The sequence below is a fragment of the Pseudomonas sp. McL0111 genome, assembly GCF_052567255.1.
In genome coordinates, this window is the sequence record NZ_CP199585.1 from 1,415,001 (window position 1) to 1,526,572 (window position 111,572).

The 111,572-nt window shown below is 59.8% G+C and carries 113 protein-coding genes (2 of these 113 cut by a window edge); 65 read left to right on the plus strand and 48 right to left on the minus strand.

Features of this window, described 5'->3' with window-relative positions:
- Positions 1-144 carry the 5' end (the start) of a CaiB/BaiF CoA transferase family protein gene (locus ACTWLJ_RS06335; protein WP_445180256.1) on the minus strand. 1,077 nt of this gene lie to the left of the window's left edge, so the window shows 144 of its 1,221 coding nt (coding positions 1-144); it begins with the start codon at positions 142-144; its stop codon lies beyond the left edge, outside the window.
- Positions 145-157: 13 nt separating this feature from the next.
- Positions 158-1,339, minus strand: coding sequence for an acyl-CoA dehydrogenase (locus ACTWLJ_RS06340; RefSeq protein WP_445180257.1), 1,182 nt, complete (start codon positions 1,337-1,339; stop codon positions 158-160).
- Positions 1,340-1,497: 158 nt separating this feature from the next.
- Here ACTWLJ_RS06340 and ACTWLJ_RS06345 point away from each other — a divergent pair, with 158 nt between their 5' ends.
- The 11 genes from ACTWLJ_RS06345 to ACTWLJ_RS06395 all read left to right on the plus strand — a co-directional run bounded on the left by ACTWLJ_RS06345 (position 1,498) and on the right by ACTWLJ_RS06395 (position 11,611).
- Positions 1,498-2,397: a LysR family transcriptional regulator gene (locus ACTWLJ_RS06345; protein ID WP_445180258.1), complete on the plus strand. Its 900-nt coding sequence runs from the start codon at positions 1,498-1,500 to the stop codon at positions 2,395-2,397.
- 434 nt (positions 2,398-2,831) lie between these two features.
- A complete protein-coding gene (locus ACTWLJ_RS06350) occupies positions 2,832-3,953 on the plus strand; it encodes a Re/Si-specific NAD(P)(+) transhydrogenase subunit alpha (RefSeq protein ID WP_445180259.1) in 1,122 nt (373 codons plus the stop codon).
- Positions 3,954-3,968: 15 nt separating this feature from the next.
- Positions 3,969-4,289 carry an NAD(P) transhydrogenase subunit alpha gene (locus tag ACTWLJ_RS06355; RefSeq protein ID WP_003187417.1) on the plus strand — a complete coding sequence of 107 codons (321 nt, stop codon included), beginning with the start codon at positions 3,969-3,971 and terminating at the stop codon, positions 4,287-4,289.
- Positions 4,289-5,722 (plus strand): NAD(P)(+) transhydrogenase (Re/Si-specific) subunit beta, encoded by a 1,434-nt coding sequence (locus ACTWLJ_RS06360; RefSeq protein ID WP_445180260.1) that lies wholly within the window; start codon positions 4,289-4,291, stop codon positions 5,720-5,722. The genes ACTWLJ_RS06355 and ACTWLJ_RS06360 overlap by 1 nt, the downstream gene beginning before the upstream one ends.
- A 213-nt stretch (positions 5,723-5,935) precedes the next feature.
- Positions 5,936-7,429, plus strand: coding sequence for an acetyl-CoA hydrolase/transferase family protein (locus ACTWLJ_RS06365; protein WP_401216192.1), 1,494 nt, complete (start codon positions 5,936-5,938; stop codon positions 7,427-7,429).
- Between the two features lie 321 nt (positions 7,430-7,750).
- Entirely contained in the window at positions 7,751-7,966 is a 216-nt protein-coding gene (locus tag ACTWLJ_RS06370) for a DUF1127 domain-containing protein (protein ID WP_445180261.1), read from the plus strand.
- Between the two features lie 257 nt (positions 7,967-8,223).
- Positions 8,224-8,433 carry a DUF1127 domain-containing protein gene (locus ACTWLJ_RS06375; protein ID WP_445181325.1) on the plus strand — a complete coding sequence of 70 codons (210 nt, stop codon included), beginning with the start codon at positions 8,224-8,226 and terminating at the stop codon, positions 8,431-8,433.
- Positions 8,434-8,567: 134 nt separating this feature from the next.
- Positions 8,568-8,885, plus strand: coding sequence for a DUF2388 domain-containing protein (locus ACTWLJ_RS06380; protein ID WP_401216193.1), 318 nt, complete (start codon positions 8,568-8,570; stop codon positions 8,883-8,885).
- Between the two features lie 105 nt (positions 8,886-8,990).
- Entirely contained in the window at positions 8,991-9,299 is a 309-nt protein-coding gene (locus tag ACTWLJ_RS06385; RefSeq protein ID WP_445180262.1) for a DUF2388 domain-containing protein, read from the plus strand.
- Between the two features lie 33 nt (positions 9,300-9,332).
- Positions 9,333-9,653, plus strand: coding sequence for a DUF2388 domain-containing protein (locus ACTWLJ_RS06390; RefSeq protein WP_445180263.1), 321 nt, complete (start codon positions 9,333-9,335; stop codon positions 9,651-9,653).
- A complete protein-coding gene (locus ACTWLJ_RS06395) occupies positions 9,650-11,611 on the plus strand; it encodes a DUF7844 domain-containing protein (protein ID WP_401216196.1) in 1,962 nt (653 codons plus the stop codon). Before ACTWLJ_RS06390 ends, ACTWLJ_RS06395 begins: the two co-directional genes overlap by 4 nt.
- A gap of 46 nt (positions 11,612-11,657) precedes the next feature.
- Here ACTWLJ_RS06395 and ACTWLJ_RS06400 read toward each other — a convergent pair whose 3' ends face one another.
- From ACTWLJ_RS06400 to trpB, 3 genes are all read right to left on the minus strand, one after another.
- A complete protein-coding gene (locus ACTWLJ_RS06400; protein WP_445180264.1) occupies positions 11,658-12,113 on the minus strand; it encodes an anti-virulence regulator CigR family protein in 456 nt (151 codons plus the stop codon).
- Between the two features lie 122 nt (positions 12,114-12,235).
- The gene (gene trpA / locus ACTWLJ_RS06405) at positions 12,236-13,048 is read right to left on the minus strand and encodes a tryptophan synthase subunit alpha (RefSeq protein ID WP_445180265.1); all 813 of its coding nucleotides are present in this window, start codon (positions 13,046-13,048) and stop codon (positions 12,236-12,238) included.
- Positions 13,048-14,280 (minus strand): tryptophan synthase subunit beta, encoded by a 1,233-nt coding sequence (trpB, locus tag ACTWLJ_RS06410; protein WP_445180266.1) that lies wholly within the window; start codon positions 14,278-14,280, stop codon positions 13,048-13,050. The genes trpA and trpB overlap by 1 nt, the downstream gene beginning before the upstream one ends.
- Positions 14,281-14,394: 114 nt before the next feature.
- Here trpB and ACTWLJ_RS06415 point away from each other — a divergent pair, with 114 nt between their 5' ends.
- Positions 14,395-15,312 carry a LysR family transcriptional regulator gene (locus ACTWLJ_RS06415; RefSeq protein WP_401216200.1) on the plus strand — a complete coding sequence of 306 codons (918 nt, stop codon included), beginning with the start codon at positions 14,395-14,397 and terminating at the stop codon, positions 15,310-15,312.
- Here the strand turns inward: ACTWLJ_RS06415 and ACTWLJ_RS06420 are convergent.
- A complete protein-coding gene (locus tag ACTWLJ_RS06420; protein WP_401216201.1) occupies positions 15,285-15,611 on the minus strand; it encodes a DUF883 family protein in 327 nt (108 codons plus the stop codon). The genes ACTWLJ_RS06415 and ACTWLJ_RS06420 overlap by 28 nt on opposite strands.
- Positions 15,612-15,768: 157 nt before the next feature.
- On the opposite strand from ACTWLJ_RS06420, the gene ACTWLJ_RS06425 reads away from it, so the two are divergent.
- The gene (locus ACTWLJ_RS06425) at positions 15,769-15,984 is read left to right on the plus strand and encodes a dodecin (protein WP_445180267.1); all 216 of its coding nucleotides are present in this window, start codon (positions 15,769-15,771) and stop codon (positions 15,982-15,984) included.
- Positions 15,985-16,112: 128 nt separating this feature from the next.
- Positions 16,113-16,337 carry a DUF1161 domain-containing protein gene (locus ACTWLJ_RS06430; RefSeq protein WP_445180268.1) on the plus strand — a complete coding sequence of 75 codons (225 nt, stop codon included), beginning with the start codon at positions 16,113-16,115 and terminating at the stop codon, positions 16,335-16,337.
- Positions 16,338-16,533: 196 nt separating this feature from the next.
- Here the strand turns inward: ACTWLJ_RS06430 and ACTWLJ_RS06435 are convergent, their stop codons facing one another.
- Positions 16,534-17,535 (minus strand): LLM class flavin-dependent oxidoreductase, encoded by a 1,002-nt coding sequence (locus tag ACTWLJ_RS06435; RefSeq protein ID WP_445180269.1) that lies wholly within the window; start codon positions 17,533-17,535, stop codon positions 16,534-16,536.
- 240 nt (positions 17,536-17,775) lie between these two features.
- Between ACTWLJ_RS06435 and ACTWLJ_RS06440 the strand changes: the two genes are divergently transcribed.
- Together ACTWLJ_RS06440 and ACTWLJ_RS06445 are read left to right on the plus strand one after the other, a co-directional pair.
- Positions 17,776-18,207 carry an OsmC family protein gene (locus ACTWLJ_RS06440; protein ID WP_445180270.1) on the plus strand — a complete coding sequence of 144 codons (432 nt, stop codon included), beginning with the start codon at positions 17,776-17,778 and terminating at the stop codon, positions 18,205-18,207.
- Positions 18,208-18,463: 256 nt separating this feature from the next.
- The gene (locus tag ACTWLJ_RS06445) at positions 18,464-18,703 is read left to right on the plus strand and encodes a DUF1161 domain-containing protein (RefSeq protein WP_401216206.1); all 240 of its coding nucleotides are present in this window, start codon (positions 18,464-18,466) and stop codon (positions 18,701-18,703) included.
- Positions 18,704-18,709: 6 nt separating this feature from the next.
- On the opposite strand, the gene ACTWLJ_RS06450 is transcribed toward ACTWLJ_RS06445, so the two are convergent.
- Together ACTWLJ_RS06450 and ACTWLJ_RS06455 are read right to left on the minus strand one after the other, a co-directional pair.
- Positions 18,710-19,129: a PA0061/PA0062 family lipoprotein gene (locus ACTWLJ_RS06450; protein ID WP_445180271.1), complete on the minus strand. Its 420-nt coding sequence runs from the start codon at positions 19,127-19,129 to the stop codon at positions 18,710-18,712.
- A gap of 40 nt (positions 19,130-19,169) precedes the next feature.
- Entirely contained in the window at positions 19,170-19,592 is a 423-nt protein-coding gene (locus tag ACTWLJ_RS06455; protein WP_445180272.1) for a PA0061/PA0062 family lipoprotein, read from the minus strand.
- 59 nt (positions 19,593-19,651) lie between these two features.
- On the opposite strand from ACTWLJ_RS06455, the gene ACTWLJ_RS06460 reads away from it, so the two are divergent.
- Positions 19,652-20,728: an aminopeptidase gene (locus ACTWLJ_RS06460; RefSeq protein WP_445180273.1), complete on the plus strand. Its 1,077-nt coding sequence runs from the start codon at positions 19,652-19,654 to the stop codon at positions 20,726-20,728.
- A 176-nt stretch (positions 20,729-20,904) separates the two neighbouring features.
- On the opposite strand, the gene ACTWLJ_RS06465 is transcribed toward ACTWLJ_RS06460, so the two are convergent.
- Both ACTWLJ_RS06465 and ACTWLJ_RS06470 read right to left on the minus strand, forming a co-directional pair.
- A complete protein-coding gene (locus ACTWLJ_RS06465; protein WP_445180274.1) occupies positions 20,905-21,555 on the minus strand; it encodes an HAD family hydrolase in 651 nt (216 codons plus the stop codon).
- A gap of 28 nt (positions 21,556-21,583) precedes the next feature.
- A complete protein-coding gene (locus ACTWLJ_RS06470; RefSeq protein WP_445180275.1) occupies positions 21,584-22,129 on the minus strand; it encodes a gamma carbonic anhydrase family protein in 546 nt (181 codons plus the stop codon).
- A 62-nt stretch (positions 22,130-22,191) separates the two neighbouring features.
- On the opposite strand from ACTWLJ_RS06470, the gene prlC reads away from it, so the two are divergent.
- Positions 22,192-24,270 (plus strand): oligopeptidase A, encoded by a 2,079-nt coding sequence (gene prlC, locus ACTWLJ_RS06475; protein WP_445180276.1) that lies wholly within the window; start codon positions 22,192-22,194, stop codon positions 24,268-24,270.
- Complete coding sequence (locus ACTWLJ_RS06480) at positions 24,267-24,557, plus strand: YheV family putative zinc ribbon protein (protein ID WP_401216213.1); 291 nt, start codon at positions 24,267-24,269, stop codon at positions 24,555-24,557. Before prlC ends, ACTWLJ_RS06480 begins: the two co-directional genes overlap by 4 nt.
- A 45-nt stretch (positions 24,558-24,602) precedes the next feature.
- On the opposite strand, the gene ACTWLJ_RS06485 is transcribed toward ACTWLJ_RS06480, so the two are convergent.
- Positions 24,603-25,244, minus strand: a complete 642-nt coding sequence (locus ACTWLJ_RS06485; protein WP_445180277.1) for a dual specificity protein phosphatase family protein — start codon at positions 25,242-25,244, stop codon at positions 24,603-24,605.
- Positions 25,245-25,549: 305 nt separating this feature from the next.
- Here ACTWLJ_RS06485 and ACTWLJ_RS06490 point away from each other — a divergent pair, with 305 nt between their 5' ends.
- Genes ACTWLJ_RS06490 through ACTWLJ_RS06500 form a run of 3 tightly spaced genes read left to right on the plus strand, consistent with a single transcriptional unit; the run spans position 25,550 to position 29,397 of the window.
- A complete protein-coding gene (locus ACTWLJ_RS06490; RefSeq protein ID WP_401216215.1) occupies positions 25,550-26,296 on the plus strand; it encodes a gluconate 2-dehydrogenase subunit 3 family protein in 747 nt (248 codons plus the stop codon).
- Between the two features lie 2 nt (positions 26,297-26,298).
- Positions 26,299-28,083 carry a GMC family oxidoreductase gene (locus ACTWLJ_RS06495; RefSeq protein WP_445180278.1) on the plus strand — a complete coding sequence of 595 codons (1,785 nt, stop codon included), beginning with the start codon at positions 26,299-26,301 and terminating at the stop codon, positions 28,081-28,083.
- A gap of 12 nt (positions 28,084-28,095) precedes the next feature.
- Positions 28,096-29,397 (plus strand): c-type cytochrome, encoded by a 1,302-nt coding sequence (locus ACTWLJ_RS06500; protein WP_445180279.1) that lies wholly within the window; start codon positions 28,096-28,098, stop codon positions 29,395-29,397.
- A 75-nt stretch (positions 29,398-29,472) separates the two neighbouring features.
- On the opposite strand, the gene ACTWLJ_RS06505 is transcribed toward ACTWLJ_RS06500, so the two are convergent.
- Positions 29,473-29,775: a hypothetical protein gene (locus ACTWLJ_RS06505; RefSeq protein WP_445180280.1), complete on the minus strand. Its 303-nt coding sequence runs from the start codon at positions 29,773-29,775 to the stop codon at positions 29,473-29,475.
- Between the two features lie 232 nt (positions 29,776-30,007).
- Between ACTWLJ_RS06505 and ACTWLJ_RS06510 the strand changes: the two genes are divergently transcribed.
- The 3 genes from ACTWLJ_RS06510 to ACTWLJ_RS06520 all read left to right on the plus strand — a co-directional run bounded on the left by ACTWLJ_RS06510 (position 30,008) and on the right by ACTWLJ_RS06520 (position 33,652).
- Positions 30,008-31,066: a PA0069 family radical SAM protein gene (locus ACTWLJ_RS06510; protein WP_445180281.1), complete on the plus strand. Its 1,059-nt coding sequence runs from the start codon at positions 30,008-30,010 to the stop codon at positions 31,064-31,066.
- Positions 31,067-31,303: 237 nt separating this feature from the next.
- Positions 31,304-32,035: a carbonic anhydrase gene (locus ACTWLJ_RS06515; RefSeq protein ID WP_401216219.1), complete on the plus strand. Its 732-nt coding sequence runs from the start codon at positions 31,304-31,306 to the stop codon at positions 32,033-32,035.
- 90 nt (positions 32,036-32,125) lie between these two features.
- Positions 32,126-33,652, plus strand: coding sequence for a SulP family inorganic anion transporter (locus tag ACTWLJ_RS06520; RefSeq protein ID WP_445180282.1), 1,527 nt, complete (start codon positions 32,126-32,128; stop codon positions 33,650-33,652).
- Positions 33,653-33,776: 124 nt separating this feature from the next.
- Here the strand turns inward: ACTWLJ_RS06520 and ACTWLJ_RS06525 are convergent, their stop codons facing one another.
- Positions 33,777-34,409, minus strand: a complete 633-nt coding sequence (locus ACTWLJ_RS06525; RefSeq protein ID WP_401216221.1) for a hypothetical protein — start codon at positions 34,407-34,409, stop codon at positions 33,777-33,779.
- A 369-nt stretch (positions 34,410-34,778) separates the two neighbouring features.
- On the opposite strand from ACTWLJ_RS06525, the gene coxB reads away from it, so the two are divergent.
- The 4 genes from coxB (at position 34,779) to ACTWLJ_RS06545 (ending at position 39,166) form a co-directional block, all read left to right on the plus strand.
- On the plus strand, positions 34,779-35,906 hold the full coding sequence (coxB, locus tag ACTWLJ_RS06530; protein WP_445180283.1) for a cytochrome c oxidase subunit II: 1,128 nt from the start codon (positions 34,779-34,781) through the stop codon (positions 35,904-35,906).
- An 82-nt stretch (positions 35,907-35,988) separates the two neighbouring features.
- Positions 35,989-37,575, plus strand: a complete 1,587-nt coding sequence (gene ctaD / locus ACTWLJ_RS06535; protein WP_401216223.1) for a cytochrome c oxidase subunit I — start codon at positions 35,989-35,991, stop codon at positions 37,573-37,575.
- 129 nt (positions 37,576-37,704) lie between these two features.
- Positions 37,705-38,253, plus strand: a complete 549-nt coding sequence (locus ACTWLJ_RS06540; RefSeq protein WP_445180284.1) for a cytochrome c oxidase assembly protein — start codon at positions 37,705-37,707, stop codon at positions 38,251-38,253.
- A gap of 25 nt (positions 38,254-38,278) precedes the next feature.
- Entirely contained in the window at positions 38,279-39,166 is an 888-nt protein-coding gene (locus tag ACTWLJ_RS06545) for a cytochrome c oxidase subunit 3 (protein ID WP_445180285.1), read from the plus strand.
- 7 nt (positions 39,167-39,173) lie between these two features.
- Here the strand turns inward: ACTWLJ_RS06545 and ACTWLJ_RS06550 are convergent, their stop codons facing one another.
- The gene (locus ACTWLJ_RS06550) at positions 39,174-39,377 is read right to left on the minus strand and encodes a twin transmembrane helix small protein (protein WP_401216226.1); all 204 of its coding nucleotides are present in this window, start codon (positions 39,375-39,377) and stop codon (positions 39,174-39,176) included.
- A gap of 70 nt (positions 39,378-39,447) precedes the next feature.
- Here ACTWLJ_RS06550 and ACTWLJ_RS06555 point away from each other — a divergent pair, with 70 nt between their 5' ends.
- Genes ACTWLJ_RS06555 through ACTWLJ_RS06575 form a run of 5 tightly spaced genes read left to right on the plus strand, consistent with a single transcriptional unit; the run spans position 39,448 to position 43,356 of the window.
- The gene (locus tag ACTWLJ_RS06555) at positions 39,448-40,188 is read left to right on the plus strand and encodes an SURF1 family protein (RefSeq protein ID WP_445180286.1); all 741 of its coding nucleotides are present in this window, start codon (positions 39,448-39,450) and stop codon (positions 40,186-40,188) included.
- Complete coding sequence (locus ACTWLJ_RS06560; protein ID WP_445180287.1) at positions 40,154-40,747, plus strand: hypothetical protein; 594 nt, start codon at positions 40,154-40,156, stop codon at positions 40,745-40,747. The genes ACTWLJ_RS06555 and ACTWLJ_RS06560 overlap by 35 nt, the downstream gene beginning before the upstream one ends.
- 10 nt (positions 40,748-40,757) lie before the next feature.
- Complete coding sequence (locus ACTWLJ_RS06565) at positions 40,758-41,837, plus strand: COX15/CtaA family protein (RefSeq protein WP_445180288.1); 1,080 nt, start codon at positions 40,758-40,760, stop codon at positions 41,835-41,837.
- Entirely contained in the window at positions 41,825-42,724 is a 900-nt protein-coding gene (gene cyoE / locus ACTWLJ_RS06570) for a heme o synthase (protein WP_401216230.1), read from the plus strand. Before ACTWLJ_RS06565 ends, cyoE begins: the two co-directional genes overlap by 13 nt.
- Complete coding sequence (locus ACTWLJ_RS06575; RefSeq protein ID WP_445180289.1) at positions 42,721-43,356, plus strand: SCO family protein; 636 nt, start codon at positions 42,721-42,723, stop codon at positions 43,354-43,356. The genes cyoE and ACTWLJ_RS06575 overlap by 4 nt, the downstream gene beginning before the upstream one ends.
- 240 nt (positions 43,357-43,596) lie before the next feature.
- Here ACTWLJ_RS06575 and ACTWLJ_RS06580 read toward each other — a convergent pair whose 3' ends face one another.
- From ACTWLJ_RS06580 to ACTWLJ_RS06590, 3 genes are all read right to left on the minus strand, one after another.
- Positions 43,597-44,370, minus strand: coding sequence for a MetQ/NlpA family ABC transporter substrate-binding protein (locus ACTWLJ_RS06580; protein WP_445180290.1), 774 nt, complete (start codon positions 44,368-44,370; stop codon positions 43,597-43,599).
- Between the two features lie 76 nt (positions 44,371-44,446).
- Positions 44,447-45,121: a methionine ABC transporter permease gene (locus ACTWLJ_RS06585; protein WP_401216233.1), complete on the minus strand. Its 675-nt coding sequence runs from the start codon at positions 45,119-45,121 to the stop codon at positions 44,447-44,449.
- Positions 45,121-46,128 (minus strand): methionine ABC transporter ATP-binding protein, encoded by a 1,008-nt coding sequence (locus ACTWLJ_RS06590; RefSeq protein ID WP_445180291.1) that lies wholly within the window; start codon positions 46,126-46,128, stop codon positions 45,121-45,123. The genes ACTWLJ_RS06585 and ACTWLJ_RS06590 overlap by 1 nt, the downstream gene beginning before the upstream one ends.
- Before the next feature lie 261 nt (positions 46,129-46,389).
- Between ACTWLJ_RS06590 and katE the strand changes: the two genes are divergently transcribed.
- The gene (gene katE, locus ACTWLJ_RS06595; RefSeq protein WP_445180292.1) at positions 46,390-48,528 is read left to right on the plus strand and encodes a catalase HPII; all 2,139 of its coding nucleotides are present in this window, start codon (positions 46,390-46,392) and stop codon (positions 48,526-48,528) included.
- 94 nt (positions 48,529-48,622) lie between these two features.
- Here the strand turns inward: katE and ACTWLJ_RS06600 are convergent, their stop codons facing one another.
- Genes ACTWLJ_RS06600 through ACTWLJ_RS06615 form a run of 4 tightly spaced genes read right to left on the minus strand, consistent with a single transcriptional unit; the run spans position 48,623 to position 51,422 of the window.
- Entirely contained in the window at positions 48,623-49,336 is a 714-nt protein-coding gene (locus ACTWLJ_RS06600; protein WP_445180293.1) for a PA5502 family lipoprotein, read from the minus strand.
- Between the two features lie 37 nt (positions 49,337-49,373).
- Positions 49,374-50,162 (minus strand): zinc ABC transporter permease subunit ZnuB, encoded by a 789-nt coding sequence (znuB, locus tag ACTWLJ_RS06605; RefSeq protein WP_150595857.1) that lies wholly within the window; start codon positions 50,160-50,162, stop codon positions 49,374-49,376.
- Entirely contained in the window at positions 50,155-50,940 is a 786-nt protein-coding gene (gene znuC / locus ACTWLJ_RS06610) for a zinc ABC transporter ATP-binding protein ZnuC (protein ID WP_445180294.1), read from the minus strand. The genes znuB and znuC overlap by 8 nt, the downstream gene beginning before the upstream one ends.
- Entirely contained in the window at positions 50,940-51,422 is a 483-nt protein-coding gene (locus ACTWLJ_RS06615) for a Fur family transcriptional regulator (RefSeq protein WP_401216238.1), read from the minus strand. The genes znuC and ACTWLJ_RS06615 overlap by 1 nt, the downstream gene beginning before the upstream one ends.
- Positions 51,423-51,488: 66 nt before the next feature.
- On the opposite strand from ACTWLJ_RS06615, the gene ACTWLJ_RS06620 reads away from it, so the two are divergent.
- Positions 51,489-52,409: a zinc ABC transporter substrate-binding protein gene (locus tag ACTWLJ_RS06620; RefSeq protein WP_445180295.1), complete on the plus strand. Its 921-nt coding sequence runs from the start codon at positions 51,489-51,491 to the stop codon at positions 52,407-52,409.
- 126 nt (positions 52,410-52,535) lie between these two features.
- Here ACTWLJ_RS06620 and ACTWLJ_RS06625 read toward each other — a convergent pair whose 3' ends face one another.
- Complete coding sequence (locus ACTWLJ_RS06625; protein ID WP_445180296.1) at positions 52,536-53,489, minus strand: homoserine kinase; 954 nt, start codon at positions 53,487-53,489, stop codon at positions 52,536-52,538.
- A 61-nt stretch (positions 53,490-53,550) separates the two neighbouring features.
- Positions 53,551-53,847, minus strand: coding sequence for a DUF2782 domain-containing protein (locus ACTWLJ_RS06630; RefSeq protein WP_445180297.1), 297 nt, complete (start codon positions 53,845-53,847; stop codon positions 53,551-53,553).
- A 74-nt stretch (positions 53,848-53,921) separates the two neighbouring features.
- Here ACTWLJ_RS06630 and polA point away from each other — a divergent pair, with 74 nt between their 5' ends.
- Positions 53,922-56,726 (plus strand): DNA polymerase I, encoded by a 2,805-nt coding sequence (polA, locus tag ACTWLJ_RS06635; protein ID WP_445180298.1) that lies wholly within the window; start codon positions 53,922-53,924, stop codon positions 56,724-56,726.
- 425 nt (positions 56,727-57,151) lie between these two features.
- On the opposite strand, the gene yihA is transcribed toward polA, so the two are convergent.
- Positions 57,152-57,796 carry a ribosome biogenesis GTP-binding protein YihA/YsxC gene (gene yihA / locus ACTWLJ_RS06640; RefSeq protein ID WP_401216243.1) on the minus strand — a complete coding sequence of 215 codons (645 nt, stop codon included), beginning with the start codon at positions 57,794-57,796 and terminating at the stop codon, positions 57,152-57,154.
- A gap of 191 nt (positions 57,797-57,987) precedes the next feature.
- On the opposite strand from yihA, the gene ACTWLJ_RS06645 reads away from it, so the two are divergent.
- The 7 genes from ACTWLJ_RS06645 (at position 57,988) to ACTWLJ_RS06675 (ending at position 65,318) form a co-directional block, all read left to right on the plus strand.
- Positions 57,988-58,278, plus strand: coding sequence for a c-type cytochrome (locus tag ACTWLJ_RS06645; protein WP_445180299.1), 291 nt, complete (start codon positions 57,988-57,990; stop codon positions 58,276-58,278).
- A gap of 45 nt (positions 58,279-58,323) precedes the next feature.
- Positions 58,324-58,935, plus strand: a complete 612-nt coding sequence (locus tag ACTWLJ_RS06650; RefSeq protein ID WP_401216245.1) for a c-type cytochrome — start codon at positions 58,324-58,326, stop codon at positions 58,933-58,935.
- Positions 58,936-59,135: 200 nt separating this feature from the next.
- Positions 59,136-59,777 carry a thiol:disulfide interchange protein DsbA/DsbL gene (locus ACTWLJ_RS06655; protein ID WP_445180300.1) on the plus strand — a complete coding sequence of 214 codons (642 nt, stop codon included), beginning with the start codon at positions 59,136-59,138 and terminating at the stop codon, positions 59,775-59,777.
- Between the two features lie 14 nt (positions 59,778-59,791).
- The gene (locus ACTWLJ_RS06660) at positions 59,792-60,670 is read left to right on the plus strand and encodes an endonuclease/exonuclease/phosphatase family protein (protein WP_401216247.1); all 879 of its coding nucleotides are present in this window, start codon (positions 59,792-59,794) and stop codon (positions 60,668-60,670) included.
- On the plus strand, positions 60,667-62,751 hold the full coding sequence (locus ACTWLJ_RS06665; protein ID WP_445180301.1) for a diguanylate cyclase: 2,085 nt from the start codon (positions 60,667-60,669) through the stop codon (positions 62,749-62,751). Before ACTWLJ_RS06660 ends, ACTWLJ_RS06665 begins: the two co-directional genes overlap by 4 nt.
- A gap of 100 nt (positions 62,752-62,851) precedes the next feature.
- Positions 62,852-63,631 (plus strand): N-acetylmuramoyl-L-alanine amidase, encoded by a 780-nt coding sequence (locus tag ACTWLJ_RS06670; protein ID WP_445180302.1) that lies wholly within the window; start codon positions 62,852-62,854, stop codon positions 63,629-63,631.
- A 76-nt stretch (positions 63,632-63,707) separates the two neighbouring features.
- Positions 63,708-65,318, plus strand: a complete 1,611-nt coding sequence (locus tag ACTWLJ_RS06675; protein WP_445181326.1) for an EAL domain-containing protein — start codon at positions 63,708-63,710, stop codon at positions 65,316-65,318.
- Here ACTWLJ_RS06675 and ACTWLJ_RS06680 read toward each other — a convergent pair.
- On the minus strand, positions 65,315-67,105 hold the full coding sequence (locus ACTWLJ_RS06680) for a KinB sensor domain-containing domain (RefSeq protein ID WP_445180303.1): 1,791 nt from the start codon (positions 67,103-67,105) through the stop codon (positions 65,315-65,317). The two genes, ACTWLJ_RS06675 and ACTWLJ_RS06680, sit on opposite strands and share 4 nt — an antisense overlap.
- A 10-nt stretch (positions 67,106-67,115) precedes the next feature.
- Positions 67,116-68,462 (minus strand): sigma-54-dependent response regulator transcription factor AlgB, encoded by a 1,347-nt coding sequence (gene algB / locus ACTWLJ_RS06685; RefSeq protein WP_201148757.1) that lies wholly within the window; start codon positions 68,460-68,462, stop codon positions 67,116-67,118.
- A 428-nt stretch (positions 68,463-68,890) separates the two neighbouring features.
- Here algB and ACTWLJ_RS06690 point away from each other — a divergent pair, with 428 nt between their 5' ends.
- The 5 genes from ACTWLJ_RS06690 (at position 68,891) to ACTWLJ_RS06710 (ending at position 73,380) form a co-directional block, all read left to right on the plus strand.
- The gene (locus ACTWLJ_RS06690) at positions 68,891-69,178 is read left to right on the plus strand and encodes a hypothetical protein (RefSeq protein ID WP_401216251.1); all 288 of its coding nucleotides are present in this window, start codon (positions 68,891-68,893) and stop codon (positions 69,176-69,178) included.
- 77 nt (positions 69,179-69,255) lie between these two features.
- Positions 69,256-69,420, plus strand: a complete 165-nt coding sequence (locus tag ACTWLJ_RS06695) for a DUF1328 domain-containing protein (protein ID WP_003177151.1) — start codon at positions 69,256-69,258, stop codon at positions 69,418-69,420.
- 2 nt (positions 69,421-69,422) lie between these two features.
- Positions 69,423-69,887 (plus strand): inhibitor of vertebrate lysozyme family protein, encoded by a 465-nt coding sequence (locus tag ACTWLJ_RS06700; RefSeq protein WP_401216252.1) that lies wholly within the window; start codon positions 69,423-69,425, stop codon positions 69,885-69,887.
- Between the two features lie 729 nt (positions 69,888-70,616).
- On the plus strand, positions 70,617-71,948 hold the full coding sequence (gene gltP, locus ACTWLJ_RS06705) for a glutamate/aspartate:proton symporter GltP (RefSeq protein ID WP_445180304.1): 1,332 nt from the start codon (positions 70,617-70,619) through the stop codon (positions 71,946-71,948).
- A 202-nt stretch (positions 71,949-72,150) separates the two neighbouring features.
- Positions 72,151-73,380: a nucleoside recognition domain-containing protein gene (locus tag ACTWLJ_RS06710; protein ID WP_401219191.1), complete on the plus strand. Its 1,230-nt coding sequence runs from the start codon at positions 72,151-72,153 to the stop codon at positions 73,378-73,380.
- 115 nt (positions 73,381-73,495) lie between these two features.
- On the opposite strand, the gene ACTWLJ_RS06715 is transcribed toward ACTWLJ_RS06710, so the two are convergent.
- From ACTWLJ_RS06715 to ACTWLJ_RS06755, 9 genes are all read right to left on the minus strand, one after another.
- Positions 73,496-74,119: an ABC-type transport auxiliary lipoprotein family protein gene (locus ACTWLJ_RS06715; RefSeq protein ID WP_445180305.1), complete on the minus strand. Its 624-nt coding sequence runs from the start codon at positions 74,117-74,119 to the stop codon at positions 73,496-73,498.
- A complete protein-coding gene (locus ACTWLJ_RS06720) occupies positions 74,116-75,054 on the minus strand; it encodes an MlaD family protein (RefSeq protein ID WP_445180306.1) in 939 nt (312 codons plus the stop codon). Before ACTWLJ_RS06720 ends, ACTWLJ_RS06715 begins: the two co-directional genes overlap by 4 nt.
- Before the next feature lies 1 nt (position 75,055).
- Positions 75,056-75,859 carry an ABC transporter ATP-binding protein gene (locus ACTWLJ_RS06725; protein ID WP_401219199.1) on the minus strand — a complete coding sequence of 268 codons (804 nt, stop codon included), beginning with the start codon at positions 75,857-75,859 and terminating at the stop codon, positions 75,056-75,058.
- Entirely contained in the window at positions 75,856-77,004 is a 1,149-nt protein-coding gene (locus ACTWLJ_RS06730; RefSeq protein ID WP_445180307.1) for an MlaE family lipid ABC transporter permease subunit, read from the minus strand. Before ACTWLJ_RS06730 ends, ACTWLJ_RS06725 begins: the two co-directional genes overlap by 4 nt.
- 55 nt (positions 77,005-77,059) lie before the next feature.
- Positions 77,060-78,088, minus strand: a complete 1,029-nt coding sequence (locus tag ACTWLJ_RS06735) for a DUF5924 family protein (RefSeq protein WP_445180308.1) — start codon at positions 78,086-78,088, stop codon at positions 77,060-77,062.
- A 201-nt stretch (positions 78,089-78,289) separates the two neighbouring features.
- Positions 78,290-79,684, minus strand: a complete 1,395-nt coding sequence (locus tag ACTWLJ_RS06740) for a M16 family metallopeptidase (RefSeq protein ID WP_445180309.1) — start codon at positions 79,682-79,684, stop codon at positions 78,290-78,292.
- Positions 79,685-79,860: 176 nt separating this feature from the next.
- Positions 79,861-81,519, minus strand: a complete 1,659-nt coding sequence (locus ACTWLJ_RS06745) for a Na/Pi cotransporter family protein (protein WP_445180310.1) — start codon at positions 81,517-81,519, stop codon at positions 79,861-79,863.
- A gap of 596 nt (positions 81,520-82,115) precedes the next feature.
- Entirely contained in the window at positions 82,116-82,883 is a 768-nt protein-coding gene (locus ACTWLJ_RS06750) for a TerC family protein (RefSeq protein ID WP_401219212.1), read from the minus strand.
- A 70-nt stretch (positions 82,884-82,953) separates the two neighbouring features.
- Entirely contained in the window at positions 82,954-84,261 is a 1,308-nt protein-coding gene (locus ACTWLJ_RS06755; protein WP_445180311.1) for a CitMHS family transporter, read from the minus strand.
- A gap of 322 nt (positions 84,262-84,583) precedes the next feature.
- Here ACTWLJ_RS06755 and ACTWLJ_RS06760 point away from each other — a divergent pair, with 322 nt between their 5' ends.
- On the plus strand, positions 84,584-84,985 hold the full coding sequence (locus tag ACTWLJ_RS06760) for a GFA family protein (RefSeq protein ID WP_445180312.1): 402 nt from the start codon (positions 84,584-84,586) through the stop codon (positions 84,983-84,985).
- Here the strand turns inward: ACTWLJ_RS06760 and ACTWLJ_RS06765 are convergent, their stop codons facing one another.
- Positions 84,986-85,312: a DOPA 4,5-dioxygenase family protein gene (locus tag ACTWLJ_RS06765; RefSeq protein WP_445180313.1), complete on the minus strand. Its 327-nt coding sequence runs from the start codon at positions 85,310-85,312 to the stop codon at positions 84,986-84,988. It lies immediately after the preceding gene.
- Positions 85,313-85,394: 82 nt separating this feature from the next.
- Between ACTWLJ_RS06765 and ACTWLJ_RS06770 the strand changes: the two genes are divergently transcribed.
- Positions 85,395-86,057: an NAD(P)-dependent oxidoreductase gene (locus ACTWLJ_RS06770; protein ID WP_445180314.1), complete on the plus strand. Its 663-nt coding sequence runs from the start codon at positions 85,395-85,397 to the stop codon at positions 86,055-86,057.
- A 51-nt stretch (positions 86,058-86,108) separates the two neighbouring features.
- Here the strand turns inward: ACTWLJ_RS06770 and ACTWLJ_RS06775 are convergent, their stop codons facing one another.
- On the minus strand, positions 86,109-87,059 hold the full coding sequence (locus tag ACTWLJ_RS06775; RefSeq protein ID WP_445180315.1) for a choline sulfate utilization transcriptional regulator: 951 nt from the start codon (positions 87,057-87,059) through the stop codon (positions 86,109-86,111).
- 114 nt (positions 87,060-87,173) lie between these two features.
- On the opposite strand from ACTWLJ_RS06775, the gene betC reads away from it, so the two are divergent.
- The 3 genes from betC to ACTWLJ_RS06790 all read left to right on the plus strand — a co-directional run bounded on the left by betC (position 87,174) and on the right by ACTWLJ_RS06790 (position 91,394).
- Positions 87,174-88,688: a choline-sulfatase gene (gene betC, locus ACTWLJ_RS06780; protein WP_445180316.1), complete on the plus strand. Its 1,515-nt coding sequence runs from the start codon at positions 87,174-87,176 to the stop codon at positions 88,686-88,688.
- A gap of 16 nt (positions 88,689-88,704) precedes the next feature.
- Positions 88,705-89,625: a choline ABC transporter substrate-binding protein gene (gene choX, locus ACTWLJ_RS06785; protein WP_445180317.1), complete on the plus strand. Its 921-nt coding sequence runs from the start codon at positions 88,705-88,707 to the stop codon at positions 89,623-89,625.
- 200 nt (positions 89,626-89,825) lie between these two features.
- A complete protein-coding gene (locus ACTWLJ_RS06790; RefSeq protein WP_445180318.1) occupies positions 89,826-91,394 on the plus strand; it encodes a SulP family inorganic anion transporter in 1,569 nt (522 codons plus the stop codon).
- A gap of 91 nt (positions 91,395-91,485) precedes the next feature.
- On the opposite strand, the gene aroE is transcribed toward ACTWLJ_RS06790, so the two are convergent.
- Both aroE and hemF read right to left on the minus strand, forming a co-directional pair.
- On the minus strand, positions 91,486-92,307 hold the full coding sequence (gene aroE, locus ACTWLJ_RS06795) for a shikimate dehydrogenase (protein ID WP_445180319.1): 822 nt from the start codon (positions 92,305-92,307) through the stop codon (positions 91,486-91,488).
- Between the two features lie 9 nt (positions 92,308-92,316).
- Positions 92,317-93,231 carry an oxygen-dependent coproporphyrinogen oxidase gene (gene hemF, locus ACTWLJ_RS06800; RefSeq protein ID WP_445180320.1) on the minus strand — a complete coding sequence of 305 codons (915 nt, stop codon included), beginning with the start codon at positions 93,229-93,231 and terminating at the stop codon, positions 92,317-92,319.
- A 160-nt stretch (positions 93,232-93,391) separates the two neighbouring features.
- On the opposite strand from hemF, the gene ACTWLJ_RS06805 reads away from it, so the two are divergent.
- Positions 93,392-94,369, plus strand: coding sequence for an NADPH:quinone reductase (locus tag ACTWLJ_RS06805; RefSeq protein ID WP_445180321.1), 978 nt, complete (start codon positions 93,392-93,394; stop codon positions 94,367-94,369).
- Positions 94,370-94,481: 112 nt separating this feature from the next.
- On the opposite strand, the gene ACTWLJ_RS06810 is transcribed toward ACTWLJ_RS06805, so the two are convergent.
- From ACTWLJ_RS06810 to ACTWLJ_RS06820, 3 genes are all read right to left on the minus strand, one after another.
- The gene (locus ACTWLJ_RS06810; protein WP_445180322.1) at positions 94,482-95,039 is read right to left on the minus strand and encodes an L-threonylcarbamoyladenylate synthase; all 558 of its coding nucleotides are present in this window, start codon (positions 95,037-95,039) and stop codon (positions 94,482-94,484) included.
- Positions 95,040-95,094: 55 nt separating this feature from the next.
- Positions 95,095-96,195: a DNA-processing protein DprA gene (dprA, locus tag ACTWLJ_RS06815; RefSeq protein WP_445180323.1), complete on the minus strand. Its 1,101-nt coding sequence runs from the start codon at positions 96,193-96,195 to the stop codon at positions 95,095-95,097.
- 80 nt (positions 96,196-96,275) lie between these two features.
- Positions 96,276-97,301, minus strand: coding sequence for a LysM peptidoglycan-binding domain-containing protein (locus tag ACTWLJ_RS06820; RefSeq protein ID WP_445180324.1), 1,026 nt, complete (start codon positions 97,299-97,301; stop codon positions 96,276-96,278).
- A gap of 156 nt (positions 97,302-97,457) precedes the next feature.
- Here ACTWLJ_RS06820 and def point away from each other — a divergent pair, with 156 nt between their 5' ends.
- From def to ACTWLJ_RS06845, 5 genes are all read left to right on the plus strand, one after another.
- Complete coding sequence (gene def / locus ACTWLJ_RS06825; RefSeq protein WP_401219248.1) at positions 97,458-97,964, plus strand: peptide deformylase; 507 nt, start codon at positions 97,458-97,460, stop codon at positions 97,962-97,964.
- Positions 97,965-98,034: 70 nt separating this feature from the next.
- Positions 98,035-98,994 carry a methionyl-tRNA formyltransferase gene (gene fmt, locus ACTWLJ_RS06830; protein ID WP_401219251.1) on the plus strand — a complete coding sequence of 320 codons (960 nt, stop codon included), beginning with the start codon at positions 98,035-98,037 and terminating at the stop codon, positions 98,992-98,994.
- On the plus strand, positions 98,991-100,301 hold the full coding sequence (rsmB, locus tag ACTWLJ_RS06835; protein WP_445180325.1) for a 16S rRNA (cytosine(967)-C(5))-methyltransferase RsmB: 1,311 nt from the start codon (positions 98,991-98,993) through the stop codon (positions 100,299-100,301). Before fmt ends, rsmB begins: the two co-directional genes overlap by 4 nt.
- A gap of 22 nt (positions 100,302-100,323) precedes the next feature.
- Complete coding sequence (gene trkA, locus ACTWLJ_RS06840) at positions 100,324-101,700, plus strand: Trk system potassium transporter TrkA (protein ID WP_401219257.1); 1,377 nt, start codon at positions 100,324-100,326, stop codon at positions 101,698-101,700.
- Positions 101,701-101,851: 151 nt separating this feature from the next.
- Positions 101,852-102,187 (plus strand): hypothetical protein, encoded by a 336-nt coding sequence (locus tag ACTWLJ_RS06845; RefSeq protein ID WP_445180326.1) that lies wholly within the window; start codon positions 101,852-101,854, stop codon positions 102,185-102,187.
- Here ACTWLJ_RS06845 and ACTWLJ_RS06850 read toward each other — a convergent pair.
- The 3 genes from ACTWLJ_RS06850 to ACTWLJ_RS06860 all read right to left on the minus strand — a co-directional run bounded on the left by ACTWLJ_RS06850 (position 102,168) and on the right by ACTWLJ_RS06860 (position 103,993).
- Positions 102,168-102,407 carry a PilZ domain-containing protein gene (locus ACTWLJ_RS06850; protein WP_445181327.1) on the minus strand — a complete coding sequence of 80 codons (240 nt, stop codon included), beginning with the start codon at positions 102,405-102,407 and terminating at the stop codon, positions 102,168-102,170. The genes ACTWLJ_RS06845 and ACTWLJ_RS06850 overlap by 20 nt on opposite strands.
- A 100-nt stretch (positions 102,408-102,507) precedes the next feature.
- Positions 102,508-103,395: a lysophospholipid acyltransferase gene (locus tag ACTWLJ_RS06855; protein WP_445180327.1), complete on the minus strand. Its 888-nt coding sequence runs from the start codon at positions 103,393-103,395 to the stop codon at positions 102,508-102,510.
- A 40-nt stretch (positions 103,396-103,435) separates the two neighbouring features.
- On the minus strand, positions 103,436-103,993 hold the full coding sequence (locus tag ACTWLJ_RS06860) for a DNA-3-methyladenine glycosylase I (protein ID WP_445180328.1): 558 nt from the start codon (positions 103,991-103,993) through the stop codon (positions 103,436-103,438).
- Positions 103,994-104,074: 81 nt separating this feature from the next.
- Here ACTWLJ_RS06860 and glyQ point away from each other — a divergent pair, with 81 nt between their 5' ends.
- From glyQ to ACTWLJ_RS06880, 4 genes are all read left to right on the plus strand, one after another.
- The gene (glyQ, locus tag ACTWLJ_RS06865) at positions 104,075-105,028 is read left to right on the plus strand and encodes a glycine--tRNA ligase subunit alpha (RefSeq protein WP_008155694.1); all 954 of its coding nucleotides are present in this window, start codon (positions 104,075-104,077) and stop codon (positions 105,026-105,028) included.
- Positions 105,025-107,079 carry a glycine--tRNA ligase subunit beta gene (gene glyS / locus ACTWLJ_RS06870; RefSeq protein ID WP_445180329.1) on the plus strand — a complete coding sequence of 685 codons (2,055 nt, stop codon included), beginning with the start codon at positions 105,025-105,027 and terminating at the stop codon, positions 107,077-107,079. Before glyQ ends, glyS begins: the two co-directional genes overlap by 4 nt.
- Positions 107,080-107,083: 4 nt before the next feature.
- Entirely contained in the window at positions 107,084-107,623 is a 540-nt protein-coding gene (gene gmhB, locus ACTWLJ_RS06875) for a D-glycero-beta-D-manno-heptose 1,7-bisphosphate 7-phosphatase (protein WP_445180330.1), read from the plus strand.
- Positions 107,624-107,705: 82 nt separating this feature from the next.
- Positions 107,706-108,485 (plus strand): lysophospholipid acyltransferase family protein, encoded by a 780-nt coding sequence (locus tag ACTWLJ_RS06880; protein ID WP_401221062.1) that lies wholly within the window; start codon positions 107,706-107,708, stop codon positions 108,483-108,485.
- Positions 108,486-108,653: 168 nt separating this feature from the next.
- On the opposite strand, the gene ACTWLJ_RS06885 is transcribed toward ACTWLJ_RS06880, so the two are convergent.
- Positions 108,654-110,186: a sensor histidine kinase gene (locus tag ACTWLJ_RS06885; protein WP_445181328.1), complete on the minus strand. Its 1,533-nt coding sequence runs from the start codon at positions 110,184-110,186 to the stop codon at positions 108,654-108,656.
- Between the two features lie 184 nt (positions 110,187-110,370).
- Between ACTWLJ_RS06885 and ACTWLJ_RS06890 the strand changes: the two genes are divergently transcribed.
- Entirely contained in the window at positions 110,371-111,090 is a 720-nt protein-coding gene (locus tag ACTWLJ_RS06890; RefSeq protein ID WP_445180331.1) for a response regulator transcription factor, read from the plus strand.
- 73 nt (positions 111,091-111,163) lie between these two features.
- Here ACTWLJ_RS06890 and ACTWLJ_RS06895 read toward each other — a convergent pair whose 3' ends face one another.
- Positions 111,164-111,572: the 3' portion of a DUF6311 domain-containing protein gene (locus ACTWLJ_RS06895; RefSeq protein WP_445180332.1), read on the minus strand. It continues 1,697 nt past the right edge of the window; the window shows 409 of its 2,106 coding nt (coding positions 1,698-2,106); the start codon falls outside the window, past its right edge; its stop codon occupies positions 111,164-111,166.

The following is a 111,572-nucleotide window of genomic DNA, read 5'->3' on the forward strand; positions in this document are numbered from 1 at the left end:
CCCCCAGGCGCGAGTGTCGTCACCATTGCCCGGGCGCTCGACCTTGATCACCTCGGCGCCAAGGTCGGCGAGGATCTGCCCGGCCCACGGCCCAGCCAACACTCGCGATAAATCCAGTACCCGCAGATGCGACAGCGCGCCCATAGTCGCTCTCCTATTAATAGAACGCTTGCAGACCGGTTTGCGCCCGACCCAGGATCAGTGCGTGAACGTCGTGAGTGCCTTCATAGGTATTCACCACTTCCAGGTTGACCAGGTGACGGGCCACGCCGAACTCATCGGAAATGCCATTGCCACCCAACATGTCGCGAGCCATGCGTGCGATATCCAGCGACTTGCCGCAAGAGTTGCGCTTCATGATCGAAGTGATTTCGACGGCTGCAGTGCCTTCATCCTTCATCCGACCCAAGCGCAGACAACCTTGTAGCGCCAGAGTGATCTCGGTTTGCATGTCGGCGAGCTTCTTCTGGATCAACTGAGTGGCAGCCAACGGGCGGCCGAACTGATGGCGATCCAGCGTGTATTGACGAGCGGTATGCCAGCAGAACTCGGCAGCACCCAGCGCGCCCCACGAGATGCCGTAACGTGCGGAGTTGAGGCAGGTGAACGGGCCTTTCAAGCCGCGCACATCCGGGAAGATGTTCTCTTCAGGGACAAACACGTTGTCCATGACGATTTCGCCAGTGATCGATGCGCGCAGACCGACCTTGCCGTGAATCGCCGGAGCGCTAAGGCCTTTCCAGCCCTTCTCCAGCACGAAGCCACGGATGTCGCCCGCATCGTCTTTGCCCCAGACCACGAACACATCGGCGATCGGGCTGTTGGTGATCCACATCTTCGCGCCGGTCAGGCTGTAGCCACCCTCGACTTTGCGTGCACGGGTAATCATCGCGCCCGGGTCGGAACCGTGGTTCGGCTCGGTCAGACCGAAGCAACCGATCCATTCGCCGGAAGCCAGTTTCGGCAGGTACTTCTGTTTCTGCGCTTCAGTACCGAACTCGTTGATCGGCACCATCACCAGTGAGGACTGCACGCTCATCATCGAGCGATAGCCGGAATCGACCCGCTCCACTTCGCGAGCAATCAGACCATAGCTGACGTAATTGAGGCCGCTGCCACCGTACTGCTCGGGAATGGTCGCGCCGAGCAGGCCGACCTCACCCATTTCGCGGAAGATCGCCGGATCGGTCTTCTCATGACGGAAGGCTTCAAGCACACGCGGCGCGAGGCTCTGTTGAGCGAACTGCTCGGCCGTGTCGCGGATCATGCGCTCTTCTTCGGTGAGCTGTTGATCCAGCAGCAGGGGATCGATCCAGTTGAAGCTAGCTTTACCGCCCATGAGTGAGTCCTCGCAAATCGGGTGAATTAACGTGGCATTGATCCTAGGCCCGGTTCGCCAATGCGGCAAACGAGGATTTCGCATCCTGTTGTGCTAATTTCTCACTCCGTAACGTCGGCAAGCGCCTTTTATAAGATGTATTAGTGAGGTTGAAGTACATGCGCAGAAAAATCCCCAGTACCGCGGCACTGATCAGCTTCGAAGCCGCAGCCCGCCACGAGAGCTTCACCAGGGCCGCCGAGGAACTTTCCCTCACCCAAGGCGCTATTTGCCGACAGATCGCCAGCCTTGAAGAGTTCCTGAGCGTGGAACTGTTCCGACGCTCGCGGCGCGGGGTGAAGCTGACCGAAGCGGGGCTTTCCTACAGCCGACGGGTCGCCACCCAACTCGATGCGGTCGAGCGCGACACCCTCTCGGTAATGGGCCAGCAGGGCGCCAATGTGATCGAACTGGCGGTGGTGCCGACCTTCGGCACCCAATGGCTGTTGCCGAGACTCAAAGACTTCCAGTTCAAACATCCTGAAGTCACCGTCAACCTGACCAACCGCACCCGCCCCTTCCTGTTTGCCGATACCGAGTTCGATGCGGCGATCTACTTCGGCGATGCCGATTGGTCGGGTACCGAATCCCACAGACTGATGGGCGAGAATCCGATGCCGGTATGCAGTCCTGCCCTGATCGGCAACAGGACGCATCTGAAGCCTGAAGAGATCGCCGAACTGCCACTGCTGCAACAGACCACTCGGCCATATGCCTGGCGACAGTGGTTCAACTCGCAGCAACTGAATATCCCTCGCGACATGACAGGTCCGCGCTACGAGCTATTCTCGATGCTGGCCCAAGCAGCCATGCACGACATGGGCATCGCACTGATTCCTCCGTTCCTGATCCAGCGCGAATTGGCCGAGAAACGCCTGGTGATTGCCAACCCTCAGGCGCTCTCCAGCATCAAGGCGTATTACCTGATGATTCCGGAGCGAAAAGTCGAATCGGCGTCATTAAGGGCATTTCGCGACTGGCTGGTAAATCAGGCACAGAGCTACAAGCTAGAGGAATAGCGGCTTGTGACACTTGCTGACCCCGTAGTCAGAATAATTGAAGCACTACAGATATAAGTATTTGTCGCATATTCACAGACTGTATCCGAAAGTCGTACAGTCGTCCCACAAGCGCCTGCCAGCATGGCTTTGCGCCTGTATCCCATGCCGATATCCGCTCATTCACCCCGCCGATGTGTAAATTCTTTAAATTCAGCCAGAATCCTTACAAGGCACGGCCTGCAAGGGATTCAGCCGGCCATCTGCGACATTCGGTCACGGCATGACTTGTAGTTAATTTTCCGTCACCCGTCATAATCCCTTGAAGGGCATAAAGTTCGCCTGCAAAATGCCGCGCCCCGCCCTGATTTGGCGGGATCGTGCTGATCGGCCGCCCCAGCCGCACCATCCGTAGTGCATGGGTTTACTCAATAAGATCACGCAGGAGATTTGACGTGCACATTGGTGTTCCTCTCGAAACCCAGACCGGTGAAACACGGGTTGCTGCAACCCCGGAAACCATTAAGAAGCTGATCGGCCAAGGTCATCAGGTCACTGTGCAATCCGGCGCCGGCGTTAAAGCCAGCGTTGTAGACAGTGCCTATGAGGCGGCAGGCGCAACCATTGGCAGCGCCAACGATGCGTTTGGTGCCGAGCTGATTCTCAAGGTGGTCGCACCCAGCGATGCCGAACTGACGCTGATCAAGCGTGGTGCGGTGCTGGTGGGCATGCTCAATCCGTTCAGCAATGAAACCATCGCCAAGATGGCCGAGTGCGGGATTACCGCATTTGCCCTTGAAGCGGCGCCACGCACCTCCCGGGCCCAGAGCCTCGATGTGCTGTCGTCCCAAGCGAACATTGCCGGCTATAAAGCCGTGTTGTTGGCCGCTCACTACTATCCGCGCTTCATGCCGATGCTGATGACGGCTGCGGGCACCGTGAAAGCGGCGCGCGTGCTGATTCTCGGCGCCGGTGTGGCGGGATTGCAGGCGATTGCCACGGCGAAACGTCTGGGTGCGGTCATCGAAGCCTCCGACGTGCGTCCGGCCGTGAAAGAGCAAATCGAATCCCTCGGCGCCAAGTTCGTCGACGTGCCTTATGAGACCGATGAAGAGCGTGAATGCGCTGTCGGTGTCGGCGGTTACGCCCGGCCAATGCCGGCGAGCTGGATGCAGCGTCAGGCTCAGGCAGTGCACGAGCGCGCCAAACAGGCCGACATCGTCATCACCACCGCGTTGATTCCGGGTCGCAAGGCTCCGGTGCTGTTGAGCGCGGAAACCGTGGCGCAGATGAAGCCGGGTTCGGTGGTCATCGACCTCGCAGCGGCTCAGGGTGGCAACTGCCCGCTGACCGTGGCTGATCAGGTAGTGATCGCGAATGGCGTCACTATCGCCGGCCCGACCAATCTGGCCGGTGAAGTCGCCGCAGACGCCTCGGCGCTGTACGCCCGCAACCTGCTGGACTTCCTGAAGCTGGTCTTCACTAAAGAAGGCCAGTTCGAAGTGAACCTCGAAGACGATATCGTCGCCGCGTGCCTGATGTGCCGCGACGGCCAAGTCATCCGCAAAAACGCCTAAGCAGGGATTCAGACGATGGAAGAGCTTATCTCCCCCGGTATCTACAACCTGATCATCTTCGTGCTGGCGATTTATGTCGGTTATCACGTGGTCTGGAACGTTACACCTGCGCTGCACACGCCACTGATGGCGGTGACCAACGCGATCTCCGCAATCGTCATCGTCGGCGCCATGCTTGCCGCCGCACTGACCGTCACGCCGCTGGGCAAGACCATGGGCACCCTCGCCGTGGCACTGGCCGCGGTCAACGTGTTCGGTGGCTTCCTGGTGACCCGCCGCATGCTTGAGATGTTCAAGAAGAAAGCCCCGAAAGTAAAAGAAGAGGCGCCGAAGTAATGAGCATGAATCTCGTCACGACGCTCTACCTGATCGCGTCGATCTGCTTCATCCAGGCCCTCAAAGGTCTGTCGCACCCGACCACGTCGCGCCGCGGCAACCTGTTCGGCATGCTCGGCATGGCGCTGGCCATTCTGACCACCGTCGGCCTGATCTATAAGCTTGGCGCTGAGTTGGCCACTGCGGGCATCGGTTACGTGATCGTCGGTCTGTTGGTCGGCGGCACCGCCGGTTCGATCATGGCCAAGCGCGTTGAAATGACCAAGATGCCGGAACTGGTCGCCTTCATGCACAGCATGATCGGTCTGGCAGCGGTGTTCATCGCCATTGCTGCAGTCGTTGAGCCGCAGTCGCTGGGCATCGTCAAACAGCTGGGCGACTCGATCCCGACGGGCAACCGTCTGGAGCTGTTCCTCGGCGCGGCAATTGGTGCAATCACCTTCTCCGGTTCGGTGATCGCGTTCGGCAAGCTGTCGGGCAAGTACAAGTTCCGCCTGTTTCAGGGCGCACCGGTACAGTTCGCCGGTCAGCACAAGCTGAACGCAGTGCTGGGTCTGGCGACATTGGTGTTTGGTCTGATCTTCATGTTCACCGGCAACCTCAGCGCATTTGCACTGATGCTCGTGCTGGCGTTCGTGATGGGCGTGCTGATCATCATCCCGATCGGTGGCGCCGACATGCCGGTGGTGGTGTCGATGCTCAACAGCTATTCCGGCTGGGCGGCGGCGGGTATCGGTTTCTCGCTGAACAACTCGATGCTGATCATTGCCGGTTCGCTGGTGGGTTCGAGCGGTGCGATTCTGTCGTACATCATGTGCAAGGCGATGAACCGTTCCTTCTTTAATGTACTGCTCGGTGGTTTCGGCAACACGGCCGACGCTGGCCCGGCCGGTGCGAAAGAAGCACGTCCGGTGAAATCCGGTTCGGCTGACGACGCAACCTTCCTGCTGACCAACGCCGACACAGTGATCATCGTGCCGGGCTACGGTCTGGCGGTGGCCCGCGCACAACACGCGCTGAAAGAGCTGACCGAGAAGCTGACCCATCGTGGCGTGACCGTGAAGTACGCGATCCACCCGGTCGCGGGTCGGATGCCGGGGCACATGAACGTTCTGCTCGCCGAGGCCGAAGTGCCTTACGACCAGGTGTTCGAGATGGAAGACATCAACTCCGAGTTCGGTCAGGCCGACGTGGTACTGGTGCTCGGTGCCAACGACGTGGTCAACCCGGCCGCCAAGAACGATCCGAAATCGCCGATTGCCGGCATGCCGATCCTCGAAGCGTTCAAGGCCAAGACCATCATCGTCAACAAGCGCTCGATGGCCAGCGGTTATGCCGGCCTGGACAACGAACTGTTCTATCTGGACAAGACCATGATGGTCTTCGGCGACGCGAAGAAAGTCATCGAAGACATGGTCAAAGCCGTCGAGTAACCCTCGCTGCTTGAGCCAACGCCCCGACTTGTCGGGGCGTTTTTGTTTGTGCAAAACGTCGGACAATATGCCGCGTTGTTACCGATCCAGTAACGGTGTTTTACTTGAAACCCGCTAAATAGACGCCTCGTTTGCGACCTTGGTAGCGGGACAGGCGCCCGCCTAATTCACTAGACTGCGCATCCTGCTACTCGCTTCCCGAGATAATAATCCATGTACCGTGACCGTATTCGCCTGCCTTCGTTGTTGGATAAAGTGATGAGCGCCGCCGACGCCGCCGCACTGATTGAGGACGGTATGACCGTCGGCATGAGCGGCTTCACCCGCGCCGGCGAAGCCAAGGCTGTCCCGCACGCATTGGCCGAGCGGGCCAAGGTCACGCCGCTGAAAATCAGCCTGATGACCGGCGCCAGTCTGGGCAACGACCTCGACAAGCAACTGACCGAAGCCGGCGTACTGTCGCGGCGCATGCCGTTCCAGGTCGACAGCACCTTGCGCAAGGCAATCAACGCCGGCGAAGTGATGTTCATCGACCAGCATCTCTCGGAAACCGTCGAGCAACTGCGCAACCAACAACTGAAGCTGCCAGACATTGCAGTCATCGAAGCCGTGGCCATCACCGAACAAGGCCACATCGTACCGACCACTTCGGTGGGCAACTCGGCGAGCTTCGCGATTTTTGCCAAACACGTGATCGTCGAGATCAACCTGGCGCACAACGCCAACCTCGAAGGTCTGCATGACATCTATATCCCGACCTATCGCCCGACGCGCACGCCGATCCCGCTGGTAAAAGTCGACGACCGCATCGGCAGCACCGCGATCCCGATCCCGCCGGAGAAGATCGTCGCCATCGTCATCACCCAACAGCCGGATTCGCCTTCCACCGTGTCGTCGCCGGACGTCGACACCAATGCCATCGCCGATCACCTGATCACCTTCTTCAAACAGGAAGTCGACGCCGGGCGCATGACCAACAAGCTCGGTCCGTTGCAGGCGGGGATCGGCAACATCGCCAACGCGGTGATGTGCGGTTTGATCGACTCGCCGTTCGAAGACCTGACCATGTACTCCGAAGTGCTGCAGGATTCGACCTTCGACCTGATCGACGCCGGCAAGCTGAGCTTCGCTTCGGGTAGCTCGATCACCTTGTCCGAGCGCCGCAACACCGATGTGTTCGGCAACCTGGAGAAGTACAAAGACAAACTGGTGCTGCGCCCGCAGGAGATCTCCAACCATCCGGAAGTCGTGCGGCGCCTGGGCATCATCGGGATCAACACGGCGCTGGAGTTCGATATCTACGGCAACGTCAACTCCACCCATGTCTGCGGTACGCGGATGATGAACGGTATCGGCGGTTCCGGTGACTTCGCCCGTAACGCGCACCTGGCGATCTTCGTCACCAAGTCGATTGCCAAGGGCGGCGCGATTTCCAGCGTGGTGCCGATGGTCAGCCACGTCGACCATACCGAGCATGACGTCGACATTTTGGTGACCGAGGTCGGCCTGGCCGATCTGCGCGGCCTGGCACCACGCGAGCGCGCGCGGGTGATCATCGACAACTGTGTGCACCCGGACTATCGCCAGGCATTGAATGATTACTTCACCGCAGCCTGTGCAATCGGTGGTCACACCCCGCACATCCTGCGTGATGCGCTGAGCTGGCACATCAATCTGGAAGAAACCGGCCGCATGCTGAAGGCGTAATCCGCACAGACAGACCGCTGGCGCAAACACAATTTGCGTCAGCGGAATCTCGCAAACACCATCTCTGTCAAAAACTGTACTGCTGTACCGGTCATTTCCTACAGCATTTGCCTACCAATCCCGCCGAATTGAACAAAAATGCACCAGATAAGGGCGGATAGGTACAGTTTGCGCGATTTTGACCCGTACACCCCCTATAAACAGTTAACTGGTCACTCACAATACAGTTGAACTGTATCTAGAGAGACTAGGCAAACGAGAGGATCATGGGCACCAGTCAAACCACTACCTGATCCCGCCACAAGCGGAAGGATGTCAACCATGGAACGTACACTCAGTTCCGAACTGTTCTTCGAAGACAAAGCTGAAAAAACCCAGGCTTCCATGCCTTTGCGCGTTATCGCCAACCTGATGTTGTGGCAGCGCCGCATCTCCAGCCGCCATCAACTGGCTCGTCTGGACTCGCGTCTGCTGGCTGATGCCGGGATTAGCGAAGCACAACGCTACGAAGAGCTGAGCAAGCCGTTCTGGCGCTAAGTAGCGTCGCTGGCTCTGGTCGTTAGACCCACCGCCAGCAACCCGAATTGAACAAGCAAAACCCGTCGTGGGAAACCACGACGGGTTTTGTCGTTTTGAAGGCTGAAAACCTCCGGTACAGGCACCGCTGTGAAACACCAATACAGTTTTCAAATATGCTGATCTGAACCAGTACAATTTTGCATCGGTGTATCTGCCTCGGCCGCTGTATCAGGCTCAACATGACCTTCCGCCTCCATTGGCAGAAGGAATACGTCATGAATGACTTACAGGATGTTTCAGCGCTTTCAATTTCACTGCCGGCCCGCAAAAACGTTCTGCGGCGTTTGTTGCGGCGCTTCTGGCATAGCCTGGAGCGAGCAAGGACGCGGCGTCTGCTGGCTCAGCTCGATGGTCGGGATCTTGCCGATCTGGGCCTGAGCCACGCTGACCGGCTCAATGAACTGGATAAACCTTTCTGGCGCTAGCACTTTGCCCACTGGGCGAACCGAGTGCACAAGCCTAATATCCACGCAGAACGTGGCGAATGCTCTGCGACCGGCGTCTGACTCCTCAGACATCGAGCCACCTCTCCATCCGGTTTATTCACAGGAGTTACACCATGTCCCGTCTTCGCCTGCTCAGTGCTGCCGCCCTGCTGGCCGTGGCTGCCAACGCCAGCGCTACCAGTTTCATCGTGACCACCGACGCCGTCGTCGGCGCACTCAAGTCTTCCTCCGACGCGACTTCCGACGTTTCTTCGTCGTTCCGTGACGACAAGATCGTTCTCGCTGCTCGCGACGACGCCGCCAGCTTCGTGGCCAGCGAAGGCGAGATCCGTGGCGTGAAACTGGAAAGCGCTCTGGATCACATCCGCCATCAGGCCCCACAGCTGAACGCGACCGATGCACAGTTGGCACAAGCCATTCTGACGATCTAAGCAAGCGGCACTGCGGGACACGCCGGCCGTGTCCCGATGTTTCGGCGCTGGCTCTGGCCCGGGCATTGCGCTAGCCTTGGGGCTCGCTAACAGTTACCGAGTCTCATGCGTTTTCTTACACATCTGCTTATACCCTCTGTCTTGATCACCACCTGCTGGGCGACCTCGGTCGACGCCTTTGACGTGTCGACACAAAACATCGTCGTCACCGGTTACGCCACCAGCATGGTGTCTTCCGCGCCGTTCGACCGTAAACTGTTGCTCGCCGCTCACGATGACGCGGCGGCGTTTGTTGCCAGTGACGGTCAACTGCGAGGCTCGCAGCTCGAATCGGCGCTGCATTACCTGCGCAAGACCCGTCCAAAACTTCATGTCAGCGACCTTGAACTGGCACAGGCAATTCTCGTCCAATAGTTATCCCTGTCTTTGTCCCTTCGGAGTCGTTCCATGCGTAGCCCGCTGATTGCTGCCGCCCTTGGCCTTTTGTTGTTGGCCGATATGGCCCAGGCACACACCCTGGTAGCCACCAGTAACATCATCGTCCGTGCCTCCCAGCGCACTATCGATTTCACCTCCGATACCACCACGTCGATCCGCGACTCGAAAATCATCCGTGAAGCCCACGACGATGCTGCGAGCTTCGTTGCCACCAACGGTGATATCCGTGGCGCGCACCTTGAAGCAGCGATCAATACTTTGCGCACCCGCGTTCCGGAAGCCCGCGACGCCAGTGATCAGGTACTCGCCGAAGCCATTCTCGCGCTGTGAAGTCACTCGGCGCCTGGCTGCTGGCCGGGACGCTGTTGCTGCTTGGCAACAGTGCCCACGCCAGTCTGCAACTGCGGCTCAAGACCGACGGTCTGAGCCCCGCCCAACAACAGGCCAGCCAGGCGCTGCTTGATGAAGCAATGCAAAAGTTGCCGCCGCGCTTTATCGAGCAACTGGATCGGCGCATCGATGTCGGCTGGACCGACGACATGCCGAGCAACGCCTACGGCCAGGCAACACTGGTCGCCGAACTCGATCTGAACCGCAAACTGCTCGCCAGCCTCACCGATGGCAGCGCCGCCAAAGAAAAAACCAATCGCCCCCACGGCACTGTGCGTCAGGAAATGCTCGCCACGGTGTTGCACGAACTCACCCACATTTATGACCGCGCACGTCTGTGGCCTGCCGCCGAACGCACGCTGATCCAGCGCTGTACCCGGCGCAACGCCAGCAGTGGACTGGTCGGCATCCCCGATGAATGCCGTGGTCAGAATGACCGCCGCTTTACCCTCAGCGATGATCCACGCCTGCTCGACCTCGCCGGTTGGCAGCAATACGTCGGGCGTCGTGGCGAACGTGAGCAGCACAACCGGCAGATCGCCCGCAGCCCTGACTTGTACGAGATCTCCAGCCCGAAAGAATTCGTCGCGGTCAACATGGAGTATTTCCTCCTCGACCCGAGTTACGCCTGCCGCCGTCCGGCGCTGTATCGCTATTACAAGGAACGCTTCGGCTGGGCGCCGCCCGCCAAGGACACCTGCAGCAAGACCTTCGCGTTTCTGAATGCTGGTAACGATTTCGCCAAACAGCCCTTGGGCCAGGTCGATCCGGAACGGGTTTACGCCGTCGATTATCTGTTGGCCGAAGCCAATCAGAACTGGGTCAGCCGCTGGGGCCACAGCATGTTGCGTCTGGTGATCTGCGCACCGGGTCGGCCACGGGGCCCGGACTGCCGGCTCGATCTGGATCAGCATCTGGTGCTGTCGTACCGCGCCTTCGTCGGCGATGTGCAGCTATCGAGTTGGGACGGACTGGTCGGCAAATACCCGTCGCGACTGTTCGTATTGCCGCTGGCACAGGTGATCGACGAATACACCAAGACCGAACTGCGCAGCCTCGCTTCCGTACCGCTGAATTTGTCTCGCAGCGAGATCGAAGACGTGGTCGAACACGCCGCCGAGATGCACTGGAGCTACGACGGCAACTACTTCTTCCTGTCCAACAACTGCGCAGTGGAAAGCCTGAAATTGCTACGCAGCGGCAGCAACAATGCACAACTCACCGGCCTCGACAGCATCATGCCCAATGGCTTGCTTGAAGTGCTCAAGGGCCGTGGGCTTGCTGATACCAGCGTGCTGGACGACCCAAAGGAAGCGCTGCGACTTGGCTACCGTTTCGACTCGTTCAGGGATCGTTATCAGGCGATGTTTGATGTGCTGAAAAAGCAATTACCGATCAAGCAGAACAGCGTCGAGGAATGGCTTTCACTCTCGGCCGAAGAGCGTCGCCCGTGGTTCGAACGCGCCGACCTGCGCACCAGCGCCGCGCTGTTATTACTGGAACAGGCGAGTTTCCGTCGGCAATTGTTGCTGGCCCAGGATGAGGTCAAACAGCGTTACCTCGGTGCCCGGGAACTGGAGAACGGCGGCATGGACAAGGCAAACGCGACCTTGCAGCAGATCCTCGCCAACAGCGGCTTCCTCAGCCGCCCGGCAGAACTGCTGGATTCGCGCGGTTACGGTCTGCCACAGCCGAGCGAGTCAAGTCGACTGGAAGCCGAAAGCAGCCAGCGCCAGAAACAACTGCTGGCGCTGTCCGGGGATCTCGACAAGGAAGTAAGGGCGCTGCTAGAGCCCAAGCGGGCTGCGGAGATTGCCGCCAACGAGGCCAACGTGAAACAGATCGGCGAGCACTTGCGCAAACTGCACAAGGCCGCGGGTGGGCTGGAGCTGCCTTAAAACCCCTGTGGTGAGGGAGCAAGCTCCCTCACCACAGTTAACGCGATCAGTTGAGAACACCGTCCAGAACTTCATAGACGATCCCGGTACCGACCGCGATCAGCACAATGTCACTCCCTGCCCGGCGCCATTCATAGCCCGGGTACACCGGCAAACGCCCCAGCGCCCGCCCATCCAGCCGCTCGCCGTAATAGCCGTGCGGTAGCGGCCGGCCACGCTCCAGACGAATCCCCGGAGGTGGCGGTGCACCGCGCACGAAGTAGCCATGATTGTCATGAATGGTCTGGCGCACCGGGCCAAAATCGCGAGGTGGCGGGCCACCACGGTGACTGCTTTGCCAGTCATGGTGATCGTCACCGCGATTGTCGTGCTGGCCCTGTTGCGGGCCGCCGTGGTCGTGATCGTCGCGTTGATCATTGTGCTGATCGGCGCTGGCCAGCAGCGGTGTCGCGCTGATCATCAGCACGCCCAGACCGGCAATCAGACGTTTCGGCATTTTCATCGGGTATTTCCTCACTGCACTAACAGCAAAAAGGGATTCAGAACGTGGTTCTGAATCCCTCGGTCTTGCTCATTTAGTCTGTGCCGCGAGGCGCTAATTCCTCTGTATCAGGAACTTTACCTTCAGCTGACGCGGGCCTTACGCACGCCTTCGGACAATGCCGAACACAGGCTCAGCACACCGTCGATGGCCTGCGCCGGAGTCTCGGCATTGGCAATGTGATCGATCAACGCCGAACCCACTACCACGCCCTCGGCCAGACGCGCGATCGCAGCCGCTTGCTCTGGCGTACGGATACCGAAACCGATGCTGATCGGCAAATCGGTATGGCGACGCAGACGCGCCAGCGCTTCTTCGACGTGTTCCAGCGTGGCGGCGCCAGCACCGGTCACACCGGCAACCGACACGTAATAGACAAAACCCGAGCTGCCATTGAGCACTTTCGGCAGACGCACATCGTCAGTAGTCGGCGTGGTCAGACGGATGAAGTCGATCCCGGCAGCCTGGGCCGGGTCGCACAGCTCCGAGTTGTGCTCTGGCGGCATGTCGACCACGATCAGACCATCAACACCGGCCTCTTTGGCATCAGCGATGAAACGCGGGACGCCGTACATGTGGATCGGGTTGAAATAACCCATCAACACCAGCGGCGTGTCGCTGTTGTCCTCGCGGAACTCGCGAACCATTTGCAGGGTTTTCAGCAGATTCTGTTTGGCGCCCAAGGCACGGATGTTGGCCAGTTGAATCGCCGGGCCATCCGCCATCGGATCGGTGAAGGGCATGCCCAGCTCGATCACATCGGCACCTGCTTTCGGCAGACCTTTGAGGATCGCCAGCGACGTGTCGTAGTCCGGGTCGCCCGCCGTGACAAAGGTCACCAGCGCGGCGCGATTCTGTTGCTTGAGTTCGGCAAAGCGGGTTTGCAGGCGGCTCATCAGTGTTTCTCCTGCTTGGACTGTTCCATATGGTGCATGACGGTCTGCATGTCTTTGTCGCCACGGCCGGACAGGTTGACCACCATCAGGTGATCCTTCGGCAGGGTCGGTGCGCGTTTGAACACTTCAGCCAGGGCGTGGGCGCTTTCCAGTGCAGGAATGATCCCTTCCAGACGGCAGCATTTGTGGAAGGCATCGAGCGCTTCATCGTCGGTCACCGAGGTGTACTGGACGCGACCGATGTCATGCAACCACGCGTGTTCCGGGCCGATGCCCGGGTAGTCGAGGCCAGCGGAAATCGAGTGCGCGTCGATGATCTGGCCATCGTCGTCCTGCAGCAGGAAGGTACGGTTGCCGTGCAACACACCCGGTACGCCGCCATTGAGGCTGGCCGCGTGCTTGCCGGTTTCGATGCCGTAACCGGCAGCTTCAACACCGATGATCTCGACGCTCTTGTCGTCGAGGAACGGGTGGAACAGGCCCATCGCGTTGGAACCGCCACCGATGCACGCCACCAGGCTGTCCGGCAGGCGACCTTCCTGGGCTTGCAACTGCTCGCGGGTTTCCTTGCCGATCACCGCCTGGAAGTCGCGAACCATCGCCGGGTACGGGTGCGGGCCAGCCACGGTGCCGATCAGGTAGAAAGTGCTATCGACGTTGGTCACCCAGTCACGCAGCGCTTCGTTCATCGCGTCTTTCAGGGTACCGGTGCCGGCAACCACCGGGATCACCTCGGCGCCCAGCAGCTTCATGCGGAACACGTTGGCCTGTTGGCGCTCGATGTCGGTGGTGCCCATGTAGATCACGCAGTCCAGACCGAAACGTGCAGCCACGGTGGCAGTTGCCACGCCGTGCATGCCGGCGCCGGTCTCGGCGATGATGCGTTTCTTGCCCATGCGCCGCGCCAGCAGAATCTGACCGATGCAGTTGTTAATCTTGTGCGCGCCTGTGTGGTTCAGCTCTTCGCGCTTGAGGTAGATCTTCGCGCCGCCACAGAACTCGGTCAGACGCTCGGCGAAGTACAGCGGGCTCGGGCGTCCGACGTAGTCACGCTGGAAGTAGGCCAATTCCTCTTTGAATGCAGGATCTTCCTTGGCCGTTTCGTATTCGCGGGCCAGATCGAGGATCAACGGCATCAGGGTTTCAGCGACATAACGACCGCCGAACGCGCCGAACAGGCCGTTGTCATCAGGGCCGTTACGCAGATTGGAGGTGTTCGAAGTCTGGGTCATGGTGTGCTCCAGGTGAATTCGGATGAGAAGACAATGACGCCCACTCTACCCCTGACCTTCTAAGCTGAAAACCGATAAGATCGCCACAACCTGTCAGGAAAACTCACAGATCCCATGAGCCACGACCTTCCCCCGTTGAACGCCTTGCGTGCGTTCGAAGCCACCGCTCGGCTAAACAGCGTCAGCCAGGCCGCCGAACAACTGCACGTAACCCACGGTGCCGTCAGCCGCCAGCTGAAAGTGCTGGAAGAACACTTGGGCGTCAGCCTGTTCGTCAAGGAAGGACGCGGCCTGAAACTCACAGATGCCGGCACAAGATTGCGCGACGCCAGCGGCGAGGCTTTCGAGCGTTTGCGCAGTGTTTGCGCCGAACTGACGCAAAGCACCGCTGATGCGCCGTTCGTCCTGGGCTGCTCCGGTAGCTTGCTCGCACGCTGGTTCATCCCGCGCCTGGGACGGCTCAATGCTGACTTGCCGGACTTGCGCCTGCACTTGTCCGCGGGAGAAGGCGATCTCGATCCACGCCGCCCGGGGCTCGACGCTTTGTTGCTGTTCGCCGAACCGCCATGGCCGGCCGACATGCAGGTCTATGAACTGGCCAGCGAGCGTATCGGCCCAGTGATGAGCCCGATGTTCAGCGGCTACCAGCGGTTACAAGCCGCGCCAGCCGAAGCGTTGCTCAACGAACCGTTGCTGCACACCACATCGCGCCCGCAGGCCTGGCCAAGCTGGGCACAGCAAAACCACCTCGACGCCAAGGCGTTGAAGTTGGGACAGGGTTTCGAGCATTTGTATTATTTGCTGGAGGCGGCGGTGGCAGGGCTTGGCGTGGCGATTGCCCCTGAGCCGCTGGTGACCGAAGACTTGAAGGCCGGTCGCCTGGTTGCGCCGTGGGGCTTTTGTGAAACCCCGGCGCAACTGGCGTTGTGGCTACCCAAGCGCGCCGCAGACGGACGCGCCCGGCAATTGGCGCAGTGGCTCAAACAAGAGCTGCGCCAGACGGATCACTCGCCGCGTTTGAACAGCAAGTAAGCGGCCAGCAGCCCCAGTGCACCGACTGCCACGCCGGCAGTCGTCCACGGATGTTCCTGCGCGTAATCACGGGTGGCGATCCCGGTCTCGCGGGTTTTGACTTTGACTTCTTCGTAAGCATCGCTGAGCAGGTGACGCGAATGTTTCAGCGCACTTTCAGCATTGCCTTTCAGCGCCTTGAGGGTCTTGCGCGACTCGTCCGAGGCGTCGTCTTTGAGGCTTTCCAACGATTTGAGCAGACTCTCGATCTCGGCTTCCATGCTTTGCAACGAGGCTTTACGTAAAGAGGTGTTGGCCATGGTGGCTCTCCTGCATTGGTGATGAGTGGCGTGTGTTGTTTGGGACTTCGCAGGTTTGAGAAAGTGCAGAAATTCTGAACTTCACCTCGCTGCGGGCCGACCAAATCAATACCCGGAATCACTGCTAGGCTGTAATTCAGCCACCAAGGAGATCGTTATGAGTGACCATCACACGTACAAAAAAGTCGAGCTGGTCGGTTCATCCCCCAGCAGCATCGAAGACGCCATCAACAACGCACTGGCCGAAGCCAGCAAGAGCATCAAGCATCTGGAATGGTTTGAAGTGATCGACACTCGCGGTCATATCAAAGATGGCAAGGCCGCACACTTTCAGGTAACCCTGAAAGTCGGTTTCCGGATTGCCAGCAGCTGATATTGAACTACGCTTCTGAACTTGCGCGCTGGCCGAGTGCCATAGGAATGGCAAAGCGCTATAGGGTGAGCGCATCGGGTAGATGACTCGATGCCCGCCTCTTTTAATCCGACCAGGGAGTGCGACCGATGAAGAAGTTTATATTGGCAGTAGGTTTGTTGAGCCTTGCGGGTGGTGCGTTTGCTGCCGGCAAGCCATGTGAAGAGCTGAAAAGCGAGATCGCGGCGAAAATCGATGCCAAAGGGGCAAAGAACTATTCGCTGGAAATTGTCGATAAAGGTGCAGCCGCAGACGGCAAGGTCGTCGGCAAATGCGAAGGTGGCGCCAAGGAAATCGTCTACAAACGCGGCTGATCGCGCCTGAAATGCAAAAGCCGACGCAAATGCGTCGGCTTTTTTGTGAGCACTGTAATCCCACCTTCTGTGGCGAGGGAGCTTGCTCCCGCTGGACTGCGCAGCAGGCCCTTTTTTGATTCAGCATTGGGGCCGCTTCGCGACCCAGCGGGAGCAAGCTCCCTCGCCACAGTTTTTTAATCACTCAACGTCTGTATTAGCCCTTCATCACCTGCGACAACAACTCGTAGGAATGCAGGCGATCAGCGTGCTCATACAGATCGCAGGTAAAGATCAGCTCATCCGCCTGAGTCTGTTCAACCAGCACTTCCAGCTTCGCCCGGATTTTCTGCGGACTGCCGACCATCGCCAAACCCAGGAAATCACCCACCGCTTCACGCTCATGCGGCAGCCACAGACCTTCCATGGTTTTCACGGGCGGGCGCTGCACCAGGCTCTGTCCACGCATCAACGCAAGAATGCGCTGGTACACCGAGGTCGCCAGATAATCAGCTTGCTCGTCGGTATCCGCCGCCACCAGCGGCACGCCGAGCATCACGTAGGGCTTGTCGAGCACTGCCGACGGCTTGAAGTGATTGCGGTAGACGCGAATCGCCTCGTGCATGAAACGCGGCGCGAAATGTGAGGCAAAGGCGTAAGGCAAACCGCGCTCGCCAGCCAATTGCGCACTGAACAGACTGGAACCGAGCAGCCAGATTGGCACATTGGTGCCGGTACCCGGCATCGCGATCACGCGCTGATCCGGGGTTCGCGGGCCGAGGAAGCGCACCAGTTCGGCAACGTCTTCGGGGAAATCGTCAGCACTGCCGGAACGCTCACGGCGCAAGGCGCGCGCGGTCAACTGGTCGGAGCCGGGCGCACGACCGAGGCCGAGGTCGATACGTCCCGGGTACAGGCTTTCGAGAGTGCCGAACTGCTCGGCGATCACCAGCGGCGCATGGTTGGGCAGCATCACCCCCCCGGAGCCGACGCGAATGCTCGACGTCCCGCCAGCCAGATAACCCAGCAATACCGAGGTCGCGGAACTGGCAATGCCGTCCATGTTGTGGTGCTCGGCGACCCAGAAACGGGTGTAGCCGAGTTTCTCGACATGCTGGGCCAGATCCAGCGAATTGCGCAGCGACTGCGCGGGGCTGCCGTTCTCGCGGACCGGCACCAGATCGAGGGTGGAAAACTTAACGTCGGACAGTTGCTTCATGAACCTGCTTCTCCGAATGGGGTGCAGGTTTTTTCTTGCGAACGAAAACCTGCCGAATTCATAGGCGTGTTCATTGCAATAAGGGCATATACCCGAGTTTCAATAGCAGAGCGAAAAAACCTACTAAAAAAGTCAACGATTCAGACAGGCTGAACTTTGCTCCCGCGTCTATCCTCAGAAGCCTTGCAAGCTAAAACCACGACGGCGCGGCGTTCCGCGCCAGATTTTGAGGAGGTACACATGGCTATCGTGAAAAAAGCATCCGCACATTGGGCTGGTGATCTGAAAACCGGTATCGGCTCGATTTCCACCGAGACCGGCGTCCTCAGAGAAGCACCCTACGGCTTCAAGGCGCGCTTCGAGGGCGGCAAGGGCACCAACCCGGAAGAGCTGATCGGTGCGGCGCATGCCGGCTGTTTCTCCATGGCATTTTCGATGATTCTTGGCGATGCCGGCCTCAAGGCCGAGTCGATCGACACCAGCGCCGAGGTCACTCTGGATCAGGTCGAAGGCGGCTTTGCGATCACCGCGGTGAAGCTGATTCTCAAAGCGAAGATTCCGGGGGCGACCCAGGCGCAGTTTGATGAGCTGAGCAAAAAGGCCAAGGAAGGATGCCCGGTATCCAAGGTGCTGAATGCGCAGATCAGCCTGGAAGCGACGCTGGTCAGTTGATTTTCGGACACTTTGAATAAGGCGTTGCCAGCGCTGACGCCTTCGCTGGCAAGCCAGCTCCCACAGGGATTTGTGTTAGACACGGTCAATGTGGGAGTGGGCTTGCCCGCGAAGGCAATCTAACAACCACCACAATGCTTGAAAGTGTCAGCTAAAGATGTGAGCAAAGTCAGCACCCGCTCAGCCAAAATATGCTCGAATAAGCACCAGCAGTTTCAGCGCATGACCATGCGCGCTGCTTTCAGGGAGCTTCACCATGAAACGTATTGGCTTGGCGATTCTGTGCAGTGCATTGGCCACATCGGTTCTTGCGGCACCCAAAGACTGCGAAGAACTGAAGAACGAGATCGAAGTAAAGATTCAGGCCAACGCCGTGCCTTCCTACACCCTTGAGATCGTGAGCAAGGAAGAGGCGGACAAACACGACGTGGCCATGGTTGTCGGTACCTGCGACTACGGCACCAAAGCGATCATCTATCAGAAGAACGGCAACTGATTCGACTCAGATGATGCAATTGACGTCGCGATCCTCGGCGACGATTTCGCGCTTGCTGTTATAAAGCCGGGCGCTCGGCGTGAACGCCAGCGAACGACCTTCCAGCGTATAGCGCTGCCCGGCCTCGAAATGGTCATAGCGAATGTACAGATAGCACAGACGCTCGACCGGGCCGGTCATCAGACCGCCGCCACCACCGAACACTTCGAAGTCGAAACGCACCCGCAGCTCATGGCTGCCGGGGGTGACCTGAAAAAAACGCCCGTCACTCAAACGTACATTGTCCAGGCGTTCCGCCATGAGCAATTTGCCGCCCGGTGTCGGCGTCGAGAAATCGACCCAGGCCATTTGCGGATCGACCGGTGGCAACGGCGTCTGGCAACCGGCAATCACGCCGACCGCGAGCAACAGCATCAACTTGCGCATGTTGGATGTCCCATGATTCGGACATCCAGCATAACGCCGATCAGGTGCGCTGACAGCCTGCCGGTGTGCCTTGGCCTACGACGTTGCGCTGCTCATCGTAGAGCTTGGCCCAAGGCCTGAAACCGATACTTCCCGCTTGCAACTGATAGCGCTGCCCGGCATTGAAATCCTTGAATTTGAGGTTCAGCTGACAATCGCGCCACAGCGGTTCGGCGTCGGGGCCGATGTTGGTCGCCTGCACCGGGAACTGATAACGCACGGTCAGTTGATGGCTACCGGGCTGCACTTCGAAATAACGCTTGTCCACAGCCGCTTTGTCATCGACCTCCAGCGCTTGCAGCGCGGTGTCCTGCTGCCGGGCATCCAGATCGATCCAGGCTTGCGTGGGGTCAGGTGCGGGCATACCGAACCCGGCACAACCGGTCAGCGTCAGCAGGCCCGTGGTCAGTAGCAACTTGCGCATAGCGGAGCTCCATTTGGCGGGATAGTCTTGCGGGCAGACTCTCCAGGGAATTTTTTATTTTGATCAGGCCGCTTCCAAGCCATCGGTTACTTGATCGTGTTTTTCGGGTTTTGTTTCCGGGTGTGATGCTTTTGCTGCTCAACGGTTGCTCCAGCGTCAGCTACTACAGCCAGTTGGCTGACGGTCAGCTGCAATTGCTGCGGGCGCGTGAGCCGGTAACGAAGGTGATCGCCGACCCGAGCCGCGACGCCAAATTGCGTGCGCATCTGATCCAGTCACAAAAGGCTCGGGATTTCGCCAGCGAGCATTTGCACCTGCCGGACAACCAGAGTTATCGCCTGTACGCCGACATCGGCCGCCCGTTTGTGGTGTGGAACGTGTTCGCCACCCCGGAGTTTTCCCTGACCCCGCAAAACCATTGCTTCCCGATTGCCGGGTGTGTGGCCTATCGCGGCTACTACAGCCAGAGCGGGGCGCGAGGTGAAGCGGCGCTCCAGCGCTTGCGGGGGATGGACGTGTCGATTGGCGGCGTCGAGGCTTACTCGACCCTCGGCTGGTTCAACGACCCGATCATCAACACGATGCTGGGCTGGGGCGACGAGCGTGTGGCCACGCTGATTTTTCATGAACTGGGGCATCAGCGCTTTTATGTGCAGGACGACACCGAGTTCAACGAGTCCTTCGCCACCTTCGTCGAGCAGGAAGGTACGCGCCAATGGCGGGCGTTTCGCGGGCTGCCAGCGGACAAGGGTTCGCAGATAATCCAGCGTGATCAGTTTATTGAGCTGGTGCTGGATACCCGTTCACGGCTGGAAAAGCTTTATGCACAACCGTTGCCGGCGCCGCAGATGCGTGAGCGCAAAGCGGCGGAGTTCGAACGGTTCCGGCAGGACTACCGGGCGATGCGTGATAGCCAGTGGGGCGGGGACAAGCGTTACGACGCTTGGGTCAATGCGCCGCTGAACAATGCGCGGCTGTTGCCGTTTGGTCTGTATGACCAATGGGTGCCGGCGTTTGCGGCGTTGTTCAGGCAGGTGGATGGGGATTGGGTGAGGTTTTTTGCCGAGGTCGAGAAGCTGGGCGGATTGCCGGTCGGGGAACGCAAGGCTGCATTGAAAGCCTTGGCAAAATCATAATTTTCCAGTGACTCAATAGGCCTCATCGCTGGCAAGCCAGCTCCCACAGGGATTGCGGTGAGCCTGAGCTCACCGTTCACCTTTGAAGGCTGGATTGCCAACTCCAAAAGGAATTGGGTGAGCCTGAGCTCACCGCTCACCCTGTGGGAGCTGGCTTGCCAGCGATAGCGGACTGATCAGCGCTGCAAAAATGCCTGATGCAACTCGGCCAGTGTCTCGAAGTGATAGGCCGGTGCCTCGGCGCTCAATTCTTCATGGCTACCAAACCCATAACCAACAGCCGCCGCATCCAGCCCGTTACTGCGCGCACCGATCAAGTCGTGTTTGCGGTCACCAATCATCAATGTGTTAGCCGGGTCCAGCCCTTCTTCCGCCATCAGGTGCGCAATCAGCTCGACCTTGTTGGTGCGAGTGCCATCCAGCTCGCTGCCGTAAATCACTTTGAAATGCCGGGCGAAATCAAAATGCCGGGCGATTTCCCGGGCGAACTCCCACGGCTTGGACGTGGCGATGTACAACTGCCGCCCCTGGCCGGCGAGGGTTTCCAGCAGCGGCGTGACACCGTCGAAAACGCGGTTCTCGTACAAACCAGTGACCTTGAAGCGCTCACGGTAAAAATTCACCGCCTCCCAGGCCTTCGCTTCGTCGAAGTCATAGAACTGCATGAACGCCTGCAACAGCGGCGGGCCGATGAAGTGTTCGAGTTTGGTCAGGTCCGGCTCATCGATACCCAGTTTACCCAAGGCGAACTGAATGGAGCGGGTAATGCCCTCACGCGGGTCGGTCAAGGTGCCATCGAGGTCGAACAGTACGGTCTGGTAATGCATGAGAAATCCTGAGCAGGTGTAAGTCGATTCAGAGCTGGTCGTAGCCTTCGGCCAGATGCAGATCCTTGAGCTTCACGTAGTTCGCCGCGCTGTAGGTGAAAAAGGCGCGCTCCTTGTCGGTCAGTGGCCGGATCTGCTTCACCGGGCTGCCGACATAAAGGAAGCCACTTTCCAGCCGCTTGCCCGGCGGTACCAGGCTGCCGGCGCCAATGATCACATCGTCCGCAACCACCGCACCGTCCATGACAATGCTGCCCATGCCGATCAGCACGCGGCTGCCGACCGTGCAGCCATGCAGCATGACTTTGTGCGCAATGGTCACATCATCGCCGATCAGCAACGGAAAACCGTCCGGGTTGAACGGGCCGGCGTGGGTAATGTGCAGCACGCAGCCATCCTGCACGCTGGTGCGCGCACCGATACGGATGCGGTGCATGTCGCCGCGAATGACGGTCAGCGGCCAGACGGAGCTGTCTTCACCGATTTCAACGTCGCCGATCACCACCGCCGAGCCGTCGACAAACGCGCCTTTGCTCAACTGCGGGGTATGGTTCTGGTACTTGCGAAGGGACACGATTAGTTCTCTCTCTGTCGCCGATAGCTGCGGTGAGTGTCGATTGTAATTAAGATGGGCGCATGTTTCTTCCAGCCAAGGTGCCAACCGTGAGCGTGAACAACCCTCTTCTGCAGTCCTACGACCTGCCGCCGTTCTCCACGATCCGTGCCGAACACGTATTGCCGGCCATCGAAACCATCCTGGCTGACAACCGCGCCGCCATCACCGAAATCCTCAAGACCCAAGTGCAGAACCCGACATGGGCCGGCCTGGTACTGGCGATGGACGAACTCAATGACCGCCTCGGCGCCGCGTGGAGCCCGGTCAGCCACCTCAACGCCGTGCGCAACAGCGCCGAGCTGCGTGAGGCCTACGAGTCGTGCCTGCCAGCCCTGAGCGCCTACTCCACCGAGATGGGCCAGAACCGTGAGCTGTTCCAGGCTTATGAAGCACTGGCCAACAGCCCGGAAGCTGCCGGTTTCGACGTGGCGCAGAAGACTATTCTGGAACACGCCCTGCGCGACTTCCGTTTGTCGGGTATCGATCTGCCGGAAGCCGAACAGAAACGCTACGCCGAAGTGCAGAGCAAACTGTCGGAGCTGGGCAGCCGTTTCTCCAACCAACTGCTCGACGCCACCCAGGCCTGGACCAAGCACGTCACCGACGAAGCGGCACTCGCCGGCCTGACCGATTCGGCCAAGGCGCAAATGGCTGCCGCCGCACAGGCCAAAGACCTCGAAGGCTTCCTGATCACTCTGGAATTCCCCAGCTACTTCGCGGTGATGACCTACGCCCACGACCGTGCACTGCGCGAAGAAGTCTACGCCGCCTACTGCACCCGCGCGTCGGATCAAGGCCCGAACGCCGGTCAGAACGACAATGGCCCGGTGATGGAAGAAATCCTCGACCTGCGTCAGGAGCTGGCAAAACTGCTGGGCTTCGCCAGTTTCTCCGAGCTGAGCCTGGCGACGAAAATGGCCGAGTCCAGCGATCAGGTGCTGAGCTTCCTGCGTGATCTGGCCAAGCGCAGTAAACCGTTCGCCGCGCAGGATCTGCAACAGCTCAAGGCGTACGCCGCCGAGCAGGGTTGCGCCGATCTGCAAAGCTGGGACAGCGGTTTCTACGGGGAAAAACTCCGAGAACAACGCTACAGCGTCGCTCAGGAAACCCTGCGCGCCTACTTCCCGATCGATAAAGTTCTCGGCGGTCTGTTCGCCATCGTTCAGCGTCTGTACGGCATCGAGATCGCCGAACAGAAAGGCTTCGACACCTGGCACCCGGACGTGCGCCTGTTCGAGATCAAGGAAAACGGCCAGCACGTCGGCCGCTTCTTCTTCGACCTGTACGCCCGCGCCAACAAACGCGGCGGTGCATGGATGGACGGCGCCCGTGACCGTCGCCGCACCATTGACGGTGTGCTGCAAAGCCCGGTGGCCAATCTGGTGTGCAACTTCACTCCGGCCGACAGCGGCAAACCTGCGCTGCTGACCCACGATGAAGTCACCACCCTGTTCCACGAATTCGGCCACGGCCTGCATCACCTGCTGACCCGCGTCGAGCATGCCGGCGTGTCCGGCATCAACGGCGTGGCGTGGGATGCGGTCGAACTGCCAAGTCAGTTCATGGAGAACTGGTGCTGGGAGCCGGAAGGCCTGGCGCTGATCTCCGGTCACTACGAAACCGGCGAACCGCTGCCACAAGACCTGCTGGAAAAAATGCTCGCGGCGAAGAACTTCCAGTCCGGCCTGATGATGGTGCGCCAACTGGAGTTTTCGCTGTTCGACTTCGAACTGCACGCCACCCACGGTGACGGTCGCAGCGTGGCACAAGTGCTCGAAGGCGTCCGTGACGAAGTCTCGGTAATGCGCCCACCGGCGTACAACCGCTTCCCGAACAGCTTCGCGCACATCTTTGCCGGCGGTTACGCGGCAGGCTATTACAGCTACAAGTGGGCTGAAGTGCTGTCGGCCGACGCCTTCTCGAAATTCGAAGAAGACGGCGTGCTCAACGCTGAAACCGGTCGCGCCTTCCGCGAAGCAATTCTGGCGCGTGGTGGTTCACAGGCACCGATGGTGCTGTTCGTCGACTTCCGTGGTCGTGAGCCGTCGATTGACGCACTCTTGCGCCACAGCGGTCTGAGTGAGGACGCGGCAGCATGAGCGAGGGGCCAGTGATTACCAAGAAGCGCTTTATCGCCGGGGCAGTCTGCCCGGCGTGCAGCGAGCCGGATCGGCTGATGATGTGGAACGAAGACTCAGTGCCACATCGCGAATGCGTGGCCTGCGGTTATGCCGACACGCTGAATGAACAGGGGCTGTCAGTGCCCAAGGAACTGGGCACGCGGGTCAATACCAGCGCGCTCAAGCCTGCACCGGACAAGAAAGTCCAGGCGGTGCAGTTTTTCCCTAATCCGAAACTGAAGAAAAAACCTGACGAGCAACACTGAGTCGGCAGATAACCTTCCACGGCGCAATGCCGTGGAAGGTTCGACTCACTTGACGTTGCTGGACTGGAACCAGCTCTTCATCGAGCAGGTGGCGAAGGCGCTGGTGCTGCAATCACCATTGGCCAACGCAGTACGCAATTTTTCGACATCCGCCTGCATCATGTAGCGAATACCGTCCTTGAAGTGGCTGCTGTCGCCAAAACCGCCTTGCGTCATTTCGCTCAAGGCATCTTCTTTGCTCCAGCCCTGAACCACCACGCGGTACATCGCCGCCATCAGACCGGTACGGTCGGAGCCATGTTTGCAGTGCATCAGCACCGGGCCGTTAGCCTCGGCACTCTGGATGGCGCGCAATGTCTTGAGCACATCACTGTCATCCACATGATTGGTGCGATACGGCAGCTGCACCTGATTGATATCCGGCGCCTTCAACCAGGACGAGTCCTCTTCCGGCAGGAAGTTGATGACCGTTCCGACCTTGAGTTTTTGCAGCAACGGCACGGCGCCGCTGTCAGGCAGTGCGCTGCGATACAACGTCGGGGACATCTGGAACAGGTTGTATTGCGCCTCCACCGGCTGCGCCCATTCCGCAGGACGCGGAGTGACCTCAGCGGCCTGGGCCGGCATCAGGTGCAGCATTGCAACAAACGACAAACAGATAGCAGGGAAAAGACGCAGTCGAGACATGCTGGGGTGACCGTATGGGATTCATCAGTGATGGGCTCGCAGCTTCGACCTCGGGCAGTCAAAGGCCTGTGAGCCAATCGTCAAAGAATCGTGAATTGCAGCGGATTAAGCGGGACTTGGTCGAAAATTCAGGCTTTTTTCCGCTGAATCGGTTCATCACGATGGGTAGCCTGCTACCATTTGTCACATCATGTTGCAGACGTGTCCCCCTTTTCCCGGTCATCACGGCCGCGTCTCGACAAATAACCCTGAAGCCATTCGCAGAAATGGCTGAAAACCATCAATGCCTGATGAGGTGCATCCCCATGTCTGATCAAGATCAAGACAACCCGCGGCGTGATTTTTTACGCAAATCCCTGACCCTGATCCCCGTGGTCACCCTCGCCGGGACCGGACTGGGCAGCAGCATGCTGCAAGCCGCGCCAGAAGCCGCGCCCGCAGCACCAAAGGCGCAAGCAGTTCGCGCCGACGCCGGCACTTATCAGCCGAGTTACTTCACTGCCGAAGAATGGGCGTTTATCAATGCCGCCGTGGCGCAGTTGATCCCCAATGACGCCCAAGGCCCGGGTGCTCTCGAAGCCGGCGTGCCGGAATACATCGATCGTCAGATGAACACCCCGTATGCCGCTGGTGCCCTCTGGTACATGCAAGGCCCGTTCAATGCCGACGCCGCACCCGAGATGGGCTGGCAGAGCAAACTGGTGCCCAAAGAGATCTATCGCCTGGGCATTGCCGCCACGGATCAGTGGACGAAATCCCTCAACGGCAAAACATTTGCGCAACAAGACAGCGCTACCCGAGACGATCTGCTGAAGCAGCTCGAAGCCGGAAAACCGCAATTCGATGCCGTTCCAGCAACGATTTTCTTCAACCTGTTACTGCAAAACACCAAGGAAGGGTTCTTCTGCGACCCGATCCACGGCGGCAATAAAGGCATGGTCGGCTGGACCATGATCGGCTTCCCCGGCGCCCGCGCCGATTTCATGGATTGGGTGGAACGCAACGAGCAATACCCCTTCCCGGCAGTTTCGATTCGCGGCGAGAGGGCTTGAGCATGGCAACGGTAATGAAAAAGGTCGATGCGGTGATCGTCGGTTTCGGCTGGACGGGCGCGATCATGGCCAAAGAGCTGACCGAGGCCGGGCTCAACGTACTGGCGCTCGAGCGCGGGCCGATGCAGGACACCTACCCTGACGGCAACTATCCGCAGGTGATCGACGAACTGACCTACAGCGTGCGGAAAAAACTCTTCCAGGACATTTCCAAAGAGACCGTCACCATTCGCCATAGCGTCAATGACATCGCCCTGCCGAACCGCCAGTTGGGCGCGTTCCTGCCGGGCAATGGTGTGGGCGGTGCCGGTTTGCACTGGTCAGGCGTGCACTTTCGCGTCGATCCAATTGAACTGCGCATGCGCAGTCATTACGAAGAGCGCTACGGCAAAAGCTTTATTCCCAAGGACATGACCATCCAGGACTTCGGCGTCAGCTATGAAGAGCTGGAACCGTTCTTCGATTACGCCGAAAAAGTCTTTGGCACTTCGGGCCAGGCATGGACGGTGAAAGGTCAGTTGGTCGGTCAGGGCAAGGGCGGCAACCCGTACGCTCCGGATCGCTCCAACCCGTTCCCGCTGGAAGCACAGAAAAACACCGTGTCGGCACAGCTGTTCGGCAAAGCGGCTACTGAAGTCGGTTACAAACCCTACAACCTGCCGTCCGCCAATACTTCCGGGCCGTACACCAATCCCTACGGCGCACAGATGGGCCCGTGCAACTTCTGCGGATTTTGCAGTGGTTACGTCTGCTACATGTATTCCAAAGCCTCGCCGAACGTGAACATTCTGCCGGCGCTGAAGCCGTTGCCGAATTTCGAACTGCGGGCCAATTCCCACGTGCTGCGGGTCAATCTCGACAGCACCAAGACCAAAGCCACGGGCGTGACCTACATCGATGGTCAGGGCCGGGAAATCGAGCAACCGGCGGATCTGGTGATCCTCGGTGCCTTCCAGTTCCATAACGTGCGCTTGATGCTGCTCTCCGGTATCGGCAAGCCGTACGACCCGATCAGCGGCGAAGGCGTGGTCGGCAAGAACTTCGCTTACCAGAACATGGCCACCATCAAGGCGTTTTTCGACAAGGACACCCACACCAACAACTTCATCGGTGCCGGCGGCAACGGCGTGGCGATCGATGACTTCAACGCCGACAACTTCGACCACGGGCCGCATGGTTTTGTCGGCGGCTCGCCGATGTGGGTCAACCAGGCAGGCAGCCGGCCGATTGCCGGTACGTCCAACCCGCCGGGCACTCCGGCCTGGGGCAGCGACTGGAAACGCGCGACGGCCGATTACTACACCCATCAGGTGTCGATGGACTCTCACGGTGCGCATCAGTCCTACCGTGGCAACTACCTGGATCTGGACCCGGTTTATCGTGATGCCTACGGCCTGCCGCTGCTGCGGATGACCTTCGACTGGCAGGAAAACGACATCAAGATGAATCGCTTCATGGTCGAAAAAATGGGCAAGGTTGCCGAAGCGATGGGCCCGAAAGCCATTGCAGTGATCGGCAAGAAAGTCGGCGACCACTTCAACACCGCGTCCTATCAGACCACCCACCTTAACGGTGGCGCGATCATGGGCACCGACCCGAAAACCAGTGCTCTGAACCGCTACTTGCAGTGCTGGGACGTGCACAACGTTTTCGTGCCTGGTGCGTCAGCTTTCCCACAAGGTCTGGGCTACAACCCTACGGGTCTGGTCGCTGCACTGACGTACTGGTCAGCCAGAGCGATCCGCGAGCAATACCTGAAAAACCCCGGCCCGCTGGTTCAGGCTTAAGGAGCGATGACCATGAAGAATCTCGTTATCGCGACGTTGGCACTGCTCGGCAGTGCAACCCTGTACGGCGCCGAAGCTGATCAAACCTTGATCAAACACGGCGAATACCTCGCCCGTGCCGGTGACTGTGTGGCCTGTCACACCGCCAAGGACGGCAAGCCGTTCGCCGGTGGCCTGCCGATGGAAACGCCAATCGGCACGATCTACTCGACCAACATTACCCCGGATAAAACCGGTATCGGTGATTACAGCTTCGAGGATTTCGATCAGGCGGTACGCCATGGTGTCGCCAAAAACGGCAGCACGCTTTACCCGGCGATGCCGTATCCGTCCTACGCCCGTGTCAATCAAGACGACATGAAAGCGCTTTACGCGTATTTCCTGCACGGCGTCGAGCCGGTGGCGCAAGAGAACAAGACCAGCGACATTCCATGGCCACTGAGCATGCGCTGGCCGCTGATGGGTTGGCGCTGGATGTTTGCACCGAAGGTCGAGGACTACAAAGCAACGTCGGATGATCCGGTGATCAGCCGTGGGGCTTATCTGGTCGAAGGACTAGGACATTGCGGCGCGTGCCATACGCCACGTGCCCTGACCATGCAGGAAAAATCCCTGAGCGCGGCCGATGGCAAAAACTTCCTCGCCGGCAGTGCGCCGCTGGAAGGCTGGATCGCCAAGAGCCTGCGCGGCGACCACAAGGATGGCCTCGGCGGCTGGAGCGAAGAGCAACTGGTGCAGTTCCTCAAAACCGGACGCAGTGATCGCAGTGCAGTATTCGGCGGCATGAGCGATGTGGTCACCCACAGCATGCAATACATGACCGACGCCGATCTGACCGCGATTGCCCGCTATCTCAAGTCGCTGCCGGCCAATGACCCGGCCGATCAACCGCATCAGTACGATGAGAAAGCCGCCAAAGCCCTGTGGAACGGCGACGACAGCCAACGCGGTGCGTCGGTGTACATCGACAACTGCGCGGCCTGCCACCGCACCGATGGTCACGGCTACACCCGGGTGTTCCCGGCGCTGGCGGGCAATCCGGTGCTGCAATCGGAAGACCCGACCTCGCTGATCAACATCGTGCTCAAGGGCGGGACTTTGCCGGCCACGCACACCGCACCGTCGACCTTCACCATGCCGGCGTTCGCCTGGCGGTTGTCGGATCAGGAAGTGGCGGATGTGGTGAGTTTCATTCGTGGCAGTTGGGGCAACAAGGGCGCGTCGGTCAAAGCTGACGAGGTCAGCCGTTTGCGAACCAGTGACATGAAGACTACGTCGACAGATGATCTTGGTCAGGTTACTCATAGCAACTAATAAAAAACCTGCCCGCATAATTGCGGGCAGGTTTTATTTGTGCACACTGTATCTATGGCAGCGTCGTAATATCAATCATGGATTCATGATATTTACATAAGCCTTGGCAAGTGCCAGCAACTTGGCCTTGTCATCTGCATCAATATCACCGTCACCATCAATATCTTTTTCATTGGGTATATCGAACGTCTTACCGGCGTCATAAGAAGAGGCGATGATAATCCGAGAGTCCAGCAGGGATTCGGTCGACACGGCATTCTCTGCGTCCCAACCCGACTCCTTCAACGCAAATTGCATCGAAACCAAAACTTCATAAGGATCAACTATTGACGGACCCAGTTTTTGCAGAAAAATGCCACGTTGATTGAAGTAAGACACATTTAATTCCTTTTAAATATTTAATATCGAAGTTACAACATGGCGGATATTAGCGACTTCGCTGGATTAACGGCTACGTCAAAGGTGTGTCTCGAAATTGCAGTAAAACAAGTGTCAATCTATACCCTGTGTCTGGACAACATTTTCAATGTATTCCAAATCGCCGAACGGCACTGGCAGTTTCCACACACGAGAGATACTGTATGCACATACAGCCATCAGGACGCATCCGATGCACACACCTCTGCCTCTTCGCGGCCGCGGCACCGCCACCAATCCGCACAACCGTTTCGCACCGAGCCGTTCGGTGGCCGAGGATGACGGCTGGTATCAGGAAGTGCCGCTCACCCAAGGCACCGAGGTGATGTTCGAGACGGCGAAAACCATCATCACCCGCAACACTTCGCCGGACCTGCCCTTTGATCGCTCGATCAATCCCTATCGCGGCTGCGAACACGGCTGCATCTACTGTTATGCCCGACCGAGCCACGCCTACTGGGACATGTCGCCGGGGCTGGATTTCGAAACCAGGCTGATCGCCAAAACCAACGCAGCGCAGGTGCTGGAAGAACAGCTGAGTAAAAAAGGCTATCAATGTGCGCCGATCAATCTGGGCTCCAATACCGATCCGTATCAGCCAATCGAGCGCGAACACAAACTGACCCGTCAGACCCTCGAAGTGCTGCTGCGCTATAAACATCCGGTGACCATCGTCACCAAGGGTTCGCTGATCCTGCGTGACCTCGACCTGCTCACGGAACTGGCGCAGCAACGGCTGGTGGCGGTGATGATCAGCCTGACCACGCTGGATGACGAACTCAAACGTATCCTCGAACCTCGCGCCGCTGCGCCCAAGGCACGACTGCGGGCGATCCGGGTGATGCGCGAGGCGGGGATTCCGGTCGGTGTGCTGTGTTCACCGATGATCCCGATGATCAACGACAGCGAAATCGAAAGCCTGCTGACCGAAGCCCACGCGGCCGGCGCACAAAGTGCCGCGTACATGATGCTGCGCCTGCCGCTGGAAGTTGCGCCGCTGTTCGAGGAATGGCTTGAAGCGCACTATCCTCAACGTGCGGCGCATGTGTTGAGCCTGATCCGCCAGAGCCGTGGCGGCGAGCTCTACGACAGCCGTTTCGGCGCGCGGATGCGCGGTGAAGGGCCGTTCGCCGATCTGCTCGCACAGCGTTTCGCCAAGGCGATCAAGCGTCTTGGCCTCAATCATCGTGAGGGCTACAACCTCGACTGCACAGCCTTCTGTCCGCCGGGTCGCCAGATGTCGTTGATTTAGCGACAATTGACCTATGGTTGAGGGGTTGGAATCCTTCCGTCGAAATACCCCAGTCACGTTTTTTGTGACCTGGAACACACGTTCTAGAGCGTTTGATTCAGTTTGAGTTAAGTTTCGACGGCTACCTTGTTCATCGAGTGACTGACGGGTCGGGATGGCCCGGATGGTTTAAACAGCCACTGGCTTCATATCGGAATACAAGGGACGACTCCCTGAATCCGCCAAAGAGGATGAATCATGAGTGACAAGGATAAACAGCCGTTGGCTGCGTCGGCGCAAGCCGTCCCTGGGGCGGAATCCGCCGATGCAGCGCTGCGACATATCGTTGATGGCTTTCTGCATTTTCGTCATGAGGTCTTTCCGCAGCAGGAAGAACTCTTCAAGAAACTCGCCACGGCCCAGTCGCCACGGGCGATGTTCATTACCTGCGCCGACTCGCGCATCGTTCCCGAACTGATCACCCACAGCTCCCCCGGCGATCTGTTCGTGACCCGTAACGTCGGCAACGTCGTGCCGCCTTACGGCCAGATGAACGGCGGTGTTTCCACCGCCATCGAGTACGCGGTACTGGCTCTGGGCGTGCAGCACATCATCATCTGCGGCCATTCCGATTGCGGCGCGATGCGGGCGGTGCTCAATCCCGACAGCCTGGAAAAAATGCCGACGGTCAAAGCCTGGTTACGCCACGCCGAAGTCGCGAAAACCATGGTGCACGACAACTGCAACTGCACCGACGAAAACGAGAGCATGCATATCCTCACCGAGGAAAATGTCATCGCCCAATTGCAGCACTTGCGTACCCATCCTTCGGTAGCCTCGCGCATGGCGAACGGTCATCTGTTCATCCATGGCTGGGTCTACGACATCAAGACCAGTGAAATCAAAGCTTACGACGCGGATCAGGCTCGATTCCTGCCGCTCGATGGCAGCCATCCGATTCCGGTGGCGACGCCCAAAGCGCGCTTCTAAATCTTCCTAAAAATCTGTGTGGTTTGACGCCGGTCGCTGTTTCAGCGGCCAGGCGGAGCCACGCCTGAAGAAAGCTTCGGGAGAATCACCATGCGTGCTGCTCAATTGAAAGCGGTTCTGCCACGGGAGCTGCTGGCTTCGGTGGTTGTGTTTCTGGTCGCCCTGCCGCTGTGCATGGGCATTGCGATTGCGTCAGGGTTGCCACCGGCCAAAGGCTTGATCACCGGGATCATCGGTGGTCTTGTGGTCGGTTGGCTGGCGGGCTCGCCGTTGCAGGTCAGCGGGCCGGCGGCGGGCCTGGCGGTGTTGGTCTTCGAGCTGGTGCGCCAGCACGGGATCGAGATGCTCGGGCCGATTTTGTTGCTGGCGGGTTTTCTGCAACTGGTCGCCGGGCGTCTGAAGCTTGGTTGCTGGTTCCGGGTTACCGCGCCAGCGGTGGTCTACGGCATGCTCGCCGGAATCGGCGTGTTGATCGTGCTGTCGCAGGTGCATGTGATGCTCGATGCCGCGCCAAAACCCTCCGGGCTGGATAACCTCACCGCGTTCCCCGCTGCGGTGGCGCAAGCGCTGCCATCGCTTGGCTGGCAGGCCGGATTGCTCGGGCTGGCGACTATCGCGGTGATGGGGCTGTGGGAAAAATTCCGCCCGCATAAGTTGCGCTTCATTCCCGGAGCGTTGCTTGGGGTCGGGCTGGCGACAGGTGCCAGTCTGCTCTTGGCGTTGCAGGTGAAACGGGTCGAGGTGCCGGCCAATCTGGCGGAAGCCATCGACTGGCTGAAACCTGCGGATCTGCTGAGTCTGGCTGACCCGACGCTGCTGATCGCGGCCTTCGCCGTGGCATTCATCGCCAGTGCCGAAACCCTGCTGTCAGCGGCAGCGGTGGATCGCATGCACAACGGCGTGCGTTCGGACTTTGACCGTGAACTGTCGGCGCAAGGTGTCGGCAATATGCTCTGCGGTCTGGTCGGCGCGCTGCCGATGACCGGGGTGATCGTGCGCAGCTCGGCCAACGTGCAGGCCGGTGCGACTACGCGCTATTCAACGATCTTCCATGGTCTGTGGCTGCTGGCCTTCGTGCTGTTGCTGTCGAGTGTGCTGCAAAGCATTCCGGTGGCGAGTCTGGCGGGGGTGTTGGTCTATACCGGTTTCAAACTGGTCGATATCAAGGCGTTCCGTGGCCTGGGTCGATATGGGCGGATGCCGATGTTCACCTACGCCGCCACGGCGCTGGCGATCATCTTCACTGACCTGTTGACCGGCGTGCTGATCGGTTTCGGCCTGACGCTGGTGAAGCTGGCGTTCAAGGCTTCGCGGCTGAAGATCAGCCTGATCGATCTTCCGCAGGACGGTGAGATGGAGCTGCGTCTGGTGGGGGCGGCGACGTTCCTCAAGGTGCCGACGCTGACTCAGGTGCTGGGCAGCATTCCACCGGGAACGACGGTGCACGTGCCGCTCAATAATCTGAGCTACATCGACCATTCGTGTCTGGAGTTGCTGGAAGAGTGGGGCCGGGCGAATGCGGCCAAGGGGTCGAAACTGGTGATCGAGTCGCGAGGGTTGAAGCGACGGCTTGAAGGGCGGGTTCGGACCAATACCGGGATCGGTGCGGCCGGCTAAATCCCCCAAAACCCTGTGGGAGCTGGCTTGCCAGCGATAGCGGTGAATCAGTCAACAGAGATGTTGATGACCTACCGTAATCGCTGGCAAGCCAGCTCCCACAGGTATTAAAGGTGACTCTGCATTACGCGGCTGGCTGATCCAGCTCCAGACCTACACCCAGGCGGCGCCCCATGCACGGCCAGCGTTTCCACGCGGCGCCGGTGTCCGGGCTGCTGAGTTTTTCGCGGTAGGCTTCGACCGACTCCAGCGCAAAGCTGTCGTCGTCGAGCATGCTGTCCACCGCGTGGTGCACCACTTCGTCCAGTTTGTTGGCAAATTCCTCACCGAGCAATTGGTGAGCAATCAGATTGGCGACCGTCATGTCCAATGGGATCAGTGGCTGGCCGAAATGCTTGATGTACAGGTCGTTGACCTCTTCGACAAAGCGGTGCGCCAGATAGGCTTCGTCCAGCAGACTGTCCAGGCCGACCGGCGGCTGGATGAAGTACTGCTCGGCGATTTTCAGCACCGGTTTGATCTGCGACTCGATTCCCGCTTCCCTGGCGACTTCATTGGCTGCGTCCAGCAGGTCCGGCACTTCGTCGATATAGGCGGAGACAAAACGTGTCAGTACGCCTTCACGATCGGTTTCAGGCAATTGGATTGCCGAGTGTAAATGAGGCAGTTTGGCTTGCAGCTGACGCGTCAGCCGTCCGGTTTCTTGCTCGGTTTGTCGGGCTTTTTGGATCTGCTCGCGCAATGCGGCGGTGTTCATGAAAACTCCAGGAAACAAGGCAATGAAATAGGGAAGACATAAGTTAGCTGGCTTACGAAAAATGCTAAGACGCATTTGTCATAATTATTTCATCCTTGATGCACCTGCGTTATATCGATTTGCCACCACTCGTCTGCATCCTTCTCCATTCGGGCCATGGAACGCAAGTACCAGCTGTTTCAGATGATTTACGTCCGCGCATTGCAATTTCCAGTCGCTGTCTATACTCGCCAATGAATGGAGTTAGCTGATGACGCCCGACTGCACCCGCAGCAAGGCACGGCAAATCAAGTTCGTAGTCTGATGCAGCCGCTCCCTTGCCGCAGGCGAAAGCCGGCGGGATAACAAGAACGATAAGGGGAACCCGCAATGATGCGACATCCACACGTCTGGATGGGCCTCCTGTTGTGGTCGATTTTCAGCCAGGCCAACGCGGCCTGGACTGTGAATATGGCGCCTGGAGCGACTGAAATCAGTCACGCAGTATTCGACCTGCACATGACCATTTTCTGGATCTGTGTGGTGATCGGCATCATCGTCTTCGGCGCCATGTTCTGGTCGATGATTGTGCACCGCCGCTCGACCGGGCAGGTCGCCGCAAAATTCCACGAAAGCACCACCGTCGAAATCCTCTGGACCATCGTACCGTTCGTGATTCTGGTGGCGATGGCCGTTCCGGCGACTGCCACCCTGATCAAGATGTACGACACCAGTGAGCCGGATATCGATATCCAGATCACCGGTTATCAGTGGAAGTGGCATTACAAATACCTGGGCCAGGACGTCGAGTTCTTCAGCAACCTGGCCACTCCCGCCGAGCAGATCCACAACAAGGAAACCAAGGGCGAGCACTACTTGCTCGAGGTCGACAAGCCGCTGGTGCTGCCGACCGGCGCCAAGGTGCGCTTCCTTGTGACCTCGGCCGACGTTATCCACTCGTGGTGGGTGCCAGCCTTTGCGGTCAAGCGCGATGCGATTCCGGGGTTCGTCAACGAAGCCTGGACCCGTGTCGACAAGCCCGGAATCTACCGTGGCCAGTGCGCCGAGCTGTGCGGCAAGGATCACGGCTTCATGCCGATCGTGGTCGAAGTCAAAGAGAAAGCCGACTACGACAAATGGCTCGCCGACCGCAAAGCCGAAGCTGCTCAGCTTAAAGAGCTGACGAGCAAGGAATGGACCCTCGACGAGCTCAAGGAACGTGGCGACAAGATCTACCACACCACGTGCGTCGCCTGTCACCAGGCTGAAGGCCAGGGTCTGCCGCCGATGTTCCCGGCACTCAAAGGCTCGCCGATTGCCACCGGACCGAAAGCCGACCACCTGCACCGCGTGTACTTCGGCAAGCCCGGCACTGCGATGGCAGCGTTCGGCAAGCAGTTGTCGGAAGTCGATATCGCGGCAGTCGTGACCTATGAACGTAACGCCTGGGGCAACAACAAGGGCGACATGGTCACGCCAAAAGAAGTGCTGGAGCTGAAACAGGCGGAAAGCAAATGACCCGGTCTATCGCGCAGGTAATCCATCGGCCGGGGCATCGCGCCCCGACCCGCCCAGCTCACTCGTTTACAGGAGACAAGCCATGAGCGCTGTAATCGATGACCACGGTCATGCCGACCACGCCCACGGCCCCGCCAAAGGCCTGATGCGCTGGGTGCTGACCACCAACCACAAGGACATCGGCACGCTGTACCTGTGGTTCGCGTTTTCCATGTTCTTGCTCGGTGGCTCGTTCGCCATGGTGATTCGCGCCGAGCTGTTCCAGCCCGGATTGCAGATCGTTGAACCGGCGTTCTTCAACCAGATGACCACCATGCACGGGCTGGTGATGGTGTTCGGTGCGGTGATGCCGGCGTTTGTCGGCCTCGCCAACTGGATGATCCCGTTGATGATCGGCGCGCCGGACATGGCTCTGCCACGGATGAACAACTTCAGCTTCTGGCTGCTGCCGGCGGCGTTCCTGCTGTTGGTTTCGACCCTGTTCACCGCCGGTGGCGGGCCGAATTTCGGCTGGACGTTCTACGCACCGCTCTCCACCACTTACGCGCCGGAGAGCGTGACCTACTTCATTTTCGCCATCCACCTGATGGGCATCAGTTCGATCATGGGCGCGATCAACGTGATCGCGACCATCCTCAACCTGCGCGCCCCCGGCATGACGCTGATGAAAATGCCGCTGTTCGTCTGGACCTGGCTGATCACCGCGTTCCTGCTGATCGCGGTGATGCCGGTGCTGGCGGGGTGCGTGACGATGATGCTGATGGACATCCACTTCGGCACCAGTTTCTTCAGTGCCGCCGGTGGCGGTGACCCGGTACTGTTCCAGCACGTGTTCTGGTTCTTCGGGCACCCCGAGGTGTACATCATGATCCTGCCGGCGTTCGGCGCAGTCAGCTCGATCATCCCGACCTTTTCGCGCAAGCCGTTGTTCGGCTACACCTCGATGGTCTACGCCACCGCGAGCATCGCGTTCCTGTCGTTTATCGTCTGGGCGCACCACATGTTCGTGGTCGGCATCCCGCTGGTGGGCGAGTTGTTCTTCATGTACGCAACCCTGCTGATCGCGGTGCCTACCGGGGTGAAGGTGTTCAACTGGGCCAGCACCATGTGGCAAGGCTCATTGACCTTCGAGACACCGATGCTGTTTGCCGTGGCGTTCGTGATTCTGTTCTCCATCGGCGGTTTCTCCGGGCTGATGCTGGCCATCGCCCCGGCGGACTTCCAGTATCAGGACACCTACTTCGTGGTCGCGCATTTCCACTATGTATTGGTGCCAGGAGCGATCTTCGGGATCTTCGCCTCTACCTACTACTGGCTGCCGAAATGGACTGGCCACATGTACGACGAAACCCTCGGCAAGCTGCACTTCTGGCTGTCCTTTGTCGGCATGAATCTGACGTTCTTCCCGATGCACTTCGTGGGGCTTGCGGGGATGCCGCGACGGATTCCGGACTACAACCTGCAATTCGCCGACTTCAACATGGTTTCGTCGATTGGCGCGTTCATGTTCGGCACCACGCAGCTGTTCTTCCTGTTCATCGTGATCAAGACCATTCGCGGCGGCCCGCCAGCACCGGCCAAACCGTGGGACGGCGCCGAAGGCCTGGAATGGAGCGTGCCGTCCCCGGCGCCGTATCACACCTTCACCACACCGCCGGAAGTGAAATGAACATTTTCCGCATTGCTGAAACTCCTGTGGGAGCTGGCTTGCCAGCGATGGGGCCAGTGCGGTGTGTCAGGCAGGCAGCCATCGCTGGCAAGCCAGCTCCCACAGGGTTGGGCGTAGAGGCTGAAAAAAATGGCTGAAATATCGCTGAAGAAACTCGTCACCCGCCTGCTCGGCGTAGTGGTGGCGATGTTCGTTTTCGGTTTCGCCCTGGTGCCGATCTACGATGTGATGTGCAAAGCCTTCGGCATCAACGGCAAGACCGCCGGGCAGTACGAAGGCGAGCAGATTGTGGATAACTCACGGCAGGTGCGCGTGCAGTTTCTGTCGATGAACAATGCCGACATGCCCTGGGAGTTCTATCCCAAAGGTGAGGAGTTGGTCGCCCACCCGGGCGGGGTCAACGAGATGATCTTCATCGCCCGCAACCCGACCGACAAACCGATGAGCGCGCAGGCCGTGCCAAGTATCGCCCCGAGCGAAGCGGCGGCGTATTTCCACAAGACCGAATGTTTTTGCTTTACCCAGCAGGTGCTGCAGCCCGGTCAGCAGATCGAGATGCCGGTGCGTTTCATTGTTGACCGCGACATGCCCAAGGATGTGAAGCACCTGACGCTGTCCTACACGCTGTTCGATATCACCGCCCGTCATCCACCAGTGGCTGCAAATACTGGCGGTTAAGCGTGCCCGATAAGGAGAACAATAAATGGCAACTCATGAGCATTATTACGTTCCGGCCCAGAGCAAGTGGCCGATCATCGCCACCTTCGGCATGGCGATCACCGTGTACGGCCTCGCCACCTGGTTCAATGATCTGAAGGCTGCGCGCCCGGAATCCCACGGCCCGTACATCTTTTTCGTCGGCGGGTTGCTGCTGGCGTACATGCTGTTCGGCTGGTTCGGCACGGTGATCAAGGAGAGCCGTGCGGGGTTGTACAGCCCGCAGCTGGATCGCTCGTTTCGCTGGGGCATGAGTTGGTTCATCTTTTCCGAAGTGATGTTCTTTGCCGCGTTCTTCGGTGCGCTGTTCTACGTGCGGCATATTTCCGGCCCGGCGCTTGGTGGTGAAGGCCCGAAAGGCATCGCGCACATGCTTTGGCCGAACTTCCAGTTCACCTGGCCGTTGCTGCACACACCTGACCCGAAACTGTTCCCGCCACCCAAGGAAGTCATCAGCCCGTGGGGCCTGCCGCTGATCAACACCATCTTGCTGGTCAGCTCCAGCGTGACCATCACCATCGCCCACCATGCCTTGAAAAAGGGCCATCGCGGCGCGCTGAAAATCTGGCTGGCAATCACCGTGCTGCTGGGCTGCGGCTTCCTCGCCTTGCAGGCCGAGGAATACATGCACGCCTACCACGAACTGGGGCTGACCCTTGGTTCCGGCATTTATGGCGCGACGTTCTTCATGCTCACCGGTTTCCACGGCGCCCACGTGACCATCGGCACGATCATTTTGTTCGTGATGCTGATGCGGATCATGAAGGGCCACTTCGACAACGAGCACCAGTTCGGCTTCGAAGCGGCGAGCTGGTATTGGCACTTCGTCGATGTGGTGTGGATCGGCTTGTTCATCTTCGTTTACGTACTTTAAGCGCTCGCTAGAACGGCGCGTGTGACACCAGTTGGCCGCTGTAAAAACCCCAGGTGATCAAGCCGACGGTTGCAGCGGCCAATGCCACCCGAACACTCAAGGCGATGACCAGGCGATTTGAATGGCTGTCGTCCTTGACCAGGAAAAACAGGCCGCTGAACAGGCTGATCACCGTGGCAATCAGCAGCAGAACGATGGCTGCTTTGAGCATGGGAAGACTCCGGGGGACAGGCGATGCATTTGAGTATAGCGACCCAGACGACTGACTTATTGGCGCGGCCATGAAACGCTTTCGGCCGGGCGTCATACCCACTTTGGTGGTGGCGTTGCTGTTGCCGCTGCTGGTGTCGCTGGGGTTCTGGCAACTGAGCCGTGGCGCGGAGAAAACCGCCCTGCTCGCCAACTACGCCGAACGCCGCGCCGCCGAGCCGATGGCCAGCAGCGAATTGCTGCACAGCGCCGATCCGGCCTTTCGCCGGGTGCATCTGCATGGCCAGTTCGATGCTGCGCACAGCCTGCTGCTCGACAATCGCCAGCGTAACGGCAAGGTCGGCGTGGAACTGCTGCAACCGTTTCAGGATCGGGCCACCGGACTGTGGCTGCTGGTCAATCGTGGCTGGCTGCCGTGGCCGGACCGCCGCGTAGCACCGCAATTCAGCACACCCGCCGAGGCGCTGAGTATCGATGCCTGGGTCTATGTCGCTCCCGGCGCAACCTTCCAGTTGCATGCCGACCCGGTCAGCAGCACCTGGCCGCAAACCATCACCGCCGTCGAGCCGGCCAAGCTGTGGAAAACCCTCGACCGCGACGGCTTCGCCTTCGAAGTGCGCGCAGAACAAGGCCCGGCCAGCTACGAGGCCGACTGGCCAGTGGTCGCCATGGGCCCGGAAAAACACCTCGGTTACGCCGTGCAGTGGTTCGCCATGGCCATCGCCCTGTTCGGTCTTTATGTCTATCTCGGCTGGCACAACGCAAAGGAGAAACACCATGGGAACGGCCATGAATCCACCCAGCATGTCTGAAGCGAAACCCGTCGCCAGTCGCCGTCGCGGGCGCATTCAACTGCTGCTGATCCTGCTCGGCGTGATCGGTCCGATGATCCTCGCCACCGGCATGTACAAATTGCAGTTCTGGGTGCCGGACGGTCGCAGCTACCACGGCGAATTGATCGGCAACGGTCAGTCCCGCGCCGACCTCGGTGTGGTCGCCGATGAAGATCGCTGGCAGATGCTGGTGACCGCGCCCAAGGATTGCGCGGTCGATTGCCAGCAGTTGGTGTATCTGGCGCGACAGATTCAGATCGGCCTCGGTCGGGATGCCAGCCGCGCCAGTCATGCCCTCGCCGCCGCACAGCCTTTGGCTGCGGATTACGAAGCCAAACTGACCCGCGAATACCCGCAACTGCAACGCTATCCACTGGATGTCACCACGTTCAGCAAGACCACCGGCGACAAAGCCACCCCGCAACTGTGGATCATCGACCCCCACGGCAATCTGGTGCTGCGTTATGACCCGAACGTCAAAGGCAAGGATCTGCTCAACGACCTGCGCCACCTGCTGAAACTGTCGAACATCGGATAAGGGCATCGTCATGGCCAAACCTGGATTTCGCCTCGCGCTGTTTGCCACCCTGCTGGCACTGATTGTCGTGTTGCTCGGCGCCTATACGCGCCTGACCCACGCCGGCCTCGGCTGTCCGGACTGGCCGGGCTGCTACGGGTTTATCAGCGTGCCGAAAAGCGAAGCCCAACTGGCCCATGCCGAACTGCATTACCCCGACTCGCCGGTCGTCGCGCACAAAGGCTGGAACGAGATGATCCACCGTTACTTCGCCGGCACCCTCGGCATGCTCATCGCCGTGTTGGCCGGGCGGGCGTGGGTCAATCGCCGCGATCCGGGGCAACCGTTGAAGTTGCCGCTGTTTCTGCTGGCGGTGGTGTTCGCGCAAGCGGCGTTCGGCATGTGGACGGTGACGCTCAAGCTCTGGCCGCAAGTGGTGACGGGGCACTTGCTCGGTGGTTTTGCGACGTTGAGTTTGCTGTTTTTGCTGACATTGAGATTGTCCGGCGTGCTGCCGGCGCTGACCGTGCCCAAGCGTCTGCAATATTGGGCGACTGCCGGCCTGTTGCTGGTGATCGGCCAGATCGCCTTGGGCGGTTGGGTCAGTTCCAACTACGCAGCCGTCGCTTGCATCGACTTCCCGACCTGTCACGGCCAATGGCTGCCAGCGGCAGACTTCGCCAACGGTTTTCACCTGACCCAACACATCGGCCCCAATTACCTCGGCGGCCAACTCGACAGCGACGCACGCACGGCGATTCATCTGACGCATCGTATCGGCGCGTTGCTGGTGACGCTGGTGCTGCTCGGGCTGGCCTGGCAACTGAAAGTGGTCGGCATGACCCGACTGGCCGGGCTGGTGCTGATCGCCCTCGCCGCCCAAATCACGCTGGGTATCAGCAACGTACTGTTCCATCTGCCGCTGCCGGTGGCCGTCGCCCACAACGCGGGCGGCGCAGCGCTGTTGCTGACCATGGTGCTGGTCAATTACCACGCACGGACCAGTCTGGTGCGGGTGAAACAGCCGATGCTCACCCGCTGGCGCCTGAGCCCGCGTAAACATTCCACCGCGCCCATAACAATAAAAGGAGAAACTCCATGGCGATTCTGACCGGCGAACGTCCCGCGCAGGCGCTGTGGCGCGATTATCTGGAACTGACCAAGCCGAAAGTCGTGGTGCTGATGCTGATTACCTCGCTGGTCGGGATGTTTCTCGCGACCCGCGCCGGGGTACCGTGGACGGTGCTGGTGTTCGGCAATCTGGGGATTGCCCTGTGTGCCGGCGGCGCGGCGGCGGTCAACCATGTGGTAGACCGGCGCATCGATGCGGTGATGGCGCGCACCCACAAACGACCGCTGGCCGAGGGCCGGGTGTCGCCCGCTGCGGCGCTGACCTTTGCACTGGTGCTGGCGCTGCTCGGCCAAGCGTTGCTGCTGACTTTCACCAATCAACTGACCGCGTGGCTGACCCTGGCCTCGCTGCTCGGTTACGCAGTGGTCTACACCGGTTTCCTCAAGCGCGCGACGCCGCAGAACATCGTCATCGGTGGCCTCGCCGGCGCCGCTCCACCGCTGCTCGGCTGGACCGCCGCGACTGGCCACGTCAGCGCCGAACCATTGCTGCTGGTGCTGATCATCTTCGCCTGGACCCCGCCACACTTCTGGGCGCTGGCGATCCATCGCAAAGAGGAATACGCCAAGGCCGACATTCCGATGCTGCCGGTAACTCACGGCGAGCACTACACCAAGGTGCACATTCTGCTGTACACCTTCGCGCTGCTGGCGGTGAGTCTGCTGCCGTATGTGATCCACATGAGCGGCGTGCTCTACCTGATTTGTGCCCTGGCGCTGGGCGCAAGGTTTCTGCAATGGGCCGTGGTGCTGTACCGTGGCACTCGGCCGCACGCGGCGATCAACACCTTCAAGTACTCTATTTACTACTTGTTCCTGCTGTTCATCGCCCTGCTCGTAGACCACTACTTACTGTTGAACCTATGACTCGAACCCAGAAAACCGTCTTCATCCTCGTCGCCGTGATCGCGCTGATCCTCGGCCTGACCGTCAACAAAGTGCTGAGCGGTAAGGGCCAGGGCGACCCGACCGCGCTGATCGACGCCGGCATCATCCTGCTGCCGCAGAGCCGCAATCTGCCAGACGTGACGATGATCGACCAGGACGGCCAACCGGTCACAATCAATGAGTTGAAGGGCAAGTGGAGCCTGTTGTTCTTCGGCTACACCTTCTGCCCGGACATTTGCCCGACCACCCTCGCGCAACTGCGGCAGATCAAGAGTGAACTGCCGAAGGACGCTGTGGATAAATTGCAGATCGTGCTGGTCAGCGTTGACCCGAACCGCGATAACCCCAAGCAGTTGAAGCAGTACCTGGGTTACTTCGATCCGCAATTCATCGGCCTGACGCCGAAGTCGATTGAAGAGTTGCAGAAAGTCGCCAACGCGGTGAGCATTCCGTTTATTCCGGCCGATACCAGCAAGCCGAATTACACGGTTGATCACAGCGGCAATCTTGCGGTGATCGGGCCGGACGGCACGCAGCGCGGGTTTATTCGGGCGCCGTTGAATAACGCCAAGTTGATCGCGCAGCTCCCGGTGATGCTTAACCGCAAGTAACCACCCCTGATAGCGCCGGGAAATCCATTGTGGCGAGGGGATTTATCCCCGTTCCGCTACGCAGCAGTCGTAAACCCAGCGTCCGAGGTCTATCTGATAAATCCCGATTGCAGGTTTTGGGGCTGCTTCGCTGCCCAACGGGGATAAATCCCCTCACCACAAAACCTCGCTCCTACCGAGGTGTTTCGGGCACAAAAAAGGGGACGCCCATGGCGTCCCCTTTTTCATTGCAGCAATCAATCAGAACGCCGGCAGTACCGCGCCTTTGTACTTCTCGAGAATGAATTTCTTCACTTCCGGGCTGTGCAGTGCAGCAGCCAGTTTCTGCATCGCGTCGCTGTCCTTGTTGTCCGCACGGGACACGAGGATGTTCACGTACGGCGAGTCATTGCCTTCGATGACCAGCGCGTCCTTGGACGGATCGAGCTTGGCTTCCAGCGCATAGTTGGTGTTGATCAGCGCCAGATCGACCTGGGTCAGCACGCGCGGGATGGTCGCGGCTTCCAGTTCACGGATTTTCAGGTCTTTCGGGTTTGTCGCGATGTCTTTGACGGTCGACAGGATGTTGGTCGGGTCCTTCAGGGTGATCACGCCAGCCTTGGCCAGCAGCAACAGTGCACGGCCGCCGTTGGTGGCGTCGTTCGGGATCACTACATTGGCGCCGCCTGGCAGCTCATCGAGCTTCTTGTACTTGCTCGAATACGCGCCCAATGGTTCCAGATGCACGCCGGTCACCGCAACCAGGCTGGTGCCCTTGGCCTTGTTGAACTCATCAAGGTACGGCTGGTGCTGGAAGAAGTTGGCGTCCAGACGCTTTTCGGCGACCTGTACGTTCGGCTGAATGTAGTCGGTGAACACCTTGATCTTCAGATCCACGCCTTCTTTAGCCAGTGCCGGCTTCACGAATTCTAGGATTTCAGCGTGCGGCACCGGAGTGGCAGCAACGGTCAGGGTTTCGTCGGCGTGGGCCGAAAAAGCTGCAACGGCAGCCAGGGCAACGATCAGTTTTTTCATTCAGCTAACTCCTTTTGAGGCGCCCGTCTGGCGCCTGCCAGCGAATGGCCGGCTCATGTCTTTTTACAAATCCGGATTACTTGCGCGAGAAGTGCACGACCAGTCGATCACCGACCATTTGCAACACCTGCACCAGAATCAACAGCAACACCACGGTCACGATCATCACGTCGGTCTGAAAACGCTGATAACCGAAACGAATCGCCAGGTCACCCAGACCACCGGCGCCAACCACACCGGCCATCGCCGTGTAGGACACCAGTGTAATCGCCGTCACCGTAATCGCTGCAAAGATGCCCGGGCGGGCTTCCGGCAACAAGGCGTTGACGATGATCTGTCGCGTGGTCGCGCCCATCGACTGGGTCGCTTCGATGATGCCGCGATCGACTTCACGCAACGCGGTTTCCACCAGACGCGCAAAGAACGGCGTAGCCCCGACCACCAGTGGTGGAATCGCACCGGCCACGCCCAGCGACGTGCCAGTGATCAGCACAGTGAACGGGATCATCACGATCAACAGAATAATGAACGGCAGCGAACGCAGGATGTTCACCGCCAGCGACATGACCGCGTACAGGCCACGGTTTTCCAGCAACTGACGCGGGCTGCAGAGAAACAGCAACACGCCCAGCGGCAGGCCGAGCAACACGGTGAACAGCAACGAACCGCCGAGCATCAGCATGGTGTCGCCGGTGGCCAGCCAGATTTCGTACCAGTCGATATTGGTGAAGAAACTGATCAGGTCTTCCATTAGCGCAATACCTCCATGTGAACGTCAGCGGCGGTGAAGCGGGCGAAGGCCGCCTCCATGTCGCCACCGGTGACGGCGAGGGTCAATTGCCCATAAGGAACGTCTTTGATGCGGTCGATGCGACCGGCAAGGATGCTGTAGTCGACGCCGGTTTCCCGGGCGACAGTGCCGAGCAGCGGCGCGTAGGTCGCTTCGCCCTGGAACGTCAGACGCACGATGCGGCCTGGGACGTGGGCGAAGTCATCACGCTGTTCGCCTTCGTCGACCTGCTCGCTTTCCTGCACGAAACGCTTGGTGGTCGGGTGTTTTGGATGCAGGAACACATCGGCCACCGGACCTTGCTCGACGATCACGCCGGCATCCATCACCGCCACTTGATCGCAAACGCGACGAATCACGTCCATCTCGTGGGTGATCAGGACGATGGTCAGTTTCAGTTCGCGATTGATCTCGGCCAGCAGTTGCAGAACCGACGCGGTGGTTTGCGGGTCGAGAGCGCTGGTCGCCTCGTCGCACAGCAGGATTTTCGGCTTGGTCGCCAAGGCGCGGGCGATGCCGACGCGCTGCTTCTGGCCACCGGACAATTGCGCCGGGTATTTCTTCGCGTGATCGGCCAGACCCACGCGGGCCAGCAACTCGGCCACGCGCTGATTGATCTCGCTGCTCGACAGTTCGCCAGCCAGAGTCAGCGGCAATGCGACGTTGTCGGCAACGGTCTTCGAGGCCAGCAGGTTGAAGTGCTGGAAGATCATCCCGACCTGCTGACGGAAACGGCGCAGGCCGTTGGCGTCCAGAGCGGTGACTTCTTCGCCATCGACAATGATCTTGCCGCCAGAGGACTGCTCCAGGCGATTGATCAGACGCAGCAGGGTACTTTTTCCCGCACCGGAATGGCCGATGAGGCCAAAGACCTGACCGTTCTCAATCGAGAGAGTGGTCGGGTGCAGGGCGGGGATGTCCTTACCGGCGACGCGGTAAGTCTTGTGGACGTTTTGAAACTCGATCACGTAGCGAACCTTGTGGGGCGCGTTAGAAAAGGATCAGCGGTTAGCCGGGCGCGCATTTTAGCCTGTCCGTATAGAGGTTCTTAGCATTTATTTCGCAATTAACCTTCGATTTGGCAATAACAAGATCAAAGGTCATAAAAAAGGAACGCCCAAAAGCCTCATCAGTCACTAAGTAAGCGACTTGAAAACCCTGGGTGCCGTGCCCGGGAAATGCCCAGGAGCCCCGCAAGGTAAAGGGGTCAAACGAGGAGTTTACGTCTGATGAGTACCAAGAAACCCGTCACCGACAAGAGCCAGATGGCCGGAACCGACACCCCGGATCGCGCCAACAGCAATGCCAAACTCGACAGTCTGGAGAAGTTTCGCTCCGACGCCACCGGCCAGGCCCTGCGCACCAATCAAGGTGTGAAAGTCGCCGATAACCAGAACACTCTCAAGGCCGGACCCCGCGGGCCGTCGCTGCTGGAAGACTTCATCATGCGTGAGAAAATCACGCACTTTGACCATGAGCGGATTCCGGAGCGCATCGTCCACGCTCGCGGCACCGGCGCCCACGGATTCTTCCAGAGCTACGAGAATCACGCGGCGCTGAGCAAGGCAGGATTCCTGCAGGACCCGGGGAAAAAGACGCCGGTATTCGTGCGTTTTTCCACGGTGCAGGGGCCGCGCGGTTCTGGTGACACCGTGCGTGACGTGCGTGGTTTCGCGGTGAAGTTCTTTACCGACGAAGGCAACTTCGATCTGGTCGGCAACAACATGCCGGTGTTTTTCATTCAGGACGCGATCAAGTTTCCCGACTTCGTCCATGCGGTAAAACCCGAGCCACATAACGAGATTCCTACTGGCGGCTCGGCGCACGACACTTTCTGGGATTTCGTTTCGCTGGTGCCGGAATCGGCGCACATGGTGATATGGGCAATGTCCGACCGGGCGATTCCGAAAAGCCTGCGCAGCATGCAGGGCTTCGGGATTCACACCTTCCGGCTGATCAACGCCGAGGGCAAATCGCGCTTCGTCAAATTCCACTGGCGCCCGACCGCAGGCACCTGCTCGCTTGTGTGGGACGAGGCGCAGAAGCTTGCCGGTAAAGATACTGATTTCCACCGCCGCGATCTCTGGGAAGCCATTGAGATGGGCGATTACCCGGAATGGGAACTCGGCGTACAGATCATCGAGGAGGAAAACGAGCACGACTTCGATTTCGACATCCTCGACCCGACCAAGCTGATCCCTGAAGAAATCGTGCCGATCACTCCGTTGGGCAAAATGACCCTCAACCGTAACCCGGACAATTTCTTCGCCGAGACCGAGCAGGTTGCGTTCTGCCCCGGCCACATCGTGCCGGGCATCGACTTCTCCAATGACCCGCTGCTGCAAGGTCGGCTGTTTTCCTACACCGATACGCAAATCAGCCGACTCGGCGGGCCGAACTTTCATGAGCTGCCGATCAATCGCCCTGTAGCGCCATTTCACAACGGCCAGCGCGATGCTCAGCACCGCACGGTGATCGACAAGGGCCGTGCGTCTTACGAGCCGAACTCGATTGACGGTGGCTGGCCGAAGGAAACCCCGCCAGCGGCACAGGACGGTGGTTTCGAGAGCTACCCGGAACGCATCGACGCCAACAAGATCCGTCAGCGCAGCGAGTCGTTCAGCGATCACTTCTCGCAGGCGCGGCTGTTTTTCCACAGCATGAGCAAGCACGAGCAGGAACACATCATCTCGGCCTATAGCTTCGAGCTGGGCAAGGTCGAGCGGGAGTTCATCCGCGCTCGTCAGGTGAATGAGATCCTGGCCAACATTGATCTGGAACTGGCCAAACGCGTAGCGCAGAACCTGGGCTTGCCGGTACCGACCAAAGGCACGGTCGAAGTGCGCAAGACGTCGCCGGATCACTCACCGGCACTGAGTCAGGCGAATCTGTTGCCGGAAAACATCAAGACGCGAAAAGTAGCTATTCTTGCAGCGAACGGCGTCGATGGTGCGGCGATTGATGCGATGAAGAAGGCCCTCATGGCCGAAGGAGCGCACGCGAAATTGCTCGGCCCGACTTCGGCGCCAGTGAAAACCGCTGACGGCAAGAGCCTAGCGGTGGATGCATCGATGGAAGGCCTGCCTTCGGTGGCGTTCGACGCGGTGTTTGTGCCGGGTGGTGCGGCGTCGATCAAGGCGTTGAGTGGTGATGGCGTGGCGTTGCATTACCTGCTGGAGGCGTACAAGCACTTGAAGGCGATTGCCTTGCACGGAGAAGCGAAGCAGTTGCTCGATGTGTTGAAGCTTGAGGCGGATGCCGGGTTGATCGTGGGCGCCGACGCTAAGTTGGCCAAGGCGTTTATTGCCGCGATTGGGCAGCATCGGGTTTGGGCTCGGGAGCCTAAGGCCAAGGCGATTCCGGCTTAAGGATCTGCTCTGACTGAGAAGACGCTTTCGCGAGCAAGCTCGCTCCCACAGGGAACACGCTGTGCCTGTGGGAGCGAGCTTGCTCGCGAAGCTTTTAGGGTTTAGCGGGAATCAGAACCATCTGCGCCGGCACAGTGCGCAAGATCTGCTTCTCGATCTTCAGATCGAAATCCGGATTCAGCTTCTTCACTCGCTTGGTCAGCAAAGTCGCCAGCCAAGGGTAGTCGTTGGTGCGCGGCGCCTGGATGCTCACGGCACAATCGTAATTAACTACATCAGCGGCGATCGCATCCAGTTGTCGACGCAATTTGCGGCTATCGGTGATATTCAGCGCAACCGTGGTGCTCTCGGCAGTCGGGTCGATCACCTTGGCTTTCGGCTTGGCTTCCGCTGCGAGCAGCGCCGCTTCGGCCTTCTCCAGTTCAGCCTTGCGCGCTTCGGAGATTGCGCCGTTGACGCCACCGGTCAGCGCCGGAGCCTTGGGCATCAGGGCGCGGGCACGGCTCAGCGCGGTAGCGGCAGCATTCACATCACCCTTCTGCAACACGATCTGGCTGCGGCGCAGATAGGCTTCGGCGAGTTGCCGCTGGTATTGCTCAAGGGACTGATCGTTAGGTGTTTCGGTCTGCAATGCCGCCAACTGATCTTCGGCGGTGGCCAGTTCGCTGCTGGCCAGACTTTGCTCCAGCTGCGCGATGGCCGTAGCGCGTGCGTCGGGGGCTTCAACCACCGGCGGCGTGCTTTGGCAGGCGCCCAGCAGCACTGAAAATGCGGCAAGGAGCAGATAACGGGAGGCGAACGGCTTCATTCCTGCGACTCTCTATTTGCGCAAAAAACGAGCAAGTCTACACCCCTCGACGGGGCAGAACAAAACTCAGGAGAAACAGTGCGGCTGCCGTCACAACGATTGACGGCCCGGCCGGGGTGTCCTTGAACCACGACAGCGCCAGCCCGCCACACACCGCGAGCATGCCCAGCAGGCTCGCGCCCAGTGCCATCTGCTCCGGCGAACGGGCGTGACGTTGTGCCGCAGCCGCCGGGATGATCAACAGCGAAGTAATCAGCAAAACCCCGACGATTTTCATCGCTACCGCGATCACTACCGCAATCAGCAACATCAGCGCCATGCGCAGACCGGCCACCGGCAGGCCTTCAACTCTGGCCAACTCTTCATGCACGGTGATCGCCAGCAGCGGCCGCCACAACGTCACCAACAACACCAGCACCGCCGCGCTGCCGCCGAGAATCCACGCCAGATCGGTCGGACTGATCGCCAGCAAGTCGCCGAACAGATAGGCCATCAGGTCGATCCGCACCTCATGCATGAAGCTTAGTACCACCAGCCCGAGAGAGAGGGTACTTGGCGCGAGAATCCCCAAAAGAGTGTCGGAAGCCAGTGGCTGGCGCTGTTGCAGGGTCACCAGCAGCACCGCGAGCAGCAGGCAGCCGACGGTCACCGCGACGGTCGGGCTGACATCCAGCAGAAAGCCCAGCGCTACGCCGAGCAATGCGGCGTGGGACAGGGTGTCGCCGAAATACGCCATGCGCCGCCAGACCACGAACGAGCCCAACGGCCCCGCGACTATCGCCAGCGCCAGACCTGCAAGCAGGGCATACAACAGAAAATCAGCCATGCTTGCAGCTATCTCCATGAACGTGGGGTTGGCCCGAAGCGGGCGCCTTGACTACCGACCCGTGCAGGTCGTGGGCGTGGTCATGGTGGTGGTGATAGATCGCCAGACTCTGCGTGTTCTTGCCGAACAACTCGACGAACGCCGGATCGCCGCTGACCTGCTCGGGATGCCCGGAGCAGCAGACGTGGCGGTTGAGGCACACCACTTGATCGGTAGTGCTCATCACCAGATGCAGATCGTGGGACACCATCAACACGCCGCAACCATGGCGGTCACGCAGACGGGTGATCAGGCTGTAAAGCTCAGCCTGCCCGGCGACATCGACGCCTTGCACCGGCTCGTCGAGCACCAGCAGTTCCGGCTCGCGCAGCAGAGCGCGGGCTAGCAGCACGCGCTGCATCTCGCCGCCGGAAACGCTTTGCACCGGGCTGTCGATGACGTGTTCGGCGCCGACTTCCTTCAGTGCAGCCAGTGCACGAGGACGGTCGACACCCGGCACCAGACGCAAAAAGCGCAGCACCGACAGCGGCAAGGTCGGATCGACATGGAGTTTTTGCGGCATGTAGCCGACGCGCAGCCTGGGCTTGCGCCAGACGCTGCCGCTGTCGGGCTTCAACAGACCAAGTACGGCGCGTACCAGCGTGGTCTTGCCGGCGCCATTGGGGCCGATCAGGGTGACGATCTGCCCCGGTTCGACGCTTAGGTCGATGTTGTCCAGCACCTTCTGCCCGGCGAACGTGACGGCGACCTGCTCCAGTCGGATCAGCGCGTTGCTCATCAAGCCCCCTGGCAACCGGAGCACAGGCCGACCACTTCGACGGTCTGCGCTTCGACAATGAAACCGACGTCGCGGGCGCTGAAGACGATCGCGTCGCTGATGTTCTTTTGCTCAAGCTCGATGGCGGCATGGCATTCGCGGCAGATCAGGAACTGGCCCTGATGCGCGTGTTCCGGGTGATTGCAGCCGACGAAGGCGTTGAGCGAGGAAATCCGATGCACGAGGCCGTTTTCCAGCAGGAAATCCAGCGCGCGGTATACGGTCGGCGGCGCGGCGCGGCGCCCGTCCTGCTCGCTGAGCACCGCCAGAATGTCGTAGGCGCCCAGCGGCTTGTGGCTTTGCCACACCAGTTCCAGCACCCGACGGCGCAACGCAGTCAGGCGCAGGCCTTTCTGGGCACACAGGACATCGGCCTCGGACAGAGCGCTGTGCACGCAATGAGAGTGGTCGTGGGGACGGCTGGCAATCGGTGTATTAGGCATGGGCGGCGACGAGTTTTGATAGAGACGTTATTATGTTACCCGTTCTCGCCTCCTTGAGTGCTCATCGTGTCCCGACTTTTTTCTGTTTTTGTGGCTTTTGTCGCCAGTTTTCTGCTGATCGGTTCGGCTCAGGCCGAGGTCAAAGTCCTCACCAGCATCAAACCGTTGCAGTTGATTGCCGCGGCCGTGCAGGACGGCGTGGCGATTCCAGAAGTGCTGCTGCCGCCGGGAGCATCACCGCATAACTACGCTCTGCGCCCCTCCGACGTGCGCAAGGTGCAATCGGTTGATCTGCTGTACTGGATCGGTCCGGACATGGAAGGCTTCCTGCCTCGCGTGCTGAACGGTCGTACGCTGCCGAGCGTCGCCGTCCAAGATCTGCCGGGGATGAAACTGCGCCACTTTGCTGAAGACAGCCAGTCCCACGCCGAAGACGCCGACGAGCATGATCACGATCACCGCCCGGGCACACTTGATGCGCACTTGTGGCTATCGCCGGTCAACGCGCGGGTTATTGCCGACAAAATGGCCGCTGACCTGAGCGCGGCCGACCCAGCGAATGCCGAGCGCTATCAAAGCAACGCCAAGGCGTTTGATGAGCGGCTGGATGCACTGGATCTGCGTTTGAAGAAGCGTCTGGCGGGTGTTGAGGGCAAACCGTACTTCGTGTTTCACGAGGCGTTCGATTACTTCGAAGACGCTTACGGTCTGAAACATACCGGCGTGTTCAGCGTGGCGGCCGAAGTGCAGCCGGGTGCGCAGCACGTCGCTGCAATGCGCAAGCGTTTGCAGGAAGTCGGCAAGACGTGTGTGTTCAGCGAACCACCGCTGCGTCCGCGTCTGGCGGAAACGCTGGTGTCGGGGCTGCCGGTAAAACTCGCCGAACTGGATGCGCTGGGCGGCTACACCCCGGCGACGGCTCAGGGCTATGAGCAAGTGCTGGAAAAATTGGGTAATGATTTGGCCGGGTGCCTGGAGTCTCTGTAAACCACAAAACCCTTTGGGAGCGAGCTTGCTCGCGAAAGCGGTGGGTCAGCGAAACAAATGCTGAATGCACCGCCCCCTTCGCGAGCAAGCTCGCTCCCACAGGTTCGTGCTGGCTTCCAGAACTACTCAGAGGGCGAAAGGCAATGGTGTGCTAACCGACTGCCGCTGCGCCAACCGCTGCTCGAACTCCATCGGATCGTGAATCAACACGTCCTGCCCGGCAAACGATTCGGCTGCAATCAATCGCGACAACCAGAACCGCACACACGCCACGCGCAGCATGGTCGGCCACAACTCAGCCTCCGCCGCAGTGAACGGACGCAGCGCCGCATAAGCGCCGAGGAATGCCCGGGCGCGTGGCCCGTCGATCAGGCCGTCATCGTCCGAGCACCAATCGTTCAAGGCAATCGCCACGTCGTAGAGCATCGGCCCCGAGCAGGCGTTGTAGAAGTCGATCAGCCCGGTCAGGTGCGTGCCTTCGAACATCGCATTGTCGCGGAACAGATCAGCGTGGATGTTCGCCCGTGGCAGCGCGAGGATCCTGGCTTTCTTCTCGGTGATTTCGTCCAAAGCCTTTTGCAGCAAGGCACGCGGCTGATCCGCCAGGTGCGAGAGCAACTGCGTGCCCTCTTCCAGCATCCAGTCCAGACCACGATCGGTCTTGCGCTTGATCATGTTCTCGCCCTGGGTCGCCAGGTGCAGGCGCGCCTGCAACTCACCGACCTGCGCGCAATGCTGCGCGTTGGCTTGTTTGATGTGCTTGCCGGCGAGTTTCGGTTGCAGCAGCGCCGGTTTGCCTTTCAGTTCACGCAGAGCCACGCCGTCGGTGGTGCGCAGTGCGTAAGGTACTGGCAGATCGGCTTCGTGCAGCACATCGAGCAGCTCGATGAAGAACGGCATCTCCTGCACTGGCCCGCGCTCGACCAGAGTCAGGACAAACTCGCCCTGCTCCAGGCTGATAAAGAAATTGGTGTTTTCGCTGCCAGCGGCAATCCCCTGGAAATCAAGCAGACGGCCAAGCCCGTATGGGGCGAGAAAGGTTTCCAGCTCGGGCCGAGCCAGGGGAGTGAACACAGACATGGTTAAAAACTGCTCAGTTCGGGCGCCGCTTGCGCGCGGCGCCGATTAAAAGTCGGGAAACTTACTTCCAGGTAAAGATTTCCCACGACGGAATCAACATATCCGGCTGGTCGGAGCGGATGTAGTTCGCATCCGTACCATCGGCGCGCACCAGAAAATACGGTTTGCCGCCCTTCGGTGTGACCTTGATCGCATACACGAAGCCACTGCGGCTGTATTCCTGAATGACCTTGTCGCCTTCCGTGTGCGTGTTAATGGTAACTTCCGGCTCTGATGACGGCGCACTATCCGCCGCGAGCGCGGCCAACGGTGAAGCAGCAATCAAACTGACCAGCAGCAAGCGATTTAACGTACGCATGATAACCTTGTCCCTTTGTCGTCAACGGTCCCGCTATTCTAGCGCCGGACCCGCCGAAAAGGTTGATCCTGCTCATGAGCCAAGCCCCCCTCGTCCTGGTGGACGGTTCGTCTTACCTGTACCGCGCCTTTCATGCACTGCCACCACTGACCACTTCCAAAGGCCTGCCGACCGGTGCGGTCAAAGGCGTGCTGAACATGCTCAAGAGTCTGCGCAAGCAGTACCCGGACAGCCCGTTCGCCGTGGTGTTCGACGCCAAGGGCGGGACGTTTCGCGATGAGATGTACGCCGAATACAAAGCCAACCGCCCAAGCATGCCCGACGACATGCGCGTGCAGATCGAGCCTCTGCACCAAAGCGTGATCGCCCTCGGCTTCCCGCTGCTGTGCGTCGAAGGCGTCGAGGCCGATGACGTGATCGGCACCCTGGCGCGCAGCAGTGCCGCCGCTGACCGTCCGGTGATTATCTCCACCGGCGACAAGGACATGGCACAACTGGTCGATGGCCACATTACCTTGGTCAACACCATGTCCGGTAGTTCGATGGACGTGGAAGGCGTGAAGGAGAAATTCGGCGTCGCACCGGAGCAGATCATCGATTATCTGGCCCTCATGGGCGACTCTTCCGACAACATTCCGGGCGTTCCGGGTATCGGCCCGAAGACTGCTTCCGGCCTGCTGGTCGGCGTCAACGGCGGCCTGAAGGAGCTTTACGAGCAGCTCGACATCGTCCCGACCCTGCCGATTCGCGGCGCCAAGACCCTGCCGGCCAAGCTCGAAGAACACAAGGAAATGGCGTTCCTCTCCTATCAGTTGGCGACGATCAAGATCGACGTGCCTCTGGACGTCGAACTCGACGACCTGCAGATGGGTGCGGAAGACCCGGCCAAGCTTTACGAGCTCTACACCCTGCTCGAATTCAAAAGCTGGATCAACGATCTGGATCGCGACGCCAAACGTCTGGAACTGAGCAGCGCCGCCGCGCCCGCGCCAGCCGCCGATCTGTTCAGCGCACCTGAAGCCGAAGCTCCTGCTGCTCCCGCTGAAGCCGCTTACGAAACCATCCTCGATCAGGCACGCTTCGACGTCTGGCTGGAAAAGCTCAACAACGCCAAGCTGTTCGCTTTCGACACCGAAACCACCGGGATCGACGCGCAACAGGCACAACTGGTTGGCCTCTCGTTCGCCGTACAGGCCAACGAAGCCGCCTACATCCCGCTGACCCACTCCTACATCGGCGTGCCGGAGCAACTGGATCGCGACACCGTATTGCGCGCGCTCAAGCCGATTCTGGAAGACCCGAGCAAGCTCAAGGTCGGCCAGCACGCCAAGTTCGACATGAACATCCTGGCCAACTGCGCCATCGGTGGTGATCAAAACAATGGCATCACCGTGCGCGGCGTCGCCTTCGACACCATGCTTGAGTCCTACGTGCTCAATTCCACCGCGACTCGACATGACATGGACAGCCTCGCGCAGAAGTACCTGGATCACACCACCGTGAGCTTCCAGGACATCGCCGGCAAAGGCGCCAAGCAGCTGACCTTCGACCAGATCGCTCTGGAGCAAGCCGGCCCGTATGCCGCCGAAGACGCCGATATCACTCTGCGCCTGCATCAGACCCTGTTCGCAAAACTCAGCGAGATTCCGAGTCTGGCCAGCGTGCTGACCGATATCGAGATCCCGCTGGTGCCGGTGCTGGCACGCATTGAGCGTCAGGGCGCGCTCGTCGATGCCGCATTGCTTGGCGTGCAGAGCATCGAACTGGGCGAGAAGATGGTCGCGCTGGAGCGTGAAGCGTTCGAAATCGCCGGGGAAGAGTTCAACCTCGGCTCACCGAAGCAGCTCGGCGTGATCCTCTACGAAAAACTCGGCCTGCCGGTGCTGAAGAAGACCGCCAAAGGCCAGCCGTCGACTGCCGAAGAAGTGCTGGCGAAACTCGCCGAAGACGATCACCGCTTGCCAAAAGTGCTTATGGAGCACCGCTCCATGAGCAAGCTGAAAAGCACTTACACCGACCGTTTGCCGGAGCAGATCAATCCGCGCACCGGGCGCATCCACACCTCGTACCATCAGGCTGTGGCTTCGACCGGGCGCTTGTCCTCCAGCGATCCAAACCTGCAGAACATCCCGGTGCGCACCGCCGAGGGTCGCCGCATTCGTCAGGCGTTCGTCGCGCCGAAAGGCTACAAACTGCTGGCGGCGGACTATTCGCAGATCGAACTGCGGATCATGGCGCATCTGTCGAAAGACGAAGGCCTGATGAATGCCTTCCGCAACAATCTCGACGTGCACACCGCCACCGCAGCCGAAGTGTTCAAGGTCGAGCTCAACGAAGTGACCTCCGACCAGCGCCGTGGCGCCAAGGCGATCAACTTCGGCCTGATCTACGGCATGGGCGCGCAGAAACTCGGCAAGGACATCGGCGTCGATACCAAAACCGCCAAGGCCTACATCGATACCTACTTCGCGCGTTACCCGGGGGTTCGTGAATACATGGACCGCACCCGCGCTCAGGCTGCGGATCAGGGCTACGTGGAAACCTTCTTCGGCCGTCGCCTGTATCTGCCGGAAATCAATTCCAACAAGCCGCAGGAACGTGCCGCCGCCGAACGCACAGCGATCAACGCGCCGATGCAGGGCACCGCTGCGGACATCATCAAGAAAGCCATGGTGGCTGTGGATAACTGGCTGAGCACGTCCGGGCTGGACGCCAAAGTCATCCTGCAGGTGCACGATGAACTGGTGCTGGAAGTTCGCGAAGACCTGGTCGAGCAGGTGAGCAAGGAAATTCGCCTGCACATGAGCGAAGCGGCGCAACTGGATGTGCCGTTGCTGGTGGAAGTCGGCGTTGGCAACAACTGGGACGAGGCGCACTAAGGCGTCTGGCACGGTCTTTTGCCGCGACAGGGTGTCGCGGCAAACCCTTTGAAACGACCTTAGATTGAAACGCTCTTGAGGTTATTCCAAAGCTTTTTGAAAAAATTCTGAACTAATCTGACAACCCACTACTCAGAGTTACTGAATGGCTGGTGAAGCCCTTCGATGCTCCTATGTTGTGTTAAGTGTTGGCAGATATCTGAACCCCGCCCTAGCGGTTCGGAACTTGAACCCCGGAATTCTCCCTCCCCAATGAAGTCCGGGGCTTTTTTTGCCCAAAATTTGTCTGTAGCGCGTTCATGCTGCGTTGAAAGCACAGCTCAAATGCTCATTTAGGTTCCCTAAAGTCGAGCGCGACCCTGGCCGCTTTTCACTGCGCTTTCGCCTTGCCTGAACACACTACAAACAAATTTCCATATCCCGATTTACTCGGCTGCCGCCTCAGTGCCCTTGTCAGCCAGTTCCATCCAGTCCGCCAACACAGTGTAGGCGTCTTCCAGGCCCATGCGTTTCGGCGCCGAGAACAGCTGGATGGTGACGTGATCACCCCAACCCTTGCGGATTTCCGACTGCACTTTCAGCAGCGTGTTCTTGGCTGCGCCATACGTAAGCTTGTCCGCTTTGGTCAGCAGGATGTGCATCGGCATGCCGGCGGCAACAGCCCAATCAAGCATCAGCAGGTCGAAGTCGGTCATTGGATGACGGATGTCCATCATCAGAATCAAACCCTTCAAACTCTCGCGGCCACCGAGGTAAGCCTCAAGGTGACGCTGCCAGTGCATCTTCAGCGGGATCGGTACTTTTGCATAACCGTAGCCCGGCAGGTCGACCAGACGCCGTTCATCGTCTAGCTTGAAGAAGTTCAACAACTGTGTGCGACCCGGAGTTTTCGAGGTGCGCGCCAGACTGGCGTGAGTCAGGGTGTTCAGTGCGCTGGATTTACCGGCGTTGGAGCGACCGGCGAACGCCACTTCGAAGCCTTCGTCGTCAGGGCATTGATCGACTTTGGCGGCACTGAGCATGAACGTGGACTGTTGGCACAGGCCGAGGATGGGATTCTTGAGTTGCATGGGATTTCCGATGTGGGCGGCGCCGGGATTGGGCGCGGAACGCGGTGTCGCTTCCGTTTCAGTGACGCCAGTATATAATGCCGCAGATTTTGTGTGTGCTTTGTCCCAGCGAAGGATGAAGTACACGAGAGCGACAGACCTTCATTGCGCACTAGAACGCAGAACGCTCTCAACCCTGAAAAGGTCGTTTTATGACGAAATGGCTGCTGGCTGCCGGACTCTTGATGCCACTTTATGGCGTGCAGGCTACACAAGAACCGGAAGCCGTGTACAACCGTGTTTGTGGTGCCTGTCATTCCGGCCAGCTCCCTACGGCGCCCGAAAGAGGCGATCGGGAAGCCTGGACGCCGAGGTTGGCGAAAGGTATGGAGACGCTGGTGCAACACGTGACCCAGGGTTTCAAGGCGATGCCGCCGCGTGGTTTGTGCATGGACTGCAGTGCCGAGGATTACCAAGCCATCATCCTTTGGATGAGCGAGTAAGCCCGGTCCATAACTCTTAACCCTTAGCCGTAGTTGGATTAGCTGATGAACAAATTGATCGTGAGTCTGCTGTTGACCGTGGGAATTTCCGGCATGGCCCATGCTGCAGGTGATGCAGCAGCAGGCCAGGCGAAAGCCGCCGTATGCGGAGCCTGCCATGGCCCGGATGGTAATAGCATGGCGCCAAACTTTCCAAAACTGGCGGGTCAGGGTGAACGCTACCTGACCAAGCAACTGCATGACATCAAGTCGGGCAAGCGCACCGTTCTGGAAATGACCGGCCTGCTGACCAACCTGAGCGACCAGGATCTGGCCGACATCGCCGCCTACTTCGCCAGCCAGAAAGGCAGTGTCGGCGCCGCCGATCCGAAGATCGTCAAGCGCGGTGAAGACTTGTTCCGTGGCGGCAACCTGGCCAAGGGCCTGCCAGCCTGCATCGGCTGCCACTCGCCGAACGGCGCCGGCAACGCAGCCGCCGGCTTCCCGCATCTGGGTGGCCAGCACGCTCAATACATCGCCAAACAACTGACCGATTTCCGCAAGGAAGAAGGTGGCCGTACCAACGACGGCGACACCATGACCATGCAGACCATCGCCAAACGGCTGAGCGACGAAGACATTGCCGCGGTCTCCAGCTACATCCAGGGCCTGCACTAAGGCCTGCGGATCGAGCGTCGTGCAGGGCAGTTGTCTCGCACAATGTTAACGCTCGATTAATCCGTCGCAGCAAGTATAAAAAGGGTGGCTTTGGCCGCCCTTTTTTGTGGCCGCTGCCGTTACACTACAGAACTCATGCCCGCCAGGATCTGTCTCAGAACAGGTCGCGCGAGGCGACCAAAATTGTCCAGGAGTAAAGCATGCGTAATCTGATCATCAGCGCCGCCCTCGTCGCTGCCAGCCTGTTCGGTGTGACCGCCCAGGCCGCCGAAGCCCCTGCCGCACCGTACGTAGAACTGGCAAACCCGGTGCAGGTTGCCGTGCCTGGCAAGATCGAAGTGGTCGAGCTGTTCTGGTATGGCTGCCCGCACTGCTACGCGTTTGAGCCGGTGATCAATCCGTGGGTTGAGAAGCTGCCATCCGACGTGAACTTCGTCCGCATCCCTGCCATGTTTGGCGGCCCGTGGGACGCTCACGGCCAGATGTTCCTGACCCTGGAAGCCATGGGTGTCGAGCACAAGGTTCACGCGGCAGTTTTCGAAGCGATCCAGAAACAACACAAACGCCTGACCGATCCACAGGAAATGGCTGATTTCCTGGCCACTCAGGGCGTGGACAAGGACAAGTTCCTGGCCACTTTCAACTCCTTCGCCATCAAGGGGCAGATCGTAAAAGCCAAAGAACTGGCCAAGAAGTATGAAATCTCCGGCGTTCCAACCATGATCGTCAACGGCAAGTACCGCTTTGACATCGGTTCTGCCGGTGGTGCCGAGCAAGCGCTGAAACTGGCTGACGACTTGGTCGCCAAAGAGCGAGCGGCCAACAAGGCAGCTGCCAACTAAGCGCGGTAATCGCCATGCGCCGCTGGGGAGCTGAACGCATCGTTGGTCTGCATGATCCGCAGATCAACGAGCACCACCTGGAGTCCACGGGCCTGCCCGCAGACCATCGTCTGCGCTTGCTCAGCTTCAATATCCAGGTGGGCATCAGCACCGAGCGCTATCGGCACTACCTGACCCGTAGCTGGCAGCATCTGCTGCCGCACAACGGGCGCTCAGGCAATCTGCAAAAGATCGGTGATCTGCTCGGCGACTTCGATCTGGTCGCCCTGCAGGAAGCCGATGGCGGCAGCCTGCGCTCAGGCTACGTCAATCAAGTCGAACACCTGGCGCATCTCGGCGCCTTCCCCTACTGGTATCAACAACTCAATCGCAATCTCGGTCGACTGGCCCAGCACAGCAATGGCGTGCTCAGTCGTCTGCGCCCGTGGGCGATCGAAGACCATCCGCTGCCCGGCCCAAAAGGTCGTGGAGCCATTCTTCTGCGCTTCGGCGAAGGTCCCGAAGCGCTGGTTGTGGTGATGATGCACCTGGCGCTTGGCGCCCGGACGCGCAGCCTGCAACTGGGCTACATTCGTGAGCTGATCGGTGGTTACAAACACCAGGTGTTGATGGGCGACATGAACACCCATGCCAGCGATCTGCTACAACATTCACCGTTACGCGATCTCGGTTTGCTGGCCCCGCAGGTGGAAGCGACATTCCCCAGCTGGCGCCCTCAGCGTTGCCTTGATCATATTTTGCTCAGCCCGACCCTGACGCTGGAAAAGGTCGAAGTGCTGGCGCAGCCCATATCTGATCACCTGCCGGTCGCGGTAGAGATTCGTCTGCCGGGTTCGCTCACGGCCGATGCATTGCCCGCGTTGAGTCCTGCCCTTCGCGGAACCCCTGAATGAGCGACGAAGCCCAGCGCTGGAAAGAGAAATACCTCAAAAGCATCGAACAACAAGACAAACTGGAACGTCGCTGGGCCGCCCGGCTCGACCTGCTGCGCCGTGGCCTGGTGCGCAGCACTTTGGCCGCCGAAGGCACCGACCGCGTGGTCGACCAATGCATGAAAGAGATGCGCGATGTGGTGCGCACCGATGACATGGACGCCGGCCTCGCCGCGTTGCTGCCGCGCCTGGAAAAAGCCGTACTCGACTCCGAGCAGCGCCGCGAAACCCGCATCGATCAGGTCAGCACCGCACTGACGGCCCTGGTCACCCAGTTGCAAGCCTTGCCATTGCCGCGAGAAGTCGCCCAGCCGCTGAAGAAGTTCGCCAAGCAACTGGACGGACGAGTCGGGCAGGCGCGGGAAATGCCACTGCTACTCAGCGAACTCAGCGGTTTGCAGGGCAAGGCCCTGAGCCAGATGGACGCGCCAGTCGAGCCGGAGCGACCGGGTCTGCTTCAGCGTCTGTTTGGTACGCGAGACAGCGAAGAAGCGCCCGCTCCTGAAGCCGCGCCAGCTGCAGCACCAGCGCCCACGCCGACACCTGCTGCCGCTGCGCCTGAGCCAGAACCATCGCCACAGCCCACCGTCGCAGCCGTTGCACCGGTGATTGCCGCTCCGGCTATCAAAGAAGCAACCATCGCAGAAGCGCCGAAGCCAGCCGTAATACCCCATCCGGAACCAGAACCGGAAGTCGTCGCCTTCGTACCGCCCAAGGTCGCCACAGAAACCGCCAGCGCACCTGCCCAAACAGAACCGGTCGCACCCGAACCAGTCTTTGAACCAGAACTTGAAGTAGTCGCCGCACCCGCTCCAAGCCCAATCGCACCCATCGCGATCAACCCCGACGAGCTGTTCCACCCCGGTGACAGCCCTTCTCCGCTGATCCTCGACAGCCTGCCCCTGCCCGAACCCATGGCGCGAGCACTGGCGGCCATCGACCCGGAACAGCCCGAGCACGACATCCTCTTCGCCCTGCCCGACTCACCGGAGCCGTCTTACAGCTCGGTTGCCAAGCACATCGAAGACACCCTGATCGGCTTACTCGACGACCTGACTTTGCCGGAGCGCCATCGTCCGCAGGCCGAAGCCATGCGCGACCGTCTCGAACACGGGCTGAACTGGTACGAACTGATCCCGATCCTCGACGATCTGGCGACGTTGATGCTGGCAATCACCGACAGCGGCCAGCACGAATTCGAAGTGTATTTGCAACAACTCAACGAACGCCTCGAAGCGTTCCAGAGCAATCTGCAAGCTGCCAGCGACGGGCATGCCGACAACAGCTCGGCGGCGCGGGCGATGGACACGCAAATCCGTGAACAGGTGGATGGCTTGCAGACCAGCGTGCAGGAAGCGGCCGATCTGGACGACCTCAAGCAGGTGCTGGAAAACCATCTGGAAGGCCTGCTTGGCACCATGGACCAGCACCAGAAGCAGCGCGACAGCCGCGAACAGGAAGTCGCCGCCCGCCTCAAAGGTCTGGCCGAACGCGTAGCGCACATGGAACAGGAAGCCCTGGGTTTCCGCGAACACCTTGAAGAGCAACGCCAGAAAGCCCTGATCGATCCGCTCACCGGCCTGCCCAACCGCGCGGCGTGGAGCGAACGTCTCGAACATGAAACCGCGCAGTGGCAACAGCACGGCAACACCTTGAGCCTGGCGATGCTCGACCTCGATCACTTCAAACGCATCAACGACAACTATGGTCATCTGGCCGGTGACAAAGTGTTGAAGATCATCGCCACGGTGCTGCGCAAACGCCTGCGCGGCAGCGATTTCATTGCCCGTTTCGGTGGTGAAGAGTTCGTCCTGCTGCTGCCGGCCACGCCACTGGCGGTCGGCGCCAGACTGCTCGAAACCCTGCGTGCCGCCATCGAAGCCTGCCCGTTCCACTTCAAGGGCGAACGGGTGACGATCACCATCTCCATGGGGCTGGCGGCATTCAAACCGGGAGAACACAGCGATCTGGTGCTGAAAAGAGCCGATCAGGCGCTCTACCGGGCAAAAAATGGCGGACGCAACCGGGTCGAGCTGGGCTGAGCAATTGTTCCATTTTGTTTAAATCAGCCCATTCGCCGTCGAGACGCAAGGCAGTACGTTACACTGTTGCATTATTGTCTTGCGTGTACTGCCTTCGATCATGAAATTTTTTGCCTTCATCGCGTCGCTGCTTCTACTGGCCGGTTGTGCCAGCGGCCCGCGTTACGACACCAGCCATCCTTCGGCCAATCACGACAGCCGCATCCAGTTCGTGATCGTGCATTACACCTCCGCCTCGCTGCAGCGCTCGCTGCAATTGCTGACCCACGGTGAAGTCAGCAGTCATTACCTGATCGGCGACGACAAGGGCGGCACCGTCTACAAACTGATGGACGAGAACATGCGCGCCTGGCATGCCGGGGAAAGCGAATGGCAGGGCCGCACCTGGCTCAACTCCAGCTCGATCGGCATCGAAATCGTCAATCCGGGCTTCAAGGACACGCCGACCGGGCGCCTGTGGTACCCGTACAGCGAAGCGCAGATTCAGTCGTTGATCGCCCTGCTCAAGGACATCAGCAAGCGCAACGGCATCAGCCCCCGCCACATCATCGGTCACAGCGACATCGCGCCACTGCGCAAGCTTGATCCGGGCCCGTTGTTCCCATGGAAACGCCTCGCCGACCAAGGTCTTGGCTTGTGGCCAAACGAACAGGCCGTAGCGCGCCAGCAACAGCAGTTCAACGCCGAGCTGCCGCCAGTGAGCTGGTTCCAGGCACAATTGGCGCGTCTCGGTTATGCCACGCCGCAAACCGGTGAGCTGGATGTCGCGACCCGTCATGTGCTCGCTGCATTCCAGATGCACTTCCGCCCTTCCCGTTTCGATGGCACGCCGGATGCGCAAACCGCTGCGTTGCTCCTGGTGCTCAATCAGACAAAATAATGACGCCCGCCCGACGGTCAGGGCGAATTCACAATCAGCAGCTATAACTCATTGGTAACTCTTCGGATATTCCATGATGGTTGCTACCCGAGAGACGCTGCGTAGCTGGTTCTATCGCCCCTGGTTTTTGGCGATGATCGCGGCTGTCCTCAGTGCCTGCCTGTTGATTGCCGGCGGATTGTTCGTTGCAATACATCAGGTCGAGCAAAACGAAAGCACGCAAATGAACGCTCAGGGCGAACGCTTCCTCGCCCGCCTCGAGCAACTCTTCGGTCAGTTACGCGAAAGTCTCGACGACCTCGAATCCCAGCCTCTGCGCAGCTGCGATGACGAAATGGTCGCCACCCTGCAGCAAGTCACCTTCAATTATCGCTTCGTCTATGAAGCCGCCTACATGGACGGCTCACGGATCTGCTCCAACCGTCCGCGCCAGGAAGGCCTGTCCGTGGTGCGGGCGCCGGACATCCGCGGCCCGACCTACAGCTATTGGCTGAACACCACCACCGAACCCGACGAAAACCGCGCCGCGCTGATGCTCGGGCGCGGCAATTTCCGTGTGGCAACCTCGCGCGGCCATCTGACCGACATGGTCGATCTGTCGCCCGGGAGCAGCCTGTTGGTGGTGCTCGATCACGGCAAACGGGCAATCCCGGTACTCGGTGCCGAACAACCCTGGCCGCCCACCGACTGGCCGCCAAAAAACCGCGACGCCCTGCAAATCACTGAGTCGCACCTGATCTACCGCATGCCCACCAGAAACCCGGAATACCAGTTGGTGCTGATCACGCCGCGCTCCGGCATGCACATCCCCGCGGTGTGGTGGTGGGTGGTTCCGGCTTGTCTGGTGCTCGGAGCGTTCGTCGGCTTCTTCGTGTTTTTACTGGTGCGCCAACGGCAGTCGCTGGATGCCGAACTGCACGGCGCGATTCGCCGTGGCGAGTTGCAAGTGCTGTATCAACCGATCTTCGATCTCGACAGCCGCAATTGCGTCGGCGCCGAAGCGTTGCTGCGCTGGCGACGACCGGACGGCACGCTGACCAGTCCCGACCTGTTCATCCCCATGGCGGAAAACACCGGACAGATCCGCCAGATGACCGATTTCGTTCTGCAACGCCTGTTGGAACAACTGGGCCAACTGTTACGGTCTAATCCGCAGCTGTACATTTCGGTGAATCTGGCGGCTTGCGACGTAATGGTCCCGCGCATCGGCCAGGTCATGGCCAAGCTGTTGACGCTGCACCGGGTCGCGGCACGACAGATTGCTTTTGAGGTCACCGAACGCGGTTTGATTGATGTGGTGGTGGCGCGGGAAAACCTGCAAGCGCTGCGCGACGTCGGCCATCAAGTGCTGATCGACGATTTCGGCACCGGCTATTGCAGCCTCGCCTACCTGCAAACACTGCCGGTGGACTGCCTGAAAATCGACAAGGCGTTTATCGATGCACTTGGCCACGACGCCGCCAGCAGCGGCGTTGCGCCGCACATCATTCACATGGCGCAATCGCTGGATCTGAAGGTGATCGCCGAGGGCATCGAGCACGAAGCGCAGGCAGTTTTTCTCAGCAGTGAAGGGGTAAAGTTCGGTCAGGGCTGGCTGTTCGCTCATGCCCTGAGCGCGGTGCAGTTCATCGAGCTGATCACTCGAGGTCGGCGCCTTGCCGGCAGGCGCCTGGACGACGAAGCCTAAACCGCCAGCGCCATATAGAACTGCGTGCCCTGTCCCGGCCGCGAATAAACACCCATGCGCCCGCCGTGCAACTGGACGATTTCCTTGCACAGCGCCAGACCGAGCCCGGCACCGCCCTTCTTCCGCCCGACCTGCACAAACGGTTCGAAGATCCGCCCCTGCTGGCCGTAGGCAATGCCTTCGCCGTTGTCTTCGACGCTGATGATCACTCGCTCGCCATGCCGCCGCGCCTGCAAACGGATCTGGCCGTCACGGGCAGTGTGGCGAAGCGCGTTGTCGATCAGGTTATCCAGCACGCGATCCAGTTGCGCCTGATCCGCCTGCAAACGCGGCAGCGGTCCCTGCACTTCGACGTTCAAGGCGATGCCTTTGTCTGCCGCCGTATCAGCAAAACGCAACTGCGCCTGCTCCAGCAGATCGTCTATTGAACAAGGCGCCAAGGTCAGTTTCTGCAAGCCGTTCTGGTAACGGGAGAAGTTCAGCAAGTCGTTGATCAACTGCATCAAGCGCTGCATTTCTTCATTTACGGTGTCGAGCAGGTCGGCCTCGCGAGACTCCGCAGGAAACTTGGCGCGCTCACGGAACAGACCGAACGCCATGTGCATGCCGGTCACCGGCGTACGCAACTCGTGAGATGCGCGCAATACGAACTCGCTGCGCACTCGCTCGAACGCACGTTGTTCGGTCACGTCGTGCAACACCATCACCGCGCCGAGAATATGCCCTTGGGTGTGGCTGACCGGCGTCAGGCTGTAAGTCAGCAAACGTGATTCGCCGTCGACTTCGATACTCAAATCTTCCGGCGCACGCTCCAGCGTACCGCCGCGCAATACCAATTGCAGTTGGGCATCCAGCTCCGGACGCTCAAGTGCGCTGCCCAGCCCTTGACCGAGACGCTCCGCGTCCCAGCCCAATTGACGCTGGGCGACGGGGTTGAGGTGCTCAAGATGGCCTTGGCGGTCGATCATCAACAGACCGTCGTCAATGCTGTCGAGTACCGCTTGCAAGCGCTGCTGGCCAGCGAGCAGTTCATCGACATTGGTCGCCTGATGCTCGCGCAACGCTTCGGCCATCAAACCGAAGCGCCGGGTCAGTTGATTCATTTCCATCGCCGAGGAAATCGGCAGGGTCACTTCGAAGTTGCCTTGGCCAATGTTGTCCGCCGCTTTCGCCAGCGCCTCGATGGGCGCGCCGAAACGTCGAGCAATACCGTGAGCGGTGATGAAGCCGATGATCAGCACCGCCAGCCCGACCAGCCCGATCAGCCCCGCCACCAATAACGCCCGGTCACGGGCTGCGTGTTGCACCGAGTTGATGTTATCCAGCGCGTGCTTGTGTTCGGCAATCAGGCCATTGCGCAAGGTATTGAAGCGCTCGCGCAGGTCGCCGTTGTCGCTCAGGGCATTGCCTGGATCACGCGACTGATCGAACGCCTGGAGAAAACTCAGGTAATCGGCCTTGGCCTGACTGAAGCCGTATTGGCGACCGTCGCCCTCACCTTCCTGCGCGATACCTTCATCCAGTAACTGGAAGTAGTGCTGTTTGGAGGTTTCAAACGCTACGGGATCGGGCTTCTCGGCGAGCATCATGATCAGTTGATCGCCGAGTGTCTGCCGTAGTTTGAGGCCCAGATCGAGGGTGACGAAGTTGTTGCGGATCAGCGCCTCCTGAGTCCCGGCCATCTGCATCACGCTGACCAGCCCGAGCAACAAGCCGAGCAACGCCACGGTGATCAGCGCGGAAATGCTCAGGAACAACCGGGTCCGCAACTTCATCGCCAGTTTCATCGCCGGGCGCTCACAAGTTGTACTGCTTGCGCTTGCGATACAACGTGGAAGCATCGATACCCAAGGTCTTCGCTGCCTGGTCGAGGGTGCCGGCAGTCGCCAGTACCGCGCCGATGTGGGCCTTTTCCAGTTCATCCAGGCTCAGTGCCGCGCCGACCCGCGGCGCGTTGTTGGCCGGTTGTTCGGCCATGCCGAGGTGGCTGATTTCGACGCGCTCCTGCGGGCAGATAATGCTCGCCCGCTCGACCACGTTGCGCAGCTCACGAATGTTGCCCGGCCAGCGATAACCGAGCAGCGCCTCACGGGCCTCGTCGCTGAAACCACGTGCCGGACGCGCGTACTCTTTAACGAAACGCGCGAGGAAGCGGTCGGCCAGATTAAGAATGTCTTCGGCACGCTCGCGCAGTGGCGGCAGATGAAGGGTGATCACATTGAGGCGGTACAGCAGGTCTTCGCGGAAACGGCCGTCGCGCACCATGTCTTCGAGATTGAGGTTGGTCGCCGCCAAAATGCGCACATCGGCGCGGCGGGTGACCGGGTCCCCTACCCGCTCGTATTCCTTGTCCTGAATGAAACGCAGCAACTTGGGTTGCAACGTCAACGGAAAATCGCCGATCTCGTCGAGAAACAGCGTGCCGCCATCGGCCTGATTGACGCGACCCAAAGTGCTTTCACTGGCGCCGGTAAATGCCCCGCGACTGTGACCGAACAACTCGCTTTCCATCAGTTCGGCAGTCAGCGATGGGCAGTTGATAGTGACGCAGGATTTCTTCTCGCGCTTGCTCCAGCCATGAATCGCCCGGGCCAGTTCGCCTTTACCGGTGCCGGACTCGCCGAGAATCAGAATATTGGCGTCAGTGCCCGCGACTTGGCGGGCGGTCTCCAGCACGACTTTCATCGCCGGGCTGTGGGAATCGAGACCGTCCTTCGGTTTACGAATCTCGCCTTCGAGAGCTTCGAGGCGTGCCGAGAGCTGGCGCACTTCCAGTTGCTTGGCGGTGGCCAGACGCAACTGATCAGGGCTGCACGGCTTGACCAGATAGTCGGCAGCGCCAGCCTGGATGGCATCTACCGCGGTATCGACAGCCGAATGTGCGGTGACGATCACCACGCGCATCCATGGCGCCTGAATCCGCATCTGCGCCAGCACGTCGAGGCCGTTGTCCTCGCCGAGGCGCAAATCGAGGAAGCACAGATCGAATACCTGACGCTGCAACAGCGCATCGGCTTGGGCCGCGCTGTTGGCGGTGGCTACCGTATAGCCTTCGTCTTCGAGGCAATAACGAAAGGTTCGCAGGATGGCGGATTCGTCGTCCACCAGCAGAATGCGGCCTTGGTGCTCAGTGGCTGATTCCATTTTTCCTACGCTCCATAAGTGTATGTCTTGGTTTAGTCCCGGAAAAATCGGGCAAGTTGCATGGTGGATTCTGAACGATGCTGGCCATAGGAGGGTAGCTCTCTCCTGCCTCATCAGCCAATACGTTGATTTTGTTGATAATTTAACCATTTCCCGGTTTGCAGGCGATTGCTTGCGTCCTTTTCTGACATCCGCGCCCTGCTCTCAATTCAATAAGAATGAAATCTCCTACGAAATAATCGTGCATTCCGCACGACCATCACAGACCCATCGTGCAGGATGCGTCGAGAACAATTTTTCAATCAATTATAAGTCATTGTTTTTATTGGTATTTTTTCAATCAAAAAACTGGCATGCAGCCTGCAATATCTCTTTCAGCCCGGGCAGAACATGAACTGCCCCAACCGAATAAGAGTAAGGAACCCAGGATGACTCGCCAACGTGCCGCCCAAGTGCGTATCTCGCCACTGCATATCCAGCAAACCCTGTTTGGCGTGTTGGCGCTGTTGGTCACTTTGATCGCTTGCCAGCAATACCTGCGCTGGGAAAACAGCCAGCAGCCAGAGGCACCGCTGATCTCGATGCAGCACGCGACACAGAGCCATTTCAGCGCCGTCAGCAACAGTCAGGCCGAGAGCACTTCGATGCACATGGTCGCCGTTGATCAAGCACAACCGCTGGACGAAATGCCACGTGAAGAGCGCTGGGTTTTCTGATCAATTTTTAACCGGATTCGGGCGTCTCTACGCCGGAACACGCAATACCCCTAAATAGAGAAGTAAGGAGAATCACCATGTTGAGCTGGGCAATTACATTCTTGATCATTGCCATCATCGCTGCAGTACTGGGCTTCGGTGGTATCGCGGGCACCGCCACGGGTATCGCCAAGATTCTCTTTGTCGTGTTCCTGGTGATGTTCATCGCATCCTTCTTCTTTGGCCGTCGCGGCCGAGGTTAACGATGAAAGCGTTAAAGACACTGGCAGCCGCCCTGCTTATGGGCGGTAGTGCCATGGCGCTGGCGGCCAATGATGGCCAGGCACGGGTCAACGAACTGCTGAGTTCGGACCCGCAATACAGGGAAACCTGGCAAGGCGTGGTGAAGAAGGAAGAACGCCTGCCGGAATGGGTGATGAACCTGTCCGGCACGCCTGACCAGCAGATGAATGCCGTGACTGAAGATGGCGACAAGTATCTGGTAGGGCCGCTCTGTGAATCCGCAGACAAGTGCCTGAATCACCGCTTGATCGTCGCTTTCAGCTTCGACAAGAAAGACGCTTACGCCATGCTCGTCGATGTGCCCGAAGGACTGCCGGCCGACAAGTCGCCAACGCGACATGCCACCTACCGCTTCCTCGGCAAACCGAATCAGGGCATGCAGGATCTACTGATGGAAACCCTGAAGAAAGATCCGAACTGGTACTGAATCCGAACATGAGGGCAGCGCCCCGCTGCTCTTTATTGCATCCGCCTGAGGAAGGCCGGTGCATGACCAGGGGGCCGGGACGTTCTGACTGTTTCAGGGTCGGAGTGACCTACGGGTACATGGAGTGCCTGCGCAAGGGCCGGGTCAGGGTAAAAGCTGCGCCGCAGGTTCGCCGACCCACAGTGGTTCGACGGACTTGCGCAGAAGCTTTCAGATACAAGCTTCCAGAGATCGCAGCCAATCAGGCAAAACATTGATCTAGAGCGCTTCGCTCATCTTTTCATCGCTCACACTGCGCGCGAAACCGTTTCGCGGTGTTTCCTGGCGACCGTATATCGAGAAAGAGTCCTTTTAAACAGTGGGACTTCTACTCTTTCAACGTAGGCTTTTTCCTAAAATTTCCGTCGAAATTTCTCGTTTAAAAAACAACCAATTTACGCTGTGATGGCCGGTTCACGGCACTTATGCCGGCTGAAATGTCGTAATCGAACCGGTTGGGACGCCCGTTTCATTTAAAAAAGCTCATGCCGATTCGGCATAGGGTAGGCGTTTACGGCATTAGACGGCGCAACCTTGCATCGGAATAGTTGCGCCTTTTTTCGCCTGCCGAAGAGCCGTAAACACGTGCTTCGGGGCACCTTATACGGAGGCAGATGCACAGACTTTTCCGCTAAAGAGCGTTCCAGTTCCTGCATGTGCCTGAGTCAAACGCAAGTAAGGGTAAAGATAATGAAGAAGGCAAAACTTAGCCTCGCCTGGCAGATCCTCATCGGTCTGGTATTGGGTATTGCAATCGGTGCGTTGCTCAACCACTTCAGTGCCGAAAAGGCCTGGTGGATCAGTAACGTCCTGCAACCAGCGGGCGATATCTTTATCCGTCTGATCAAGATGATCGTGATCCCGATCGTCATCTCGTCCCTGATCGTCGGCATTGCTGGCGTGGGCGACGCCAAGAAGCTCGGGCGCATCGGCCTGAAGACCATCGTCTACTTCGAGATCGTCACCACCATCGCGATCGTCGTTGGCCTGCTGCTCGCCAACCTGTTCCACCCGGGTACCGGCATCGACATGAGCACCCTGGGCACTGTGGATATCTCCAAGTACCAGGCGACCGCCGCCGAAGTGCAGCATGAACACGCGTTCATCGAGACCATCCTCAACCTGATCCCGTCGAACATCTTCGCGGCCATGGCTCGCGGCGAAATGCTGCCGATCATCTTCTTCTCCGTGCTGTTCGGTCTCGGCCTGTCGAGCCTGCAGTCGGACCTGCGCGAGCCGCTGGTGAAGATGTTCCAGGGCGTCTCGGAAAGCATGTTCAAAGTCACCCACATGATCATGAACTACGCCCCTATCGGCGTATTCGCACTGATCGCGGTGACCGTGGCCAACTTCGGCTTCGCCTCGCTGGTGCCGCTGGCGAAACTGGTGATCCTGGTTTACGTCGCCATCGCCTTCTTCGCCTTCGTGGTACTGGGCCTGATCGCTCGCCTGTTCGGCTTCTCCGTACTGAAGCTGATGCGCATCTTCAAGGATGAACTGGTCCTGGCTTACTCCACCGCCTCCTCGGAAACCGTGCTGCCGCGCGTGATCGAGAAGATGGAAGCCTACGGCGCGCCGAAAGCCATTTGCAGCTTCGTGGTACCGACCGGTTACTCGTTCAACCTCGACGGTTCGACCCTGTATCAGTCCATCGCGGCTATCTTCATTGCCCAGCTGTATGGCATCGACCTGTCGATCAGCCAGCAACTGCTGCTGGTTCTGACGTTGATGGTTACCTCCAAAGGCATCGCCGGTGTACCGGGCGTGTCCTTCGTGGTGCTGCTGGCTACGCTGGGCAGCGTCGGTATTCCGCTGGAAGGCCTGGCATTCATCGCCGGTGTCGACCGCATCATGGACATGGCGCGTACTGCACTGAACGTGATCGGCAACGCCTTGGCGGTACTGGTCATCTCCCGTTGGGAAGGCATGTATGACGACGCCAAAGGCCAGCGCTACTGGAACTCCCTGCCGCACTGGCGCAGCAAGGAAAAACTGCCAGCAGGTGAAATCTCGAAGCCGTAATGCAAAAACCTGTGGGAGCGAGCTTGCTCGCGAAGAGGCCGGCACATTCAACAATTATGTTGATTGACACACCGCCTTCGCGAGCAAGCTCGCTCCCACATTGATTGATGCAAGGCTTACCAACAAACCCCGGAGAAATCCGGGGTTTGTCGTTTCTGGCGACCCCGCTATCATTCGCCGCATATTCCGGGGGATTTGACTGATGCTTAATGGCCTGTGGCTTGGCTTCTTCATCGTGGCAGCCGTGTCGGCGCTGGCGCAGTGGCTGATCGGCGGCAACGCCGGGATCTTCGCGGCGATGGTGGAAAGCATTTTCGCCATGGCCAAACTCTCGGTCGAAGTCATGGTGCTGCTGTTCGGCACGCTGACTCTGTGGCTGGGCTTTCTGCGCATCGCTGAAAAAGCCGGGATCGTCGAGTGGCTGGCCAAAGTGCTCGGCCCGCTGTTTCTGCGGCTGATGCCGGAAGTCCCGCCCGGTCACCCGGCCCTCGGCCTGATCACCCTGAACTTCGCCGCCAATGGCCTCGGTCTCGACAACGCCGCCACGCCCATCGGCCTCAAAGCGATGAAAGCGCTGCAAGAGCTCAACCCCAGCGCCACCGTCGCCAGCAACGCGCAGATTCTGTTCCTGGTGCTCAACGCTTCTTCGCTGACACTGCTGCCGGTGACGATCTTCATGTACCGCGCCCAGCAAGGCGCGCCCGATCCGACATTGGTGTTCCTGCCGATTCTGTTGGCGACCAGTTGCTCGACCATCGTCGGCTTCCTCTCGGTGGCGTTCATGCAACGCCTGCGCATCTGGGACCCGGTGGTGCTGGCCTATCTGATTCCCGGAGCGCTGATGCTTGGCGGCTTCATGGCGCTGCTCGGCACGATGTCAGCCACGGCGCTGGCCGGGCTGTCTTCGATCCTCGGCAACCTCACGCTGTTCGGGCTGATCATGCTGTTTCTGGTGATCGGCGCGTTACGCAAAGTGAAGGTGTATGAGGCATTCGTTGAAGGCGCCAAAGAAGGCTTCGACGTCGCCAAGAACCTGCTGCCGTATCTGGTGGCGATGCTCTGCGCAGTCGGTGTGCTGCGGGCTTCGGGGGCGCTGGACTTTGGTCTGGAAGGCATTCGCCATCTGGTCGAGTGGGCCGGTTGGGACACCCGGTTTGTCGATGCGCTGCCAACAGCAATGGTCAAACCGTTCTCCGGCAGCGCCGCCCGGGCGATGCTGATCGAAACGATGAAAACTTCCGGTGTCGACAGCTTCCCGGCGCTGGTGGCGGCGACGGTGCAGGGCAGCACCGAGACCACGTTCTATGTGCTTGCGGTGTACTTCGGTGCGGTGGGGATTCAGCGGGCACGGCATGCAGTGGGTTGTGCGTTGCTGGCAGAATTCGCCGGCGTGCTTGGCGCAATTGGCGTGTGCTACTGGTTCTTCGGCTGATCACAAAAAACTGTGGGAGCTGGCTTGCCAGCGATGAGGCCAGCACATCCAAAAGCTATGTTGGCTGACACACCGCCATCGCTGGCAAGCCAGCTCCCACAAGGTTTGAGGTGAATCAGGGTCTCTGTGGGGCGAGCTTCTGACCTTGATCCACGGCCCACGCCACAACCCTCGCGGTTAATCGGTCGCTGGCCTGGCCGAAGCCTGCGACCACCGCCGGCACCTTCACGTCATTCAGCGGCTGGCGCTCTTCAAACCGGCGGCTGGCGAGGATGCGCTGGTCGTATCCACGAATCAGCAACGCATCGACCCGCACCACAACGCTGGCCTGGGTGCCCTGATATTCAGTCTGAAACGCCTGCAAGCTACCGCCCAGTTCCAGATCCGCCTGGAAATTGCTGTCATCGGTACTGAGCAACGTCACCCGGCCATCACGCTGAAACCCATCAAGCAGTCGATTACGCACCAGCACCGGCGCCGGATCGCTCCAGCGCGAAGCCTTGTAGCTGCTGATCACATCGCCCTGTGGAATCACGGCGATGTTCGGCCGGTTCAGCGCTTCGCTGGCCTGCAATTTGTTCAAGCGCAGCGACCAATGCTGAGTCGCCGCCGAACTGGCCGAGGCGGGCGACTGGGCGGTCGGCAGGCGATATACATCCGATGGCTCAGACTTGGGCAGGATCGAGCACGAGCCCAGCAACGTGAAACTGGCGAGGAGGGCGAGATGAGTCAGCTTCATGGCGTGAACTCCTTGTTCTTGTCACTGCCCAGCAGGTAGCCGCTGGGGTTGGCCTCAAGGCGTTGCGAGATGGCGCGCAGCGAGCCGAGGGTTTCGCGCAGTTCGCGCACCGCTGGTGCCAGGCCGTTGAGGCCCTGCATGCCGCTGTCGAGGGAGTTCTGGTTTTTGCTCAGCAAGGCGTTGATGGTGGCGCTGCTCTGTTCCAGCGATTTCATCGCTTGCTCGGCACTGCCCAACGCCTGCTTGCCCTGATCGTTGAGCAGGCCATTGGCGTTGCGCATCAGCAACGAGGTCTGTTCGAGCATGCTGCTGGCCTGTTTGCCGACGCTCGCCAGCTGCTGCATGGCTTGGCGCAAGTCGCCGCGCTGATCGTTGATCGCGCCAGTGGTTTGCTCCAAATGCGCCAGGGTGGCGCTGATGCGCGTGACGTTGTCGGCGGAAAACATCTGATTGGCATTGTTCAGCAGGGTGCTGATGCCGCTCATCAAGTCATTGCTGTCATTGAGCAGCCGCGAGATAGGCGAGGGCGCTGCGACGATGGTCGGCAAATTGCCGTCGTGGCCACGGAGTTTCGGACTCTCTGGGGTGCCGCCGCTGAGCTGAATGATCGAGGTCCCGGTGATCCCGGCCAGTGCCAGTTTGGCCTGGGTGTCTTCCTTGACCGGCGTGTCGCCACCGAGACGAATCCGCGCCAGCACCCGACGCGGGTCCTGCGGGTCGAGGCGCAGGCTGACCACGTCGCCCACCTTGATCCCGCTGTACTGCACCGAGCTGCCCTTGGACAGACCGCTGACGGCTTCGCTGAAGACGATTTCGTAATCCTTGAACTCGGTATCGACGCTGGACTTGGCCAGCCACAGCCCGAAGAGCAGGGCGCCCGCCACGACAATCACCGTGAACAGGCCGATCAACACATGATGGGCTCGGGTTTCCATGTCAGACCTCGTTGAGCAATTTGGCGGCGTCCAGCGCCGAGCGGCCGCGCGGGCCGTGGAAGTATTCGTGAATCCACGCGTCGTTTGTTTCTGAAACCACATCGATCGGGCCGGCCACCAGCACTTTCTTTTGTGCCAGTACCGCGACACGGTCGGTGATGGTGTAGAGCGTGTCGAGGTCGTGGGTCACCAGAAACACGCTCAGGCCCAACGCGTCACGCAGGGTCAGGATCAATTGATCGAAGGCCGCCGCGCCAATCGGGTCGAGGCCGGCGGTGGGTTCGTCGAGAAACAGGATGTCCGGGTCCAGTGCCAGCGCCCGTGCCAGCGCCGCACGCTTGATCATGCCGCCGGACAACGACGACGGGTATTTGTCTGCCGCCGACAACGGCAACCCGGCCAGCGCCAGTTTCACCGCTGCCAGATGCTCGGCGTCATTGCGGCTGAGACCGGCGTGTTCGATAAGGGGCAGGGCGACGTTTTCGGTGACGGTCAGCGAAGAGAACAGCGCGCCTTTCTGAAACAGCACACCGAAACGCCGTTCGACCTGCGAGCGCTGTTCCTCGGACAGGTTCGGCAGGTTCTTGCCAAACACTTTGACCATGCCTTCGCTCGGTCGGCGCAAACCGATGATGCTGCGCAGCAACACCGATTTGCCGCTGCCGGAGCCACCGACCACCGCGAGGATTTCACCTTTGTACAAGTCCAGATCGAGGTTCTCGTGCACGCTCTGGCTACCGAAGCGATTGCACAGGCCACGAACTTCGATCACCGCCTCCGAGGGCGCGCGGGGTAGACGACTCACCAGCCCATCTCCATGAAGAACAGCGCGGCCACCGCGTCGAGCACGATCACCACGAAAATCGACTGCACCACACTCGAGGTGGTGTGGGCGCCGACCGATTCGGCGCTGCCGCTGACCTTGAAGCCTTCCAGGCAACCAATCGCCGCGATCAGGAAGGCGAAGATCGGCGCTTTGACCAGCCCGACCAGAAAATGCTGAATGCCGATATCGCTTTGCAGCAAGGCTAAAAACATTGCCGGGGAAATCCCCAGCGACACCGCACAGACCACGCCACCACCGATGATCCCGCAGAGCATCGCCAGAAAGGTCAGCATCGGCAGCGCCACCAGCAACGCCAGCACTCGCGGCACCACCAGCAACTCGATAGGGTCGAGGCCGAGGGTGCGGATCGCGTCGATTTCTTCGTTGGCCTTCATCGAACCGATCTGTGCGGTGAACGCACTGGCGGTGCGCCCGGCCATCAGGATCGCGGTCAGCAACACGCCGAATTCGCGCAGGAAGGCGAAGCCGACCAGATCCACGGTGAAGATACTGGCGCCGAAACTCGCCAGCACCGTCGCGCCGAGAAACGCCACCACCGCGCCGACCAGAAATGTCAGCAGCGCCACAATCGGCGCAGCGTCGAGGCCGGTCTGCTCGATGTGCGCGACCATCGGCGTGATCCGCCAGCGCTTGGGCCGGAACAGGCCGCGCGCGATGGTTTCCAGAATCAGCCCGACAAATCCCAGCAGTTGCAGGGTGTCCTGCCAGACCGTGTCCACCGCACGCCCGATGCGCGTCAGCAGTTGCACGCTGACGCTGACTTCCGGCTCCTTGATTGGCACGCAGAAATCGGTCAGCGAGCGATAGACCGTCTGCAACAAGGCGCGGTCGGCGGGGGAAATCGTGCAGTCGGGGTGTTCGGCGGATTTGCCGAGGCGCTCGGAGCCGAGCAGTTCCACCAGCAAGGAAGCGCCGGCGGTGTCGAGCGCGCCGAGGCCGTTGAGGTCAACAATCGTATTGGCGTCGTACTGGCCGTGAAGGCTTTCGCTGAGGTGCTTGAGGTCGGCGTAATGGGCGAGCGTCCAGTCCCCCGTGACCCGCAGACGGGCAGGGGCGATGGAGGTATCCAGTTGGGCACTGCCTGTCATTGAGCTGCTGGTCATAAGCTCCGTGCTTGTTCGGCTAAATACGCTGGGATACGTAATAGCACGAACCGGATTACTTTTCTTTGATCGCTGTGCTGTCTGTCACTTCAAAACGCAGCACGCCGATTACCTGACCGTCCTCGGTCAGTACCCGCACCTGCCATTTGCCCACCGGGTTGCCGGGGAAGTTCTGCTTGTGCGTCCACGCCCGGTAGCCTTCCTTGCGTCCGCCATGAATATCCAGGGCGATGCGGTCGACCTCTTGGCCGTTGAATTGCCAGACGTGATAGATCCGCTCGTCGAGCCCGCGCGGCGCGTTGATCGCGGTGTAGGCGTAGAGCCCGCCGTTGCGGATTTGCTCGGCGCTGACTTGTTCGAGGCTGGCGCCGGGGGTGCGATCCTGCAACTGCGTGCTGATCGCCACGTCAGTCATCCACAACGTTGCCGGCGGCACCCACGAACGCAGGGTCCAGCCTGCCGCGCCGATGCCGACGGTGATACACAAAATCGCCAGCGCGTTGCGCACGGTGCGGATCGGAAAGATCGACGCCAGGCTCGGGAACGACAACAGCACGGAAATCCCCAGCGCCCATTTGAAGCTCTGCGACGTGGTCAGGTGCATGATCACCGGCAACGCGGTGAGCAGGGCGGCGAACAGGGTCAGGGTGTGCAACGCGAGAAACGCCCAGCGCCGTGGCGCCAGCCATTTGTAATAGAGCGGGTCGGTGATCGAGATCAGCGCGGCGATGCTCAGCAGCCCGGTGAAGACCAGCTGACCGCTGTTCCAGGTGGTGGTGATGAAGAAGAACGGCAGGACAAAAAACAGGCTTTCCTGATGGATCATCTGCGTTGCGTAACGCAGCAGCGGCTGGGGGATTTCCCGTTTGAACACGCGGGTGAACAGGCCGGTCAGGGTGTTTTCCAGCATCAGCCAGATCCAGCTGAGCAGCATGATGATGGTGATCCAGGTCGCCAGACCTTGCTGGCGATCAACCAGAATGAAACTGCCGACCCCGGAGACGAAACCGCCAAGCGCAATGACCCCGGGATAGCGCTTCATCAGTTCGAGAATGCGCTGGATCAGGAGGCGGATTTTTTGCATTTTGGCGATTCACAACAATGTAGGAAAAAACCCCGAAAGGTTACCGCCGCCCACCCCCCGTGGCGAGGGGATTTATCCCCGTTCGGCGGCGCAACCGTCGCAAATCCTGAAAATGCGATGTATCTGAATGAACCGGTTCGCAGGTTTTGGGGCTGCTGCGCAACCCAACGGGGATAAATCCCCTCACCACAGGGGTTCTCGTCAGCCTTGCGGTTTGTGATTGCCTCGGCGATGCAATCGCCAGCCAATCAAAATCAGCAGCAACACACCGAGCCCACCCGCAATCAGCCACAGCACCTCATCATCACCGAACAACGGCTTTTCAATCCGCAAATACCCCGGTTGCAGCAGCAACTCACGCATGGCCTTGTTCGCCGCTTCCAGCGTCACCCCTTGCAGCTCACGGGCGGGGTCGGCGAAGCGGCCGTCCTCGTAATCACCGAGCGCGCTCCAGTAATAGTCAGCCATTCCGCTGTTGCCCTGCACCGCCCAGGCCTGATGGGCGATAGCCGCTTGTTTGAGGCGGGCGAAGGTGTCGGCGTCGAGGCCATTTTTCAGCAGATCGGCCTTGAGATCTTCAATCACCTGCTCGGCCTCGGCCACATCATCGCGATCCAGATCGGCATTCAGACTCATGAAGCCGACACCGCCGAACACTTCACGCTCGGCCCACGGCCCGTAAGACAAGCCATGGTTCAGGCGTAACTGGCGATACAGCGCCCAGTCGAGGTAATCCTTGAGCAGATCGAAGGTTTCATCGTACTGCTCGTCCAGCACCGGTTCCGGCACCAGCCAGTGCAGCTTGGCGCCGTCGCCGATGAAACCACGCATCAGCGTGCGCTCATGGGCAGCACTGATACGGATGTCCGGCAGCGGACGATGCTCCGCCGGATCAACCGCTTCGAGCGCGCCCCAAGTGCGTTCCAGATAGGCCGGCAGCAACTTGTCGAGTTCGCCGACCACGATCAGCGTCATGTTGTTCGGCGCGTACCAGGTCTTGCGCACCTTCTCCAATTGCTTCTGGGTCAGGTGATCGACCTCGGCGCGCTGCGGGCATTTCAGACCGAGTTCCACCGCCAGTTGATTGCTGGCGCTGTGGCCCAGATCCTGACGGTCGAGGAAGCGGCGCAGGCGCGTGTAGTGGCCGCCGTCCTCGCGCTCGACCACACGTTTGGCGGCGTTGATCGCGTTGTCATCGATGCGCGTCTGGGTCAGCAAATCGAGCAGCAGGTCGAGCACCTTGCGCTGGTTCTTCGCCGGGGCCTCGATGACGAACGTGGTGTCAGCGTTACTGGTAAAGGCGTTCCAGTCACCGCCCAGCGCCTGCATACGCTCCTCGATGCCACCTTCACCAGTGGCGTCGATGCCGCTGAACAGCAGATGTTCGAGTAGATGCGGCAGCTCTTTTTTATCGCAACCGAAGTCGTCCATGCCCACACCGACCACCAGCCGAATCGCCACATGCCCACGTTCGGTGCCGGGTTTGAGCAACAGTTGCAGGCCGTTGGGCAGCGCATAGCCTTCAACCTGAAAACGATCCAGGGCGAAGGCGGGCAGGGAACCGAGCAGTAAACAGGCGAACAACAGGCAACGCATAACGAGCTTCCATACGGCTGAATTGGAGATCCGTGTCGTCAGTCAGACCGCTGTCGCTGGCAAGCCAACTCCTACAGGATTTGCGGCGCACACAAAACCCTGTGGGAGCTGGCTTGCCAGCGAAGGCGTCCTTGAAGCTGAATCATGAGTTACTGACTGACCCCAGCCGCAGACGTTCAAGGCGAATGCGTAATGTCGGCGATATCGTCCGCTTCCAGCGCCCCGGTGTCCGCCGTCTCCAGCACCACATAAGCACTGCTGCAAAACAGCGAATTGAGCCGCTTCATGTCGGCAATCAACTCCAGATGCAGCGAGCTGGTTTCAATACTCTGCACGATCTTACGTTGCAAACGACTGACATGGGCGTGGGCCAAACGGCGTTCCTGTGCGCGAAAGCGACGTTTCTCGCGTAACAGTTGCCGGGCGCTTTCCCGGTCGCCGCTGAGAAACACCGACAGCCCCAACCGCAAATTGGCGATCAGTTGCTGGTGCAGCCCGGCCAGATCCTCAAGACCCTCTTCGGAAAACGAGCGGCGCTGCGAAGTCTTCTGCTGCTGGATCTTGCGCAGCATGCGTTCGATCAGGTCGCTGGCGAGTTTCAGGTTGATCGCCAGTTCGATGATCTCCGCCCAGCGCCGACTGTCCTGCTCGCCAAGGTCCTCGCGGGGCATTTGCGCCAGATACAGTTTGATCGCGCTGTACAGCGCTTCGACGTCATCGGTGAGACGGCGCATTTCCTGGGTGATGGCGGTTTGCTTGCCGCGCAGCACATCGAGCGTGGCGTCGAGCATGTTGTCGAGCAGATCGCCCATGCGCAGGGTTTCACGGGCAGCGTTGGCCAGCGCCAGACTCGGGGTGACCAGCGCGGTCGGGTCGAGATGCCGGGGTTTGGCGGTGCCGTTGACCTCCGGCCGCTCCGGCAGCAACCACGCACACAACCGCGCCATCGGCCCGACACTCGGCAGCAGAATCAGGCAACGCGCGGTGTTGTAGAGCAGGTGAAAGCCGATGACCATTTCCTGCGGGCTGAAATCGAGGCTGTCGATCCAGTGCACCAGCGGGTCGAGTACCGGGATGATCAGCAGCAGGCCGATCAGTTTGTACAGCAGGCTGCCGAGCGCCACTTGCCGACCCGCAGCGTTCTGCATGCTGGTGCTCATGAACGCCAGCACGCCGCTGCCGATGTTGGCGCCGATCACCAGACCGATTGCTACCGGCAGACTGATCACGGCTGCGCCAGCCAGAGTGGCGGTCAGCAGCACCGCCGCGAGGCTGGAGTAGGAAATCATCGCGAACAACGCACCGACCAAGGCGTCGAGCAGGATATCGCCGGTCAGCGAGGCGAAAATCACCTTCACCCCTTGGGCGTGGGTGATCGGTGCGGCGGCTTCAACGATCAGTTGCAGCGCCAGAATGATCAGCCCCAGCCCGATAGCCACCCGGCCCATCTGCCCGAGCCGCGTCTGTTTGCGTGACAGAAAGAAAATCACCCCAAGGAAGATCAACAGCGGCGATAGCCATGACAAGTCGAACGTCAGCACCCGCGCCATTAGCGCCGTACCGACATCGGCGCCGAGCATGGTCGCCAGCGCCGGGGTCAGCGCCATCAGCCCTTGGCCGACGAATGAAGTGACAAGCATGGCCGTGGCGTTGCTGCTCTGCACCATCGCGGTCACGACGATGCCGGCAACGAACGCGAGCCAGCGCTTGGACATGTTCTGGCCAATCACATGGCGCAGGTTAGTGCCGTACACCCGCAGGATGCCGGTACGAACAATGTGCGTGCCCCAAATCAGCAGGGCCACGGCAGAAAGCAAATTGAGCAGGGTGAGCATGCAGACCCCCTGTGGTGGTAGCGCCCCAAAGAGGCAAATTGACGGTGCCGCGCGGTTTCTACGTTTTTGATACTTAAGCTGTAGTTGGCTAACGGTCTGGGCGCCAGCATTGCACAGCTAAAGAGTGGATTGAAACAAAAGTGTCATCAAAAAAACTTCACACAAACGGCGAAGCACCTGAAGACCAACACAATTTTAAGTCCACTGAAGCGCTATGTAGGAGTGAGCCTGCTCGCGATAGCGGTGGTTCAGCCACTACAGATGGCGACTGGCAGTCAGTCATCGCGAGCAGGCTCACTCCTACAGGTTTTGCGCTCTGGCACAGATTCATCGGTGGATGAAAATCCTGTGGGAGCTGGCTTGCCAGCGATGACGGCGGCACTGCCAATATTGATGTCGGCTGACACTCCGCTATCGCTGGCAAGCCAGACTCCCACAAGGTGTGCGTTGCCTGGCATTTCGAGGGCTGCGCAAGCAAATGTAGGAGTGAGCCTGCTCGCGATAGGGGTAATCAGCTTCAACAGTGATGTTGACTGATAGACCGCTATCGCGAGCAGGCTCACTCCTACAAGGGGTGTTGCCTGTGTGCTACCGGGTTATTGGCCCGGGATGTCTTTACGCAGTTTCACCGGGTCTTGCTGCTTCTTCTTTTTCGCCATCGCGGTGCGCAACTTGATGTTGATCGCTTCAACCGCCAGCGAGAAGCCCATCGCGAAGTAGACGTAGCCTTTCGGTACGTGCACGTCGAACGACTCGGCGATCAGCACGGTGCCGACCACCAGCAGGAACGACAGCGCCAACATCTTCAGCGAAGGATGCTTATCGATGAACTCGCTGATCTTGCCCGACGCCAGCATCATCACCAGCACCGCCACGACGATTGCCGCGACCATGACCGGAACGTGGGACACCATGCCGACGGCAGTGATGACCGAGTCCAGCGAGAACACGATGTCGATGATCGCGATCTGGATGATGGTGTAGAGGAAGTTGCCGCCCTTGCCGCCCGGCGTGTCGTCGCTTTCGTCTTCACCTTCCAGCGCGTGGTACATCTCCTGCGAACTTTTCCACAACAGGAACAGGCCGCCGAAGAACAGGATCAGGTCGCGACCGGAGATGCCCTGGCCGAAGACTTCGAACAGGTCGGCAGTGAGGCGCATGACCCAGGTGATCGACAGCAACAACAAAATTCGGGTGACCATGGCCAGGCCAAGACCGAAGATCCGGGTGCGCTGCTGCATGTGTTTCGGCATGCGGCTGACCAGGATCGAAATCATGATGATGTTATCGATGCCGAGGACGATTTCCAGGGCGGTCAGGGTGAAGAAGGCAACCCAGATTTCAGGGTTGGTCAGCCATTCCATGTGTATTCCTTTGAGCGAGTGTTAAACCACGACGCCAGCAATCAGCTGGCGGCGCGGTAGTTTGAGGCCGTTACAACGTGCTGAACAGCGGGAAAACCCCCAACAGCAATGCGGCAACCAGTATGCACAGGCAGACCAGCACTGCCCACTTCAGGGTAAAGCGTTGGTGGTCACCGAACTCGATGCCGGCCAATGCCACCAGCAGGTAAGTCGATGGCACCAGCGGACTCAGCAAGTGGACGGGCTGACCGACGATCGAGGCACGGGCCATTTCCACGGCGGTGATGCCGTAATGGCTGGCCGCTTCGGAGAGCACCGGCAACACACCGTAGTAGAACGCGTCGTTCGACATGAAGAACGTGAACGGCATGCTCACCAGCGCGGTGATCACCGCCAGGTACGGGCCGAGGAAGTCCGGAATCACTGCCAGCAGGCTTTTCGACATGGCGTCGACCATGCCGGTTCCGGAAAGGATACCGGTGAAGATACCCGCGGCGAAAATCAGACTGACCACCGACAGCACGCTACCGGCGTGGGCTGCGACGCGATCCTTCTGCATTTGCAGGCAAGGGTAGTTGACGATCATCGCGATACTGAACGCCACCATGAACAGCACCGGCAGCGGCAGCAGGCCGGCGATCAGCGTGCACATCAGCGCCAGGGTCAGCAGGCCGTTGAACCAGATCAGCTTGGGACGACGGGCATCCGGGAACTGCGAAACGCTGATTTCACTGTGATCGATTTCATCGCCGATCAGGTGCAGTTCACCCAGACGCGCACGCTCACGTTTGCCGTAGAAGTAGGCAATGATCAGGATCGCCACCACACCGGCAGCCATCGCCGGGATCATCGGTACAAAGATGTCCGACGGGTCGACATGCAGCGCACTTGCGGCACGGGCAGTCGGGCCGCCCCATGGGGTCATGTTCATCACGCCACCGGCAAGGATGATCAGACCGGCCATGATTCGCGGGCTCATGCCGATGCGGCTGTACAGCGGTAGCATGGCGGCCACGCAGATCATATAAGTGGTCGCGCCGTCACCATCGAGGGAAACGACGAGCGCCAGTACGGCGGTGCCGACCGAAACTTTCAGCGGGTCGCCCTTGACCAGTTTGAGGATCTTGCGCACGGCCGGGTCGAACAGGCCGGAGTCGATCATCAGGGCGAAATACAGAATGGCGAACATCAGCATCACGCCGGTCGGCGCAAGCTTGGTGATGCCTTCGAGCATCATCGGACCGATCTTCGGCGCAAAGCCGCCGAACAGGGCGAAGATGATCGGAATGATGATCAGGGCGATCAGCGCAGACAGGCGCTTGGTCATGATCAAAAACATGAACGTGATGACCATGGCAAAGCCAAGGAAAGTCAGCATGGGAATACTCCAGGCGTAGCGCGGCTAGTTAAATGAGCAGATCGGGCGGGATCAGCGCAGAACGGGGAGCACGAGGCGTACGGGCGGAGTGACAGCGAGAAGGCGGGCTACAGAGGACATCAGAATCACCATTGTTGTTGTTAATTGGGCCGGGCGAGCGAGCAAACACACGCGTTGGCCAACCGGTCTGTTGCCGGAAGTGGGGCGATCCTAATCGGGGAAGCTTTCAGCTACCTTTCGCTGGTGAAAGCTTTGAATGAACGGTCAACCGGCCGTCGGATGCGGCTAGAGTCAACAAATTCGGGAATGAGGGGTCCGGGACATGAGTGATTTGCACAATGGAGGCTGCCACTGCGGACATATCCGCTATCAGTTCAGCGGGCCGTTGCATGACATCGCCCACTGCCATTGCTCGATTTGCCGCAAGGTCAGCGGCGGGATCGTCACGACGTGGATCACCGTGCCAGCCGTCAACTTCCAATGGCTGGCCGGGACGCCGGCACGTTATGACTCATCGGCAAGTTGCGCTCGATTCTTTTGCGCCAACTGTGGCGCACAACTGGCGCTAGTGACACTGCTCAGCCCGCAGAGCATTGATCTGACTATCGCCACGCTGGATCACCCGGAGCAGGCGCCGGCCGAGCGGCATATCTGGACCAACAGCCAATTGCCCTGGCTGCATCTGGACGAACACTTGTCGGGCGAACCCGAAGAAACCCTTTGATCAGAAAATAGACAGATCCAGCGGCCGGATCGCGCCCATCCAGATCGCGTGATCCGTGTGATCGAGCAAATCATCGCCGGTGTCCGGGTGCAGAAACACCACCAGACCTTTGCGATTGAGCGCCAGCCACGGCAGCACGTCGCCGATCAACGCAGGGCCGAAGGCCAATTGGCAGCTCCAGTCCGGGTGCGGACCGACCGGGCGCTCGTGGACGCGGCCCATTTTCAGTGGAAACAACTGCGCGGCTTGCTCGCACAAGGCCCGCGCCTGATCGATGGTGCTGGCGTCGAAATACACGTGGGCGTGGTAACCCTTGATCGCTTGCATCTGAATCCCTCTGAATCGATTCGAACCCTCGGTGTTTTCCACCGGTCACACGCCATATAGGCCAACAACATGGAAAACAGCCATGAAAAATGCTGAAACCCCGACGGTGAAAGTGGTGCTCTATGGTGCCATGTCCAGCCTGGGCGCTGCATTGATGGCTGAGATGCTGCGCCGTCAGCACGAAGTCATCGCGATTCTCGACGACCTTACCGCTCTCGCACCGCGTCCGGGGCTGCGCACCAAAAGCGGCGATCTGTTCGATGCCGAACGGGTCAACCAGAGTGTGGCCGGCAGTTCGGCGGTGATCTGTTTATTGGATGCACCGGGGCTGCCGTTCAGCAGCGATCATGTCGAAAGATCCGTGGTGCTCGGACCGGTGGAGCAAGTGCTGGCGGTGGATGCGCTGGTGGACGGTATGCAGGCGGCGGGGGTGGCGCGGTTGTTTGTGGTTGGCGACTTCGCGGTGCTGGACGATCCGGAATTGGCCGACCCGTTGCAGCGTCATGCTGCCGAAGAAATCCGCGAAGCATTGCAGAGCAGTTCGGCGCACTGGACGCTGGTCAATGCGCCGCATGGCGTGGCCGGGCTGACCATCGAGCATTTCAGTCAGGTCGGCGGCAATCTTGAGCCGGGGCTGGCAGAGCCGCTGGAACGGTTGAATCGGGTCGCGGTGGGGATTGCCGATGAGCTGCGGCTGAATCTGCATGTGGGCCAGCATGTGAATTTTGTAGCGGTGTCCAAATAATCAAACGCCGCAGATCCAATGGAGCTGCGGCACGCTGCGATCTTTTGATCTTCAAACCGCAATTGACGGTAACGTCACCCCGCTCAACGATTCAGCACTACTGGCCTGCTCCGCCATCAACCAATCAACAAACTGCTGAATCAACGCCCCACGCCGTTTGCGTTGCGGCAGCACCACGTAGTACCCCAACCGCGACAGCGTCGTTTCAGCAATCGGTCGGCACAACAAACCTTGGGCCAGCAAGTTATCCACAAGGTGCCGCCAGCCAATTGCCACGCCTTGGCCGCCGATCGCCGCTTGAATCAACAGCGTGTAATTGTCGAAACGCAACTGCCCCGGCGCCGGCGGCGTACTGATGCCTAACTCGCGAAACAGTCCGCTCCAGTCAAACCAGTTGCTGCTGTTTTCCCCGCGCAGGTGCAACAGCGGCAATTCCAGCAAGGCCTGAGCACAGAGAGGCGTCGGACGATCCTTGAGCAATTGCGGGCTGCACACCGGGAACACTTCCTCGCTGAACAGCCAATGGCTTTCACCCTGCTTGAAACGCCCGTCGCCAAACAGGATCGCCACATCAATGTCAGTGCGCAGCATGTTGTGATTGCGCTCGCTGGTGACCAGGCTCACGTCCACCTGCGGATTGGCTTCATGGAAGCGGTGCAAACGCGGCATCAGCCAATACGCGGCAAAGGCGAAATCGGTGGCGACCTGCAACACCTCGTGTTGCTGTTGTGCGCTGATCGCGCTTAACCCTGCGTCGATATTCTGCAAACCGAGGGTAACTTGCTCGAACAGGATTGACCCGACCTCGGTCAATTCAATGCCGCGGTAGATACGGTCAAACAGTCGCGTGCCGAGCTGTTCTTCGAGCCGTTTGATCTGCTGACTGATCGCCGGTTGCGTGGTGCCCAACTCGACCGCAGCGGCGGTGAAGCTGCGATGACGGGCCGCCGCGTCGAAGGCACGCAGCAGGTCGAGGGACAGATCGCCAAGGGCTTCATACATAAGCTGTGCTTATCCTAGTCATTGCCGGCCACGGTGTTTACCAGATCCGCTATGGAATCCATGCTCAATCGCAGCACTCTCGCATAAATATTCAACATGGAATGCCGCGATCACATGAAGCGCAAGAACATTCTTTTCATCATGGCCGATCAAATGGCCGCGCCAATGTTGCCGTTCTACGGCCCGTCGCCGATCAAACTGCCGAATCTTTCGCGCCTCGCCGCCCAAGGCGTGGTGTTCGACGCCGCTTATTGCAACAGTCCACTGTGCGCTCCGTCGCGTTTCACTCTGGTCAGCGGCCAGTTGCCGAGCAAGATCGGCGCCTACGACAACGCCGCCGATTTCCCTGCCGATATTCCGACCTACGCCCATTACCTGCGCCGCCTCGGTTACCGCACGGCGCTGTCCGGCAAGATGCACTTCTGCGGCCCGGATCAACTGCACGGCTATGAAGAACGCCTGACCAGCGACATTTACCCGGCCGACTACGGCTGGGCGGTGAACTGGGACGAACCGGATGTGCGCCCGAGTTGGTATCACAATATGTCCTCGGTGCTGCAAGCCGGGCCCTGCGTGCGCACCAACCAGCTCGACTTCGACGAAGAGGTGGTGTTCAAGGCGCAGCAGTATCTGTTCGACCACATCCGCGAGGACGGCGACCAGCCATTCTGCTTGACCGTGTCGATGACTCATCCACACGACCCGTACACAATTCCCAAGGCGTTCTGGGATTTGTACGACGATGCCGATATCCCGCTGCCTACAACGCCCGACCCGCACGAACTCGATCCGCATTCGCAGCGCCTACTCAAGGTGTACGACCTGTGGGACAAGCCACTGCCTGTGGATAAGATTCGTGACGCACGCCGGGCGTATTTCGGCGCGTGCAGTTATATCGACGCCAACGTCGGCAAACTCCTGCAAACGCTGGAAGAAACCGGGCTGATCGACGATACGATCATCGTGTTCTCCGGCGACCATGGCGACATGCTCGGCGAGAAAGGCCTCTGGTACAAAATGCACTGGTTCGAAATGGCCGCACGGGTACCCCTGTTGATAAGTGCTCCCGGCCAGTTCGGCGCCAGCCGTGTCAGCGCTGCGGTGTCCACCGCTGACCTGTTGCCAACCTTCGTCGAACTGGCCGGCGGCACCTTGGAACCGGGCCTGCCGCTGGATGGCCGCTCGCTGGTGCCGCACCTGCAAGGGCAGGGCGGGCATGACGAAGTGTTCGGCGAATACATGGCCGAAGGCACCATCAGCCCGCTGATGATGATCCGTCGCGGCGCCTACAAATTTATTTACAGTGAAGACGACCCTTGCCTACTCTTCGACGTGGATAACGATCCGCGTGAACTGGAAGAACTCAGCCATTCGCCGCAATATCGCCCGCTGTTCGACGATTTTCTCGCCGAAGCGCGGGCCAAATGGGACATCCCGGCGATCACCCGTCAGGTGCTCGCCAGTCAGCGACGCCGTCGGTTTGTCGCCGATGCCCTGACCGTCGGCAAGCTGAAGAGCTGGGATCACCAGCCGCTGGTGGACGCCAGTCAGCAGTACATGCGCAACCACATCGACCTCGATGACCTAGAGCGCAAAGCACGTTATCCACAACCCTGCCAAAACCAATAATGTTAAGGGGAAGTCCATGGTCAAGTTATCCACAGTAGTGACGGTCAGCCTGCTCGCGCTGGGCAGCGCATCGGCATTCGCCGAGCAAAGTTGCGAGACGGTGAAAATGGCCGACCCCGGCTGGAGCGACATCGCCGCGACCAACGCCATCACCGGGTTTCTGTTGGACGGCATGGGCTACAAGGCCAAGGTCGACACGCTTGCGGTGCCCATCACCTTTGGCGGCTTGAAGGACGGCCAGGTCGATGTCTTCCTCGGTAACTGGATGCCGGCGCAGCAGGGCTTCTATGACAAGTTCGTCGCCACCGGTGATGTCACGCAACTGGCGAAGAACCTCGACGGCACCGAGTTCACTTTGGCCGTGCCGGACTACGTGTGGGACGCGGGTGTGCATAACTTTGCTGACCTGAACAAGTTCGCCGACAAGTTCGAGAAGAAGATCTACGGCATCGGCTCCGGCGCGCCGGCGAATATCTCGCTGCAAGACATCATCAAGAAAAACGACTTCGATCTGGGTCAGTGGAAGCTGATCGAATCCAGCGAACAGGCGATGCTCGCCGAAGTTTCGCGGGCGGTGAAGAAGCAGAAGTTCGTGACCTTCCTCGGCTGGACCCCGCACCCGATGAACGTGCAATTGAAGATGCATTACTTGAAGGGCGGCGAGAAATACTTCGGTGACACCGGCAGCGTCTACACCCTGACGCGCAAGGGTTACGCCGAGGCCTGCCCGAATGTGGGTAAATTGCTGACCAATCTTTCGTTCACTCAGGAGATGGAGAACAGCATCATGGCCGAGGTGGTGAACAAGAAGGTCAGTAATGCTGATGCGGTGAAGGCGTGGATCAAAGCTAATCCGGCGGTGCTGGATAAGTGGCTGGATGGCGTGAAGACCTTGGACGGCAAGGAGGCTATGGCTGCCGTCAAAGCCAAACTGTAAGACCTCCCATTTACCTGTGGCGAGGGGATTTATCCCCGTTGGGTCGCGGAGCGACCCCAAAACCTGCACGCACGAAATATCAGATGTACCGCGTGTAACGGTCACGCGACTGCTTCGCAGCCGAACGGGGATAAATACCCTCGCCACAATGACCGCGCTGTCCTGATAGGCTTGCCTGAAAACCCCAATCGCGAGAACCCATGGCCTTCCCCAGCCGCCATTCACTCTTCCCATTCCTGTCCTGGCTGCCCCGGCAGACCCGCGCCAGCGTCGGGCGGGATCTGATCGTTGGGCTCAGCGGTGCAATTCTCGCGCTGCCGCAGTCGATTGCCTACGCGCTGATCGCCGGTCTCCCACCTGAATACGGCCTGTATGCGGCAATCATCCCGGTGTTGATCGCCTGCCTGTGGGGTTCGTCGTGGCATCTGATCTGCGGCCCGACCGCCGCGATTTCGATTGTGCTCTACGCCAGCGTCAGCCCATTGGCCGTGCCGGCTTCGCAGGACTACATCACGCTGATTCTGCTGCTGACCTTGCTCGCCGGGATATTCCAGTGGCTGCTGGGTTTGCTGCGTTTCGGCGCACTGGTGAATTTCGTTTCGCATTCGGTGGTGCTGGGTTTCACCCTCGGCGCAGCGGTGGTGATTGCCATCGGGCAACTGCCGAACTTGCTTGGCCTGGATCTACCAGCCAAAGCCACGGCGCTGGGTAGTCTGATGGATCTGGTCCACCATCTCGGGGCTGTGGATAAACCTTCACTGGCCCTCGGTGTAGCCACGGTGGTGGTCGGTGTGCTGCTGAAACAATTGCTGCCGCGCTGGCCGACGCTGTTGATGACGCTGGTGCTCGGCAGTCTGGTGGTGTGGCTGTGGCCGGCGATGTTCGGCCATGTGCATCTGGTCAGCGCATTTGTCGGACGCTTGCCGCCGTTCAGTGGGTTGCCGCTGGATCTGGATTTGATTCTGCGTCTGCTGCCCAGCGCCGTCGCGGTGGGCATGCTCGGGTTGGTCACCAGCCTGTCGATTGCCCGATCGATTTCTGCCCGTTCGCAGCAATTGCTCGATGCCAATCAGGAAGTTCGCGCACAGGGCCTGTCGAATATCGTCGGAGCGTTTTTTTCCGGCTCGCTGTCCGCCGGATCGTTCACCCGTTCCGGACTGAGTTACGAGGCGGGCGCCTGCTCGCCGCTGGCCGGGGTTTTTTCGGCGATCTGGGTGGCGTTGTTCGCGATTTTCGGCGCGGGGTTGATTGCGCACATTCCGATCCCGGCCATGGCCGGCAGCATTCTGTTGATCGCCTGGGGACTGGTCGATCATCGCGGGATTCGTTCGTTGCTGCGGGTCAGCCGCGCCGAGTTCGTGGTGATGGCGCTGACCTGTCTCGCCACGCTGCTGCTGGAGTTGCAGACGGCGATTTACGCCGGGGTGCTGGCGTCGCTGTTCTTCTATCTCAAACGCACTTCGCAACCACGGGTGCAGCATTGGCGGGATGGTGAGGACGATGTGCTGCGAGTCGGCGGCTCGATCTTTTTCGGCGCCAGCCACTACCTGCAAGTGCGCCTGCAACGGATGCACGGCGCGCGGGTGGTGATCGAGGCGCAGCAGATCAACTTTATCGATTATTCGGGGGTGGAGATGCTGCATCAAGAAGCGCGGCGTCTGCTGCGTCAGGATCGCAGCCTGACCTTGCGCGGGGCCCGGCCGCAGGTGGTGGAGGAGTTGCGGAAGCTTGAAGGGCCGGAGAAATGTCCGATCAGGTTTGAAGACTGATCTGATATCCGCGTCGACTTCAATCGCTGGCAAGCCAGCTCCCACAGGGATTTAGGTGATCCTTGTGGGAGCTGGCTTGCCAGCGATGCTTTTAAACGGCCAGTTGGCGGCGCAGTTCGGCGAGAACCGGCGCCGTATCCGGGCGAACGCCACGCCACAGGAAAAACGCTTCCGCCGCCTGTTCGGCCAGCATGCCCAGGCCATCCATCGACACCGCCGCGCCATGCTCCGTGGCCCAACGGCAGAACGCCGTTGGCTCCTTGCCGTACATCATGTCGTAGCACAGGGTCTTGCCCGGCTCGATCAAACTCGGCGCAATCGGCGGCACGTCGCCGGTGAGGCTGGCAGATGTAGCGTTGATGATCACGTCCACCGGCTCGCGCAACCAGTCGAAACCACTGGCCGACACCGGCCCCAGATCGCTGAACAACTCGGCGAGCAATTCGGCCTTGTCCACCGTGCGGTTGGCGATGATCACCGACGCCGGTTGTTCCGCCAGCAACGGTTCCAGCGCACCGCGCACCGCACCACCGGCGCCGAGCAGCAGAATGCGTTTGCCAGTCAGGCTGAACCCGGCATTCACCGTCAGATCACGCACCAGTCCGGCGCCGTCGGTGTTGTCACCGAGCAAGGAACCATCCGCCAGTTTGCTCAAGGTGTTCACCGCACCGGCCCGTTGCGCCCGGGCGGTCAGGGCATTGGCCAGTCGATAGGCGTCTTCCTTGAACGGCACGGTGACATTGGCGCCGCGACCTTCGCGGAAAAACGCCGTGGCGCAGCCGGCAAAGTCATCGAGCGGCGCCAGCAGCGTGGTGTATTCGAGGCTCTGCCCGGTCTGTTCGGCAAACAGTTTGTGGATCATCGGCGACTTGCTGTGGCCAATCGGGTTACCGAAAACGACGTAACGATCCATCAGATGTCCTCAGGCCTCGGCCAGCCAGTCGCGGTCTTGCAGGAAGTATTCGGTCAGGCGTGCTTCTTCGCTGCCGGGCTCGGCTTTCCAGTCGTAGCCCCAACGCACTTGCGGCGGCAGTGACATCAGGATCGACTCGGTACGCCCGCCCGATTGCAGGCCGAACAGCGTGCCACGGTCGTAAACCAGGTTGAACTCGACATAGCGGCCACGGCGGAACTCCTGGAACTCGCGTTGCTGCGCGGTGAACGCGTCGTGCTTGCGGCGCTGCACGATGGGCAGATACGCGTCGATGTAGGCGTCACCGATAGCGCGCATGAAGGCGAAACTGGTGTCGAAATCCCACTCGTTCAGGTCATCGAAGAACAAGCCGCCGATGCCACGCGGTTCGTGACGATGCTTGATGTGGAAATAGGTGTCGCACCACGCCTTGTAGCGCGGGTACACGTCCGCCCCGAACGGCGCGCAAGCCTGCTCGGCAACACGGTGCCAGTGAATGCAGTCTTCTTCGTTGCCGTAATACGGCGTCAGGTCGAAGCCGCCACCGAACCACCAGACCGGCTCTTCACCTTCCTTCTCGGCGATAAAAAAGCGCACGTTGGCGTGGGAAGTCGGTACATGCGGGTTGTGCGGATGGATCACCAGCGACACGCCGAGGGCTTCGAAACCACGACCGGCCAGTTCCGGACGATGGGCGCTGGCCGACGGTGGCAGACCGCTGCCGAACACGTGGGAAAAGTTCACGCCGCCCTTTTCGATCACCGTGCCGTTTTCGATCACCCGGGTGCGACCGCCACCGCCGGCAGGCCGGGTCCAGGCGTCTTCGACGAAGCGAGCGCCGCCGTCCTCGGTTTCCAGAGCGGCGCAGATGCGCTCTTGCAGGTCGAGCAGATAGGCCTTTACGGCGTCGGTGCGGGTCGTCATGGCATCACCTTGGATCGGGGCATCACTAGGCGGCGCCCCGTGGGCGGGCGACGCAAATGGGCGCGTAGCATACCACCGCAGGCCGGCGCGCCGCAGTTGACGAAGATCAACCAAGGGAGTTGGATAGGGGGCTCACGAAAGCCCCAAGGAGAGCAGGCAGATGGCAAAGCGTATCCAGTTCCGCGCCCACGGCGGTCCCGAAGTACTCGAATATGTTGACTATCAGCCCGCCGCGCCCGGCCCGACTCAAGTGCGCGTGGCCAACAAGGCGATTGGCCTGAACTTCATCGACACCTATTTCCGCAGCGGTCTCTATGCACCGCCAGCCCTGCCATCGGGCCTGGGCGCTGAAGGTGCGGGCATCGTCGATGCGGTGGGCAGCGACGTCAGCCGGTTCAAGGTCGGTGATCGCGTGGCTTATGGCAGCGGCCCGCTGGGTGCCTACAGCGAATTTCACGTTTTGCCTCAGGACAATCTGGTGAAACTGCCGGACGAGATCAGTTTCGAAACCGCTGCCGGCGTCATGCTCAAAGGCCTGACTGTGCAATACCTGCTGCGTCAAACCTATGAACTCAAGGGTGGCGAAACCATTCTGTTCCACGCCGCTGCCGGTGGCGTTGGCTCGCTGGCCTGCCAATGGGCCAAGGCGCTGGGTGTGAAGCTGATCGGCACCGTCAGTTCGAAGGAAAAAGCCGAACTGGCCAAATCCAACGGCGCCTGGGCGACCATCGATTACAGCCACGAAAACGTTGCGCAACGCGTGCTGGAATTGACCGACGGCAAAAAAGTCCCGGTGGTCTATGACGGCGTCGGCAAAGACACCTGGCTGACCTCGCTGGACAGCGTGTCGCCGCGTGGGCTGGTGGTCAGTTTCGGTAATGCGTCGGGTGCGGTGGACGGGGTGAATCTGGGGATTCTTTCGGCCAAAGGTTCGCTGTACGTGACCCGGCCGACGCTGGCGACCTACGCCAACAACGCCGAGAACCTGCAGCGCATGGCGGATGAGCTGTTCGAGATGATCATCAGCGGCAAGATCAAAGTGGATATCAGCCAGCGCTATTCACTGGCGGATGCAGCGAAGGCGCAGACCGAGTTGTCGGCACGACGCACGACAGGGTCGACAATTCTGTTGCCTTGAGGACGCCATCGCTGGCAAGCCAGCTCCCACAGGTTCTGAGTTGTACAGGGAATCCATGTACACCGAAGACCCATGTGGGAGCTGGCTTGCCAGCGATTGGAGCAACTCGGTTTTATGCCGGGCGAACCACTTCGCCGCTCACCAGGTCACGAATCAGGCTCGGGTTCTTGCGCCCACCCAACTCCCCGCCGAGCACCAGATCGATCTGCCCACGGAAATACTGCTCGACCCGCAACCGCGTGCGCGCTGCCGGGCGCCCCTGCGGATTGGCCGATGTCGAAATCAACGGCCCGACCATTGAGCACAAATCCCGCACCTGCGGATGATCGCTCACGCGCAATGCCACGGTTTCATGCACCCCGGTCACCCACTCGGGCAGCAGGCACTGATGCGGCACCAGCCAAGTGTTCGGCCCCGGCCAGGTGCTGGCCATGCGGTCGATCCACTCCTGCGGGAAGTCTTCGAACAGGAAGTCGAACTGGCGGATGTTGTCAGCGACCAGAATCAGCCCCTTGTCCACCGAGCGATTCTTGATCGCCAACAGCCGATCCACCGCTTCTTCGTTCCACGGGTCGCAACCCAGCCCCCAGACGGCTTCGGTTGGATAGGCAATCACCGCCCCGGCGCGAATCTCTCGTGCGGCTTGTTGCACACGCCAACTGTTGACCATGAAAAAACTCTCCACAAACAGGTTTCGCGCAGTTTACCGATCTTCCCCGTAAAACCTAGCTCGTCCTGGCCATCCAGCGACCGTTTTCACACACTGCGCGGCCGTCCATTTCCAGTTCAGTCAGCGCCGCCAACACCCTGGGCAACGCCCAGCCACTGCTGTCGACCAACGCTTCGCTGGTGTGCGGCGCCGCGTGCAGCAGGCGCAACAACAGATGATTGACTGGCGGCGTTTCCATGCATAACGGTAGCTGCTGCCAGCCGCGCAGGCCTTCGAGGATGTGTTCGATGGTTTCCACCAGCACCGCGCCATCACGGATCAACTGGTGACAGCCCTTGGCGCCGGGGTGATGGATCGATCCGGGAATCGCATAGACCTCGCGACCCTGTTCCGCCGCCAGCCGCGCGGTGATCAGCGAGCCACTGGCAACACTGGCCTCAACCACCAGCACGCCGAGGGATAAGCCGCTGATGATCCGGTTGCGGCGCGGGAAGTTGCTGGCGGTCGGTCCGGCGTCCAGTGGAAACTCCGAAACCACCGCGCTGCCCGAGGCAATCATCGCGTCGGCAAGGCGTCTATTGCGCTGTGGATAAAATTTTTCCAGCCCGGTCCCGAGCACCCCGACGGTTTGCCCGCCGACATCCAGCGCCGCCTGATGCGCGGCGGCATCGATGCCCAGCGCCAGACCACTGGTCATGACAAAACCGGCCCCGGCGAGGCTTCGGGAAAACGCGGCAGCGGTGTCCATCCCTGGACGCGAAGCACGACGACTACCGACCATCGCCAGCTGTGGTTTTTCCAGAATCAGTGGGTCACCGGCGACGAACAACAGCGGCGGCGGGTCAGGAATCTGCGCCAGCAACGCCGGGTAATCCGGCTGGTCCCACATCAGCAAATGCTGGCCCGGGCGCTCTAGCCAAGCCAATGCGTGGCTCGCGCCATCGCGCACTTCAGGGCTGCGCCGAGCCTCGGCGCAGCTCGCCGGCAAACCCAGCGAGCGCCAGGCACTGGCCGGCGCGCCGATGGCTTTTGACGCCGAGCCGAAGGCTTCGAGCAATCTGGCAAAACGTTTCGGGCCGATATCCGGCAAGCGGTGCAGGCGCAAACGCGCTTCCAGTTCCGCAGGGGAAACCGGGGTACAGACAGACAGCATCATGGATCATCCTTGATCGTTATAAGGTCCGAACCATTCGGAACAAGCTGTGGATAACTCTGTTGGTAACTTGTTAAGCAAGCTTACGGATTTCGCACCTTGTCGAGAACCGCCAGCGAGCGTGAAGCGTTAAGCACGAGGCCGTAACTGAGTTTTTCGTAAGTGCGGAACACCATCAGCAAACCGGCACGTTCGTCGGGAATTTTCAGCGGTTGGCCGGTGATCCGGTCACGCACGGTTTCGCCGGTTTTCATCACTTCCAGCACGTTGCCTTCGGCCAGACCGTCGCGTCTGCCCTTGTTCAGGGTGACCACGTCCATCACACCGATCTGCGTGACGCCGCGCGGCACGTCGATGATCACTCCATTGATCTGGCTGCTCGGGGCGCTGGGCATGAAAGTCGAATTGATCGAACGTTCTTCGCCGCTGAACAAGCGGTCACCCAGGCGCACTTCCTGGGTGGTGCGTTGCAGGGCGAGGGTGGCGACATCGCCTTCGGTGGCGACGATTTCGCCGCCGCCAATGTCGTCGGCGTTGATCCCGAGGAACTCCTTGGTCTGCGGATCAATGTAGACCTTGCCCTGACGGAAGATGCCGTAGACCGGCTGGTTCGGGTCGAAATGGCCACGGGCGAAGATCCTGTCGCCGGTGCCGCTGAGCACGCGTTCGGCATCGCCGGCGACGATGTACGGCGCCTTGTCGAAGTCCTCGACCTTGTCGACGATGCGGTTGCTCAACAGAAAACTGTTGATCGATTTCAGCGGAATACTCGGAATCGCCTCGGCCACCGGGCTGGTACGAATGCGCGGCGACAGCTTGATGGTGCCGCGAGATTCGCCGCGATTGAGCATCAGCCGTGGCTCGCCGTTGACGTAATTCAGCGACAAGGTGTCGCCGGGATAGATCAGGTTGGGGTTTTCAATCTGCGGATTGGCCTGCCACAACTGTGGCCACTGCCACGGCTGGCGCAGGTATTTGCCGGAAATGTCCCAGAGTGTGTCCCCCGCTACCACCTTGTATTGCTGTGGAAAACCTTCCTTGAGCTGCACTTGCCCGTGCGCCACACCGGCCGAAGCCAGAAGCAGCAGGGCGAGTAGTGATTTCCTCATGCGGTGAATCCCTTTATTATGTGCGTTCGCGTGAAACGCCAGAGCCCCCGTGGCTCGCTCTTTCAAGAAGAGCTACGTTTCACAACGGTAGCCTGCATCCTCGGACCCGCCAGGCCATCGCCCGACTTTACTTCACATGTGCATCAATCAAAGCCTATGGCCATTTTAAACATCCTCGAATTTCCAGACCCGCGCCTGCGCACTATCGCCAAACCTGTGGCCGTAGTGGACGACGAAGTGCGTCAGCTGGTCGATGACATGTTTGAAACAATGTATGAAGCGCCGGGCATCGGCCTCGCCGCGACCCAGGTCGACGTGCATAAACGTATTGTCGTGATGGACCTTTCCGAAGACCGCACCGAACCACGGGTGTTCATCAATCCCGAATTCGAATCGCTGACCGAAGACATGGATCAGTATCAGGAAGGCTGCCTCTCGGTGCCTGGTTTCTACGAAAACGTCGACCGCCCGCAGAAAGTCAAAATCAAAGCGCTGGACCGCGATGGTCAGCCCTACGAACTGATCGCCGAAGGCCTGCTCGCGGTGTGCATCCAGCACGAATGCGACCACCTCAACGGCAAGTTGTTCGTTGATTACCTGTCGCAACTCAAGCGCGACCGGATCAAGAAAAAACTGGAAAAGCAGCACCGCCAGAACGCTTGATGCCCCTCTTCAAAGGCTTGCTGCGGCAAGCCTTTTTCTTTTCAAGATGCTTTGCAACAGAGAGCCCTTCATGACTGAGCCATTGCGCATCGTCTTTGCCGGCACCCCGGAATTCGCCGCCGAACACCTCAAGGCCCTGCTGAGCAGCCCTTACGAGATCGTTGCGGTCTACACCCAACCGGATCGTCCGGCCGGTCGCGGACAAAAACTGATGCCGAGCCCGGTCAAGCAACTGGCGCTGGAAAACAATATCCAGGTGTTGCAGCCGCCAACCCTGCGCAACGAAGACGCTCAGGCTGAACTGGCCGCATTGAAGCCGGACTTGCTGGTGGTGGTCGCCTACGGCCTGATCCTGCCGCAAGTGGTGCTGGATATTCCGCGTCTGGGCTGCATCAACAGCCACGCGTCCCTGCTGCCACGCTGGCGCGGTGCAGCGCCGATCCAGCGTGCCGTCGAACACGGTGATGCCGAAAGCGGCGTGACCGTGATGCGCATGGAGGCCGGTCTCGACACCGGGCCGATGCTACTCAAGGTCGTCACCCCGATCAGCGCCGAAGACACTGGCGGTAGCCTGCACGACCGACTCGCCGAGATGGGCCCGCCAGCCGTGGTGCAAGCGATTGCCGGTCTGGCCGCTGGCACCTTGCAGGGTGAAGTGCAGGACGACAGCCTCGCCACCTACGCGCATAAGCTGAACAAAGACGAAGCGCGCATCGACTGGAGCCGTCCGGCCGTCGAGCTGGAACGTCTGGTGCGTGCCTTCAACCCGTGGCCGATCACCCATAGCACGCTGAATGGCGAAGCACTGAAGGTGCTGGCCGCGACGCTCGCTGACGGCAACGGTGCACCGGGGACGATCCTCGGCGCCAGCAAGGACGGCCTGATCGTCGCTTGCGGCGAACAGGCGCTGTGCCTGACTCGTCTGCAATTGCCCGGCGGCAAGGCGCTGAACTTCAGTGATCTGTTCAACAGCCGTCGCGAGAAATTCGCCGTCGGCACGCTGCTGGGCGCTGCGGTGGACGCGCAATGAATCCGCGTCTGGCCGCCGCCAAGGCACTCGCTGCTGTACTCAGCGGCAAAGCTTCGCTCAACAGCTCGTTACCGACACAACTGGACAAGGTCGAGGATCGCGATCGCGGTTTCACCCAGGATCTGGCGTTCGGCACCGCTCGCTGGCAGCCACGCCTGTCGGCATTGGCGGAGAAACTGTTGCAGAAGCCGTTCAAGGCTGCGGACGCCGATGTCGAGGCGTTGCTGCTGGTCGGTCTCTACCAGTTGCTGTACACCCGTGTGCCGCCGCATGCCGCCATCGGCGAAACCGTCGGTTGCGCCGAAAAGCTGAAAAAGCCTTGGGCCAAGGGTTTGCTCAACGCCGTGCTGCGCAGCGCACAACGCGATAGCGAGGCGATTTTCGCCGAACTGGAACGCGATCCGGTGGTACGCACTGCGCACCCGCGCTGGCTGCAAAAATCCCTGAAGGCTTTCTGGCCGGAACAGTGGGAAGCCATCTGCGAAGCCAACAACGCGCATCCACCGATGATTCTGCGGGTCAACCGCCGTCATCACAGCCGTGACGCCTACCTCGGTTTGCTGACCGACGCCGGCATCGCCGCAACCCCATGCATTTACAGCCGCGACGGCATCATCCTTGAGGCCGCCGCTGACGTGCGCAGCCTGCCGGGCTTTGCCGAAGGCTGGATCAGCGTGCAGGACGAAGCCGCGCAACTCGCGGCCGATCTGCTCGATCTGGCGCCGGGCCAGCGAGTGCTCGACGCCTGCTGCGCGCCGGGTGGCAAGACCTGCCACATCCTCGAAGCCGAACCGGCGCTGGCCGGCGTGGTGGCGGTGGATCTGGAAGCCAAGCGTCTGGTGCGTGTACGCGAGAACCTCGAACGCCTCGGCCTCAGCGCCGAACTGATCGCCGCCGACGGTCGCGAGACCGACAAGTGGTGGGACGGCAAACCGTTCCAGCGCATCCTGCTCGACGCGCCTTGCTCGGCCACCGGCGTCATTCGCCGTCACCCGGACATCAAGCTGACCCGTCAGCCCGATGACATCGTCGCTCTCGCGCAACTGCAAGGCGAACTGCTCGACGCGATGTGGAAGACCCTCGAAGTCGGCGGCATCCTGCTTTACGCGACGTGCTCGACGTTGCCGACCGAAAACACCGAAGTGATCGCCGCGTTCCTCGAACGCACCCCGGGCGCCCGTGAACTGGATCTGGCGACGACCGCCGGGATCAAGCAACCGCATGGTCGCCAATTGCTGGCCCAGCAGGGCGGGCATGACGGGTTCTACTACGCCAAGCTGATCAAGATCGCTGCCGCGCGCGGCTAAATGGATTCAATGGAGTGACTGGATGAAAATCATCATCCTCGGTGCGGGGCAGGTCGGCGGTTCGCTGGCGGAACACCTGGCGAGCGAAGCCAACGACATCACGGTGGTCGACACCGATGGCGAGCGTCTGCGCGATCTCGGTGATCGTCTCGATATCCGCACCGTGCAGGGCCGTGGCTCGCTGCCGTCAGTGCTGCGTCAGGCCGGTGCCGACGACGCCGACATGCTGGTGGCGGTGACCAACAGCGATGAGACCAATATGGTCGCCTGCCAGGTCGCCCACACGCTGTTCCACACCCCGACGAAAATCGCCCGGGTGCGCGAAGCGTCGTACCTCAATCGCGAGGAGCAACTGTTCCAGAACGAAGCGATTCCGGTCGATGTGCTGATCAGCCCCGAGCAAGTGGTCACCAACTACATCAAGCGCCTGATCGAGCATCCGGGCGCGTTGCAGGTGATCGACTTCGCTGAAGGCGCGGCACAACTGGTGGCGGTGCGCGCGTATTACGGCGGGCCGTTGGTCGGACAGCAACTGCGTCAGTTACGCGAACACATGCCGAACGTCGAGACCCGCGTCGCGGCGATTTTCCGCCGTGACCGGCCGATCCTGCCGCAAGGTGACACGGTGATCGAGGCCGATGACGAGGTGTTCTTCATCGCTGCGCGTGAGGACATTCGTGCGGTGATGAGCGAAATGCGCCGCCTCGACGAAACCTACAAACGCATCGTCATTGCCGGTGGCGGGCAGATCGGCGAACGTCTGGCCGAGGCCATCGAAAGCCGTTATCAGGTAAAGATCATCGAAATGAACCCGGCGCGTTGCCGCTATCTCTCGGACACCCTCGACAGCACCGTGGTGTTGCAGGGCAGCGCATCGGATCGCGATCTGTTGATGGAAGAGAACATCGCCGACGCGGACATCTTCCTCGCACTGACCAACGATGACGAAGCCAACATCATGTCGTCGCTGCTCGCCAAACGGCTGGGGGCGAAGAAGGTGATGACGATCATCAACAACCCGGCCTACGTCGATCTGATTCAGGGCGGCGATATCGACATCGCCATCAGCCCGCAACTGGCGACCATCGGCACCTTGCTGGCCCACGTGCGGCGCGGCGATATCGTCAGCGTGCACTCACTGCGCCGGGGCGCGGCGGAAGCCATCGAGGCAATTGCCCACGGTGATGCGAAGTCGAGCAAGGTGATCGGCAAACCGATCGAGAAAATCGGCCTGCCACCGGGCACCACCATCGGCGCGGTGATCCGCAACGAACAAGTGATCATCGCCCACGACGACACGGTGATCGAAGCGGGCGACCATGTGATTTTGTTCCTTGTGGATAAAAAGCATATTCGTGATGTGGAGAAGCTGTTTCATGTGGGTCTCAGCTTCTTCTGATCCGAATTATTTGCCGATCAGACTGGCGCCATCGCGAGCAGGCTCACTCCTACAGGTGAAATGCGTTCCACTGTAGGAGTGAGCCTGCTCGCGATGGCGGTGTCACTCAATTAGATCAATCCCTGACACTCCTCAAGCAAGGAATCCACCAATGCTCGAATCCCTGGAAAAAATGCTCGCCAAGGGTGTGGATAGCTCACTGCTGCGTTTCGGCCTCGGCAAGGGTTATCTCGATCTTGGGGAAAACGCCAAGGCTGCCGAGCATTTCCAGCGTTGTGTCGGCTTCGATCCGAAGTATTCGGCGGCGTGGAAACTGCTGGGCAAGGCGCATCTCGCGCTGGATGACAAAGCCGCCGCACGTCAGGCATGGGAGCAGGGACTGGAAGCCGCCCGCGCCCATGGCGACAAGCAGGCCGAGAAGGAAATGACGGTGTTCCTGAAGAAGCTCGATCGGCAGGCGCCCGAGTCTACAAATAGCGCAGGCTGATGCCCTCGGCGTCCACGGTGACCACTTCCATCCGCACCTTCGGCGCGCCTGTGGGTAAACCCTGAACCTGGCCATAGACCACCGCGCCTTCATGCAACGATGCCAGGCGCGGATGCTGCACATACACCCCGGTCGGTGACAGATTGCGCGTCTGCCCCAGGCATTCGCCGAAGCTGTCGTGGGTGATCTTGATGCGGAATGATTTGCGGTGTTCGGACATCTTCATGCGCCCTTCGGTGAACGTGTTCTGGGGATAACTCGAACGACCGCAGCCAGCGGCGGCGGCGCCTAAAAGTTATCCACAGAGTGTGCCAATTCGATCAATACCAGCGTTCTTCGCCCGGTGGACGCTTCTTGAAGCGCTTCATGCTCCACATGTATTGGCTCGGATATGCCGCAACGTAGCGTTCGACGACCTTGCTCATTGCTGCGCAGGATTCAGCGGTATCGGTGCTGTACATGGCTTGCGGCGCGGCTTCGAGGATCACTTTGTAACCCGAGCCATCCGGCAGACGCAGCGCATGCAGGAACACGCCGACCGCTTTGCCACCGGCCAACATGTTCGGCACGAACTTGCTGGTCAGCGCTTGCGTGGCGAAGAACGGCACGAAGATCCCGGCGGATTCGGCCGGTTCCGGGTCAGCAGGAATACCCACTGCACCACCTTTGCGCACTTCCTTGATCACACTGAGAATGCCTTCCTTGGTCGAGGCGGCGACTTTGTTGCCCAGTTGCACGCGCTGTTTGCGCAGCAAATCATCGACAGCCTTGAGCTTGGGCGGGCGATAGAAAATGATCGGTTTGCACTGGCTGCAATAAAAGTGGTTGAGCACTTCCCAGTTGCCCAGGTGGCTGGTGATGCCAACCACGCCTTTGCCCGAAGCCAGCGCATCCTTGAGGACGTCGAGGCCTTCGACTTCGCGCACCAGATCGATGGAACGCTGCGCCGGCCAGATCCACGCGCAGGCGCTTTCGGTCAGCGACTTGCCGATGTCTTTCAGGCTCTGGCCGACCAGACGCTCACGCTCGGCCGGGTCCATCTGTGGAAAACATTTGGCGAGGTTGATCCGCACCACTTCCCGGGAACGGTTGGGGGTTTTCCACATGATCCAGCCGATGGCCGAACCGACGGCCTGCACGGCCCGCCACGGAAGCAGGGCAAACAGCCGCAGAGCGCCTACCAGCAAGGCGCCTTTAAACTTTTCCACAGGTCACTCCTGATCTTGTGCTGTGCGCGAGGCGGCCATTCTAACCGGCGTTGGTGAGCTGCGCGTAGCGGTCGCAGTCCTGAGTGTGATCCATGACCATGCCCGAGGCCTGCATCAGCGCGTAGCAAATGGTCGGGCCGACAAAGGTGAAGCCGGCCTTTTTCAAGGCTTTGCTCATCGCCAGCGCCTCGGGGGTGATGGCCGGGACTTCACTGCGATCCTTGAAATGATTGATCATCGGTTGATCGTTCACGAACGACCAGAGAAACCCCACCGGGTCCTCCAGCGCCAGCCAGGCCTGGGCATTGCGCCGGGCGGCATTCAGTTTGAGACGGTTGCGGATGATCCCCGGATCGAGCATCAATTCTTCGATTTCCGCATCGCTCATCTGCGCCACACGCTGCACGTCAAAGCCGTACAGCACCTCGCGATAGTGCGCGCGTTTGCGCAGCACGGTGATCCATGACAGCCCGGCCTGGAACCCTTCGAGCAAAAGCAACTCGAACAAACCCTGCGCATCGCGTAGCGGCGTGCCCCACTCCTGATCGTGATAAGCCATGTACAGCGGATCTTCGGTACACCAAAAGCAGCGTGGCATAAGGCTCCAGGGGGTGGAGGTGCGACTGAATCGGGTATACTCCCGCTCTTTAAATCGCAGCCCAAGAAACAGGTGAATTTCGTGAGCCAGCCTACGCCAGCCGTGCGTACCTTCCAAGACTTGATCCTCGCGCTCCAGCAATACTGGGCCGAGCAAGGTTGTGTGGTACTTCAGCCCTACGATATGGAAGTAGGCGCCGGCACTTTCCACACTGCGACATTCCTGCGCGCCATCGGCCCGGAAACCTGGAACGCCGCTTACGTGCAGCCAAGCCGCCGTCCGACTGACGGCCGCTACGGCGAAAACCCGAACCGTCTGCAGCACTACTACCAGTTCCAGGTAGTCCTGAAGCCGAACCCGGACAACTTCCAGGAACTGTACCTGGGCTCCCTCAAGCATGTCGGCCTGGACCCGCTGGTCCACGACATTCGCTTCGTCGAAGACAACTGGGAATCGCCGACCCTCGGCGCCTGGGGTCTGGGCTGGGAAGTCTGGTTGAACGGCATGGAAGTGACGCAGTTCACTTACTTCCAGCAAGCGGGCGGCATCGAGTGCTACCCGGTGACCGGCGAGATCACTTACGGTCTCGAGCGTCTGGCCATGTACCTGCAAGGCGTGGATTCGGTCTACGACCTGGTCTGGGCTGACGGCCCGATGGGCAAAGTCACCTACGGCGATGTGTTCCACCAGAACGAAGTGGAGCAGTCCACTTACAACTTCGAACACGCCAACGTCGAAAAACTGTTCGAACTGTTCGACTTCTATGAAAGCGAAGCCAAGCGCCTGATCGAACTCGACCAGCCGCTGCCATTGCCGAGCTACGAAATGGTCTTGAAGGCTTCGCACACCTTCAACCTGCTGGATGCGCGCCGGGCAATCTCGGTGACTGCGCGTCAGCAATACATTCTGCGCGTTCGCACCCTGGCGCGTTCCGTCGCTCAAGCCTATCTGCTGGCTCGCGCCAAGCTGGGCTTCCCGATGGCGACCCCGGACCTGCGTGACGAAGTACTGGCCAAGCTGGAGGCTGCACAATGAGTGCTCAAGATTTTCTGGTTGAACTGGGCACCGAAGAACTGCCGCCGAAAGCCCTGAACACCCTGGCTGATGCGTTCCTCGCCGGTATCGACAAGGGCCTGCAAGCCGCTGGCCTGAGCTACGAAAGCAAAACCGTCTACGCCGCGCCGCGTCGTCTGGCTGTGCTGATCACTGCGCTGGCCACCCAGCAACCGGATCGCAGCATCAACCTCGACGGCCCGCCACGTCAGGCTGCATTCGATGCAGACGGCAATCCGACTCAAGCAGCACTGGGCTTCGCCAAGAAGTGCGGCGTTGATCTGAGCGAAATCGACCAGAGCGGTCCGAAACTGCGCTACAGCCAGAGCATCGCCGGCAAGCCGACCGCCAGCCTGCTGCCGACCATCGTCGAAGACTCGCTGAACGATCTGCCGATCCCGAAACGCATGCGTTGGGGTGCGCGCAAGGAAGAGTTCGTGCGTCCGACCCAGTGGCTGGTGATGCTGCTCGGTGACCAGGTCATCGATTGCACCATCCTCGCCCAAAAGGCTGGTCGTGACTCCCGTGGTCACCGTTTCCACCACCCGGAAAACGTGCGCATCGGTTCGCCGACCAGCTACCTGTCCGACCTGCGTGCCGCTTATGTTCTGGCCGATGCCAACGAGCGTCGCGAGATCATCAGCAAGCGCACCGAAGAACTCGCTACCCGTCAGGAAGGCACGGCAATCGTTCCGCCGGCGCTGCTCGACGAAGTGACCGCGCTGGTTGAATGGCCGGTGCCGCTGGTGTGCTCGTTCGAGGAACGTTTCCTCGATGTGCCGCAGGAAGCGCTGATCACCACCATGCAGGACAACCAGAAGTATTTCTGCCTGCTGGATGCCGACGGCAAGTTGCTGCCACGTTTCATTACCGTGGCCAACATCGAAAGCAAAGACCCGCAGCAGATCGTCGCCGGTAACGAGAAAGTGGTTCGCCCACGCCTGACCGACGCCGAGTTCTTCTTCAAGCAAGACAAGAAGCAGAAGCTCGAAGACTTCAACCTGCGTCTGCAGAACGTGGTGTTCCAGGAAAAACTCGGCAGCGTCTACGACAAGGCCGAACGTGTTTCGAAACTGGCTGCGTACATCGCCGCACGCATTGGCGGCAACGCCTCGTGGGCTGCCCGTGCAGGCCTGCTGTCGAAGTGCGATCTGGCGACCGAAATGGTCGGCGAGTTCCCGGAGATGCAAGGTGTCGCCGGTTACTACTACGCCCTCAATGACGGCGAGCCGGAAGATGTCGCGCTGGCGCTGAACGAGCAATACATGCCACGCGGTGCCGGTGCTGAACTGCCGGCGACCCTGACCGGTGCAGCTGTCGCTATCGCTGACAAGCTCGACACGCTGGTCGGCATCTTCGGTATCGGCATGCTGCCAACCGGCAGCAAAGACCCGTACGCCCTGCGCCGTGCGGCACTCGGTGTGCTGCGTATCCTGATCGAGAAACAACTGGATCTGGATCTGAACGACGCCGTGGCTTTCGCCGTGAACTCGTTCGGCAGCAAGATCAAGGCTGCCGGTCTCAACGATTCGGTGCTGGAATTCATCTTCGACCGTCTGCGTGCGCGTTACGAAGACGAAGGTGTGGATGTCGCGACCTACCTGTCGGTACGTGCGCTGAAGCCGGGTTCGGCACTGGACTTCGATCAGCGTGTGCAAGCCGTTCAGGCTTTCCGCAAGCTGCCGGAAGCCGCTGCGCTGGCCGCCGTGAACAAGCGTGTATCGAACCTGTTGAGCAAAGTCGAAGGCTCGGTACCGACCGTGGTCGAAGCCAAATACTTCGACAACGCCAACGAGTTCTCGCTGTATTCGGCGATCCAGCAAGCGGATCAGGCAGTTCAGCCAATGGCAGCGGCGCGTCAGTACAACGAATCGCTGGCACGCCTGGCCGCATTGCGCGAGCCGGTGGACGCGTTCTTCGACGCCGTGATGGTCAATGCCGAAGACGCCAACGTGCGGGCCAACCGCTACGCGCTGCTGGCGCGTCTGCGTGGTCTGTTCCTCGGTGTTGCCGACATTTCGCTGCTGGGTTGAGGGATTGCTGTTGAAACTGCTGATTCTCGATCGGGACGGAGTGATCAATTACGACTCCGACGCTTACATCAAGTCGGTGGAGGAGTGGATTCCACTGCCCGGCTCGATCGAGGCGATTGCGCAGTTGAGCAAGGCCGGCTGGACGGTGGCGGTCGCCACCAACCAGTCGGGCATTGCTCGCGGCTACTACGACCTCGCCACCCTCGACGCCATGCACGCGCGCTTGCGCGAGTTGGTGGCGGAGCAGGGTGGTGAAGTCGGGCTGATCGTATATTGCCCGCATGGGCCGGACGAGGGCTGCGATTGCCGCAAACCGAAACCCGGGATGCTCAAAACCATCGCAGCGCATTACAACGTCGAGCTGACCAACGTCTGGTTTGTCGGCGACAGCCTTGGTGACCTGGAGGCCGCCAAAGCCGTCGATTCACAGCCAGTTTTGGTAAAGACCGGGAAAGGCGAAAAGACTCAGGGCAAAACCTTGCCGGTTGGCACCCTGATTTTTGACGATCTGGCGGCGATTGCCGCAGAACTTATCCACAACTAGAGTGCTTCTGACGTTCCTGACCAGGGATTGATCGGGGGTGCGCTTGAACAGCCGGGCAATGCCCGTAACGGTAAACGTCGCCATGTCGATACTGCGGGCCATCAGAATTTTTCTCTTTTACCTGCTGCTGGGCACCACTTCTTTGCTGTGGTGCAGCCTGAGCTTTTTTATCGCGCCCTTTCTGCCGTTCAAGGCGCGATATCGTTTTATCAACGTGTACTGGTGTCGTTGCGCCCTCTGGCTGACCAAGGTGTTTCTCGGTATCCGTTACGAAATCAAAGGTGCGCAAAACGTGCCTGACCGGCCCTGCGTGATTCAGTCGAACCACCAGAGCACTTGGGAGACGTTCTTTCTCTCCGCTTATTTCTCGCCTTTGAGCCAGGTGCTCAAGCGCGAATTGCTCTACGTGCCGTTCTTCGGCTGGGCCATGGCCATGTTGCGGCCGATCGCCATTGACCGTGACAACCCGAAAGCTGCGCTCAAGCAAGTGGCGGCCAAAGGTGACGAACTGCTCAAGGACAATGTCTGGGTGCTGATTTTCCCTGAAGGCACTCGCGTGCCGTTCGGCACCGTTGGCAAGTTCTCGCGCAGTGGTAGCGCATTGGCAGTCAATGCCGAGCTTCCGGTGCTGCCGATTGCACACAATGCCGGCAGGTTCTGGCCGAAAGTCGGTTGGGGCAAAAAGTCTGGTGTGATCACCGTGGTCATCGGCGAGCCGATGTACGCCAACGGCACCGGGCCCCGCGCCATCGCCGAACTGAATGACCGGGTCCAAGCCTGGAACGAGCAGACCCAACGTGAAATGGGTTCGCTGCCACCGGCGCCACAGGCACCCGCGCAGAATGATCAAGTGGCTGTCTGAGATTTTGTGGATAACCTGTGTACGGTTTTGCTGAAAAGGCTTGAAATCGTAAATTAAGTGATTGATTTACTTATATATTTCTCAATCTCATAAAACACCGTAAAAGGTGCATAAGTTTTTTTCGGATGTAAAAAAACCGGCTGATATAGCCGGTTTTTTTATGCCCGATCATTCAATTATCAGTGGCAACTCCAGACGAAACGTCGTGCCTTGATCGACCACGCTGTGGCACTCGATCCGGCCGCTATGATGATCGATCACAGCCTTGACCATCGACAGCCCCAGCCCCACGCCATCAATGCCTTTGGCTGAAGAAAAGCGCCGGTACTGGCTGAACAGGTCCGGCAGTTCGTCGGGAGCGATCCCTTTGCCATGATCGGTTACTTCGCAACACAGCCAATCCTCGTGACAGGTGACGCACAGTTGAACCGTGGTGCCATCCCCGCTGTACTTGATCGCATTCTCCAGCAAATTGAACAACGCCCGGGTCAGCAGCCCTTGGTCGGCCAGAACCAGACGCTCCTGGGAGTGCTCGTCCATTTCGTGCAGCAGTTCGATGCCTTTTTGCTGGGCAATCGGCAACGCCTGATCCAGTACATCGAGCACCAACATCGCAAACAGGCTCGGCTGGAACTCGTAGGCTTCGGATTCAGCCCGCGCCAACAGGACAAAGCCGTCGGTCAGGTCCAGCGCGCGACGTACCTGACGCTCGATCTGTTCGAACAACGGGGAGTCAGTGCCCGACTTATGCCGGTGAACGTCAAGCAGCGCGAGGATCGCCGAATGTGGTGCTCGCAAATCGTGAGACAAGAAGCGCAGCAGCACACCGCGTTGTTCTTCGGCCGCACGTTCGGCGCTGAGGTCGGTGAGGCTGAGCAACCAGCCAATCGGCGTGTCACCGTCCACCGGCAACAGTGCGGCGCGTTCCAGACGCAGGCTGCGCTCCTTGTGATCACGGAACTCCAGCAGCGGCAGGGCAGACAATGGCAGGCGCGGATCTGTGGACAAATCCGGGTAGCCGAGTTGCGCCAGTTGATCGAGAACCTCGTCACCCACCAGATCGTTATCGAACAGCTGACGTGCCTTGCGATTACCCAGCAGGATCTTCCCTTTCGGGTCGCTGATCAGGGTCGCCACCGGCAGATATTCCAGACCGTCAGCAATGAAACGCCGGGTATCGCGCGTGCGGCTCATGGCCTGCTCAAGCGCCATGATCTGTCCCTGCAAACGATCAGCGGTGGGAAATTGCGCACGACGGCGTTCGGGAAACACCTTCGGTTCGCTGTCCAGACGCGCCAGCTCCCAGCCGAAGTACGTCAGCACTCCGTTCAGGCGCCGCCAGTTCCAGATCAGGTAACCAAACAACATGCCGAGCGCTGCCGGGGTTGGTGACCACCAGTCCCGCATTTCCGCGAGCCCGGCGCTGGTCAGCAGCACACAAGCGATCCCGATCAAGGTCAGCCACAGCGCCAGGCGCGGGCGCCACAACAAAAACCCAAGGACGCAGGCCACCAGTCCGACCGAGAGCAATGCACTCCAGCCCGGCGAGTCGTCGTGCAAATTGATCTGCGCGCGATACGACAACAGCGCAGTCAGCGGCAACAGCACTAGACTTATCCACAACCATTCGCGCACCAGACGCCGGAACAAACGCTGAACTTGGCTCGGCTCTCGGCTTTCACGCCGATGCGGGGTGCTCATATGAACAAAGGCGTGCAGGAAAAAGGGCAGGGCGGTGTGAATGGTTTCATAAGCCACAGGTCTGAGGACGTAGACCGAAGAATCATAGCGGACGTCGACCGACGGCGGACTGCTTACTTTCACTGCACAGGCTCAGCCGCTATGGTTGTTGGCCAACTGCCCAAGCAACAAGGAATGATCGCGTATGCGCGTTGCGATACTGGACGACGAACCCGCCGAACTGCGCCGGGTCGAACAGACCCTGCAGCAAATGGCCGAAGCGGGAGACCAGCCATGGTCATTGCACAGCTTCGAACGCGGCGAGGACCTGTTGCGGCAACTGCGCCGGGAAACCTTCGACCTGCTGATCCTCGACTGGCAATTGCCCGACCTCACCGGCCTGGCCCTGCTGCGCTGGACCCGCGAACACATGGAAGCGCCGCCGGCAGCGATCATGCTCACCAGCCGCGATGGCGAAAGCGATATCGTCCAGGCATTGAACGCTGGCGCCGATGACTACGTCAGCAAACCGTTCCGGCCCAATGAACTGAAAGCACGGGTCGCGGCAGTCTTGCGCCGGCATTACCAACAACGCACCGCCGCCGCTGAAGTACAGACCTTCAATGACCTGACCTTCGACGACGCCGAACTGACCGTCACCCGCGATGGCAAACCGATTGTCATGACCGAACGTGAGTATCGGCTAGCGCTCTGCCTGTTCAGCAACCTTGGCCGACCGCTGTCTCGGGAATATCTGTATGAGCGTTTTTGGCCGCATGAAGAGATGTCGTCATCGCGACCGCTGGATACGCATATCTACCGGTTGCGCAACAAGCTGGGGCTGACGGCGGAGCGGGGATGGCAGCTGCTGACGATTTACGGGTATGGGTATCGGTTGGAGAGTGTGACGACGGCCAGCGAATGATTCACCGGCTACAGCGCGTCAGCCTCCTCGCATTGGCCGCCCCATCGCCAGCACGTCGGTATCGCGTCATTGATCAATGAAAGGTCAAGGCAAGCAAGCCGATGGCCAGTTTGCGCTCATCCACGCTCATTCCCAGGTCATGGGGGCTGACCGCCGAGGGAAAGTGAAACTGAATACGCAACATACCCTGCTGCGCGACGCGTTGCTGCACATCCACTGGCAACGCAATATCAATCTTGTTAGCGGTTGATCGGGTCAGGCCAGTAGAAAGTACCGGCATCTGATTAATCCTGATCTCCACAGCTTGGCGCGGGTGTGACTTTGCCAGAAAGGCAGTGGCTTCAATCGACAATGAGGTAACAACGCCCGCGGGCTTCAGGATGATTTCGGCGTCCGAGCCAACAGATCCAGTGCCCCAAACATCGGAGATCCACCATCCTCCGGCGAGAAGGGCAGTGCCTGAGCCGGTATCCGAAAACGCT

Excerpts from the sequence above, each read along its gene's own strand:
- ACTWLJ_RS06360 (WP_445180260.1), top strand. The coding sequence starts at position 4,289 with ATGAGCATGAATCTCGTCACGACGCTCTACCTGATCGCGTCGATCTGC.
- ACTWLJ_RS06340 (WP_445180257.1), bottom strand. The coding sequence starts at position 1,339 with ATGGGCGGTAAAGCTAGCTTCAACTGGATCGATCCCCTGCTGCTGGAT.
- ACTWLJ_RS06550 (WP_401216226.1), bottom strand. The coding sequence starts at position 39,377 with ATGCTCAAAGCAGCCATCGTTCTGCTGCTGATTGCCACGGTGATCAGC.
- ACTWLJ_RS06490 (WP_401216215.1), top strand. The coding sequence starts at position 25,550 with ATGTCTGATCAAGATCAAGACAACCCGCGGCGTGATTTTTTACGCAAA.
- ACTWLJ_RS06555 (WP_445180286.1), top strand. The coding sequence starts at position 39,448 with ATGAAACGCTTTCGGCCGGGCGTCATACCCACTTTGGTGGTGGCGTTG.
- ACTWLJ_RS06750 (WP_401219212.1), bottom strand. The coding sequence starts at position 82,883 with ATGGAATGGCTGACCAACCCTGAAATCTGGGTTGCCTTCTTCACCCTG.
- ACTWLJ_RS06845 (WP_445180326.1), top strand. The coding sequence starts at position 101,852 with ATGCTCGAATCCCTGGAAAAAATGCTCGCCAAGGGTGTGGATAGCTCA.
- katE (WP_445180292.1), top strand. The coding sequence starts at position 46,390 with ATGAGTACCAAGAAACCCGTCACCGACAAGAGCCAGATGGCCGGAACC.
- cyoE (WP_401216230.1), top strand. The coding sequence starts at position 41,825 with ATGGCGATTCTGACCGGCGAACGTCCCGCGCAGGCGCTGTGGCGCGAT.
- ACTWLJ_RS06645 (WP_445180299.1), top strand. The coding sequence starts at position 57,988 with ATGACGAAATGGCTGCTGGCTGCCGGACTCTTGATGCCACTTTATGGC.
- ACTWLJ_RS06625 (WP_445180296.1), bottom strand. The coding sequence starts at position 53,489 with ATGTCTGTGTTCACTCCCCTGGCTCGGCCCGAGCTGGAAACCTTTCTC.
- ACTWLJ_RS06680 (WP_445180303.1), bottom strand. The coding sequence starts at position 67,105 with ATGAAACTGGCGATGAAGTTGCGGACCCGGTTGTTCCTGAGCATTTCC.
- ACTWLJ_RS06400 (WP_445180264.1), bottom strand. The coding sequence starts at position 12,113 with ATGAAAATGCCGAAACGTCTGATTGCCGGTCTGGGCGTGCTGATGATC.
- ACTWLJ_RS06730 (WP_445180307.1), bottom strand. The coding sequence starts at position 77,004 with ATGACCAGCAGCTCAATGACAGGCAGTGCCCAACTGGATACCTCCATC.
- coxB (WP_445180283.1), top strand. The coding sequence starts at position 34,779 with ATGATGCGACATCCACACGTCTGGATGGGCCTCCTGTTGTGGTCGATT.
- ACTWLJ_RS06435 (WP_445180269.1), bottom strand. The coding sequence starts at position 17,535 with ATGAAGCAACTGTCCGACGTTAAGTTTTCCACCCTCGATCTGGTGCCG.
- ACTWLJ_RS06880 (WP_401221062.1), top strand. The coding sequence starts at position 107,706 with ATGTCGATACTGCGGGCCATCAGAATTTTTCTCTTTTACCTGCTGCTG.
- ACTWLJ_RS06480 (WP_401216213.1), top strand. The coding sequence starts at position 24,267 with ATGAGCGAGGGGCCAGTGATTACCAAGAAGCGCTTTATCGCCGGGGCA.
- ACTWLJ_RS06515 (WP_401216219.1), top strand. The coding sequence starts at position 31,304 with ATGAGTGACAAGGATAAACAGCCGTTGGCTGCGTCGGCGCAAGCCGTC.
- fmt (WP_401219251.1), top strand. The coding sequence starts at position 98,035 with ATGACTGAGCCATTGCGCATCGTCTTTGCCGGCACCCCGGAATTCGCC.
- ACTWLJ_RS06890 (WP_445180331.1), top strand. The coding sequence starts at position 110,371 with ATGCGCGTTGCGATACTGGACGACGAACCCGCCGAACTGCGCCGGGTC.
- ACTWLJ_RS06370 (WP_445180261.1), top strand. The coding sequence starts at position 7,751 with ATGGAACGTACACTCAGTTCCGAACTGTTCTTCGAAGACAAAGCTGAA.
- prlC (WP_445180276.1), top strand. The coding sequence starts at position 22,192 with ATGTTTCTTCCAGCCAAGGTGCCAACCGTGAGCGTGAACAACCCTCTT.
- ACTWLJ_RS06740 (WP_445180309.1), bottom strand. The coding sequence starts at position 79,684 with ATGCGTTGCCTGTTGTTCGCCTGTTTACTGCTCGGTTCCCTGCCCGCC.
- ACTWLJ_RS06420 (WP_401216201.1), bottom strand. The coding sequence starts at position 15,611 with ATGGCCAACACCTCTTTACGTAAAGCCTCGTTGCAAAGCATGGAAGCC.
- ACTWLJ_RS06665 (WP_445180301.1), top strand. The coding sequence starts at position 60,667 with ATGAGCGACGAAGCCCAGCGCTGGAAAGAGAAATACCTCAAAAGCATC.
- ACTWLJ_RS06745 (WP_445180310.1), bottom strand. The coding sequence starts at position 81,519 with ATGCTCACCCTGCTCAATTTGCTTTCTGCCGTGGCCCTGCTGATTTGG.
- hemF (WP_445180320.1), bottom strand. The coding sequence starts at position 93,231 with ATGACGACCCGCACCGACGCCGTAAAGGCCTATCTGCTCGACCTGCAA.
- gltP (WP_445180304.1), top strand. The coding sequence starts at position 70,617 with ATGAAGAAGGCAAAACTTAGCCTCGCCTGGCAGATCCTCATCGGTCTG.
- ACTWLJ_RS06615 (WP_401216238.1), bottom strand. The coding sequence starts at position 51,422 with ATGCCTAATACACCGATTGCCAGCCGTCCCCACGACCACTCTCATTGC.
- ACTWLJ_RS06580 (WP_445180290.1), bottom strand. The coding sequence starts at position 44,370 with ATGAAAAAACTGATCGTTGCCCTGGCTGCCGTTGCAGCTTTTTCGGCC.
- ACTWLJ_RS06355 (WP_003187417.1), top strand. The coding sequence starts at position 3,969 with ATGGAAGAGCTTATCTCCCCCGGTATCTACAACCTGATCATCTTCGTG.
- ACTWLJ_RS06820 (WP_445180324.1), bottom strand. The coding sequence starts at position 97,301 with ATGAGGAAATCACTACTCGCCCTGCTGCTTCTGGCTTCGGCCGGTGTG.
- ACTWLJ_RS06810 (WP_445180322.1), bottom strand. The coding sequence starts at position 95,039 with ATGGTCAACAGTTGGCGTGTGCAACAAGCCGCACGAGAGATTCGCGCC.
- algB (WP_201148757.1), bottom strand. The coding sequence starts at position 68,462 with ATGGAATCAGCCACTGAGCACCAAGGCCGCATTCTGCTGGTGGACGAC.
- rsmB (WP_445180325.1), top strand. The coding sequence starts at position 98,991 with ATGAATCCGCGTCTGGCCGCCGCCAAGGCACTCGCTGCTGTACTCAGC.
- trpB (WP_445180266.1), bottom strand. The coding sequence starts at position 14,280 with ATGACCCAGACTTCGAACACCTCCAATCTGCGTAACGGCCCTGATGAC.
- znuC (WP_445180294.1), bottom strand. The coding sequence starts at position 50,940 with ATGAGCAACGCGCTGATCCGACTGGAGCAGGTCGCCGTCACGTTCGCC.
- ACTWLJ_RS06770 (WP_445180314.1), top strand. The coding sequence starts at position 85,395 with ATGAAAAATGCTGAAACCCCGACGGTGAAAGTGGTGCTCTATGGTGCC.
- ACTWLJ_RS06805 (WP_445180321.1), top strand. The coding sequence starts at position 93,392 with ATGGCAAAGCGTATCCAGTTCCGCGCCCACGGCGGTCCCGAAGTACTC.
- ACTWLJ_RS06585 (WP_401216233.1), bottom strand. The coding sequence starts at position 45,121 with ATGGAAGACCTGATCAGTTTCTTCACCAATATCGACTGGTACGAAATC.
- ACTWLJ_RS06525 (WP_401216221.1), bottom strand. The coding sequence starts at position 34,409 with ATGAACACCGCCGCATTGCGCGAGCAGATCCAAAAAGCCCGACAAACC.
- ACTWLJ_RS06660 (WP_401216247.1), top strand. The coding sequence starts at position 59,792 with ATGCGCCGCTGGGGAGCTGAACGCATCGTTGGTCTGCATGATCCGCAG.
- ACTWLJ_RS06700 (WP_401216252.1), top strand. The coding sequence starts at position 69,423 with ATGAAAGCGTTAAAGACACTGGCAGCCGCCCTGCTTATGGGCGGTAGT.
- ACTWLJ_RS06390 (WP_445180263.1), top strand. The coding sequence starts at position 9,333 with ATGCGTAGCCCGCTGATTGCTGCCGCCCTTGGCCTTTTGTTGTTGGCC.
- ACTWLJ_RS06450 (WP_445180271.1), bottom strand. The coding sequence starts at position 19,129 with ATGCGCAAGTTGATGCTGTTGCTCGCGGTCGGCGTGATTGCCGGTTGC.
- ACTWLJ_RS06520 (WP_445180282.1), top strand. The coding sequence starts at position 32,126 with ATGCGTGCTGCTCAATTGAAAGCGGTTCTGCCACGGGAGCTGCTGGCT.
- ACTWLJ_RS06600 (WP_445180293.1), bottom strand. The coding sequence starts at position 49,336 with ATGAAGCCGTTCGCCTCCCGTTATCTGCTCCTTGCCGCATTTTCAGTG.
- ACTWLJ_RS06695 (WP_003177151.1), top strand. The coding sequence starts at position 69,256 with ATGTTGAGCTGGGCAATTACATTCTTGATCATTGCCATCATCGCTGCA.
- yihA (WP_401216243.1), bottom strand. The coding sequence starts at position 57,796 with ATGCAACTCAAGAATCCCATCCTCGGCCTGTGCCAACAGTCCACGTTC.
- ACTWLJ_RS06380 (WP_401216193.1), top strand. The coding sequence starts at position 8,568 with ATGTCCCGTCTTCGCCTGCTCAGTGCTGCCGCCCTGCTGGCCGTGGCT.
- ACTWLJ_RS06565 (WP_445180288.1), top strand. The coding sequence starts at position 40,758 with ATGGCCAAACCTGGATTTCGCCTCGCGCTGTTTGCCACCCTGCTGGCA.
- ACTWLJ_RS06885 (WP_445181328.1), bottom strand. The coding sequence starts at position 110,186 with ATGAGCACCCCGCATCGGCGTGAAAGCCGAGAGCCGAGCCAAGTTCAG.
- ACTWLJ_RS06445 (WP_401216206.1), top strand. The coding sequence starts at position 18,464 with ATGAAACGTATTGGCTTGGCGATTCTGTGCAGTGCATTGGCCACATCG.
- ACTWLJ_RS06545 (WP_445180285.1), top strand. The coding sequence starts at position 38,279 with ATGGCAACTCATGAGCATTATTACGTTCCGGCCCAGAGCAAGTGGCCG.
- ACTWLJ_RS06775 (WP_445180315.1), bottom strand. The coding sequence starts at position 87,059 with ATGTATGAAGCCCTTGGCGATCTGTCCCTCGACCTGCTGCGTGCCTTC.
- ACTWLJ_RS06455 (WP_445180272.1), bottom strand. The coding sequence starts at position 19,592 with ATGCGCAAGTTGCTACTGACCACGGGCCTGCTGACGCTGACCGGTTGT.
- glyS (WP_445180329.1), top strand. The coding sequence starts at position 105,025 with ATGAGTGCTCAAGATTTTCTGGTTGAACTGGGCACCGAAGAACTGCCG.
- ACTWLJ_RS06510 (WP_445180281.1), top strand. The coding sequence starts at position 30,008 with ATGCACACACCTCTGCCTCTTCGCGGCCGCGGCACCGCCACCAATCCG.
- ctaD (WP_401216223.1), top strand. The coding sequence starts at position 35,989 with ATGAGCGCTGTAATCGATGACCACGGTCATGCCGACCACGCCCACGGC.
- choX (WP_445180317.1), top strand. The coding sequence starts at position 88,705 with ATGGTCAAGTTATCCACAGTAGTGACGGTCAGCCTGCTCGCGCTGGGC.
- trkA (WP_401219257.1), top strand. The coding sequence starts at position 100,324 with ATGAAAATCATCATCCTCGGTGCGGGGCAGGTCGGCGGTTCGCTGGCG.
- ACTWLJ_RS06365 (WP_401216192.1), top strand. The coding sequence starts at position 5,936 with ATGTACCGTGACCGTATTCGCCTGCCTTCGTTGTTGGATAAAGTGATG.
- ACTWLJ_RS06385 (WP_445180262.1), top strand. The coding sequence starts at position 8,991 with ATGCGTTTTCTTACACATCTGCTTATACCCTCTGTCTTGATCACCACC.
- ACTWLJ_RS06465 (WP_445180274.1), bottom strand. The coding sequence starts at position 21,555 with ATGCATTACCAGACCGTACTGTTCGACCTCGATGGCACCTTGACCGAC.
- ACTWLJ_RS06675 (WP_445181326.1), top strand. The coding sequence starts at position 63,708 with ATGGTTGCTACCCGAGAGACGCTGCGTAGCTGGTTCTATCGCCCCTGG.
- ACTWLJ_RS06485 (WP_445180277.1), bottom strand. The coding sequence starts at position 25,244 with ATGTCTCGACTGCGTCTTTTCCCTGCTATCTGTTTGTCGTTTGTTGCA.
- ACTWLJ_RS06765 (WP_445180313.1), bottom strand. The coding sequence starts at position 85,312 with ATGCAAGCGATCAAGGGTTACCACGCCCACGTGTATTTCGACGCCAGC.
- ACTWLJ_RS06735 (WP_445180308.1), bottom strand. The coding sequence starts at position 78,088 with ATGCAAAAAATCCGCCTCCTGATCCAGCGCATTCTCGAACTGATGAAG.
- ACTWLJ_RS06710 (WP_401219191.1), top strand. The coding sequence starts at position 72,151 with ATGCTTAATGGCCTGTGGCTTGGCTTCTTCATCGTGGCAGCCGTGTCG.
- ACTWLJ_RS06670 (WP_445180302.1), top strand. The coding sequence starts at position 62,852 with ATGAAATTTTTTGCCTTCATCGCGTCGCTGCTTCTACTGGCCGGTTGT.
- dprA (WP_445180323.1), bottom strand. The coding sequence starts at position 96,195 with ATGATGCTGTCTGTCTGTACCCCGGTTTCCCCTGCGGAACTGGAAGCG.
- ACTWLJ_RS06630 (WP_445180297.1), bottom strand. The coding sequence starts at position 53,847 with ATGCGTACGTTAAATCGCTTGCTGCTGGTCAGTTTGATTGCTGCTTCA.
- ACTWLJ_RS06655 (WP_445180300.1), top strand. The coding sequence starts at position 59,136 with ATGCGTAATCTGATCATCAGCGCCGCCCTCGTCGCTGCCAGCCTGTTC.
- ACTWLJ_RS06860 (WP_445180328.1), bottom strand. The coding sequence starts at position 103,993 with ATGCCACGCTGCTTTTGGTGTACCGAAGATCCGCTGTACATGGCTTAT.
- betC (WP_445180316.1), top strand. The coding sequence starts at position 87,174 with ATGAAGCGCAAGAACATTCTTTTCATCATGGCCGATCAAATGGCCGCG.
- ACTWLJ_RS06375 (WP_445181325.1), top strand. The coding sequence starts at position 8,224 with ATGAATGACTTACAGGATGTTTCAGCGCTTTCAATTTCACTGCCGGCC.
- ACTWLJ_RS06560 (WP_445180287.1), top strand. The coding sequence starts at position 40,154 with ATGGGAACGGCCATGAATCCACCCAGCATGTCTGAAGCGAAACCCGTC.
- ACTWLJ_RS06425 (WP_445180267.1), top strand. The coding sequence starts at position 15,769 with ATGAGTGACCATCACACGTACAAAAAAGTCGAGCTGGTCGGTTCATCC.
- ACTWLJ_RS06650 (WP_401216245.1), top strand. The coding sequence starts at position 58,324 with ATGAACAAATTGATCGTGAGTCTGCTGTTGACCGTGGGAATTTCCGGC.
- ACTWLJ_RS06755 (WP_445180311.1), bottom strand. The coding sequence starts at position 84,261 with ATGCTGACTTTCCTTGGCTTTGCCATGGTCATCACGTTCATGTTTTTG.
- ACTWLJ_RS06850 (WP_445181327.1), bottom strand. The coding sequence starts at position 102,407 with ATGTCCGAACACCGCAAATCATTCCGCATCAAGATCACCCACGACAGC.
- ACTWLJ_RS06720 (WP_445180306.1), bottom strand. The coding sequence starts at position 75,054 with ATGGAAACCCGAGCCCATCATGTGTTGATCGGCCTGTTCACGGTGATT.
- ACTWLJ_RS06345 (WP_445180258.1), top strand. The coding sequence starts at position 1,498 with ATGCGCAGAAAAATCCCCAGTACCGCGGCACTGATCAGCTTCGAAGCC.
- ACTWLJ_RS06790 (WP_445180318.1), top strand. The coding sequence starts at position 89,826 with ATGGCCTTCCCCAGCCGCCATTCACTCTTCCCATTCCTGTCCTGGCTG.
- ACTWLJ_RS06415 (WP_401216200.1), top strand. The coding sequence starts at position 14,395 with ATGAGCCACGACCTTCCCCCGTTGAACGCCTTGCGTGCGTTCGAAGCC.
- ACTWLJ_RS06440 (WP_445180270.1), top strand. The coding sequence starts at position 17,776 with ATGGCTATCGTGAAAAAAGCATCCGCACATTGGGCTGGTGATCTGAAA.
- ACTWLJ_RS06575 (WP_445180289.1), top strand. The coding sequence starts at position 42,721 with ATGACTCGAACCCAGAAAACCGTCTTCATCCTCGTCGCCGTGATCGCG.
- ACTWLJ_RS06500 (WP_445180279.1), top strand. The coding sequence starts at position 28,096 with ATGAAGAATCTCGTTATCGCGACGTTGGCACTGCTCGGCAGTGCAACC.
- znuB (WP_150595857.1), bottom strand. The coding sequence starts at position 50,162 with ATGGCTGATTTTCTGTTGTATGCCCTGCTTGCAGGTCTGGCGCTGGCG.
- ACTWLJ_RS06715 (WP_445180305.1), bottom strand. The coding sequence starts at position 74,119 with ATGAAGCTGACTCATCTCGCCCTCCTCGCCAGTTTCACGTTGCTGGGC.
- ACTWLJ_RS06430 (WP_445180268.1), top strand. The coding sequence starts at position 16,113 with ATGAAGAAGTTTATATTGGCAGTAGGTTTGTTGAGCCTTGCGGGTGGT.
- ACTWLJ_RS06760 (WP_445180312.1), top strand. The coding sequence starts at position 84,584 with ATGAGTGATTTGCACAATGGAGGCTGCCACTGCGGACATATCCGCTAT.
- ACTWLJ_RS06690 (WP_401216251.1), top strand. The coding sequence starts at position 68,891 with ATGACTCGCCAACGTGCCGCCCAAGTGCGTATCTCGCCACTGCATATC.
- def (WP_401219248.1), top strand. The coding sequence starts at position 97,458 with ATGGCCATTTTAAACATCCTCGAATTTCCAGACCCGCGCCTGCGCACT.
- ACTWLJ_RS06540 (WP_445180284.1), top strand. The coding sequence starts at position 37,705 with ATGGCTGAAATATCGCTGAAGAAACTCGTCACCCGCCTGCTCGGCGTA.
- aroE (WP_445180319.1), bottom strand. The coding sequence starts at position 92,307 with ATGGATCGTTACGTCGTTTTCGGTAACCCGATTGGCCACAGCAAGTCG.
- ACTWLJ_RS06495 (WP_445180278.1), top strand. The coding sequence starts at position 26,299 with ATGGCAACGGTAATGAAAAAGGTCGATGCGGTGATCGTCGGTTTCGGC.
- polA (WP_445180298.1), top strand. The coding sequence starts at position 53,922 with ATGAGCCAAGCCCCCCTCGTCCTGGTGGACGGTTCGTCTTACCTGTAC.
- trpA (WP_445180265.1), bottom strand. The coding sequence starts at position 13,048 with ATGAGCCGCCTGCAAACCCGCTTTGCCGAACTCAAGCAACAGAATCGC.